Origin of the sequence: Pseudoscardovia suis (assembly GCF_002797875.1) — a bacterium.
Lineage (GTDB): Bacteria > Actinomycetota > Actinomycetes > Actinomycetales > Bifidobacteriaceae > Pseudoscardovia > Pseudoscardovia suis.
The window spans coordinates 519,043-634,385 of record NZ_PGFC01000001.1 but is presented as its reverse complement, the minus strand read 5'-3'; the positions used below and the strand labels follow the sequence as shown (position 1 = coordinate 634,385).

The following is a 115,343-nucleotide window of genomic DNA, read 5'->3' as shown; positions in this document are numbered from 1 at the left end:
TCGATGCCGTGACCTGCTGCTACGGACTGCGCAACATGCCCAGCCCCGTCGCTGCCCTGGAGCAGATGCGCCGTGTCGCCAGGCCCGGCGCCCCCATCGTGACCCTGGACTTCGACATGCCCTCGGGTACCCTTCTATCGAACGCATACCGCCTGTACGACGCCATCGTCCTGCCCCTTGTCGGCGGCCTTCTGACGGGGCATCCGTCGGATTACCGCTACCTGACGCAGACGATCGAGCAGTGGCCCGGGCGACGCGGCGTGGCGCATATGATGCGCGTCGTGGGTCTGCGCCATCCGCAGTGCCGACCGCTCACCAAGGGCATTGCGTCGCTGAACCGCGCCTGGAAGTGATGGGGCGACGATGGATGCCCGCAGGCCGGTGGGCGCCAGTAGGTGGTGCCAATAGGCATGGCGGGGTAGAGGCCCGTCCTACTTCTTGTCTTTCATCCCGTCGGTTCGGTTGCCGGGGATGTCGGCGCCCTCCAACGCCTTCGCCATGTTGCCGAGCGCCAGCTTCGACATGCTGGCGCTGATCTGGGACATGGAATTCTGCAGGGTATTCTGCATGCCGGATTGCATGAGGTAGTTCCCTATGTTCTTTGTGATTTCGTTGAGCGCGTTCTGTACGTTGGCGTTGTACAGGGTGTTCATCGCCATGGCGTTGATCGCATCGTAGGTTTTCGCGACGTTGTCGATGGTCAGCCTGCTGTGCGCGGTTCCGTCGTGCTCGTCATGCGCATCGTCCGCTGCTTTGGACTCCTCGTCCGTCGTCTCCGAGGCAGCGGCGTTCTGCATGTCCTCGATGGCCTGCGCGGCGTTCAGGGGTATGCGCCAGCGCGACGGGAGCGTGCTGCGCAGCATGTCGTCGATGGGGAGCTGCTCGTCAGGGCGGAGCAGGCGGAGCATAGCGAGGTAGAGGGTCAGGCGGGGCTCCTGCTTGCCGCTTTCGATGTTGTAGATCGTCTGTTTCGACACGGGGACCCCCGTCCGCTTCGTGATGGCATTGGCGAAATCCTCCGCCGTTGCGTAGCCGGCCTCGGTGCGTGCCTGGCGGATGCGGTATCCCAGCATCTGTATGTCGATGATGTTCTTCTCCATGGTCCGTTCCCTTGGTGTGGTTCGTGTGGTTCCCCGGGTGTGTTTGCGTCGTGGCGCGTGTTCGAGTCGTGTCGCGGTGCCTTTGCGCGGTGCGGTTTCCGGTCAGTCGTCGATGTCTTCGAGTTCGGTGGTGGGTTGGACGATTTCGAGTTCGGGCTCGGCTTCAAAGATGGTCTTGCCGTCGAGTTCGCGGAATCCGTTGATGAAGTTCTCGAAGCACTCCTCGTCGGTCGCGCCGACGTAGGTGAAATACTTGTCCGCGACGTTGTCGGTGAGGCCCCAGACGTTGGTCTGGATATGGGGTTCTGGATGCTCCTTGTCGTCGCCCTCTCGGTATGCCATTCCGCAGTCGAGGAACCATTTCTGGTCCTTGTATTGGATGGCGAATCCCTCGTTGTGGAGGTCTTCGACGAATTCGGCGTGTGACTCACGTTTCATGGCAGGTATGCTCCTTCCGGTACGTTGACGAAAAATCGCTTGTACGTGGTGTATTCCTCTTCGGTCATGAATCGGGCTGCTCCTCGTTTCCACGTGCCATTTTCATTGTGGTATTCGTGGATGTGCAGGATTGGCTGCCGTCCGGTTCCAAGTTCCTTTTTCGCAGGGTGGTAGTCGATGTCGAACCTGGCGGTGTGGTCCTCATTGTATTCGCGGTACTGGTGGAAGGTGCCGTCCGGATACAGGAAGATGTACTCGGTACTGGAATGGTTCTCCTCCGGCAGTTTCCATTGTTTCCCGTCGATGGGCTCCAGGATCTTGACGCCATCGATCTCGCCTACTGCATGGTATTTCTGTTCGGGCTCCTGCCCGGTGGAGTAGGTTCCCCTACCTCCCATTTCGATCCACCTTTCTCGAGGGCATGGGGTCGACCTCGAATATCGTGCCTTCCATACCATCGAACGGGGCGCCGTAGCAGATGACGGCGCACGGCTCGATGGCCTCGAGCATCGCCTTGTACCCGTCCAGGAATGCCTTTCCCTTTTCCGGCATCCGTAGGTGGCGACGGCGACGATGGATTCTTTCTCGATTCCCAGGAAGGAAACGGAATATGAATCCCTTGACCCCCAGCTGACCGTGGGAATGACCACGAGTCCGTTCTGCTGCCACATGGCCCCGCACATCCGGTTCCGCTCCACGGCCGTGATCTGCCAGCACAGCGGCAGGTCGGCGTATTGCGATACGTCGGGCGTCAGCACGAAGCGATAGGGGCGCAATTTATCGACGTATTTGTCGGGGTCCTTGACCACGGCGCGGAACCGGTCGTCGTCGATAAAGAAATGGACGCCTTTGACGCGGTTGATGAGGGTCTCCGTTTTGGTTTCCGGACAGATATCGGTGAAGCTGATGAGATCCACGTTGTTCAGATTGATGAGTTGTTTCCTGACGAACGGGATGCCGTACCGGTTGTTCGTGGGCAGCCGGGACAGTTCCGTCAGTTTTCTGCGGGTGGTGCTGATTTGTGCCATGGGACCTTTCTGTATTGGTTGTACGTTTGCCTTTCGCATGCATTCCTCTGCTCGTGCATTCCCCGGGATCGGTGGTGATGATGTGGCAAATTCGGATGCAATTATCAAGAATATAGTGATGTAATCGTACTGTCCAATCGATTTCCGGAACGGTCTAATCGGATGGTAAGAAAGCTTCACAAATTCAAAAAGGCAAGTAATACTAGGCACTAATGAACGTACACCTAACTACAACCCGATACACGCAGGTACACAGAAATATCCCAGCCGTAAAGTTCAAATTCGTAAAATTCGATAATTGCGCCGAGTCAAAAGAATCACTAAATATCGTGCAGCTCTCCGGCGTGTTGCTATCGTGGGAACCATGCAGGACCTTTTCGATGTTTCCGATGTGGCGGACAATGCCATGACCCGTCCCCTGGCGGTGCGCATGCGCCCTCAGACGCTCGACGATGTGGTCGGGCAGGAGCGCGCCCTTGTGCCGGGGTCCCCGTTGCGGCGCGTCGCCGAACCCGTGCATGCGGGCTCATACACCGCGCCCACGTCCATCATCCTGTTCGGCCCTCCCGGGGTGGGCAAGACCACGCTCGCTTACATCGTGGCGCGTCAGTCGGGGCGTGCGTTCGAGGAGCTTTCCGCCGTGACCTCCGGCGTCAAGGATGTGCGCGATGTGCTCAAGCGCGCACATGACCGGCTCGTCTCCGAAGGCACGGAGACGGTGCTGTTCATCGACGAGGTGCATCGTTTCTCCAAATCCCAGCAGGACGCGCTGCTGCCTAGCGTCGAGAACCGCGACGTCACCTTCATCGCAGCGACCACGGAAAACCCCAGTTTCTCTGTCATCTCACCGCTCCTGTCGCGTTCCGTCGTCGTCAAGCTCGAGTCCCTGGAACCTGACGACATCCGCACCGTGCTCGACCGCGCCGTGCACGCCCCGCAGGGGCTCGCCGATGAAGTGCGAGTCAAGGACGATGCGATGGATGAGATCGTGCGCCTGTCCGGCGGTGACGCTCGCAAGGCGCTCACGATACTCGAGGCCGCCGCGGGGGCCGTCACTGGCGACAAGGCACGGCGCAAAGGCGCCCGCCGCCCCTTCGTCACCACCGACGTGGTCTCGTCCGTCATGGACGTGGCGACCGTGCGCTACGACAAGGACGGCGACCAGCATTACGATGTCATCTCCGCCTTTATCAAATCCATGCGGGGAAGCGACCCGGACGCCGCCATCCATTACCTTGCCCAGATGCTGCGGGCGGGGGAGGACCCCCGTTTCATCGCGCGGCGCATCATGATCGCCGCCAGTGAGGAGGTGGGCATGGCCGAGCCGCAGATCCTGCAGGTCGCCGTCGCCGCCGCCCAGGCGGTCGACATGGTGGGCATGCCCGAAGCGCGCATCATCCTTGCCGAGGCGACGATCGCCGTGGCGACCGCCCCCAAGTCCAACGCCAGCTACAACGCGATCAACCAGGCGCTCGCCGACATCGACGCCGGCAAGGTGGGGTCCGTGCCGCTCTACCTGCGCAACGCCCCCACGAAGCTCATGAAGCAGTGGGGCAACTACAAGGGTTACCGTTACGCGCATGACTGGCCGCAGGCGATCGCGCCGCAGGAATACATGCCCGAGGAGCTGCGTGGCACCCAGTATTACGATCCCAGCGACCGCGGTTACGAGCGCGAGGTGTCGCGGCGTCTGAAAGTGGTGCGTGCCATCCTGCATTCCCAGGGGTCTCAGGGGTCCCAGGGGTCACAGGATTCCCGAGATTCCCCGTCCGGTCCCGTCGCGGGTTCCGGTTCCGGCACGCCGGAAGCCAAACCGCATCCCGGGGATGCTGCGGACGGCGATGGCGGGGCGCGGGGATCCGCGTCCCGTTCGTGACAGGCGGACGCTTACGCGGTGATGGAGTCGCCCGAGACGGTGGAATCCGACGTTGAGGAGCCGGATGATTGGTCTTCGTCCGGCATCTGCGCCGAGCCGTACCTGCCGCGGCCGGTCTGCATGCTGTTGGAAGAGCCGGGGTCTGGACGTGAGAACGATTCCATGATGGCTGCTCCGCCGAAGCCGCCGCCCACGCCGCACAGCAGGGCGATGACGATGAGCAGGATGATGAACCTGCGCTTCTCGCGACGTGGATTCCGCGTGCCCGGCGCCACTTGGCTGAATGCGGCGGGGGCTTCGAACCGTGCTGCCGGGTTGAGAGGTGCGGACAGTGGCGTGGCTGTCTGCCCTGGGAACTGTGTCTGCCTTGGGAACTGCGCTTGAGCGGCGGCCTGTGCCTGCCCGGGGAACCGAGTCTGTGCGAGGGGACGCAGGGGAGCGCCCGCAGCCGCTGTATTGGCGGCAGCGCTGTCAGCAGTGGCAGCGCCAGCATTGGGGTTGGCGTCGGCATTGGGGTCGGCGGCACCGGGATTCGCAAGGATGCCGGCGTTTGCAGGGGCATCGGCGTTTGCAGGGGTGTTTGGATTCGCAGGGGTAGTCGAATTCGCAGTGGCGGCAGAATCCGTAGGAATGGCGGATGACATGGCGGTCCTTTCCATGCACGCCACGGAAGGCATGCATTCGTTGGTTTGCCCAATTCATTGGTGCGCCCAGTATGCGGCCCCGTGCACTGAGTAGCCTGTCGAAATCCTCGGCGCACACCACCAAACCTGTGACAGAACGCAGTGCGCAGCATGGGAGAACCCTGAAGGGAGGCAAGCGGGCTACGATGGGTCACATGACCACACAGACTGCTTCCCATGACGCGTCCATCCACGCTCTCAGCGCGCAAACCCACGAATCCGAAGACCTGGAACGTTCCGAACGATCCGACGGATCCGACACCACCCAGGACGTGGTCTTTGCGCTCGCCCAAATCGACACATGCGTCGGCGACCTGGACGGCAACGCCGCCAAGGTGCTCGACGATTGCCGTCAGGCAGCTGCACACGGCGCGCACGTCGTCGTCTGCCCCGAAATGACACTCACCGGATACCCCATCGAGGACCTCGCATTCCGCGCCACGTTCCGCAAGGCTGCACGCCGCACCGCCGACGATCTCGCCGCGCGCCTCAAGGACGAAGGACTGGGCGGTCTGTTCGTCGTCGTGGGCACCGTGGGCGCCACCCATGGCGAGCAATTGCCGCAAAACCGCCTCGTCGTCCTCCACGAAGGCGTCGTATGGGCCGGATACGACAAGCACTTCCTGCCTAACTACGGCGTATTCGACGAATTCCGCATCTTCGCCCCCGGGGAACGCAGCCTTGTACTCGACGTGCGCGGCCGCAAAATCGGCGTCGCCATCTGCGAAGACATCTGGCAGGAAGGCGGCCCCGTCGCCGATCTCGCAGGACGCGGCATCGACGTACTCCTCACCATCAACGGCTCGCCCTACGAAGAAGGCAAAACCGGCACACGCCAAGAACTATGCCAGCGCCGCGCCCAGCAAGTGAACGCCCCCGTCATCTACCTCAACCAAGTAGGCGGACAGGACGACCTCGTCTTCGACGGCGCCAGCTTCGTCATCGCACCCGACGGCACGATCCTCGAGCGCTCCGCGCAATTCACCCCCGCCCTCGACTACTGGACACTGCCCACGCGCTCGCATGACGCCGCCGCGCTCGCAGCATCCCGCTCCACGCTCGCCCCCACCATGGAACGCGACGAGGAGGTCTACCGCGCCTGCGTGCTTGGACTGTCCGACTACATGGCCAAGAACCACTTCACATCCGTCACGCTGGGACTCTCCGGCGGCATCGACTCCGCACTCGTCGCCACCATGGCAGCCGACGCATGCGGCGGACACAACGTATACGGCATCTCCATGCCCAGCATGTACAGCTCCGACGGATCCAAAGATGACGCCGCCGACCTCGCCCGCAACCTCGGCGCACACTACGACATCCAACCCATCGAACCCCTGTTCACCGCATTCCAACAACAACTCCACCTCGAAGGAGTGGCGGCAGAAAACCTGCAGGCACGCATCCGCGGCGTCATCGTCATGGCCTACTCCAACTCCAAAGGCGCGCTCGCGCTCGCCACAGGCAACAAAAGCGAACTGGCATGCGGCTACTCCACCATCTACGGCGACGCCGTCGGCGGATACGCCCCCATCAAGGACCTGCTCAAGACCCGCGTATGGGAACTCGCCCGCTGGCGCAACCGCTACGCCGAAGAACACGGCCAGCTGCCACCCATCCCCGTCAACTCCATCATCAAGCCGCCCAGCGCGGAACTGCGCCCCGGGCAGAAAGACTCCGACTCCCTGCCTGAATACGACCTGCTTGACAAAGTGCTCGCCGCATACATCGAAAAAGCCCACGGACGCTCCGACCTACTCGCCGACGGCTTCGACGAACGGACCGTCGACACCGTGATGCGCCTCGTGGACCGCGCCGAATGGAAACGCCGCCAATATCCACTCGGACCCAAGGTGACGGCGCTCGCTTTCGGACGTGACCGCCGCCTGCCCATTACCAGCGCTTTCCGCGAATAGAGCTGCGGGCGAGCGGTGCTGGTGGATGTCGCGGATATCGCGAGCGGATGCCGCGAGTCGGACCTGCGAGTGGTCCGCTAGTAAACGCCGCGAATGGGCGGATGGCGCGTGCTGCTGCCGCATTGCAATTCAAGGAATCGAGGACATATGAACGACATGGCACACCAGTGGTTCTTCAACACGAAGACTGGCAAGCCCGAACTGGGGCCGCAGTCGCCTGCGAATGTGCGCTTGGGGCCGTACCGCACGCGTGAGGACGCGTTGCGCGCTTGGGAGATTGTGCATAACCGCAACTGCAAGTGGGACAGAGATGACGAGAGATGGAACTCATGGTCGCCGGCTCACAGCGACTCGCAGGATGGGCGCGGCTCCGACGAGAACGCTGACGAAGGACACTGACGAAGGTCGCTGACGAAGGCGCTGACGGAGGCACTGATAGTGCAGCAATCAACAACGGGCATGGCCGCGAAAGGCGCATGCCCGTTTTCTGTGTCATCAAGCCGTGTCATCATGCCGCGCGGTGGAGCGAGAATCATGCAGAGGGCTGTGAGGGTTAGGGCCTCTGTTTGCCTTGGCGGGCAAGCCAATCTGCGTCGAGGGCGCGTGGATTTGCTCCTTGGGCGCGGGTTGGGCGCCTGTGGTGCGTCCTAGGCGGGCGGAACCGTCCCGAGGGTGCGTGGATTTGCGCCTTCGGCGGAGGTTGAGCGGGCTGTGTCCGGCCTGGGCCGTGGTATTGCTTGTCGGGGGTGCGAATCCTTGCTCCCTCGATGGGGGTTAGGGCTTGTGGAGCCCCGGCGGGCAAGCCAATCTGCGTTGAGGGTGCGGATGATTGCACATTGGGTGGGTTTAGGTGGGCTGAGTCCTATCTTGGGATACCTGTTTTGCGCCGGGGTGCGAATCCTTGCGCCCTCGGTGGGGGATTAGGGCTTGTGGGACCATGGTGGGCAAGCCAATCTGCGTCGAGGGTGTGTGATCCTGCTCCTTGGATGTGGGTTGGGTGCGCCCGGTGCCTTCCTGAACGGGGCAATCCGCGTCGAGTGTGCGCAGATTTGCTCCTTGGACACGGGTTGTGTGCGCCCGGTGCCTTCCTGAACGGGCCAATCTGCTCCGGGGGTGCATGGATCTGCTCCTTCGGCGGGGGTCGGTCGGGCTGTGTCCGTCCTGGGCCGTGGTATTGCTTGTCGGGGGTGCGAATCCTTGCGCCCTCGGTGTGGGTTAGGGCTTGTGGAGCCCCGGCGGGCAAGCAAAACCGTGTCGAGGGTGCGTGGATTTGCTCCTTGGGCGCGGGTTGGGTGCCTGTGGTGCGTCCTGGATGGATCAAACCGTGTCGAGGGTGCGAATCCTTGCGCCTTCGGTGGAGATTGGGTGGGCTGTGTCCGGCCTGGGTTGTGGTATTGCTTGTCGGGGGTGCGAATCCTTGCGCCCTCGGTGGGGGTTAGGGCTTGTGGAGCCCCGGTGGGCAAGCCAATCTGCGTCGAGGGTGCGTGGATTTGCTCCTTGGGCGCGGGTTGGGCGTCTGTGGTGCGTCCTAGGCGGGCGGAACCGTCCCGAGGGTGCGTGGATTTGCGCCTTCGGCGCGGGTTGGGAGGGTTGTGTGCGTCCTCGGCTGTGGTATTGCTTGTCGGGGGTGCGAATCCTTGCGCCCTCGGTGGGGGTTAGGGCTTGTGGAGCCCCGGCGGGCAAGCTAATCTGCGTCGAGGGTGTGAAATCTTGCGCCCTCGGTGAGAGTGAGGGTGATTGACATCACTGTGACGAACATCACGCGTGTCTTCGTCAATTCCACCTCAGCATGCGATTAGACTTGTACATGACGGCGACACGATGCAGCGTCACCTCAAGTAAGTTAAGTAAAGGAGCCACCTATGGCAGCAGTGGAGAGCCAGGCAGCGACCCAGCAGGAGTTGGAAGCCAAGGCGTGGGAAGGCTTCGCAGGAGGCCACTGGCAGGAAGACATCGACGTGAGGGACTTCATCCAGAAGAACTACACGCCGTATGAAGGCGACGAGTCGTTCCTCGCGCCGGCGACCGCCAAGACCAAGCATCTGTGGAAGACACTCGACGACAACTATCTCGCCGTCGAACGCAAGCAGCGTGTCTATGACGTCGACACGCACACCCCGGCTGACATCGACGCATTCCCCGCCGGTTACATCGACGACCAGGATGACGTGATCGTCGGTCTGCAGACCGACGTGCCGTGCAAGCGCGCCATGATGCCGAACGGCGGTTGGCGCATGGTCGAGCAGGCCATCAAGGAAGCAGGCAAGGAAGTCGATCCTGAGATCAAGAAGATCTACACCCGCTACCGCAAGACCCACAACGATGGCGTGTTCGGCGTGTACACGGACCGCATCAAGCGTGCCCGCCATAACAAGATCCTCACCGGTCTGCCGGACGCTTACGGCCGCGGCCGCATCATCGGCGACTACCGTCGCGTGGCGCTCTACGGCGTGAACACCCTGATCAAGCTCAAGCAGCGCGACAAGGACTCCGTGCCCTACCGCAACGACTTCACCGAGCCGGAGATCGAGCATTGGATTCGCTTCCGCGAGGAGCATGACGAGCAGATCAAGGCCCTCAAGAAGCTCATCAAGCTCGGCCAGGAATACAACCTTGACCTGTCCCGTCCGGCACAGACCGCGCAGGAAGCCGTGCAGTGGACCTACATGGGCTACCTCGCCTCCGTCAAGAGCCAGGATGGCGCGGCAATGTCCATCGGCCGCCTCTCCGCATTCTTCGACATCTATTTCGAACGCGACCTCAAGAAGGGCCTCATCACCGAGACCGACGCGCAGGAGATCATCGACAACATTGTCATGAAGCTGCGCATCGTGCGCTTCCTGCGCACCAAGGACTATGACAAGATCTTCTCCGGCGATCCGTACTGGGCAACCTGGTCCGACGCAGGCTTCGGCGACGACGGCCGCTGCATGGTCACGAAGACGTCCTTCCGTCTGCTCAACACGCTCACCCTCGAGCACCTGGGACCCGGCCCTGAGCCGAACATCACGATCTTCTGGGATCCCAAGCTCCCCGAAGGCTACAAGCGCTTCTGCGCCAAGATCTCCATCGACACCTCCGCCATCCAGTACGAATCGGACAAGCAGATCCGCAGCCACTGGGGCGATGACGCGGCCATCGCATGCTGCGTTTCCCCGATGCGCGTGGGCAAGCAGATGCAGTTCTTCGCCGCTCGCGTCAACTCCGCCAAGGCGCTGCTGTACGCCATCAACGGCGGCATTGACGAAATGACCGGCCTGCGCGTCATCGACGAAGGCTACATCGAGCCCGTCAAGCCCAAGGCGGACGGCACGCTCGACTTCGAGGAAGTCAAGAACAACTACGAGAAGGCTCTCGAATGGCTGTCCGAGACGTATGTCGAAGCGCTGAACATCATCCACTACATGCACGATAAGTACGCTTACGAGTCCATCGAGATGGCGCTGCACGACAAGGAGGTCTACCGCACCCTCGGCTGCGGCATGTCCGGCCTGTCCATCGCCGCCGACTCGCTGTCCGCTCTCAAGTACGCCAAGGTGTACCCGATCTACAACAAGGATGCCAAGGGCACCGACGAGTATTGCGAGAACGGCCCGGACGACCTGATCGTCGGCTACAAGACCGTGGGCGACTACCCGGTCTACGGCAATGATGATGATCGCGCGGACGACCTCGCCAAGTGGGTTGTGTCCACCGTCATGGGCCAGGTGCGTCGCCTGCCCGTGTACCGCGGCGCTGTGCCCACGCAGTCCATCCTCACCATCACCTCGAACGTCGAATACGGCAAGAACACCGGTTCCTTCCCGTCCGGACACCACAAGGGCACGCCGTATTCGCCGGGCGCCAACCCGGAGAATGGCCGCGACACGCACGGCATGCTGCCCTCGATGTTCTCGGTCGGCAAGATCGACTACAACGACGCGCTCGACGGCATCTCGCTGACGAACACGATCACCCCCGAAGGCCTGGGTCGCGACGAGGACGACCGCATCACGAACCTCGTGGGCATCCTTGATTCCGGCAACGGCCACGGCCTGTACCACGCGAACATCAACGTGCTTCGCAAGGAGCAGCTCGAGGACGCGATGAACCACCCGGAGAAGTACCCGCACCTGACCGTGCGCGTCTCCGGCTACGCGGTGAACTTCGTGCGCCTGACCAAGGAGCAGCAGCTCGACGTGATCTCCCGCACGTTCCACAAGGGAGCCGTGACGGACTAAGCGCCGCCGTTTTTCACACCCGCGGGGCCGGTCGGACTGTGTGCCGCCGGCCCCGCGGCCGTTTTCAGCCCTCTAAAAAGTCGTCAGGGAAGTCGTCAGGACAGTCGCCAGACAGTTGCCTGAGCAGTCAACAGAGCAGCCATCCGCCGTCCATCCGGGCAGCAACCAGCCAACCAGCTCTTCAGTCGGCCACGGAACACACAAGGAGCACCGATGTCACAGTTTCGCACCACGACGCCGCACATGCTGCGCGCCAATAAGGAATACCAGCGCCAGACGCTCATGGGGGGACTTTCCGGTTTCGAATCACCGGTGGGGCTCGACAGACGCGACCGCATCGAAGCGCTTCGCACCGGCGACCTGGGGTTTGTGCACTCCTGGGATCTCAACACCTCCGTCGACGGGCCGGGCACGCGCATGACGGTGTTCATGAGCGGCTGCCCATTGCGCTGCCAGTACTGCCAGAACCCCGACACTTGGAAGATGCGCGATGGCAAGCCCGTGTATTTCGACGCGATGATGAAGAAGATCGAACGCTACTCCGACGTGTTTCAATACACCGGCGGCGGCATCACGTTCTCCGGCGGCGAATCGATGATGCAGCCGGCGTTCGTCTCCCGTGTGTTCCATGAATCCAAGAAGATGGGCGTCCACACGTGCCTCGATACCTCCGGGTTCCTTGGCGCCACATGGAGCGACGAGCAGATTCGCGACATCGACCTGTGCCTGCTCGACGTCAAAAGCGGCGACGAAGCCACGTATCACAAGGTCACCGGGGGAGCGCTGCAGCCCACGATTGATTTCGGCCACCGTCTCGCACGGCTCGGCGTGCGCATCTGGGTGCGTTTCGTACTTGTGCCTGGACTCACCGACAGCGAACAGAATGTGGAGAACGTCGCCACGATCTGTGATGGGTTCCATGACGCCATCGACCACATCGACGTGCTGCCTTTCCATCAGCTGGGAAGGCCCAAGTGGCATGCGTTGAGATATGACTACCCGCTGGAGGATGCGAAAGGCCCCGGCGCGGCGCTTCTCGAACGGGTGCGCGGGCAGTTCCGCGACCACGGTTTCGAAGTGTTCTGACGCTGTGCGTGGCGGGTGCCGGCCGTGACGTTCACACGCGTGGGTATACTGCTCACCGAATGACGCGCGGCGCCCGCCGCGCCCGCGCCCGCCGCGCCTATCGCACCGGCGTGCGCCAGGTGGAACAACCCCAGTGAAACCAGCGAAAGAAGGCACCTGCCAAGCCATGACCCACACAGAACCCGTGCTGCTCAAGGAACCCCGCGGCGGCGTGCCCGACGTGATAGACACGCCCACCCAGTTCTATGACATGGTGGACCGTTTCGCGCAAGCGGACGGACCAATCGCAGCCGACGCTGAGAGGGCATCCGGATATCGATACGGGCAGCAGGATTGGCTTGTGCAATTTAAGCGCACGGGGGCAGGGATTGCGCTGGTGGATCCGGTCGCCCTCGCGCAGCAAGGCGTGAGCTGGGGCCCGTTCAACGATGCCGTGGGAGACGCGACGTGGATCATCCACGATTCGCTGCAGGACCTGCCGGGTTTCGTGGACATCGGCATGACGCCCCGGGCGCTGTTTGACACGGAGCTTGCGGCACGGTTGCTGGGATGCCAGCGTTTCGGGCTTGCCGCATGCACCGAGAAATACCTAGGAATCACGCTCGCCAAGGAACATTCCGCGGCGGACTGGTCGCATCGTCCCCTGACGCGTGACCTGCGCGATTACGCGGCGCTGGACGTCGAGGTGCTGATAGAGCTGCGCCAGCGCATGCTCGAGCAGATCAAAGCACAGGGCAAAGAGGAGTGGGCGAGGCAGGAATTCACGTATCTGCTTGCCAAAGGCACCGCCCCCAGGGAGGAGCAGCCCGACCCGTGGCGGCACACCAGCTACATATCCAAGCTGTCGCATGACCGCCGAGGACTGGCCATCGTGCGCGAGCTGTGGGAGGAACGCGACCGCCAGGCGCGCGAACTCGACATCGCACCGTCCTTGCTCCTGCAGGATTCGGCCATCATCAAGGCCGCCATCGCCAAGCCGCGCAACAGCCGTCAGTTTGCATCCATACGTGTGCTCAACGAACGTGTGCGCATGCATGTGGGCGGTGAACGCGACAAGATGTTCGAACGGTACGCGCCCCTGCAGCGCAAGGTGAAACCCTCCATATGGAAGCAGGCGATACTGCGTGCGCTGGCCCTGCCCGCGTCCCAGCTGCCGACCGCGAGCCGGGAGGGGCAGGAGAGTGACGACGTGGGCAAGGCGCCCCGCTCGCTCAAATACTGGCGCATCCATCATCCGGACCGTTACGAGCTGTTGGAGAAATCGCGCGCCCGGCTCAACCAGATAGCGCAGGACACCGGCACGACCGCAGATGTGCTGCTGCGACCGCAGATCGTGCGCAACCTGTGCTGGCAGGCGGGCGAAGGCGTGGCGCTTGATACCACTGAGCTCGTGGTGGACTTCTTGGAGCGCCAGGGCGCCAGGCAGTGGCAGGCTGAGCTGCTCGGGGGTGCGCTTGCGGCGAAAGTGCGGCAAGCCGTCCTCAAGTAGCGTTACTATAAAACGGTTGCCTTTAGGGGCGTAGACCATCACTATCGAATTGGAGCGCAGAGTGAAAATCAGCGTGAGGAACCTCGAGCCGACCAAGGTCAGGCTCACCATCACCGTGGAGAACGACGAGCTGAAGCCGTATCTTGACAAAGCTCGCACCGACATCGCCAAGCAGGTCAACATCCCCGGATTCCGCAAGGGTCATGTGCCCGGCAAGCTCGTCGAGCAGCGTTTCGGTTTCGGAGCCATCGCCGGCGAGGCCGTGCAGGATGCCGTTCCTGAGTTCTACGACAAGGCTGTGCAGGAGAAGGATCTGCGCCCCATGGACCAGCCGAAGCTCGACGTCAAGGACATCCCGGACACCGAGGATTCCGACACGAAGCTGAAGTTCACCGCTGAAGTCGAGGTGCGCCCGAAGTTCGACCTTCCTGAGCTTTCCGACCTGACGATTGAGATTCCCGCCGCCGAAGTCACCGACGACGATGTGAACCAGCGCCTTGAGAGCCTGCGCAAGTCCTATGCCACGCTCGCCAGCGTGGACCGCCCGGCCGCTAAGGACGATTTCACGAACATCGACCTGACCGCACGCATCGACGATGAGGTTGTCGATTCCCAGGAGGGCGTGAGCTACCAGCTTGGTTCCGGCACGATGCTCGACGGCATGGACGAGGCCCTCGAAGGCCTCTCCGCTGGCGAAGAGACGACGTTCGAAGGCACGCTTGAGGCCGGCGAGCATGAGGGCGAGAAGGCCCAGATCACCGTCAAGGTCAACAGCGTCAAGGAAGAGCAGCTTCCTGAGCTCAACGATGAATTCGCCACCGAGGCGTCGGAATACGACACCCTCGACGAGTTCAAGGAGCAGCTGCGCAAGGACAGCGCCGAGGTTGCTGAGGCTCGTCAGGCCACCGAGGCACGCGACGCATTCCTCGCCAAGCTCGAAGGCGATATCGAGATCGCAGTGCCCAAGGGCCTCAAGGAGAAGCTGACCGAGCAGAACCTTGGTGCCGTTGTCGCCGACCCGAAGAAGGCCACGAAGGAGCAGAAGCAGGAGGCCGAGGAACAGGCCGAGAAGCAGCTGCGCGACCAGATCCTGCTCGATGCCATCACCGAGAAGCTCGATGTCAAGGTCTCCCAGAGCGACGTCATCAACTTCCTCGCATCCGTCGCACAGCAGTACGGCATGGATCCCAACCAGTTCATCAGCTCCGTTGTGCGCAACGGCCAGCTTCCGGGCGCAGCCCAGGAAGTCGCCCGCTCCAAGGGCCTGCTTGCCGCCATGCGCGCCGTCACGTTCCAGCATGATGGCGAGGACGTCGACCTGAGCAAGTTCCTCGGTGAGGAAGAAGAGCAGGTCGAGAACGAAGCCAAGGCCGAGGAGGAGGCAAGCGTGCAGGCTGCAGAGGCTGCTGCTGCCGTCGCCGCCGAAGCGTCCGACAAGGCTGAGGAAGCCAAGGAAGACTGAGCTGAACGCCTGATGATTCCATCGGATTCCATGGCGGTCGCATTCGGTGACTGACGGATTGCGGTTGAATCGTTGAATCATGAACCGGGCGGATTCGCGTGCCCCACGCATGGGCGTGGGGAAGCGGGTCCGCCCGGTTTTTCGTTTGCCATGCATGGCACAATGGACATGGCACGATGGAAGAGTCGCGTGGCGCTGTGCCGGATCCCCATTCCGTGCAGCCTGCGAAGGAGGCCGGGATGGAAGAAAAACAAGGCGCTGAAAACCCCGGATATGCTGAGGCGACACGCGGCAAAGAGATGCGCGGCGAAGAGACACATAGCGAAGAGGCACGTAGCGAGAAGGCGGGCAGCGGGGTGAAGCCTAACGAGCACCCTGCGCTTGAGGCGTGCCGGCTCGGCGCATTCGTGCTGGTGGTGGGTGCTCTCATAGGCGTGGGCGCCGGCGTGCTGTATCTTGCGCTGGAAGCGGTGCAGAGCGTGTTCCTCGGCTACGTGGAGAATCCGCAGCATCCCGGGCCGTCCGGTGTGCCGGGATGGCGCATCATGGCGAGCCTTGCGGCGGCAGGCGTCATCTCCGCACTCGCGTGGTGGCTGCTGCGTGGACGATGCAAGCCGGTTCCATCCGTCGCGAAAGCGGTGGCGGGCAAGCGGATGCCCGTCATTGCCACCATCATTCACGTGCTGTTGCAGATTTTCATCGTGGGCGCTGGCATGAGCATCGGCCGCGAGACCGCGCCGCGTGAGCTCGGCGCCATGATGGGTCAGCGTTTCGCCCATCTGAGCCGCATGGATTCCAAGGACGTCAGGCTCGTTGTCGCTGCCGCCGCAGGAGCCGGATTCGCTGGCGTGTATGATTCGCCGCTCGCCGGAGCGTTCTTCGCCATCGAGATGCTGTTGGTGGATTCCAGCTGGCGCACGGTTGCAGTATCTCTGGGCACATCCTGCGTGAGCGCCTACGTGGCGGGTTTCATCAAAGGGCGCGATGCTTTCTACGCTCTGCCGTCATTGCATTTGAGCGTGTCGTTCGTTGTTTTCGCACTGCTGTCTGCACCACTGTGGGGCGCGGTCGGAGCATTGTTCCGCCGTGGCAACCAGTGGGCCGGTTCGCGCCATGCCAAGGGATCGGCGATACTGTGGGAACTGCCGCTCGTAGCCGTCATCACCGGTGTGGTTGCTCTTGCCTTCCCGCAGGTGTGTGGCAATGGTCGTGCCGCCGCCCAGCAGGCTTTCCTTACATCCGCAAGCCTGCCGGCGGAGGCTGCATGGAACCTCGCTGGGTGGCTGGTGCTGCTGGCTGCGCTCAAGGCGGTGCTGACGATACTGACGATTCGTGCCGGTGCGTCCGGAGGCGTCATTACGCCGTCCATCGCCATCGGCGCCTGCCTGGCGGCTGCATTGGGATTGGGATGGTCACACCTGTTCCCGGGGACGCCGGTGGCGGCGTGTGCGCTGCTGGGTGCGGCGGCTGTGCTCGCCAGCTCTCAGCAGGCGCCTTTGATGGCTTCCTGCCTCATGTTGGAACTGTGCCATCTGTCGGTGGAATTCGCCATGCCCGTGGGATTGTGCTGCGTGGGAGCAACGGTGGTGGCTCGCGCCGTGCTGCGCCATGTGCCTCCCGTCACTGAGTTGCCCCAGGCACACACGTTTCCGCGCGCAGCGCAATCAGCCGCGTAAATCCATTTGACGCGGTAATCTCGAACCAATACGTACCACAACGAAGGAGTCACAGTGGCATTACAGACGTCACCGGCGCTTCCTGTCCCATCGATGGAGGACGAGGAGAACGCCGCGATCAGCGGGCTGACCAATCCCATCTTCTCCCGGCTTCTCAAGGACCGCATCATCTGGCTGGGCGATGAGGTCAAGCAGGAGAACGCCAATGTTATCTGCGCGCAGATGCTCATGCTCGCCGCGCAGGACCCCAACAAGGACATCTGGCTGTACATCAACTCCCCGGGCGGATCCATCACGGCCGGCATGGCCATCTACGACACGATGCAGCTCATCAAACCGGATGTGGCGACGGTGGCCGTCGGCATGGCAGCATCCATGGGGCAGTTCCTGCTCTCCAGCGGCACCAAGGGCAAGCGTTTCATCACCAGTCACGCCCGCGTGCTCATGCACCAGCCTTCCGGCGGCATCGGCGGCACCCAGACGGATGTGCGCATCAGCGCTGAGCTCATCATGGACATGAAGAAGACGCTCTCCGAACTGACCGCCGAGCAGACCGGCCACACCGTCGAGGAAATCTACCGCGACAACGAGTATGATCATTGGTTCACTGCGCAGCAGGCGCTGGAATATGGTTTCGTCGACAAGATCGTGACCACGCCCGGCACCATGAACGCCGACACAGTGGAAACGAAGGAGTGAGCATGGCAAGTCAAGAAGCACAGTTCGTCTCCCGCGCAGGCCGTCTCGCCGGTCCGCAGATGCGCTACATCCTGCCGGAATTCCAAGAGCGCACGCCCTATGGTTTCAAGACCACCAACGCCTACTCCAAGCTGTTCGAAGACCGCATCATCTTCCTGGGCGTTCAGGTCGATGATGCTTCCGCCGACGACATCATGGCGCAGCTGCTCGTGTTGGAAAGCCAAGACCCTGACCGCGATGTCATGATGTACATCAACTCTCCCGGCGGTTCCATGACAGCCATGACCGCCGTGTATGACACGATGCAGTACATCAAGCCCGACGTGCAGACCGTGTGCCTTGGACAGGCCGCGTCCGCCGCTGCCGTGCTGCTCGCCGCCGGCACGAAGGGCAAGCGCCTTATGCTGCCCAACGCACGTGTGCTCATCCACCAGCCGGCCATGCAGCAGGATTTCGGCAAGGCCACGCAGATCGAGATCGAAGCCAATGAAATGCTGCGCATGCGCACATGGCTCGAGGAGACCCTCGCCAAGCACACCGGGCAGGACGTTGAGAAAATCCGCAAGGACATCGAGACCGACAAGATCCTCACTGCACCGCAGGCGAAGGAATACGGCATCGTGGACGAAGTCCTGGCCAACCGTCAGTAACCAAGGCGAACCCACATATGGCTCAGATCGTCAATTACGCAGATGACGTTCCTCGCTGCAGTTTCTGCGGCAAGACGGAGCACGAGGTCGACAAACTCATCACTGGCCCCGGCGTCGCCATCTGCGAAGAATGCATCGCGCTGTGCGTGAACATCATCTCCGATGAGAAGCGCAAGGAGGCGAGGGCGGCACGGCTGCATCTCGTGTCGCCCAGCCATATCTGCGAGTACCTCGACAGGTACGTCGTGGGGCAGCAGGACGCCAAGCGCGCCCTCGCCGTGGCGGTCTACAACCATTACAAACGCATCAACATCGAAATCGCCGACGAGGCGCGTGACCTTGACGAACGCAGCGCCGGCAGCCCTGTGTTCGGGGATGGCGAGCAAGGCGACGACCTGCGCGACGTGAAAGTCGCCAAATCCAACATCCTCATGATCGGTCCCACGGGCACCGGCAAGACATACCTGGCGTCGACGCTGGCGCATGTGATGAACGTGCCGTTCGCCATCGTGGATGCGACGACCCTCACCGAGGCCGGTTACGTCGGCGACGATGTGGAGACGGTGCTCCAACGGCTTATCGAAGCCGCTGATGGTGATGTCAAGCGCGCTGAACGCGGCATCATCTACATCGATGAAATCGACAAGATCGCCCGCAAAACCGGCGAAAACACATCCATCACCCGCGATGTCTCCGGCGAAGGCGTGCAGCAGGCCCTGCTCAAGATTGTCGAAGGCACAGTCGCGACAGTGCCCATGGAGGGCACACGCAAGCATCGCGAGCAGGAGCAGGTGAAACTCGACACCCGCAACATCCTGTTCATCTGCGGAGGGGCGTTCGTTGGCCTTGAGGACATTGTGCGCGGGCGCATGGGACGCCGTTTTTCAGGATTCGGGGCAGACTGGACCAAGCAGGACATGCCCTCCGACGACGTGCTTGCGCACGTGACGGCGGATGACTTGGAGCAATTCGGTCTGCTGCCGGAATTCATCGGGCGACTCCCCGTGGTCACCACCCTGCATGGCCTGGATGCTATTGACTTGGCGCGCGTGCTTGCCGAGCCGCGCAACAGCTTGGTGCAGCAATACCGCAAGCTGTTCGCAGCCGAATCCGTCAAACTCACTTTCACCAAGGAATCCATCGCGCAGATTGCGCAGACCGCCGTCGATCGCGGTACCGGCGCGCGCGGATTGCGTTCCATTATGGAACAAGTGCTGCAGGGCCCCATGTTTGAGATTCCCGATCGCACTGACGTGGCGGAGGTCATCGTCACAAAAGCGTCGGTCGAAGGCAGCGAGCAGCCCCGATACGTGCTCAGGGACCAAGAGCTGCGCTCTCCCGTTGCGCCGCAGCGCGAGCATGCCAAGCCGCAGCTGGCATTGGCGCGTCGCAGCATGAATCATCCCGCCGGTGCGGAGACGCCTGAAGACGCCGCCATGCATGCCGACACACAATCAATCGCGTAATTCAACGAATTTTCCTCTTTCCCTCCACGGGTTCCTCGCATACACTGTGAAGTCGGCCTAGTCGACAGGAGGAACCCGGTGATCAACAAAAGGCTTGTCGCCGCTGTGCCAGGGGCACGGCGATACGTAATACTTGACGCGCTGTTGCAATGGCTTGCATTGGTGGCACAGATGGCCATGATGACGCTGATCAGCCTGTGTGTGGCACGCGTCGTGCGCGGCGGTGTTAGCGGCAGCGGCATCAGTGATGTTAGCGGTGTTAGCGGTGTGCAAGGCCCTGACGTCGCACGCGGCATCGCATATTCGGTCGGGGTGAGCCTCCTGCTGGCGATTGTGTCAGCGGCATGCATTGCCGCGGCGACACGCATGGGTTACCGTGCGGCGGCGATGGCGAAATCCGTGCTGCGAAGCGCCCTGTTCCGCAAGTTGCTTGCGTTGGGGCCAGCCTATGACCAGAAGGTCGGTTCTTCGGAAGCGGTGCAGATGTCCGTGGAAGGCGTCGACCAAATGGAGGCGTACTTCGCCGGCTACCTGCCGCAGTTCATCTATGCGATGGCCGCACCGGTCACGTTGTTCGCCTACATGTGCACCTTCAGTCCCGTCGCGGCAATCGTGCTGCTGGCCGGAGTGCCGCTGATACCCATCATCATCGCCCTGGTGCAGACCATCGCCAAGCGCATCGTTTCGAAGTACTGGAACTCATACACATCGCTGGGTGATTCTTTTCTCGAGAACCTGCAGGGGCTCACGACCCTCATCGTGTATGGCGCCGACAAACAGAGGCACGAGCAGATGGACAAGGAGGCCGAAGGGTTCCGGCGCGTCACCATGCGCATGCTCACGATGCAGCTCAATTCCATCGCAGTGATGGACCTCGTGGCCTACGGCGGTGCCGCGGCTGGCGCCATCATCGCCACCATCCAGATGCGCAACGGATCCATCGATCTGGCGCATGCACTGCTTATCGTGCTGCTCGCCGCCGATTACTTCCTGCCCATGCGTCGGCTGGGATCCTACTTCCATGTGGCGCTCAACGGCTCGGCGGCAGCCAACAAGATGTTCCGCATCCTCGATCTGGACGACATGCCGTCGGGATCGGCGTCCCCTGACAGTGCCGACAAGCGAATTGCGGCCTCCCACATGAGCTTTGCCTACGCCGTGCCTGATGATGATGCACAGGGCGGCGTCATGGCGATGGCCAGTGCAGCCGCTGGGAAGAGGACGGCTGGGAAGACCCGTCCAGCCGAGGGCAATGCAACGCAAACCGAGACCGGCGCACAGTCCCACGAGATGCGCGTCGCGCTGACCGACGTTTCGTTCGACGTGCCAGACGGCGCCTTCCTTGGCATCGTCGGCGGCAGCGGAAGCGGCAAATCCACCCTCGCCAAACTCCTGTGCGGCAGGCTGGACGGCTATACGGGCAGCCTCGTCGTCGGCGGCGTCGAAGTGCGGGACGCTGACTCGGCGGGTCTTATGCATCATGTGACGCTTGTGGAAAGCGACAGCCGCATGATTCCCGGCACCGTTCGCGACAACCTGATGATGGCGCGGCCGGATGCCAATGACGCGCAGCTGCAGGCGGCATTGCATGACGTGCGCTTGGATTCGGCATCGGATGAACGACTCGCGCTTGACACGGTCATCGAATCCAACGCTTCCAACCTTTCGGGCGGGCAACGCCAGCGTCTTGCGCTGGCCCGTGCGCTTCTTCACGACACCCCCGTCTACATCTTCGACGAGGCGACATCCAACGTCGACCCCGAGAGCGAGCGCGTCATCATGCGTGCCATTTCGCGTCTGGCGAGGAAGCATACGGTCATCGTTATCGCCCATCGCCTCATCAACGTGCGCCAGTGCGATTCCATTATCGTGCTTGACCATGGTGCCATTGCGGAAGCCGGGTCCCATGCGGATCTGCTGGCGCTTGACGGGGCATATGCGCAACTGTGGCGGTCGCAGCAGGAGCTTGAAGCATTCGCCACGCCTTCGGAAGAGGCCGCTGCGGAGGGAATCATCTCGGAAGGAAGCGCTTCGGTGGGAGCCAGCTCAGGAGGAATAGCTTCAGAAGGATTATCTCCGGAAGAAATCACTTCGGAAGAAATCACAGACGGCAACGAGACGGAAAGGACGCAGCGATGAACGCAACCAAGCCTCAGGCCAACAACACGGCTCATGGGAATTCCGCGCAGCCCCATCCCGGCAGCGCTGATTCCATCACTCGCGCGACGCAGTCGTTCCGTCCGGGACAACCTCAGAGACAGGGGGACTTCCGGGTCATGCGCCGCCTCCTGTCGATCGTCGCGCCATTGAGCGGATTCCTCGCCCTCGCGGCGTTCCTGGGGGTATTGGGGCACATAGCCGCCACCGCCATCGGCACGACGGGGGCATATGCCGTTGCCCGCGCTTATGCAGACCCCGCGGCTCCGCTCGCCGCAGCCATAACCGCCATGATTTGTCTTGCCGTGTTGCGCGGCGTGTTGCGCTACGGCGAACAGATGTGCAACCACTACGTGGCGTTTCGTCTGCTCGCGCTCATCCGCAGCCGCGTGTTCGGTGCATTGCGCCGCCAAGGGCCCGCAGCAGTGGACGGCAAAGGCGCCGGTGATTTCATCAGCCTCATCACCTCAGACATCGAGCTGCTCGAGGTCTTCTACGCGCATACGATCTCGCCGGTGTGCATCGCGGTCGTGTACGGCGTGGTGGCATGCGTGTTCCTCGGGTCCATCGACCCGGCGTTCGCCATCCTCGCCGTGTGCGCATACCTTGCCGTCGGCTTCGTGTTGCCCCTCGTCATCGCACGCATGGGGCGCAGCGCCGGCAGCGCGATCCGCGGGCAGCACGGTAGCATGGCATCCTTCGTGCTCGATTCCCTGCGGGCGCTGGGCGAGACGATTCAATACGACCGCGGCCGTGACCTGTTGGAGCGTCTGGACGCCAAGTCGCAGCACCTGACGCAGTCGGAGGAGAGGCTTCAACGCTCCCAGGCTCGCGGACAGGCGCTGACAAGCGTGGTCATCGCGGTGTTCGACCTTGCGATGCTCGCGATGGTGTGTTTCGCGTATTCCGCTGGCGGGGTGGATGTGGCGGGCGCGCTCATGGCATTCGTCACGTTCGTCGGGTCCTTCGGCCCGGTCAGCGCCCTGGCGTCGCTCGGAGGTTCCTTGCACAATACGCTGGCGGCAGGCCGACGTGTGCTCGCTGTGCTGCAGGCTGCGCCTGCGACTCCGGTCGTGACAGGCAGGAAGCCGGTTGAATTCGATGGCGCAAGCATGCAGAACGTGACGTTCGGATACACCCCGGACGCCTTGCCCGTGCTGCGTGATGTCAGCCTCACCGTGCCCGAGGGGTCGGTGACGGCGATCACTGGGCCCAGCGGTGTGGGCAAATCCACCACATTGCGGCTGCTCATGCGCTTCTGGGATCCGCAGAGGGGCACTGTTAGCGTCTCAGGCCGCGACATCCGCGACATCAACACGGCGGATCTGCGACGCGTGGAGGCGTTCGTGGCGCAGGACACGCAGCTGTTCCATGACACTGTGCGCGCCAACCTGCTCATTGCCAAGCCCGATGCCACGGATGAGGAGCTGAAGCGCGCCTGCCGGCAGGCGAATATCCATGACACGATCATGGCGCTGCCCCATGGGTATGACAGCCAGGTGGGGGAGCTGGGTGACACGCTGTCTGCGGGCGAGAAGCAGCGCCTTGGCCTTGCTCGGGCATTCCTGCATGGCGCCGACCTGTTGCTGCTCGATGAACCGACCAGCAATCTCGATGCGCTGAACGAAGCGCAGATTCTGCGGTCCCTGGCTCAAGATCAGGAGCGCAGTTCCCACACTGTGGTGCTTGTGTCGCACCGTCCCTCGACCACGCGCATCGCCGATACCGTGCTGCGCATGGACGGCGGCGCGATCATTGACGCTCTTGGTGCGCCTGCAGGGGCCACTGGGAACGGTGCCACCGGGGCCACCGGGGAGAGGTCAACCCACCCCGAGGGTGCACAAGCCTGCACCTTGGGCAGGGGTTAGGCGCTTCTGCTGCCTTCCCGAGAGTGGTAACTGACGTCGAGGGTGCACAGCCTTGCACCTTGGGTGGGGATTGGGTGTCGCCGTCACCTCCCGAGGGAGGCTAACCCACCTCGAGGGCGCACAATTCTGCACCCTCGGTAGGGGTTGGGGCCCTTGTCGGCTACCCAGGAGGGGCAACATGCGTCGAGGGCGCACAGCCTTGCACCTTGGGCGGCGGTTGTGCGCTTCCGCTGCCTTCCTGGGAGGGGTAAACGGCGTCGAGGGTGCACAATCTTGCACCCTCGGCGGGGTTGGGAGCTCCTGACGCCCTTTTGAGAGGTGTGACTTGTGCCGAGGGTGCACAGCCTTGCGCCTTGGGTGCCGGTTATGCGGGCTGTGCCTGTTTCTGCCCCGGTATTGCTTGCCGAGCCCAGGGTATTTTCTTGCCCAAGGTGCACGATCCTGCACCCTCGGCAAGGGTTAGGTGTTTCTGACGCCCCTTTGGGAGGGGTAAGCGGCGCCGAGTGCGCACAGGCTTGCGCCTTGGATGGGGGATTAGGCGTCGCCGTCACATCCTTAGGGAGGCTAATCCACCCCGAGGGTGTGCAACCTTGCGCCCTCGAGTTGGGTTAGGCATTTTCCCCGACTTCGGTTCCGGTATTGCTTGCCGAGGGTGCATAATCTTGCGCCCTGGATGGCGGCTAGGTGTGTCTGTCATATCCGTGGGGACGCCAACTGGCGCCGAGGGTGCGTGATCCTGCACCTCGGGTGGGGGATTAGTCGGGCTGTGATTACCTTCTGTTCTGGTATTGCTTGCCGAGGGTGCACAGCTTTGCGCTTTGGGCTGCGGTTATGTGGGCTGGTGCCTGTCCATGCTCCAGTATTACTTGCCCGAGCCCAGGGTATTTCTTGCCCAAGGTGCGCGATCTTGCACACTCGGCAAGGATTAGGCGCTCCTGATGCCCCTTTGGGAAGGGTAACTCGTGCCGAGGGTGCACAGGCTTGTGCCTTGGGCGGGGTTGGGTGCCTATGGCGCCTTCTAGGTGAGGGTAAGTTGTGCCGAGGGTGCACAGTTTTGCGCCTTGGTGGGGTTTGGACAGGCGTTTGTCATCTGTGATCCTGGTGTTGCATGCCGAGGATACATAATCTTGCTCCTTGGGCGCGAGATAGATGCTGGTGGCTTCTCTTGGAGAAGGGCAACCATCGCCGAGGGTGCTCCAATTTGTACCATCAGCGGGGCTGCGGCGAGGCATGCAGGTTGGCGCCCAGCGGCGATGAGAATCGTGGTGCTTGAATCGGTGCCGCTGAAGGGGCAGGTCGGCGGCACTGAAAGACCAAAGGCTGACAATCAGTAGCAAGGCGGGTTCCCAGTTCTTTCTCAGGCTTTGCATATCGGATTGTGCGGTTCATGCACTAGAGGTAGTACGGCGAAACATGCGGGATGTTGCGTGAGCATCATGCGGGCGCGCGCCGCCCGTCCGCTTGCCGCCCGCCAGGCAGAAAGGAACCGGGATGTACGCACGTCTGATGACGGACATGGAGGATTATCAGTCCAGGGGCATCAATCCCAAGCGCGTGGAGGATTGGGAGAATTCGCGACGCAGCCCTTGCGCGAAGGATTGCTGGGAAGCATGGGATTTCGATGCCACGCTTGATGACGGGGCGGTGCTGTCCCTGCGCGTGGCGACGAAGGACGGCGCTTCAATCCATTTCGCCAAGGATACCCCGGCCATCAGGCTGTCGTTGGTGCGTGGCGACGGCACGCTTGTGCAGGCGTCGCGTAGTTTCGCGGCTGCTGACTGCACGTGGGATGAGCAGGAGCTTGACATCCACTGCGATGATTGTGAGTTGAGCGGCACATTGCGTGGCATACACCTTGTGGCGAATGCGTTGGAAGTGCAAGGGGCGTCTGCACCAACACAAGCAGCGGAAGCAGCGGCTGAATTTGCGGAAGCAGAGGAAGCAGAGGCGGAATCCACAAGATCAGCAGAATCAGCAGAATCAGCAGAAACATCGAAAATAGCAGCGGAATCCACTACGATTTCGCTGAATCTGGATTTCACTGCGTTGACGCGTCCGGTGAGGCCTGCGACGGGCATTCTTGATATGGGCTATGACGGCAAGCGCATGCTCGGGTGGGTGTGTCCGATGCCGTTGGCGCGCGTGGAGGGAACGGTCATCATCGGAGGCGAGACGCATGCCATCGCCGGCACCGCTCGGCATTCGCATGCGTGGGGCACTGTGACACCATCCCGTGCAATCAACGACTGGCTTGTCGTAAGCCAGGACTTCGGCGAACGGATGGTGATGCTTCTCGACGCCACGTCATCGTCGCGCAGCGGTTTCATTCGTTTCCCCATGATTTTTGTGATGAACAAGCGCGGCAATCTTCTGTATTCCAATACGCTCGACTCCGCATGCACCGCCGAGACCGATGGTTGGTACGACGATCCGGAGACCGGCACGGCCTCCCCCTGCGCGGTCGCCTACAGCTTCGACACCCCTGACGGTGTGAAGTTACGCTATGAACTGCGCGGGGAGGGGCCGCTGTCCGCTCCGGAAGTGCATCCTTGCGGCAGCGGTACATGGGGACTGACGAAGTTTTCGTGCACCGACGCACGCTTCCGCGCCGCGGGCACGCTTTCCATCACGTCCCCGGACGCTTCCGGCGTTGCATCGGAGACGCAGGGTGCAGGCGATGATGACGATTCGTACGATGGCGCTGACCTGCACTTGCGCACTGCCCAGTGGACAGGCGAGACCTGCTTTGCGTGCGGGCTGGTCGGCAAGACGTTCAACGTGGAACATTCCCCGCAGATAACCACCGAGTATGCGTTCGAGAACTGACGCAATGGGACGATTCTGCTCCCATTCCCAAGGCTCAATGCCCCCACCCTGACAATGGTCGAAGCTGATTGGTGGCCGGAGCTTGGGCGGGACGGGTGTGTAAGTGCAGGCCTTGGGGAAAGCGGGTAGGAACAGATGCAGGAGTAGGTGCGACGGATGGTTGGCGGATGGCGGCTGATGAAAAGGTGCAAAGGGACAAGGGGAGTTGATGAAGACTGTGATGGGGTGATGGCTGTGCTGTAAGGGAGCAGGGGTGATGGAAAGCACTTGAAAAAGATTGACAAAAGCAACCCTCAAGGGGATGAAGGGATGAGGGAATGAAAGAGTGAAAGGTGAGAGGAGCTAAAGGGGCTGAGGGGACTAAGAGGGGAGGGGCTGACAGGGAGCTGACGAAGAGCAACTGACAAAAGTGGTTAGTAAAAAGAAAACCTGACAACCATGTGGTTGTCAGGTTTGAATGAGCTCCCGCAGCTGGGCTTGAACCAGCGACATTCTGATTAACAGTCAGACGCTCTGCCAACTGAGCTATGCGGGAATGTCCATGAGCTGTCTTTCAACCGCTCACAAGAAGTAAATAATATCCTGTGAACGGCTGATTGCAACTTCGGCGTGTCGCGTTGAAAAAAGGGGGGGCGGTTTTCATCAAAGCGGGGTGCATCGAATGTGAGCTGTCTTGCTGTGGAATCTCATTGCGACCAGTCGGCGGCATGCGATGCCGCGGGCATGAAGCAAGGCGATGCAGCGGCGTTGGGGGAAACGGCGCGGCGCTATGAGTCGCGAGCGTTTGTGGCTATTTGCCGCGGGATGGCGCGGGTGGCGTGAGATGCCATCATCTCATGAGCGAACGCCGTGGCATGTGAATGCCATGACGTGCGATGAGTGGGGTTGCTATGGGCGTCGGGGGCAGAGGGCATGGGGTGCCAGATGGCGCGGACGCGCAGCGATGGGTTTGCGCAGGGGGCGGCTTGCTGGGTATTGCAGACGGTGTGGGTATGCGATGTTGCGAAACGACAGTATGTGGTGCGTGTTGGAAGTTCGGCAGTGCGCGGTGCCCGAGTCTGAGAGTCAGCTGAAATTGTGGATAACTGTTGTACAAAGTGCTGGATGTGTTCAAAGACGGTCCACATTGGTCAAAAACCAGCCGATCATGGCCTTGGATATGCCAGCATGGCTTCCATGACACGACATCGCAATCCCCCAACGCCTGTGGGCGACTTCACAGGTCCAGAGCGCCGCCGATGCTCTGGCATGCGCTCCGATTCAGCTCATGCGGATCGCGTGGATGATAGGCACGTTCATGAGTCCTTGGGCTCTCATGCCATGCCATCCGCACAACCCTTCGTGAATCCTCCTCGTCGCTTTCGCTTGTCGAGCGATGACTCTCAGCGGTGCGGAGAGCCGTCGGCCAAGCATGATGTGCTCCCACGCTTGATTGCTGCGGTGGGAATCGTTATCTGCTTGGTCGCGGCACTCTACGGTGGCCTGTGCTTGCAGCCGTCTGATGGGCGGAATGCTGCGATTGGCGTGGTACACAGCTGGGATTGCGGCGCGACGGGCGTCCGGTCCGTTCGACCCCGTGGTGGCATTACTGCGAGCGCCACGCTTGCACACAGTCAGCTGGTTGCCGATCCTGAGAGTTTGCCGGAGCAAGGCGCGCCGTGCACGTCGCGCATGATCTGGCCGGTATCCACGGTGCGGTCGCCTTCGCAAGTGACTCGTCGGTTCGATGCGCCGGCGCAGCCATGGCTTCCGGGGCATCGCGGCGTCGATCTTCCGGTGACATCCGGGATTGAGTTCGTTGCACCACAGGATGCGACGGTGCGGTTCGCGGGTCGGGTGGCTGGCAAGGACGTCGTTTCTTTGACGCTCGATTCTGGGTTGATCAGCACCTTCGAGCCGGCCCGCACGCGGTTGAGCGTGGGGACCCGTGTGCAGCGTGGCGATGTCGTGGGGACTGTGGAAGGGGAGTCAGACCATTGCGGGGACTCGTGCCTGCACTGGGGTGTGAGAGCCGCGCGAAATGATTATCGCAATCCCGTCTCCTACGTTGGGATGCGCTTCATTGGTCTCAAGCCGGATGGTGACACTGGCTGAGCGTCGTACATTAGGGTTGCGTGTCGGCACATGGCATGGTGCCGGGGCCTTGGGCGGGGCATTGCGTGAGGGGCATGGCGTGCGCTGGACGGGATGCGCTGGACGGGATGTGCGGGACGGTGTGCGCGGGGACGAATGCATGCCGGGCATGAGCAAGAGGCGTGAGAACCGGGATGCCTTCATTGAATTCGTCCCTGTTGCAACGGTTTGTAGGTTGTGACAAAACCGACTCCTGAAATTTGTGGCGCGCCTCATGGAACGGCGGGGTTGCTGCGCGATAAGGTGCAGCTAGTTTTATTGTGGGATTTCCATGCCCGCCCGGTTTGAAGCCGCTGTCACAGCGGCATGCGGTACTTTCTGCCGCTGGATGAACGGCCTTCGTGGTCCTGGGCGGTGCTGGGCAACGAGAGAGGACCATGATGCTCAAGGAATACACCACGCCATTGAAGGAATCCATCGACGCAGACAAGAATGTGTTCGATCTTCTGGCGGACCGAGCACAGCGCACACCGGAACAGACAATCGTCGCATACCGTGGCTCAGACGGCGAATGGACCGGATTCACCGCCACCCAATTCCGTGACCTCGTCGTCGCCATCGCCAAGGGACTCATCGCCAAAGGCCTCATGCCCGGCGACAGCGTGGGCATTCTTGCTCACACGTCCTGGCAGTGGACGGCGATGGATTTCGCCATCATGTCGATCGGCTGCGTAACAGTGCCGATTTACGAAACCGATTCTGCGTTGCAAATCCGGTCGATTTGCAACGATTCCACAATCTCGTATGTGTTCGCCGAAGACGATGAGCAGCGCGACAAGGTGGAATCCGTCAAGGACGAATGCCCCACACTCAAGGGCGTGTATGTGATGCAGCTGGGCGCCATCGATGCCATGGTCGAATTAGGCAAAGGCGTGGGCGATGAAGAGTTCCTGGAACGCGAGACCGCTACGCACGGCGACATGCTTGCCACCATCGTCTACACATCCGGCTCCACCGGCACCCCCAAAGGTGTGGAACTCACACATGCCAACTTCGTCTATTGCGTGCAATCCGGATTCCAGACCCTGCCCGAAATCACTTACGAACCGGGCAACAGGCTCGTGCTGTTCCTGCCGCTGGCGCATGTCTTCGCCCGGTACATGCAGTTCCTGTGCATCGGCGGCAACAATGTTGTCGCACTGACATCCAATTTCAAGACCATCATCAAGGACTTCCAGGAATTCCGCCCCACCTATATCCTTTCCGTGCCGCGAGTGTTCGAGAAAGTCTACAACGCCGCCACCCAGCGCGCCGGATCCGGTTTCAAGGGCCGTGTGTTCGCCAAGGCAGCGGTCGTCGCATACCAGTGGAGCGTCACCCAGCAGGAAGGCCGCAAGCCTTCCCCGGCGCTTCGTGCCAAGCATGCGTTGTATTCCAAGCTCGTGTACTCCCAGCTGCTCGAGGTCTTCGGCGGCGCACGTTGCGCGATCTCCGGCGGCGCTCCGATTTCGCGCAAGCTCGCCCACTTCTTCAACGGCATCGGCCTGCCCCTGCTCGAAGGCTATGGCATGACCGAAACGTGTGCACCATGCGCGGTCAATACCTTCAATGCCTTCCGCATCGGTACCATCGGACGCCCGTTCTGCGGCATGAGCTTCGCCATTGCCGATGATGGCGAAGTGTGCATCAAAAGCCCCTCCGTCTGCCGTGGTTACCATAACCATCCGGAACTCACCCACGAGCAAATCCAAGACGGTTGGCTGCACACAGGGGACCTTGGCGACATCGACGACGAAGGCTTCGTGCGCCTGACCGGCCGTAAGAAGGACCTCATCATCACCGCCGGCGGCAAGAACGTGTCTCCGGAGAAGCTCGAATCCCAGATCGTCACAAGTCCGCTCATCGACCACTGCCTGATGGTGGGAGACCGCAAGCCGTTCATCGCGGCAATCGTTACGCTCGACCTCGAAGGCGTCAATACGTGGCTCGTCAGCCAAGGTGGACGTCCGTGTGAAAGCCTGGAGGAGGCCGCGAAGAGCCCGCTGGTGTATTCCGAGGTTGACAGGGTCATCAATGAGGCGAACGAGAATGTGTCTCGCGCCGAGTCAATCCGCAAGTTCGAGATCGTTCCGGATGAGTGGAATGTCGACAACGGCATGCTCACCCCCAGCCTCAAGACCCGTCGCGCGGTCATCACGAAGCACTACAAGGACTTCATCGATCAGGTGATCTACGCGCCGAAGAAGAAGTGACGCGACTGCATCACGCACAAGGCCGGTTGCGCAGGGCGTCCCCCGCGCAACCGGCCTTTTTGTTCATGCGGTGTTGTGTTGCTCCGCCTGCAGCAGTCACAAACCAGCATCAGCCGCAGACACATAGCCCCGGTCGATGAGGGAGCTCTTGATGTTGTCGGCGGTGATGGCGAGGAGCGTGCGCTGAAGGACGAAGGTCTGCGCAGGCGCCGAGGATGCGTTGGCTGAGCTTGAATCCGACGAGGCGTTCGACGCGCTGCTGTCGTCTTCACTCAGGGAATTGACTTGGGATGTGAGGTCGTGCAATGACGTTCCCTGTTCGATTCCGCTGGCTATGCGCGCCAGGTCCTGGGCATACCCCTGCCGATCCTCCAAGCCGGTGAACCATTGTTCTCCGCTGACGATGGACCCGAGCTGGGACTTGTAGGTCCCGTATCCGGTGATAAGTGGCCACGACGTGCTGTCGCGCGTGTCGCGCAACGTGTTTTGCTCTTCGGCCAGTTGTGCGCTGTCCGTTGCCGCGGAGGAATCCGTGCTTGTCTCGCTCGGTGTGTGTGAAGGCGCCGGCACCTGTTGTTTGGTGATGTCCTTGCCGCCTCGAAGGTTGTCGACGAGCCCCGAGATGGATACATCCGGGTTGATGGTCGCGCTTGTGCCGGTGTATCCCATTGACTTGAGGGCGGCGATTGCGCCGCTCGCGGCGGAATCGTTGAGACAGAGCACAGCATCGATCTCCATGTGCGACACGGCTCTGCCCGATGCGTCAAGTCGGGATTCCAATTCTTTCTGCGTGTCGTCGTCCGACGTCGCGGCATACGCCACCGACTTCCACGAATCCGCAGTGGAATTCGCCCCGAGCTTTCCCGAAGGGCTATAGACCCTGCCGGACCGGAAGAAAGGACCGAGGATCTCCCACACGCCTTCGAACGCCTGCTGCGCGAAGGATTCATCGTTGTAGGGGATGAGCACTTCCACCGCCTGCGGCTGGTTCTCCACGGTGCTCGCCAGGTGAAGCTTGTTGACGATTCCGAGCGCCTGAAGCCTGCCGATCAACCATGGGGACGACAGCTCGCCCTGCACGTTGGCGGTGAATCCCTCGATGGGGGAGCCAAGGTTGATGACCGTGACGCCTGCCTCCTGCGCGGCGCCCAGCATGTGCGCCAGGGAATAGACGGCGTTTGCATCCGCGCTGTCGGTCGAAGAGGATGAGGAGGATGTCCCGGACGCCGCTGGTGCCTTGGAGGTCTCAGATGCGGTGGAGCCAGCGGAGCTCTGCGACTCATCTGTCGCGGCTGAAGAGAAACCGGCTGAAGAGGAACCGGACGAGGACGAATCGGCTGAAGAGCCGGAGTCCGACGGGTCGGTGGCCGAAGATGCGCCTGCCGAATTGCCGTCGGATGTGGTGTTATCAGATATTACATAATCGCTGTAAAGCTTGGAATCTGCGGTTTGACCTGTTGCTAGTGCGATGATGATGGTCGATGCTTTGGCTGTCGCTGTGCTTGACGTGTCGGACGGGCTGGAGGATGCATCCGAAGATGTGGAGGAATCCGATGGAGTCGGTGATTCCGATGATTCCGTCGCACCGGCACCGTATTCCTCGATTCCCAAATCCGTCAGAAAGTCGAGCACCTGAGTTGCCTGGTCGCTGGTGCTGCCAGCGCTGTGCACGGTGATGTCGGAATCATCGAATCCGGCGGATTCAAGCTGCGACTTCGTATCTGCCGCCAGCTGTTTCCATGTGTTCTGAGGGGTCGACTGGCTCAAGGTGAATCCGTCCGAGGGGAAGAACACCGCCACGTGCCCCGACGATGCGTTGGCCTGCGCGCTGCTGGAGCTGGCGGACGGCGACGTTGTGGACGCCGGTGCGGAGCACGCTGCCACCGCGACAACCGTGAACGCTGCGATGGCGCAACGGAAGAGCCGGGGCAGCATATGCGAAAACTGTGTCATGGAACGAGGGAACTTCACCATTGTCCTTAGAGGTTTGCTGTCCTTAGGCGTTTGCTGAAGACAGATGCTTGGTCGGCGCAAGGCGCGTAATCGACCTCAGTATACAAAAACCCGCCGCCCCGCGGATTCGTGAAGAAGAATCCGGGGCGGCGGGCGGAACCATCAGCGCTCAAGACTGCCTAGGCGGATGGTGCGGAACGCGATGCGTCACGCTTGCGCTTGTGCGGTGAGCTCCTTGTCGAGGTTCTCAGCGAGCGCATCCATGAAGCCGTCGGTGTCGAGCCATGCCTGCTGCGGGCCCACGAGCATGGCGAGGTCCTTGGTCATTTGCCCGCCTTCGACGGTCTTGATGATGACATTTTCGAGGGTCTTGGCGAAGTTCGCGACCTCAGGCGTCTCATCAAGCTTGGCGCGCTGCTTGAGGCCGCCGGTCCACGCGTAGATGGAGGCGATGGGGTTGGTGGACGTCTTCTCGCCCTTCTGCCAACGGCGGTAGTGGCGCGTCACCGTGCCGTGCGCAGCCTCGGCCTCGACGGTCTTGCCGTCGGGGGTCATGAGCACGCTCGTCATCAGGCCGAGGGAGCCGAAGCCCTGTGCGACGGAATCGGACTGCACGTCGCCGTCGTAGTTCTTGCAGGCCCAGATGTAGCCGCCGTGCCACTTGAGCGAGGATGCGACCATGTCGTCGATGAGTCTGTGCTCGTAGGTGAGGCCTTCGGCTTCGTACTTGTCTTTGTATTCTTCTTCGAACACCTTGGCGAAGATGTCCTTGAACCGGCCGTCATAGGCCTTGAGGATCGTGTTCTTCGTGCTCAGGTACACCGGGTAGTGGCGCATCAGGCCGTAGTTGAAGCATGCGCGGGCGAAACCGGTGATGGAATCGTCGAGGTTGTATTGCACTTGCGCCACGCCGGAACCGGGGTAGTCGTACACCACGTGCTCGATCGGTTCGGAACCGTCCTCCGGGGTGAAGGTGACGGTGAGGCGTCCGGCGCCGGGCACGCGGAAGTCCGTCGCCTTGTACTGGTCGCCGAATGCGTGGCGGGCCACGACGATCGGCTTGGTCCAGCCGGGCACAAGGCGCGGGATGTTGGAGATCACGATCGGCTCGCGGAAGATCGTGCCGCCGAGGATGTTCCTGATGGTTCCGTTGGGGGAGCGGTACATGCGCTTGAGTCCGAATTCCTTGACTCGTGCCTCGTCAGGCGTGATCGTGGCGCACTTGACGCCCACGTGTTCGCGCTGGATCGCCTTCGCCGCGTCGACCGTCACCTGGTCGTCGGTGGCGTCGCGGTTGAGGATGCCCAGATCGTAGTAATCCAGGTTGATGTCCAGATAGGGGAGGATGAGCCGGTCCTTGATCTGTTTCCAGATCACGCGGGTCATCTCATCGCCGTCAAGTTCGACGACGGTGCCCTTGACTGCAATCTTCGACATGCATTTCTCCTTGGGGATGTGCAGATTCGTATGACATCCCTATTATGGTCGATTCCCGTTACGGATGCGTCATTGCGTCCATCGCGGCGTGTGCGCGGCCCCGTCGTTCCGCAATGCGGCCTCTGCCGCCGTTTCGGTCAGCGCGGCGGGGTAGGTTTGGAATCATGATTCAGGATATCGAGATTGGCCAGGGCAAGACCGGCCGCATGTGCTATTCGCTCGACGACGTCGCCATAGTCCCCACCCGACGTACCCGTGACCCCGAGGATGTGGACACGTCCTGGCAGGTGGATGCCTATGAGTTCGACATCCCGGTCATCGGCGCACCCATGGATTCCGTCATGAGCCCGAGCACCGTCATTGAGATGGGCAAGCTCGGCGGTTTGGGCGTCCTCGATCTCGAAGGCCTGTGGACCCGCTATGACGACCCGGAGCCGATTCTGCGCGAAATCGCCCAGTGCCCTCAGGAAGAGTCCACGGCGTTGCTGCAGCGCGTGTATGCCGAGCCCATCAAGCCGCAGCTCATCACCGAGCGCCTTCACGAGATTCGCGATGCGGGCGTCACCGTTGCGGGCGCATTGTCGCCCCAACGCACGCAGGACCTGTACCAGACCGTGCTTGACGCGGGCGTGGACCTGTTCGTCATCCGTGGCACGGCCGTCTCCGCCGAGCATGTGTCCCAGACGCACGAGCCGCTGAACCTCAAGCAGTTCATCTATGACCTTGATGTGCCGGTGATCGTGGGCGGTGCCGCCAACTACCGTGCCGCCAAGCACTTGATGCGCACCGGTGCCGCGGGAATCCTCGTGGGAAGCGGCGGCGGCGCTGTCTCCACCTCCCGCACGATCACGGGAATCCATGTGCCGCTTGCGACGGCGATCGCAGACATCGCGGCTGCCCGCAAGGATTACATGGAGGAGTCGGACGGCCGCTACGTGCAGGTCATCGCCGACGGTGGCATGGGGTTCTCCGGCAACTTCGTCAAGGCGTTCGCCCTCGGCGCCGATGCCGTGATGCTCGGCACGCCGCTCGCGCGCGCCGCTGAAGCCCCTGGCCTGGGCATGCACTGGGGCCATGAGGCCGTGCATCCCACGCTGCCGCGTGGCCGTCGCGCCGAAGTCGGCACTGTCGGTTCGCTTGAGCAGATCCTGCTGGGACCCAGCCACCAGGCCGATGGCTCCACGAACTTCATTGGCGCCCTCCGCCGCGCCATGGCATCCACCGGCTATGTGAAGCTCCACGACTTCCAGCGTGCGCAGGTTGTCGTCGCCGCATCGCATAACTGACGCTTGTCCAAGCCGGCACTCCGTGCGGGGCGCCGGTGACATGCGCATCAAGGCCTGCAGCTATCGCTGCAGGCCTTTTGCATAAGATGCCGGCGCATGTGGGCGTTCGTGCACACGGTCGCGACAGATGTGCATATAACACCACCGTGTGCGAAAAACACCACGGTGTGCAAGATATGGGTGCATGCAGCCGCGTGTCGGTGCTCATCGTGGAACAATCCCGTGTTGCGGGTGCGTCAGGTTGCGTCCAGGACCATAATTGCCTTCATCCGGCGCGCCCGTCATGGACGGCGCGACGGATTGTCAAAGCGCGTCGCATAGGGGCGGCGTGCAGCGGTTAGCAAAAGGCAAGTAAAAGGGGATGGGCGATGGAGCATCCTGTAGACACCAACGATGCCGTCGAAACGACGCAGAGCGAGGCACTGAGCACGCAGGAACCGGTGTGCGACAGCCGATGGCGGGACGTCGTGATGCCACCGATCTGTGACCTGTCGGGTGGCATGGCAGGCATGCTGCGGCGGTATGACGTGACGGACCTGGCGGATCCGGCGGACCCAGAGGCTGCGCGAAGTGAGTGTTGGGCTCAGAGCGGGCATTGGGATGCAGGCGAGTATTGGGATGCGAAGGTGAAGATCGGCGTGTATGACGCTCCCGTTGTGGTGCGACTCGTGCGCATCGATGAATCCGCCATGACCATGGACGAGGGAATGAGGGTGTGCGTGGCCGGCGCCTCGATAGCGTGCATTTCCATCGATGTGGTGCGCGGACGATTGTCTCCGGCGGGACTGTATCGCTTCATGACATCGGTGAGCGTGTCGCGGCTGTTGCTCTTCGGGGAACTGTCGCACAACGACCCCAACGCCGACAAGCCATGGCTTGGCGTCCCCGCCGCCATCCGCCTCAAATCCATCGTCGGTTCCAAATCCCCGGTGATGCCGCTTCGCGTGCGTGCCATGACATTCGGCTCGGACCGTGCGGACATGGTCGTCTCCCTCATGGTGGGGGAGACGAACTGCTGGGCGAGCATGAGATGGGTGCGCCGCGGCGGACGCTGGATCTGCGATCTGTGCGACATCGGCTGAAGCAATTGGCGAAACCTACAAAACACGAACGGGCTAAATGAATAAACTTGTGCGTATGTTGCGTGAAATCTCCATTCCCTCCGTCTCCACCACGACGGATGCCGACACGATTTATTCTTTGCTTGTCAACCGGGCGGCTCAGGCCCCCGACGAAAACGTCTCCGCTTTCAAGAGCGGACCACACGGACAATGGCAGTACGTCACCGCCCGTGAGATGGACGAATCCGTGCGCGCCATCGCAAAAGGCCTCCTGGGGCTGGGCGTGCGCAAGGGCGACAGCATCGTCGTCTACTCGCCCACCTGCTACGAATGGGGTCTCGTGGATTACGCCTGCAATGCGATCGGCGCGGTCAGCGTGCCCATCTACGAAACCGATTCCCCAGCCCAGGCAATGGCCCTCACACGTGCCGTGGACCCTGCCGTGGCGTTCTGCATGGGCGATGAACGGGCCCATACGCTGGAATCCGTGCGCAAGGAAGACCAGACGCGGCTGGGGTATGTGTTCAACTTCCTCGCAGGTGGAATCGAAGCGGTCAAGGACTTCGGCGACTCCATCGATGACGCCGCGCTGGACGAAGCCATCAGCGCGGTGAACGCCGATGACGTCGCCACCATCGTCTACACGTCCGGATCCACCGGCAAGCCCAAGGGCGTCATGCTCTCCAGCCGCAACTTCCTCACCGTCGTCAAGGACAGCTACGACGTGCTGCCCATCATGTGCGGCGCTCGTGGCACCGAGCCCACGCGACTGCTGCTGTTCCTGCCGCTTGCCCATTGCTTCGCCCGCTACATCCAATACACGATGATGGGCGGCAATGGCGTGGTCGGCTATGTCAGCGACGCACATCACCTGCTCGCCGACCTGCGTGAGTTCAAGCCCACTTTGCTGTTGGGCGTGCCGCGAGTGTTCGAGAAAGTGTACAACGCGGCGTCGCAGAAGGCAGGCGCGGGTTTCAAGGGACGCGTGTTCGCCAAAGCCACCAAGCATTTTGTCCGCTGGGACCGCGACGAGCAGGCAGGGCGCATCCACACGCCGTGGCAGATGATGTCGCATCGCTTCTACCAGAACGCCGTCGGCGGGTCACTGCGCTCCGCCCTCGGCCCCAACCTTCATTGGCTGGCATGCGGCGGTGCCCCGATCAATGAGGACCTCGCGCACTTCTTCAATGGCTTGGATGACATCACGTTCATCCAGGGCTATGGCATGACCGAGACGTCCGCGCCCTGCATCGTCAACACGCAGGCCCTCAACAAGATTGGCACCGTTGGCTGCCCCGGCCCCGGCATCAGCGCACGACTCGCTGACGACGACGAGCTTGAGGTCAAGGGCGGCATGACGTTCCTCGGCTACAAGGACGATCCCGAGCGCAGCGCCGAGGCCTTCGATGATGGCTGGCTGCGCACCGGAGACCTTGCGACGATCGACGACGACGGATACATCACGATCACCGGTCGCAAAAAGAACATCATCATCACCGCCGGTGGCAAGAACGTGTCGCCCGAGCCGCTGGAAGAGACCATCCAGAAGTGCCCCATCGTTTCCCAGGCCGTGGTGCTCGGCGACGGACGCCCGTTCGTCTCCGCGATCGTGACGCTCGACGAGGGAATGCTCAACACCTGGTTGCAATCCAACGGCCTTGAGGCGATGAGCGTGGCGCAGGCGGCGTCCAGCCCCGCGGTGCGCGCCTTCGTCCAGCAGTATGTCGACCAAGCGAACGCGAGCGTGTCCCGCGCCGAATCCGTGCGCAAGTTCGAAATCCTCAGCACCGATTTCTCGCAGGACGACGGCACCCTCACGCCAAGCCTCAAGGTTGTGCGCCCCGCCGTGCTGCGCGTGTACGCCACGCTCATCGACACCGTCATCTACGCTCCCAAGCCCAGCACGATTCCTGCACCGTTCTCGGCGAAGGTCCTCGCCGCCACCGACAAGGCGGGACAGCTGGCGCAAGAGAAGACCGGCGAGACGATCGAGGCGATCGCCCCGTACCTTGACCAGGCCAAGGAGCGCCTGGGGCAGACCGCCGACCAGGTCAGGGACCATGTGGACCAGGTGAAGGAACGCCTGCAGGACTCCGACGCCAAGAACGAATCGGCCGGTTCCGAGGAATCCAGCGCCGCGCCTCAGGCTTCAGACGCAACCGACGGCACCGACAGCGCCGACGGCGGCAACCCCGCAGGCCATACGGATGCCACCGCAGACAAGGACGACGCCCATTAGAATCTAGAATCGTCCCTAGCTGCATAAGCCAAGCCCCGTGCGGCGGCAATCGAGATTCGCGCATAAGCGAACCAGACAGGAGAACAAACCGTGACAATCCGTCAGATCCGAGTCGTCCCAGACCCCGTGCTTCGCACCCCCTGCGACACAATCGACACAATCACCCCCGGTGTTGAGAGATTGGTGCAAGACCTTCTCGACACCGTGGATGACCCGGGAAGGGCGGGGGTATCCGCCAACCAGATTGGCGTGAACCTGCGCGCGTTCTCATATAATGTCGACGGCAAGATCGGCTACCTGCTCAACCCCAAGGTGCTTGAGCTCAAGGGCGAGCAGTATGGGGACGAGGGATGCCTCTCCCTGCCTGGACTGTGGTTCAAGACGCGTCGCGCCGAATACGCCAAGGTCGAAGGCATCGACCTCAAGGGCAACAAGGTCGTGCTTGAAGGCCATGGAATCATGGCGCGCATGCTCCAGCATGAGACCGACCACCTCGATGGGCATGTCTACATCGACCGTCTCGAGAAAGAGGAACGTCGCCAGGCAATGCACTACCTACGCACGCACGCCGCCTGACGCTTGCGCTGTGACGTCCATCCCGCGCCCCGTCTTTCGCATCCATCAGCGAAAGGCGGGGCGTTGGATTATGCGCACAGCATGAACGACGCGGCGTTATGCAATGGGCGGCGAAGGCTGTACAATCATCCATGGCGCATTTGTTTTCCGCGGAGAGCCGGCAGTCGCAGGCCGGTGATCCGCACATCCATTGTCTATCGTGCGCTAATACGCGCCATGTCGGCGACGGCTTGTGTCGGTCGGCCTGATCCGCAAGGGGAGGGCTGCGCCCAAGTTCGCATGGCTAGGAAACAACCGACAAGAAAGGTTAGTCATGGCACAGATCACCATGAGCCAGATGCTCAAGGCTGGCGTCCACTTCGGTCACGAGACCCGCCGTTGGAACCCGAAGATGAAGCAGTACATCCTCATGGAGCGCAACGGCATCCACATCATCGACCTTTTCGCTTCTCTCGAGAAGATCGACCAGGCTTATGACTTCATCAAGCAGACCGTGGCGCACAACGGCACGATTCTGTTCGTGGGCACCAAGAAGCAGGCTGCGCAGACCATCGCCGAGCAGGCGACCCGCGTGGGCATGCCTTACGTCTCCGAGCGCTGGCTGGGCGGTATGCTGACGAACTTCCAGACCGTGTCTGCCCGTGTCAAGCGCATGAAGGAACTCGAGGAGATCGACTTCACCGACGTCCACAGCAGTGGCCTGACGAAGAAGGAACTCCTCCTCCTCGAGCGCGAGAAGGACAAGCTCGTCAAGGAGCTCGGCGGTATCCGCAACATGAGCCGCGTTCCCTCCGCACTGTTCGTCGTCGACATCAACAAGGAGCAGCTTGCCGTCAAGGAAGCCCACATCCTGGGCATCCCGGTCGTTGCTCTCGCCGACACCAACACCGATCCGGAGAGCGTGGACTACCCGATCCCGGCCAACGATGACGCCATCCGCGCCGTCGAGCTGCTGACCACCCTCATGGCAGACGCCGTTGCCGACGGCCTGCTTGAGCGCAGCGGCAAGGCTGAGAAGGCTGACGACAAGACCGCAGACCAGCCGATGGCCGAGTGGGAGAAGGATCTGCTGACGCAGGATGCTTCCGCAAAGTCCGAGGCTGCCCCGGCCGCCGAAGCCAAGGAAGCCGACGCAAAGGCTGAGTGAACCTGACGGTTCCTTTCCCGCGGCCGGCGCCACCGCATGGCGCCGGCGCCGGCCACGGAAGGAATCCCTTCATTCTTCAAACGTTTGCCAGGGGTCGCGCAAGCGGCTCCCGGCGAGGAATTTCCCAGGAAATCCATAAAGGAGCAAAGACACATGGCACAGATTACTGCCAAGCTCATCAAGGAGCTGCGTGACGAGACCGGCGCTGGCATGATGGACGTCAAGAAGGCGCTCACCGAAGCCGACGGCGACATCGCCCGCGCCAAGGAGATCATCCGTGCGCGCGGCATCGCCGCCGCTGGAAAGCGCGAAGGCCGCAAGGCGCAGGAAGGTCTCATCGCCTCCCAGGTCAAGGACACGGCCGATGGCCAGGTCGGCTATGCGATCGAGCTCAACTCTGAGACCGACTTCGTGGCAAAGACCCCGCAGTTCGTTGATTTCGGCAATGAAGTGATCGCGGACATCGTCAAGGCGGATGCGTCCACCATCGCCGAGGTCGAGGCCGCTCCTTCCAAGTCCGGCACCATCAAGGAGACCGTGGAAGAGGCAGGCGCTCTGTTCCACGAGCACGTCAAGCTCGGTCAGTTCGCCAAGATCGCCGGCCCGCACGTCGAGGTGTACGCTCACCGCAAGTCCGCCGAGATGCCGCCGTCAATCGCAGCCCTCATCGCCACCGACGCCAACGGCGCCAAGGTCGCTCACGAAGTCGCCCTGCAGATTTGCGCAATGTCGCCGCGCTGGCTCTCCGTCGATGACGTGGATGCCGACGTGCTCGAGTCCGAGAAGCGCATCGCCACCGAGAAGACCCGCGAAGAGCTGGCCGCCAAGGGCAAGCCGGAGGCTGTGATCGAGAAGATCATGCCGAAAATCGTCGAAGGCCGTCTCAACGCCTTCTACGAGGAGTCCGTGCTCCTCGAGCAGGCTTTCGTGAAGGATCCGTCCAAGAAGGTCAAGGATCTGTTCAAGGAAGTCGACGGCAAGGCTCTGTCCTTCGCTCGCATCGAGGTCGGCAAGGGTGAGGAAGAGGACGCTGAGTAAGTCTCTGTGAGACCGATCGCTCCACGTTTTCCCTTACGTGTCGATAAGGCCCCGCAGGCATGAATTCCCTTTGGATTGTCATGTCTGCGGGGCTTTTGCATATTCCGCATACTCCTTGGCGCAAGGGTGCGCGTGACGTCCACGGGTGCGTTCCGGCAAGTCAGCGGGGCGCTGGTTGGTGTCGGCTATTTCGGATACCATGAAGACGTTTAACCACCAGACGAAAGGCATTGGCATGGCAGTTGCAAACGCGTCCACTTCTCGCAGGGTTTTGTTGAAGCTCTCCGGCGAGGCGTTCGGTGGCGGCTCCGTCGGAATCGACACCGTGGTGGTGCGTCGCATCGCCGGTGAGATCAAGAAGGCCGTCGATGCAGGTGTCCAGGTGGCGATTGTCGTCGGCGGCGGCAATTTCTTCCGCGGCGTCGAGCTCAGTCAGGCCGGCCTCGCCCGCGCCCGCGCCGATTACATGGGCATGCTCGGCACGGTCATGAACTGCCTTGCCCTGCAGGACTTCCTTGAGCAGGAAGGCCAGCCCACTCGCGTGCAGACCGCCATCACGATGGGCCAGGTCGCAGAACCATACATCCCGCTCAAGGCGATTCGTCATCTTGAAAAGGGCAGGGTCGTCATCTTCGGCGCCGGTGCGGGCATGCCGTATTTCTCCACGGACACCGTCTCCATCCAACGCGCGCTGGAGATTCATTGCTCCGAGGTGCTCATGGGCAAGAACGGCGTTGACGGTGTGTATTCCGCCGACCCGCGCAAGGACCCCTCCGCCCGCATGTACAGCAGCCTGAGCTACACCACCGCTTTGGTTGACAATCTCGCGGTCATGGATGCCTCCGCGCTGTCCATGGCGCGCGACAACCACCTCCCGATTCGCGTTTTCGGCCTCGAAGGCGTGGGCAACGTCACCAAGGTGCTGGAAGGCGAGAGGATCGGCACGCTCGTTTCCGATGCCGATTCGGAATTCGCGCAGTAACATACGCCTAACGCCGTTCGGGGCAAATTCCCTGTTCGGGCGATATCATGGCGCCGCAGCGCATACTATAGATATACAAGCCAGAAAGTTACAGCAACCGTCACCCAAAGGAGAGGACTATGGCAACTATCGTCGATCAGGCTAAGGCCCAGATGGACAAGACCGTCGAAGCGACGGAAGAGAATTTCGTGGGCATCCGCACCGGTCGTGCGAACCCGTCGCTGCTCAACGGAATCACCGTTGACTACTATGGCGCGCAGACGCCGCTCAAGGCGCTGGCATCCATCTCCGTGCCGGAGCCGCGCACCCTTGCCGTCATGCCGTTCGACCAGTCGCAGGCTCCCGCGGTGGAGAAGGCGATTCGTGATTCCGACCTGGGCGTCAACCCCAGCCGTGATGGAAACGTGATTCGCGTGACGCTTCCGGAGCTCACCGAGGAACGCCGCAAGGAGTATGTCAAGCTCGCCCGCACCAAGGCCGAGGAAGGCAAGGTCGCCGTTCGCAACATCCGCCGCAAGGCGAAGGAATCCGTCGAGGCTGCCGTCAAGGACGGCGAAATCGGCGAGGACGAAGGCACGAGGCTTCACAAGGATCTCGACGCTCTCACGAAGAAGACGAGCGACCAGATCGACCAGCTTCTCGACAAGAAGGAAAAGGAAATCCTCGAGGTCTGATCGATCGGCACCAGCCCCGACTGCGTGATTCACCATCAGATTCCCGCATGCTCCGCCGCGGTTCGATGCCGCGGCGGTTGCATTCGCGGGGTACGCAGGTGGGTGTATCAGATACATCAGGTGTATCAGGGCGGTTTCATAACGGCGATTGTCGGCGATTTGCGTGGCTTGCAGTCGTTCATTCATCAATCGCATCCCAGCTGCAAAGGAGCGGTAATGGCAGATTCCACCAAGCATGACACGGAGGCAACCGACAAGCGCAAGGAGAAGGCGGATACCCTTGCGACAATCAATTCACGCACGGGACGCAACATGCCCCAGGCCGTTCTCACTGGCGCGATCCTCGTGGTGCTTGTGGTCGCCTGCCTTGTATTCGAACGCACAATCTTCGTGGCGCTGTGCATAGCGTTCATGCTGCTCGCCGTGTGGGAGCTGCGCGTGGATTTCGCCACCGCAGGCATACGCATCCCCACGATTCCGTTGTGGATATGCTCGGCGGGCACGCTGCTTCTGACATACTTCTATCCGCAGCATGTCATCGGACTGGGCTTGGGGCTGTTGTGCTCCGTCGTCATCATCGCCGTGTGCGCATCATTCCAATTCAAACCCCACGCCCGGGTGGATGGTGCGGTCGTAGCCAAGCTCAAGGACGCGGGAATCGACACGCCGCAGGATGTGCTCGGCGGGCAGGTCGTTCACGATCGCATGACGCACGTGTCCGTCTCGATGTTCTCCATGCTGTATCTCACGCTGCTCCCCAGCTTCCTCGTGCTGCCGCTGACGATGGGGCATCCCGTAGCGCACGGCTTCTACGCTGTGTTCGTGCCTGCCTTGGGTGATATCGGCGGATTGTTCATCGGTGCGGCATTCGGCAAACACAAGCTGTCGCCGCGCATCAGCCCCAAGAAAAGCTGGGAGGGAATGTTTGGCTCCATGCTGTTTTGCACAATTGGTGCATTATGCATCGGTCTGGCGACGTATCCCTTCGATGAATTCGCCCAGAAATGGTGGATGCTGGTGATCATGGGCATCATGGTGGGCGTGACGGGATTGTTTGGCGACCTGTGCGCATCCATGATTAAACGTGACCTGGGCCTCAAGGACATGGGACATCTGCTCAAAGGGCACGGGGGAGTGCTCGACCGAGTCGATTCCATCATCATCTCAGCACCGTTCATCACAGGTCTGCTGGCCATCTGCCACTTGTGACACCAACCGCCGTGATACCAACCGCCGGGCAATGCAGCTGCCCGGCGGTTTTTGTGCAATCAGGTAGTTGTGCGAGCGGGAGCCGTGTGGTTGAGGAGTCGTATGGTTGAGGGACCCTGTGGTTGGGAGCAGCGGGTATCATGATTCAGTAGCCGTGTGAAACGGCGTGCATCATCACAAGACCTATAGCAAGGCGGATATGACAATGGCATCACCTGCATCACCAGAGCGCAAGCCCGACGATACTAATTCGGCGACACAGGGCAACTCAATAACACAGGGTAATCCAATAACACAGCGGCGCGATCGTAACGAGGAGCCTGAAACCGGCATCACCGAAGGTGGGAGGGGCGGCAGGTTCCGTGATGTGCTCAGCCCCGATCATGCTCGCCGCGGCAAGCCCCCGGTGCATTTCGCCGACATGGAGGAGGGTGAACGCATCGATGCCGCCAAGGCTTTGGGCATGCCCAAGTTCCGTGTCAACCAGCTGGCGCAGCATTATTATGCGCATTTCGAAACTGATGTCGAGAATTTCACCGACTTCCCCGCAGCGCTTCGCCAGACGGCAAAGGACGAGTACTTCCCTGATCTCATCGACGAGGAACTCGTGCAGACCGCCGACCACGGCACGACCCGCAAGACGCTGTGGAAACTGTTCGACGGCTCGCGCATCGAATCCGTGCTCATGCAATACCCCACCCGCATCACGCTGTGCATCTCCAGTCAGGTGGGATGCGGCATGGGATGCCCGTTCTGCGCCACTGGCAAACTGGGGTTGACACGCAACCTTTCATGCGCTGAGATTCTCGAACAGGTGAGAATCTCTGCCGCGCAAGCGCAGCAAGGCGTGTTCGGCGAGCCGGGACGCCTCAGCAATGTCGTTTTCATGGGCATGGGCGAGCCGATGGGCAATTACCGCTCCGTGCTTCACTCCATCCGTCAGATCAGCTCCGAGGCGCCCAGCGGATTCGGAATATCTGCCCGTAACATCACCGTCAGCACCGTCGGCGTCGTACCGGGCATCCGCAAGCTCACCCAGGAACACATCCCGGTGCGCCTTGCCGTGTCGTTGCATGCACCCAACGACGAGCTGCGCGACAAGCTGGTGCCGATGAACAAGCGCTTCAACATCAAGCAGGTGCTCGACGCGGCGCATGACTACTATCTGGCCAGCCACCGGCGCGTAAGCATCGAATACGCCCTGATGAAGGACATCAACGACCAGCCCGAGCATGCACGCGAGCTCGCCCGCCGCCTCAACCATTACGGTGACGACTGGGTGCATGTCAACCCCATTCCGCTCAACCCCATCGAGGGCTCCCCATGGACGGCGTCGCGCCCCGAGGATGAAGAGGAGTTCCTGGACATCCTCCACCGGGTCGGCATCGCCGCGACGCTTCGCGACACCCGCGGGTCGGACATCGACGGTGCCTGCGGCCAGCTCGCCGCACGTCACGTCGCCGACCAGATGATGGGCACCGCCAAGCGCTGACCGATCCCGCGTAACGTAAACGCGCCATCGGGGACGTACACTCAAAGACAGCCGAACAAACGAAACACACGGCAACCGCCGCAACACCAGAAGAAGGAGCCCACGCATGTCACTGGCAATCCGAGTGATTCCCTGCCTGGACGTCAATGCAGGACGCGTCGTCAAAGGCGTGAATTTCAAGAACCTCAGGGATGCCGGTGACCCGGTGGAGCTCGCCGCGGAGTACTACCGGCAGGGCGCTGACGAGCTGACGTTCCTTGACGTGACGGCGTCGAGCTCCCACAGGCAGACCACCTACGACATGGTGCGCCGCACCGCGGAGCAGCTTTTCATCCCCCTCACCGTGGGTGGCGGCGTGCGCTCATGCGATGACGTGGACACACTGCTGCGTTGCGGCGCCGACAAGGTGGGTATCAACACGGCTGCCATCAACAACCCCCAGCTCATCAGCGAGGTCGCGGAGCGTTTCGGATCCCAGGTGCTCGTGCTCTCCATCGATGCACGACGCGTGCGGGGGGATGTGCATACGCCGTCCGGTTTCGAAGTGACGACGATGGGCGGGCACCATTCGACGGGAATCGACGCTCTCGAATGGGCGCACAAGGCCGAACGCCTCGGCGTGGGCGAGATCCTGCTCAATTCGATGGATGCCGATGGCACGAAGGACGGATTCGACCTCGAGATGATCAGCAAGGTGCGCCAGGTCGTGTCCGTGCCGCTCATTGCGTCCGGAGGCGCCGGCAAGGTCGAGGATTTCCCGCCGGCGATCGAGGCCGGGGCGGATGCCGTGCTTGCCGCCAGCGTCTTCCATTTCGGCACGCTCACCATCGCCGACGTGAAGCGCGAACTGGCGCGGCACGGGTATCCGGTGCGTGGTTTCGAGGAGTCTCAGTCACAATCCGAGGATGCCTGATAGCTTACGAAGCGAGAATGCAATTGCCGCATCCGACACGCTGAACGGTGAAGTTTTCCAATACGCACCACAGAGCGGACATTGCGTGGCGCGCATTGGCGCGGCGTGTAAGCTATCGTAAGCAGAAGGACCCTCACGGGTCCGAAACGAATCCCGAATACAAGCCGGGGCGTGCGGCTGAGAATCGCAGCGCCCAAAAGGAGCGTCAGTGTCTGACATGTCGAACGAGCAGGAGCTTGACCCGCGCATAGCGAGCAGGCTCAAGCGGGATTCCAAGGGTCTTGTTGCGGCTGTCGTGCAGCAATACGATTCTGGCAGGGTGCTCATGGTGGGATACATGAACGACGAAGCCCTTCGCCGCACGCTCACGACCGGTCGCGTCACGTTCTGGAGCCGCTCGCGTCAGGAATACTGGCGCAAGGGCGACACGTCCGGGCATGCGCAATACGTCAAGTCCGTGAGCATCGACTGCGACGGAGACGCGTTGCTGGTGGAGGTGGACCAAGTGGGGTCCGCGTGCCACACCGGGGATTACTCATGCTTCGACGCCGGCGGTGAACTGCCGGCTGTCGTGGGGCACCGCACCGCCGCGCAGAAACTCGTGCCGAACGGTCCGGGCGCACCCCAGCCGGTGAACGCCGCCGTAAGCGGCATCGACGCATTGGACGACACCAAGCAGACGATCAAGGCTAAGGAGGGCTGATGACCGATCTCCATTGTTCCGTGAAGAACCTCGCGTGGGGCGATGTATGGCCCTCGCGGGAAGAATTCCATGAAATTGGCGGCGCTGGCTACCGCATTGTGCCCGTCGTCATGAAGGTGCTGGCTGATTCGCTGACGCCCGTGGGATTCTATGAACGCCTTGCCGCAGGGCGGCCGGGTACTTTCATCCTGGAGTCCGCTCAGGCGGGCACCTGGGACAGGTATTCGTTCATCGGCGTTCACTCCATGGCACAATTGGTGTCCGATCACGGCAAGGCCCTGTGGCTGGGTCCTGTTCCCGTGGGCGTGCCGCACGAAGGCGACGTCATGGACGTGGTGCGCGGCACCCTCGCTGTTTTGCATTCGCCCAAGGTGGAGGGGCTTCCGAACCTGACGAGTGGTCTCGTCGGCTCCATCGGATGGGACTCTATCCGCCATTGGGAACCGACCCTCCCGTCGACCGCACCTGATGAGACAGGGCAGCCGGAACTGGCTCTCACACTGGCGACGGACATGGCGGTCATCGACCATTACCGCGGCACGGTGTGGCTCATCGCCAACGCCGTGAACTTCGACGACACCCCGGCCCTCATCGACAATGCCTACGACAACGCCATCAAGCGTCTGCGCAGCATGGCACAGGCTTTGGTGACGCCCTCCGGCAAGGAACGCCGCGCATCCGTGCTCGATCCTTCCATCGCACAGCCCCAGCTGCGTTTCCGCACGCCCAAGTCCGACTTCGAGAAGGGCGTGGAGCGCGTCAAGCAGCACATCATCGACGGCGACGCCTTCCAAGTCGTGCTGTCCCAGCGTCTCGACATCGATTCGCCGGGGGCTGCGTTTGACGTATATCGAGTGCTGCGCACCCTCAACCCGAGCCCCTATATGTTCTACCTGTCGCTCGCCGATGCGCAGGGCAGGGGATTCAACGTCGTCGGATCAAGTCCCGAGACCCTCATACGCGTCGAGGACGGCCAGGCCATGACGTACCCGATCGCGGGAAGCCGTCCGCGTGGCGCCACCGATGAGGAAGACGACCGTCTCGTCTCCGAACTGCTGGCGGACCCCAAGGAGCGTTCCGAGCACATCATGCTCGTCGACCTGAGCCGCAACGATCTGAGCCGCGTGTGCGACCCTGAGACCGTCAATGTGACGCGACTCATGGAGATCAAGAAGTTCAGCCACATCATGCACATCGCATCCGAAGTCACCGGTCGTGTGCGCAAGGACCTGAGCGTCTTTGACGTGTTCACGTCCGCATTCCCTGCAGGCACGTTGTCCGGAGCTCCCAAGCCCAGCGCGATTTCCATCATCGACGCCTTGGAGCCGGCAGACCGTGGCATTTACGGAGGCACCGCAGGCTATTTCGACTTCTCCGGCAACATGGACATGGCCATCACCATTCGCACCGCCTACATCCGCGACCATCAGGCCAGCGTGCAGGCGGGAGCCGGAATCGTGCTCGATTCCGTGCCTGAGAACGAATGGACGGAAACCCGCAACAAGGCCGCGGCTTCCGTGCGGTCCATCCAGATCGCCTCGCAGCTTCGTAACATTGACGATGCGGATGATTTCATCTGGCCCCGCGGGGCACAGGACTGAACACCGTCCTGCCCGGGATATGGCAGGCACACCAGATGAAAACCCCCGCGTCCCTTGTGCGTGTGTGAGTGACTCACGCATGCACACATGAAATTTCCCATAACCGTACCCGTGCCGCAAGGCAGATATTGCAATAAGTTTCTCTATAGGCTAATACCGCGTATTACCCATAGGGTCTGCAGCAGCCCATCAGCGGCACGTGAAGAAGGATTCTTATGTCTACCGTATTGGATTCCCTCGTGGCGGGCGCCCTCGCCGACCAGAAGAAAAGGGAACAGGCCCTTCCCTTTGAAGCATTGAAGGACCGCGTCGCCCACGACACATACCAGCCCCTTGACGCCAAGGCATACCTGCGCCGGGACGACCAGGTGCCGGTCATCGCCGAAATCAAACGCGCATCGCCGTCCAAGGGGCACCTCACCGACATCCCTGACCCTGGTGCCTTGGCAGCCGAATACGAGGCGGGCGGGGCGAGCGCCATCTCCGTGCTCACGGAGGGACGCGTGTTCCTTGGCTCGTTCGATGACCTTGATGCTGTGCGCGCCAGTGTGAGCATCCCGGTGCTCAACAAGGATTTCATCACCACCGATTACCAGGTGTATGAGGCGCGCCTGCATCACGCCGACCTGCTGCTGCTCATCGTGGCGGCGCTCGATGATGATCAGCTCAAGCATCTGCTCGAGTTGACGCACGAACTGGGGCTCAGCGCCCTCGTGGAAACCCACACGCGCGACGAAATCGAGCGTGCCATCGCCGCCGGCGCCCGCATCATCGGCATCAATGCGCGCAATCTCAAGGACCTGTCGGTGGACACCGACAAATACCGCTCCTTGGCGGCTAACCTGCCCGAGGATGCCATCTGCGTGGCGGAATCCGGCATCTTCGGAGCCATCGAAATGCAAGACTATGCCCGTGCGGGCGCGGATGCCGTGCTCGTGGGCGAAGGCGTCGCAACGGCGCACAACCACACCCAAGCGGTGGAACGACTAGTGAAGGTAGGTAAGACAGTGAAGGCATCGGAAGCAACGCCTCTTTCCCAGCATGAGGGACCGTACTACGGCCAGTATGGTGGTCGTTACGTTCCCGAGGCCCTCATCGGGGCTCTCGACGAACTGACCCGCGTCTATGAAGACGCCAAGAACGACCCGGAGTTCCTCAAGGAGCTGCGCCGCCTCAACAAGGAATACGTGGGACGCCCGTCGCCGCTCACCGCGGCGCCTCGCTTCTCCGAGCGCGTCAGCAAGGCAGTGGGCGCTCCCGTGCGCGTGCTCCTCAAGCGCGAGGACCTTAACCATACCGGCGCCCACAAGATCAACAATGCGCTCGGTCAGGCACTGCTGGTCAAGCGCATGGGCAAGCACCGCGTCATCGCGGAGACAGGCGCCGGCCAGCATGGCGTCGCCACCGCAACCGTGTGCGCGCTGCTGGGGCTCAAGTGCCGCATCTACATGGGGCAGGTGGATGCACGCCGCCAGGCGCTCAACGTTGCCCGCATGCGGCTGCTGGGCGCTGAGGTCGTCGAGGTGACCACCGGCGACCGCATCCTCAAGGATGCCATCAACGAGGCGCTGCGCGACTGGGTGACGAATGTCGATGACACGCATTACTTGCTGGGCACCGTCGCTGGCCCCCACCCGTTCCCGCAGATCGTGCGCGACTTCCAGAAGGTCATCGGCGAGGAACTGCGCGACCAGATCAAGGACTACGGCATCGAATACCCCGACGCCATCTGCGCATGCGTGGGCGGCGGCTCCAACGCCATCGGCGTGATGAACGCGTTCCTCGACGACCCGCGTGTGAATCTCTACGGTTACGAAGCCGGCGGCGACGGCCCTGAATCCGGCAAGCACGCCATCCGTTTGACCGACGGGACCGGCGAGCTCGGCGTGTTTCAGGGAGCCAAGTCCTACCTGCTGGAAGACGCGGAAGGGCAGACCCTCAGCACATACTCCATCTCCGCAGGCCTTGACTACGCATCCGTTGGCCCGGAGCACGCATGGCTCAAGGACATCGGCCGCGTCAACTACAGCTATGCGACCGACCAGGAGGCCATGAACGCCTTCAAGGACCTGTGCGAAACCGAAGGCATCATCCCCGCCATCGAATCCAGCCATGCGCTGGCAGGCTGCTACAAGGCGGCCGCCGACCTCATCAAGCGCGGCTACGAGAACCCCGTCATCGTCGTCAACATCTCCGGACGCGGCGACAAGGACGTGGCGACCGCAGGCAAGTGGTTCGGATACCTCACCGATGAACAGAGCAAGGCGCTGGAAGCCAACGGCGCACACGGCACCACGACGAGCGACAAGGACTGATTGACATGACCAACACAACAACGACCATTGACACCGCCACGCTGGGCACCACGCCCGTGCAGCCCAAGGGATTCACCTCCAAGCCCAGCAAGACGGAAACGCGTCTCGCCGAGCTGAAGAAGGCCGACACGCCAGCGTTCATCGGCTACCTGCCGTATGGATTCCCCAATCCCGCCTCATCGCTCGACGCGTTCCGCACCCTCGTCGACTCCGGCGTGGACATCGTCGAAATCGGCTTGCCCTACTCCGATCCCGTCATGGACGGCCCCGTCATCCAGGAGGCGTGCCTCGCGGCTCTGCGCGCAGGGGAGAAGATCGCCGGTGTGTTCGATGCCGTGGAGACCGTCGCCAACGCCGGAGCAGTCCCGCTGGTCATGGGCTACTGGAATCTCATCTTCCATTACGGTGTGCTGCGCTTCGCCCGTGATTTCGCCAACGCAGGCGGAGCGGGTCTCGTCACCGCCGACCTGATTCCCGATGAAGCAGGCGAGTGGATCGAAGCGTCCGACCGTTACGGCCTCGACCGTGTGTTCCTCGTTTCGCCCGAAACCACGGATGAACGCCTGCGCCTCGTCGCCAGCAACACGCGAGGCTTCGTGTATGCGTCCGCCCGCATGGGCGTGACCGGCGAGCGCGCGCAGCTTGACCAGACGCCGGAGCGGCTCGTCGAGCGCACCCGCAAGGCGGGCGCTACCAATGTGTGCGTGGGCATTGGCGTGTCCACGCCCGAGCAAGGCGCGACGATTGGCAAATACGCCGACGGTGTGATCGTCGGCTCCGCGCTCGTGCATTCCGTGCTCGACGACCCCACGTTCGGCAAGCTCGCCACCGTGGCGTCCGGCTTGGCCGACGGCATTCACGGCGCGCGTCGCTGACTGCCAGCGCCGGTCCGCCATTCATGATGCCCGCCGCATGAGCTCTCCTAGGGGCTTGTGCGGCGGGCATCCGCATGTGATACGAAGTGTTACCGGTGGTATCTACGGCCCGGGAGGCTGAGACCGACAGTAGTGGAGCGGCTGAGTGCGGGGCTTGCGTCGCCGCGCGCCGCTACACTTTGTGAAGATTCGATAGTGAAGAATGAACGATTCTTGTTTCGCACGGAAGAAGGATTCCTCAACATGAACCTCGCCTATATCCCATCGCCGGGATTTTCCAGCATCAACATCGGGCCTGTCACGATTCGCATGTACGCCCTCATGATCTTGCTGGGCATCATCGCCGCCGTCGCTATCACCAACAAGCGGTGGAAGAGGCTCGGCGGAGATTTCGATCAGATCCTTGACATCGCGATCATCGCCGTGCCCTGCGGCATCGTCGGAGCCCGCCTGTATCACGTGATCACGACGCCCGAGCGCTTCTTCGGGGCAAACGGCAACTTCGCCGACATCTTCCGCATCTGGCAGGGAGGCCTGGGAATCTGGGGTGGCATCCTCTTCGGTGCTCTCGGCGCCTGGGCGTGGTGCCGCCACAAGCATTACCCCATGCCACTGCTCGCGGACGCCGTGGCGCCGGCATTGCTCGTCGCGCAGGCCATCGGCCGTCTGGGCAACTGGTTCAATCAGGAGCTGTACGGCGCGCCGACGACGCTGCCGTGGGGTTTGAAACTCAATCCGAACGCGAAGGGCGCCATCGGCACCTATGAGATGTGCTACGACGGTAAGGTGTGCCCCTCCGACACGCTGTTTCAGCCGACGTTCCTGTATGAGATGATCTGGAACCTCATTGGCGCCGCGCTGCTCGTGTGGCTGGGCAAGAAGCTCGTCAACAAGCTCAACGCCGGATGCCTGTTCTGCTGCTACGTGATGTGGTACACGCTGGGGCGCACCTGGATTGAATACCTGCGCATCGACTATGCGCATGAGTTCCTGGGCGTGCGCATCAACGTATGGGTGTCGCTTGTCGTGTTCATCCTGGGCATCGTGGGCTTCATGCTGGTGCAGCGGTTCGGCCAGCCCACGCCGCTGCTGTCCGACAAGCTTTTCGGCATCACGCGCGCCGAGGAACGCCAGCGCACCGAAGAGGAGCAGGAGGCTGCGCGTCGCCAGCGCGAACGCAACAATCGCCAGAATGCGTATAAGAAAGCCGAGGGCAAATCCGAAGAATCCCAATGGGGGTCCACTGTGGAGTCCACTGTGGAATCCGCAGAGGGATCCACCAAAGAATCCGCAGGGGAACCCACCGAGGAACCCGCCGAGGAACCCACTCAGGCTCAGGACGAATCCACACAGGCCAAGGGTGAATCCACGCAATCCCCAACGGATGTTGCGGATGATGCGGATGATGCGAGCGCCGAAGGCGAACCCACGCCGGACGCCGAGGGCGAATCGTCTGCATCCGATGCGCCGAACGAACCCGAGGGCGAATCCAGTGGGGAAGCGCCTGCAGATACGGCAGCCGACGCGTGACCCGCCGCCCCGCGCCATCCACATCGTGCACAAACGCGGCGTAAGTCGCCCAACAACCATAGAATGAGAGCCATGACTAGCATTCAGATCGCACCGAGCATCCTGTCCGCCGACTTCTGCAACCTTGAAAGGGATTTGAAGGCCATCGCCAACGCCGACCTCGTCCATGTGGACGTGATGGACCATCATTTCGTGCCCAACCTCACGCTCGGCGAGCCCATCGTCAAGCGCATCTGCGAAGTGACGGACCTGCCCGTCGACGTGCATCTGATGATCGAGGACCCCGACCGCTGGGCGCCGGAATTCGCCAAGTGCGGCGCCGACTCCGTGACCTTCCACATGGGCGCCACGCACGCCCCGGTCCGTCTTGCACGCCAACTGCATGACATGGGCGTCAAGGCCTGCTTCGCCGTCCGCCCGGCTGAGCCCGTCGAGCCGATCTTCGACATCCTCGAGGAATTCGACATGATTCTCATTATGACCGTGGAGCCGGGATTCGGCGGCCAGAAGTTCCTGGGCAACCAGATGGGCAAGGTGCGTCGCCTGCGTGACGAGATCACCCGCCGCGGCCTTGACACGCATATCCAGGTTGACGGTGGCGTGAGCCCCTCCACCGCGCATATCGTGGCCGAGGCTGGCGCCGACGTGCTTGTCGCTGGTTCCGCCGTGTATGGCGCCGAGGACCGCGCGGCCGCCATCGACCAGATCCGCAACAACGCGCAGGCCGCATTCCGCGCATAGCACAGGCTCGCGCATCGCGCAGCCGGCTTCCTGACGGCTCCTTCGCCGACCGCCGTCAGGAAGCATCACGTCAGAGAAAATCCCAGAACCGACACAAGAGAACCGACACAATGGCACAATCACGCAAGACATTCGAGGAATTGTTCGCAGAGCTCAGCGAAAAGGCCCGGACCCGTCCCGAAGGTTCGCTCACCGTTGACGAACTCGACAAGGGCACGCACTTCATCGGCAAGAAGATCGTCGAGGAAGCATCCGAGACCTGGATCGCCGCGGAATATGAGGGCGCCGACCGCACTGCTGAAGAGATGAGCCAGCTTCTGTATCACGTGCAGGTCATGATGATCAAGCATGGCATCACCCTCGACGACGTCTACCGTTACCTGTGACGCGCCTCTCGTCGATGACTTCGTAATGGACAACCGAAAGGCAAGAACATGCTGAGAATTGCAGTGCCTAACAAGGGCATGCTGTCGGAACCGTCGTGGAACCTCCTGGAGGAATCCGGCTATAAGCTTCGTACCAATCCGCGCCAGCTCGTCGTCAACGATGAAGAGAACGGCATCGAGCTGTTCTATCTGCGTCCGCTCGACATCGCCGTGTACGTGGGCGCCGGCAACATCGACCTGGGCCTGACCGGCCGCGACATGCTGCTCAACACCGAGACCGAAGCGACCGAATACATGCAGCTGGGCTACGGTGCATCGACGTTCCGCTTCGCAGCGCCGAAGGATTCCTCCATCGAGCGAATCGAAGACATCAACGGTCTGCGCGTCGCCACATCCTACGACAAGCTGCTGCACGATTACCTCACTGCGCATGGCATCAACGCCAAGGTCGTGCACCTGGATGGCGCTGTTGAATCCTCCGTGCACCTCGGCGTCGCCGATCTCATCGCAGACGTGGTGTCCACCGGAACCACGCTGCGCAACGCCGGCCTGAGGGTGTTCGGCGAACCGATCGTCAAGTCCGAAGCCGTGCTGGTGAAGTCCCCGCGCGTCAATGAGAGCAATCCGGAGCTGCAGGTGTTCGAGCGTCGCCTCAAGGGCGTGCTCACGGCGCACCACTATGTGCTCATGGATTACGACATCAAGCAGTCCGACATTCCCGCCGCCATCGAGATCACGCCCGGGTTCGAATCCCCGACCATCTCTCCGCTGCATGATTCCGAATGGGCGGCAGTGCGTGTGATGGTGCCCAAGGGCCAGGTCAATTCCATCATGGATCGGCTTTACGATGCCGGCGCCCGCGCCATCATCGTCACGGCGCTGCAAGCATCGCGTATGTAAGCCACGCCCTGCACTCATCACTTGTCGAGATCGCTGCTGACGCCGCCCCTGCCTGCATAGGCACGTGGGCGGCGTCATGCTTTGCTTCTCTTCGACTTCGCGGCCATGATGGCTGTACGATGTGTGTGAATGCGCGCGTCGCATGGAAGGAGACACAATGGCAATCCGCCAGCTCAAGCGCAGGTTCAGCCCTGCGCCCACAGACAAGATTTTCACGGTGCCTAACGTCATCAGCATGCTGCGCATCGTCTCCATTCCTTTCATCACCGCATTGGTCATGCACCATCACCTTTTCGCCAGTCTCGTCGTGCTGGCGGCCTCCTGCGCCTCCGACGGCGTGGACGGTTACATCGCGCGTCGCTACAACCAGGTCACCAAACTCGGCCAGCTGCTTGACCCCATTGCCGACAGACTGCTCATTATCTGTTCCATGCTCGCCCTCGCTTGGGTTGGGATCGTGCCGTGGTGGGTGCTTGTCCTCGTTGCATTGCGCGAAGTGGTATTGGGGATTCAGATCCTGTGCCTGGCGCAATTCGGCTACGGGCCGCTGCCGGTGCATTTCGTGGGCAAGGCGGCGACAGCCATGCTGATGATCACCGTGCCCGTGTTCATCATTTCAGAATTGGGCTCGGGCAGGCTCTTCAACGTGTTGCATTACGGCGGCGACGCATGCGCCATCTGGGGGTGCACGCTGTATTGGATTGCCGGATTCATCTACATCCACCAAGGTGTCGGGTTGATTCGACAGGAGCTTGCTGCACGCCGCCATGGGCAGGCCGGCGGACCTGCGGGCGCAAAGGAATCCGCGTAATGGCAGGGGACCGGTCGAAGCCGCAGCAGAATCTGCCCGGGGAGGATGCCTCCCAGACCGAACGCCATCCGGCGTCGGTGCATCACGCTGAGATGGCGGAACTGCTGCGCGAGACGGAAGAAGAACCGGTCGGTGATTTCGTGGCGCTCCATGCCCCGCAGCGCGTGGTGCTGTGGGATGGGGAGAAAGTCAATTCCCGGGCCGGGCATGATTACTCGCATTCGACCTTTTCGTCCGATATTTCCAGTTCCGTCGAATTTTCAAGCGATGACGTCACGCCTGACGAAATGGCGTTCGCCGATGATGATTCCAGCAGTGATTCCAGCAGTAATTCAAATGATGATTCCGGCGGTGATTCCGCCGGTGACGGTTCGTCGAACAATGCATCCGAGGCGTCGGCAGGGGAGAGCGGCGAGTCCGGCGACACTGCAGACATGCCGGCGTCTTTCAGCCCCATCTTCACGCCGCATCACACCAGGGTTGCGTTTTCGCATGCCTATCACCTGCTGACGCACCAGCATGTCGAGGACTCCCAGCATGAGGTGCGGCCCCGCACACGGCGACGCACCATGCAGGATGAGTCGCTTCATCTGATTGACGACCTGATCAACCGTCCGGTCGATCCGCTGTTCGAAGACGCGATGCTGTATCGACGCGCCGAGAAGCCATTCGTGCGCTGGAGCATGCGCGTCATCGCTTTCTTCCTGTGCGTGGTCATCGGCATCGTGTGCGTCATTGCGGTGCAATCGCTGCATGGCAATACGCGCGAGAAGGTGCGGCAGGAGGAGGCGAATCAGCTGGCTGGCCTGGTCAAGCGCTCCACCGAGCTGCAGACCGAAGTCCAGCAGCTGCGCAAGCAGATCGATGATCTGTCATCCGGTTCTTCCGAAGCAGTGAAGGCGCCTTCCACCGACGGGATCGCCAATGGAACGAGCGCCATCGAAGGTCCGGGCATCACCGTCACGATTGCCGATCCTGCGCTGCCGGATGATTCGGCGGACGGCACGACGGGGGCGCGCGTCTCGGGCACGTCCGGACGCAAAGTGACGGACACCGACATCCAGCTGTTCGTCGACCGCCTGTGGGCGATGGGCGCCGAAGGCATCAGTGTCAATGACGAACGCCTGGGGCCCGAGACATCCATCCGTTCGGCGGGCGGCAAGATACTCATCGGCGTGACCGCCATCCAATCGCCGTACACGATACAAGCCATAGGTGATGCCGACAGCCTGTTGCAGGGCGTGGACGAGGTGCATAACCCCAAACTCTATGAGTCGATTCAAGACCTGGGCATTTCGATCTCCGTGTCCCGCAGCGACAAGCTGACGTTGAACGCAAACGCCATCACAACGCTGGAATACGCCACGGAACATGATGACGATGACTGATATCGTTAATATGAGTATGCATTGGCAAGGCTGCGCGGGGTGGATTGCCTTGCCGTTGGAAAGGAGCATATGAGATATGACCGCTGTCATCGGATTGATTGTCGGTGTGGTCGTGGGCATATTCATCAAGCCCGACATTCCCATCTGGCTGCAACCATACCTGCCGATCATGGTTGTCGCTGCGCTGGATGCGTTGCTGGGCGCCGCACGCTCCTACTTCGAACGCACATTCAACGATCGCGTGTTCGTCATCTCGTTCCTCTCGAACGTCATCACGGCAGCCCTGCTCGTGCTCCTGGGCGATCAGCTTGGCGTGGGGTCCCAGCTGACCACTGCCGTCATCGTCGTGCTCGGCATCCGCATTTTCTCCAATGTTTCCGCCATACGCCGCTTCATCTTCCGAGGCTAGGCCGCCATGAGCACAGAGAAACGGCATGCCACGGAGCATGCGGAGCGCAAGCATCATTCGACCGCCGGTGAAATCCTGAACACCGACATCAGCAAATTGTTCAAACGCCAGCGGCAGAAGGATTCCGTCAACGATTCCCTCGACACCAGCACGTTCCCCGTCGTGCACAAGAAAACGGACAGCGCAAAGCCTGAGCGCAGCCTGGGGACGCGCATCGCCACAAGCTGCCTTGTGGTGCTTCTGTGCATGCTGTTGGGTTTCGGCTACGTCACGCAGTTGAGGTCCGCAAGCGACAACTATGAGTCGTTGAGCGAAGACGAACTGGTGCGGCTCCTGGATGAGACGAACACGCAGGTCGACAGGCTCGAGGAACAACGGACGCTGCTGAGCAGCCAGGTCACCTCCATCACCAATTCCACCGACAAGCAGCGGGAGCTCAATGAAGTCGCCAAGAAGAACGCCACCACGAGCGGCATTCTCGCCGGCAGACTCGCCTGCCAAGGCCAGGGCGTGACCATCACCGTCTCGCAGACCGGCATGCCCATCGAGGCTGCCCGGCTGTTTACGCTTGTGGAGGAACTGCGCAATGCCGGCGCTGAGGCGATCGCTTTCAACGGTGTGCGCATCGTCGCCTCTTCGTACATCGTCGATACGGACAGCGGCATGCAGGTGGACGGCGTATTGGTCAGCTCGCCGTACGAATTCAAGGCGATTGGGGATTCCAATGCGCTGTCGAACGCCATCCAGATCTCCGGCGGAATAGGTTCTCAGCTCAGGGTGCGGTATAATGCGAACGTCATCGTGCGAACACAGAGCAATGTCGTCATTGATGAGCTTGCGAGCACGAGAAACTACCAATACGCGAAGATTGTAGAATGACAGGTATGACTGAACCGATTCCCACCGCAGGAGAAACAACAAGCATCGGCATCCCCACCATTTCCGCGGTTCCCGTGACCGTGACGGGGGACAGGCCGTTGAGTCAGCAGGACCTTGACACGATTGCGCGCTTGAACCCAGGTACCGCGCTGCTCATTTCCACAAGGGGAGCGGTGTCCGGTTCGCGTTACCTGCTCGACGAAGACAAGGTGACCGTCGGCAGGGATCCCTCCAACGACATCATGCTTGACGACGGCACTGTTTCGCGTGAACATGCCGTGTTCATCCGGGAAAACGGCCGCTATCGCATCGAAGACGTCGGCAGCCTCAATGGCACGTATGTGAACCGTCGTCGCGTGGACAGCGTTGAGCTGCACAGCGGCGATGAATTGATGATCGGCAAGTTCCGTCTTGTGTTCTTCGGCCGGTGAATCCGGCCATGGGCGGTGACAGGGCGGTTGGCGCCTCCGATGCCTCCACTGCAGGCGGTGCGTCTGCACGTGGTGTGGCGCATCATGGCGTGCAGGGTCATGACGCCCAGAAACAAGGCGCAAAGGAAGTGCAAGGCGTCCTGTTCGCGCTGCCCGAGGATTCGCTCGCGGACAATCTGCCAGGGGTCTCTGCCGACGCTGGTCTTGGCGCAGAGGGAATCGACGTGGATTCCCCAGGCGTTGTACGAGGCTACCGGGGGACCGTCGCTTCAAAAGTTGCCGGTATCACCTACCGGCAACTTGATTATTGGGCACGCAAGCACATCGTCGAACCATCGGTCAAAGCCTCGCATGGATCCGGTTCCCGCAGATTGTATTCATTCAAGGACATCCTGGTGCTCGCCGTGTCCAAACGGTTGCTTGACGTGGGCGTGAACCTGCAGAACGTGACGACGGCCATCGGATATTTACAAGGGCGCAATGCGGCGCAGCTTGAGGACATCACCATCATGTGCGACGGACAGCACGTGTATGAATGCACCAGCGACGCCCAAGTCGGCGAATTGATGAAAACCGGGAACGCTGTGTTCGGCGTCTCCGTAGGATCCATCTGGCATAAGATTCATGATGCGATCCAGGACGAAGCGTGCGAGGAAGTCCTGTTGTCGCAAGATTCCGGTGAGTTCTGATACGACGAAGTGTCGAGCGGGAGATAGAGATGCTGCGGCAGATACAACAGATACAGATACCACAGATACAGAGGCACATGGGCGCACGGGGATAGCCAATCTGACATAACATACATTATCGGCGCTTAGGGAAGGCTTGTAGAGACAGCTGGAATGCCCTCAAATCCTGATTCTTTTGTGTCCTCTGTGCTGCGGTTCTCTGTGCGATGCGATTCGCCATCGTTGTCAGGTCCGGTGCCGTTCAGACGTCACTGCATGACGAATCCTGGCGCGTTGCCTCGTCGCTGTTCTGACGGTCAGTCAATCCAGGCGCACTGCACGCGACCCGGTGCGTGCGATCCGACGAACGCCGGCGACAACATGTGCAAATGCATACAACGCATCTCAATCATCGGTTTGCATATGCATTGCATACCCATTGCATATGCAAAAAGCCGTCGGTGGCTGCTTCAGACGGCAGCCGCCGACGGCATGAACGATTGTCATGAACGTTGTGAAAATCTGAGTGATCGCGCAGCTCAGAATGTCGCGAAGAAACGATCCACGGCGTCGGGAAGCTCGTCCGTCGTATCGATGATCATGTCCGCGCCATGTTCCTCGAGCTCGCCAGGAGCTGCGAATCCCCACCGGCATCCGATGGATTTGACACCGGTGTAATGGCCGCCGTCGACATCCGTCCACCGGTCGCCTACCATGACCGCTCGGTCGCCGCGTTCCTCGTCGAAATGGATGCGGTCGAAACCGTAACGGATGACTTGCGCCTTGTGGATGCGCGTATTGTCAAGGCTGGCGCCAAACAGATCATCCATCAGTTCCGTCAGATGGAATCGCTCGCAGATCAAGCGAGCCTGTGGTTCGGGCTTGCACGTCGCCAATGCAAGGAAGTATCCGCGTTCACGCAGCTGCTTCAATGCCTCGGGAATCCCGTCATAGACTTCATTGAGGAACATGCCGGGGATTTTCTCCCCGCCTGGGTTCAACGGATCATCAAACGTGGGCGTGGTGTACGCTTCGCGGTACAGTCGCACCGCTTCGTCAGAAACATCCGCCAGACCGTGCTTTGTGAACGATTCACTCAACGGCGGCCCCACGAAGGTGCTCAGTTCCTCGTCGGTGGGCACCGGCCTGCCCAGCTTCTTGTATGTGCGGATGGCGGATGACAGAATGCCGGAATCGGATTTTGTCAGCGTGCCGTCTAGGTCGAGAAGGACTACTTTCGTGGGATGTTCCAATTGATTCTCCTCACTCGTAATCGTGGCTGGTCATCTGGCTCACTCGTAATCGGGGAACCAGCCGTCATGATGCATCTTGAGACGCTTTTCGAGAAGCTCCTTGAGCTCGTCTTCGGTGCGGCGCTCCATGAGCATATCCCAGTGGCTGCGCACCTGCTTTGTCAGGTCGTTCGCCTCCTGGTCCTGCGTGCCCTCGAGATGGGCTGTTTTGCCGCAGCGGCATTCCCACTCATGCGGCACGTCCGCTTCCTCTGCGAAGGGAATGATCGTGCGATGGCCATCCGGGCACACATATGCATAATCGGTGCGAGGAGCCAAATCGACGTTATCATCGGATTCCAACGACTTTGCCCCGATGCTCATGCCCCTGAGGCTGCGCTCTGCCATTGCATTCTCCTTACGTGGTTTCCGTTATCTAAACTATCGAACGGCTTAGACCGCCGTTATGCCAGTTCTTCATTATCTCACGCAGCAGCGGTTCGCCATGGCGCGCGGTCTGGCTTGCGCCGAAGGCTGAAACTGGCGGTCAGCACCAAGGGTCAGTCGATGCCCGAGTAGGCCACGACTCCCCTGTTGACCGTGAGCATCGCGTCATGCGCCCTGTCGGCAACCTCGCGGTTCTCGAGCCATGGCGCCGCCGCGGCGATCTGGCCCAAGGCATCTGCAACGCGTTTGCAACTACGCACGAAGTCGCCGCCCGTCATGTCCGTGCCATCGAGCACGGTCGCCAGGCTCTTGCCGCTCGACCAGTCGAACATGATGTCGCAGGCGCCGAAATCCAACGGTTTGAGATCGTCAAGCCCCCAGTCTTCGCACAATGACGTGATGGCATCATGCACTTGCCCGATGCGCACCACGGTGGAGTGGATGCGGCCTTTGAGACCGCCGGGATAATGGCGCGGCTCCCCTGCGCTGTCGCGACGCGACTCGAACACGAATCCCGACACGACAGCGACAAGTTCTTCGCTTGACAGTCCATTGAGCAATCCCTGCGAGAGGCATTCCGCCAGCACGATGTCGAGCTCACCATAAAGATGGCGCAGGAGCTGGCCTTTTTGCGTCACGTGGTAATTCTTCGCATCCTCTCCATCTACGTAACCCAGGATGCGCAGGATTTCGCAGATGCGTTCGAAACGGCGCGCCACCGACCCGGTGCGTGATTCATAGCGGTCGCGCAGCCTGTCGAGCTGCCGCACTTGCTTCGCCCACCGGTTGCCCCAGCGCAAATGCTCGGCAAGATCAGGGCACGAACGGCATGGGTGCGCGCGTTCACGACGCCTCAGATCGGCAATGCGCTCATCAATCTGTTTGATCGCCTGCTTGCGCTCCTCCGGCGAGGAATATGGCATTCCGGCGGCGCGTCGGCGGTCCTTGCGTTCCGCATCCGTCAGCGCCATGCGCAGGCGCATGAATTCGCGGAAGTCGCCGCGGTCGCAGGAGAACGCTTTCTCATAGCCGTCCAAGGCCTGTTGCAATGCGTCGATGCGACCCTCAAGGTCTTCCGCCGACTCATTGGCCTCCCACTGGGCGAACGAATGGTCGAGGGTCACGCGGGCTTCGGAATACGTGGATGAATTAAGCAGGTTCACCGCCATGTTGAACGTCGGCGAGAAGCTGGAATGCAACGGGTACACGCGCTTGCTCGACAGCGCCGCCGCCAACTGCGGCTGGAAGCCCCGGTGGTCGACGATGACGGCATGGCCGATCACATCGATTCCACGGCGTCCGGCACGCCCGGTCAGCTGGGTGAACTCCCCTGGCGTGAGCGGCACGTGGCCTTCGCCGTTGAATTTCTCGAGCTTTTCAACAATCACCGAACGGGCCGGCATGTTGATGCCCAATGCCAGCGTTTCGGTGGCGAACACAACCTTGACGAGGCCCTGTTCGAACAGTGTCTCCACAATCTGGCGGAACAATGCGATCATGCCGGCGTGGTGGGGTGCGAAACCCTGTTCGAGAGCGAAACGGAAGCGCGAGAAACCCAAGGCGCGCGCATCATCGCGATCGATCTGCCCTTCCATCATGCCGTCCACGATGCGGCGGATGCGCAGCGCCTCCTGGTCGGTCGTCAGTCGCAACCCCGCATTGACGCACTGCTCCACCGCCCTGTCGCAGCCCGCACGCGAGAATATGAAATAGATGCCGGGAAGCAGCCCTAGGAAGTCCATCTCGTCGATGACTGCCCAACGCTTGGGCACGTGGCGCAATTCCTGACCGCGCGTATCGCGGTCCTCCTTAGCCATTGTCTTGCCATGGTGACCACGTCCGCCACGCGTCGAACCGCGCGAATCCCGCCCGTCATTGAACGCATGGGCACGCTTCTCCCCCTCGCGGTCAAGCCGCGCAAGCTCATGCACCAGACCGGGATTCACTTGGTCGGAATCGGCGGAACGGTACAGATCCCACAGTTGAGGTTCCGTACGGTCGTCCCGTTGGGTCATCACGTGGCGTTCCAGCGGGACCGGACGATGCTCCGAGATGACAAGCGCGGTATCCCCGCGCACCGATTCGATCCATGCCGAGAAATCCTCGACATTCGATACGGTCGCGGACAATCCCACGATTTTCACACGCTCAGGAAGATGCACGATGACCTCTTCCCACACCTGTCCGCGGAAACGGTCCGCCAGATAGTGCACTTCGTCCAGCACCACGTATTCCAAAGCATTGAGCGTCGTGGAGTTCTCGTAAATCATGTTGCGCAGGACTTCCGTGGTCATCACCACGATGTCGGCCTCCGGATTGACCGACATGTCGCCGGTGAGCAGTCCAACGCGATCCTGCCCATACACCGCGGCAAGGTCATGGTACTTCTGGTTGCTCAGGGCTTTGATGGGGGTCGTGTAGAACGCCTTGACGTTGCGCCGTTGCGCTAGGAACATAGCGAAGTCCGCCACAATGGTCTTGCCGGCGCCTGTTGGCGCTGCGACAAGCACGTTCCGGCCTGCTTCCAAAGCGTCAATCGCATCGCGCTGGAAGTCATCGAGGGTGAACTGCAACGTGTTCTCGAAGGCGGCGGCGGCGCTTGAGGCATGGCGCTGTCGTTCCTTGAAAGCCTGATAGCGCGCCGCCGGGCTTTGCGGATCAAACGGCGCGCGTGCAGTGCATGCGTCCTGTGCCTGCGCGTCGTGCCGGTGATGATGGTGATGCGTCATGGTTCTTCGCTTTCCCTGATTCCGCCGTGTCACGTGTGAGCGTCACTTGTTGAAGTCAAGCCACTGCAACCACGTCGCGCGATGCCTTGCGTGCGCACGGTCCTGGCGTTCGAGTTTCTTCGCATACGCCCGTTCGTAACGTTGCTGGGCCACATCCAGCGGCTGGGTGAACAGCGGCGGCTCGCTGGTGCGCTTAGGCGCGCTCGCCGAGGCCATCCTGTCGAAACGCTTACCCATTGCATTGCCCAAGGCGGCGCCCATGAATCCGAAGTGACGGAACCGACGGAATGCGTGAATCAGCCCTAATACAACCGCCATAATCATGAAGACGACGAGCACAGCCCAGCCCCATCCCGGCATGGCAACCTCCTTGCAGGTTTTGCGACATCGCCTGTCAGCGCCGTCGTGCGTCGCAACACGCGGCTGCGTTCATTCACTTGTTTTCGTCGAAAAGCGACAGCTCGTGCTTGGCGCGGGCAATCATCATCGTGCGAAGCGTTTCGGGGCCCACCGCCACGATATGGCGGGCGTGCGCAATGCAGAACGCCACAAACCATGAATCCGAGCACACCAGCAGGTGGACCTTCTCGCCATCACCCCACGGCTCCACCGTGGCATACGGCAGATCGCGAATGAACGAACGGCCGACGGTGTCGGTGATGAATTCGGCGGGGGTGCCGTTGTCGACGCTCCACTCACGCAATTCGGAAAGCGGCACGTTGGGAATGGTGATCGGATGCACCGGCTGCACGACCTCCAGATGGCCGATGCGCGCCAAACGCAGGGTCTGCCACTCCGGATGCTTCTTCTCGCGGCTGGGCTGGTCTTGCTGCTCGGGGAAGTCGTAGTCCGAGCTTACATCCTCGCGCCGCACGCCCGTCCACACGGCTGCGTAATACACGCCCTCATCCACGTAAATCTTGGCTGGCGCCACGAGCTTGCGACGGGTGCGTCCGGCGCCGTCGGTGTATTCCATGTCGAGCAGCTGGCCGGAGCGGATGGCCTCTTTCACCGCGGTATAGCACGGCGGCTCCAGTTCATAGCCGGTGAGGCTCAGCCATGCGGAATCACCCGGCTTGATGAGCGAATGGAGCCTTTGATAAAGGCTTTCCGCCTGCTTGCGCGAATCCTCCGGCATGACCGGCGAATGCGCCAGATAGCTCACGGAAGCGGTGAGCAGGCTCAGGTATTGGGGTGAGATTCCCGCCAGGCGTTCCAAGCCAAGGGAATTCGTGGCGCACACAATCCCCTCGTCTTCGAGCAGTGTCCAGTCGAAGTCAAAGAACTGGCTTCCCGCCATCTCGCCATCGTCGGAGACCGTGGTGAGGCGCTCCACATCCTTCTTGATGGTGGCGATGCCCTTCTTGCGGTCGGTTTCGTCCGCAGGTTCGCCTACGAAACGCTCGGCCAGATCCTCCAGCTTGAATTCCTCGCCCAGATGAGCGGACAGGAACAACATGAGGCGCAGCCTGCGATCGACCTCGCTGCCGGTCTGGTACGGTGTCGTCGTGCGGCGGCCTGTGGTGGGTTCCTCCTCCTGCTCTGGCACGGATGCCGGATGGTATTCCGAGACGGGAACCGGCGTTGTCTTGCTGGAGTCATCGCACGGTTTGAATTCGATGGCTGCATTGAGGCGGCGCTTGAACGAATCCACGGCTTCCTGCGGGTTCATGATCACCGCGCCCGGGTGCTCAAGCACGAATGTGGCCAAGTCATCGGAATCGGTGTAAGCGACGTGGATTTCCTCGCCGTCCGTCTGCACGGTCGCCGTGAAACGGCGCTGCTCCACGACCTTGACGAGATTGTCGGGGATGGACTGCGTGCCCAGACCCGGCGCGATGGAGTCCAGGCCGAGCCCGGGCACCGGCACCTGCGGCACGCGCGGCGTGTTGCGGGGCTGCTTGCGAGCCTGTTCCTGCTCCTGCTGGTTCTGCTGGCTGGTGATGGAAACCGAGCGCGCCAGATAGTTCGCGGCAGCAAGAACTGGGAGCTCCTGCGGCTCGAATTGAATCCTGATGCGCGGTTCGTCGCCGAGCTGGAGACGATACGATGCGAAGTCCTGTCCCTCGGACTTGGAGGAATATTCCGGTTGGCGTGATTCGATGGCGATGCCCATCGCGGCGAGCTTGGCACGGTCACGCTGGAATTGCTTGGCGAACGCCGCCTTCGCGGCTTGATCAGCCAGTTCCCCATAGGAATCGGCGTAGGCCTTCACCCTTTGCGCTATTTGGCGTGATGTGAGCCATTGGGGGAACGCCGACGACAAGACGGCGAGCACATCAAGTTCGTGCTTACCCCACTTATCCGAAAAACGACGCCTGCCGTTGGATCCTTCTGCCATATGACCTCGCGTATCTCGTTCGATGAATTGCGAAACGGGGCTCTTACCGCGTCCCATAGACATTCTAGCGGCCAATTCATGTGTGTGCACGCAAAACGACGATTACACGCCGTGCGCGCAATCGTTTTGTATGGAGAGCAAAAACGCGGAGCGTAGCTTTCCCGCTCTTACGCAAGGTTACCACGCTCCGCGATTCGACTTCAGCAAAGGTTCCGAAATGACGATGCCGGCATCCATCGGCGTGTCATATGTGGCCGATGGATGCCGGCAGGACGGTCATGGATGTCAGATCCATTCGTCGGGTTCGATGCCTTGCGGTCCCACGAAGGAGCCGTTCGGCACGTAGGACGGATGGCCGTAATCAGGCAGGTGGGCGTCGCCGTAGAAGCTCACGTCGCGGCCGAAATACCAGTCCCCGTCCACCGTCACGCTGTTCGCGGCGGCGATGGAAGGCACGCCGTAGGGGAATCTGTCGTCGAAGTCCTGGATGTTCTTGAAATGCTCTGGGTCGAGCTTCACATCAGGGAAGACATAATTGCCGTCCTCCATCTCGAAGCTGTCCGTCAGGTGGAAACGGTCAGAACGCATGACGAACAAATCGTTCGTCGTCTTCACCGGCAGGAACCGGGAACGGTTTACCTCGATGCACGTTGCATTGGGGAACAGCGAAATGGCGGCACCCATCGCAGTCTCCAGCTGGATGACCTTTTCGGTGTTCTTGTTGGACGGATCCACGGTCTTGTGGTTGACGATGATCGGCAGGTCGAGCACGCCGTCATGTTGCGCAAGCAGCTCCTTGAGTGCATCCACGCGCACCCAGATGTTGTTCGTGTTGAAGTAACGGTGATGCCGGTAATTGAGAGCGGCGCTGAGGTCGCTTTCCGGCACCTGCGAGATTTCGCGAAGCATGAGCTGGCCGCTCTTGCGGTCGCGCACGATCTGGCCGCCCTTGCGGTCGGACGGGGTCTTCTTGGAGACCTCCACCATGAAGGGGGCGCCTGATTTCGCAAAGGCTCCCGCCAGCGTGCTGGACGGACGCGCGCCCAAGTTGTCGGAATTCGAGATGAACAGGTATTCCATGCCAGCGGCCTGCAGGGAATCAAGCAGATGGGATTCCCAGATAGTGCTGAACACATCGCCGTGCCCGGGCGGGCACCATTCCAGCTCATGATTCTCCGGGAACTGTGCGGGTGCGCCGGTGGCGGCATCGATCTTGGGCTCGGTGTGCTGCACGATTTCCCACGGCACGTTCTCCTGACGGAAACGCTGGTCGGCCTTCATCACCTTGAGCGTATCGCCGGACGTGCGGAATGAATTCATGAACACCAGCGGCAGCGGCACATCCTGGCGGATGCGTGAGGCGATGACCTGGCCCATGATGATGTCGATGAAACGCATCTGGCGGGCCTTGTGACGGCGCACCGGCAGCAAGGACTTGGGACCCTCAAGACCCATGGAGGTGCCGAGGCCTCCGTTGAGCTTGAGGAACGCGGTATGGCGGAAAGCCTCCATGGCGAAATCGTGGTCGAGGTTCTCGTGCTCCTCGGCGACGCTGGTTATCTCGCCTTCCTTGATCGGCGTGATCGTGGATTCGGGAATTACCGTGCGCGAGCCGTTCTTCCACGAGGTGTACAGGTGGTGGAACTGCTGGATGGAAAGCTCCGACATGTTGTTGTCGAGCATCTTCTCTTCGAACGCTTCGAAGCCGGCCTGCGGCGTTGATGCCCCGGATGCCCCGGCGCCGTCGTTGGCGGCAGACATTCCGTGAAGTGAATCAGCTGCTGCTGCAAGATCCTCGGGAGCTGTGGGCTGCGGCTCTGTGGTCGCCGCGTTTGTTGCAGCTGTCGTCTCATCATGTGCCATTGTGATTGGTCCCCCCAAAAACCGCATCATGTCAGAATCATCATGTTCGGATAACGAGCAATACAAGGCTCGAATTTATCCGCGACTGACGACAATGCCCGCTGCGACTGTTCCACAGGAAGTTGAGCTATGTGCCAGTGGCGGCTTGCACATAGCGGCTGTGCTGGGTTTGCCTGATGTGCGGGCCGAGCAATTAGGGCGATGTTTTCGCCCTGCTGGTCCTGCTGTGTCGCTATGCGCCAGTGGTGGCTTGCACATAGCGGCTGTGCTGGGTTTGTCTGGTGTGCTGATTCCTGCAATCAGGCCGGTGTCTTTGGTGTCCTTGGCGATTTGCGCCGTTATGTGCCAGTCGTGGCTTGCACATAACGGCCGTGCTGGGTCTGTCTGGTGTGCGCGCCTAGCAATCTGGCCGATGTTTTTCGCCCTGCTGGTCCTGTTGCGTCGCTATGTGCCAGTCACGGCTTGCGCATAGCGGCCGTGCTGCCCTGTGTGTCTCCCTGCCCTGCGCATCCTCTTCTTGCGACACGCTGTGGAATCCGCGCAACTCCGCCGATGGCGGACACTCCTGATTGAGCTGAATTGCCAATTCATGCTGGCCGTGGTATCGTCTTACCTCGGCGTTAGAAACGTCGATCGGGCCGTAGCGCAGCTTGGGTAGCGCACTTGACTGGGGGTCAAGGGGTCGCGGGTTCAAATCCCGCCGGCCCGACCAAATAAGGCAGGATTTCGTATTACGAGGTCCTGCCTTTTGTTTTCCCTGAGTCGTTTATACGATTCGTCTGTATGGACTATTGCCAGAATCCGGCATATAGGAACCAAAGTTATTGCTTTAGACTTCTCGTTCAGGTGTTGAAGACGGGCATGTGCAGGTCGGTCCATTCGATTGAGGTGTCGGGTTCCGGGGCGTCTCCGTCGCGCTGCAACCCGTGCACATCCAGCGTTGGCGCCCGAGCCGGTCATGGCCGTTCTTCTTCATCCTCGCCCCGCACAATCCGCACTCCGGGGCCCTGTTCGATCGTGTCCTCATCACCCCATGAAGACACAGGAGCCAAGTCCGACACCCCGACACGCCTACGGCCACAACGCCTGCGGGGATTATAAGCAATAACTTTGGTTCCTATATACCCAGAATCCCCATGGAGGGGGTGGCCACTGGCTGGGGCTGTGCAGCCTCTCGCATCTGATAAGTGTCGAGAGAGGTGAAGTTCGCGCCCGCCGTGTCGGTGACGACGGTGCCGCTCGTATCATGCAAGGTCAGGCACCTTCGGTGCTGGGGCTCTAAAGTGATTAAGCTGCGGAAACACGGCAGTCACCGGCATGTTCACACCCGCCGGCATCATGCCTGTGTTCCCGTAGCGTTGTCCGGTGGGAGGAGCTGGGTGTGGCGGGCGCAGCGCTCCCACGTCTTGACCGCCTTGCCGGCCAGGCGCTTGCGGCGGCCGGGCTGCTTGACGTCCAGCACCAGCTCCAACACATCACCGGATGCCAGCTCCCGGCGGAACCAATGCGACGCCCACGACCTGTTCGACACCACGCCGCGCGATGAGAAGCACCCCGCGCCCGGCTCCCCCTCGCATCCCGCGGAGGACGCCTCCACAGCGCGGCCATGCGCGGCCTGCCACGCCTCCAGCAGGCCATCCGCATCACCGGCCGGCACCACGCGCCAGCACAGCCACGCGTCCAGGCCACGCACCCAGCCCCCGTACCACCGGGAGCCGGGCTCCTGCGGCAACGCCATCGCATCCACGTGATGGTAATACCCGCGCACCACCCCCGGAGCCGGTGCGTAATCCTCCTGGAAATACGCCGGCGGCGTCAGCACCAGCACCCCGTCGCCGCCCAGGTCCTCGCGCAACGGGCACGGCATCCCCGTGTATGGGTTCCGCCCGTTACGGGCGCACCACGCATCAACCCGCGCATACGACTCCAGCACCATCCCCCCAAGCTCCTCCGCGCCAACGCCACCCGGACACTCGAGTATGCCAACGCGAATCCTCGTATCCACATCATTGACCCAGCGCAGCGACGGGGCCTCGCGTATCGCCTTCCACTTACCGATCTGCGGGTAATAGCACACAAGGCATGTCGCAGACCAATTACCCGTCTTTCCTACAGGCTGCCCCGTCAAACGACTGTACAAGTCCTCCCCGGCCTCATCGGGCATGCGCTGGACCACGGCCCCGATATGGGATTCATCATAATCGCGCGCATTCAAAATAGCCGTGCCCAACGTTTCGGCATCGACCAGATCATGCGGAATCCCCACACTCCCCGCGGGGATACACACCATCGGCACATGATTATCCCCCGGTTCCAGGACGCAGTTGAAAACCACGAAATCGCCACGCAGCCTACCCCGGCCGACAAACACACAGCGGAAACCAGCAATCTCCACCGGGGGCAAACGACGAGCAGAAGAAAAATCCGAAGGAATCGTCAAAAACATCACTTGCCCCCTATCACGAACTCGACCTTGATGGGCAGCGGGCCCGCCCGCCGGTTCACACCAGCATAACCGCACAACAACCGCCGCACATCATCGGAACCGCCACGCGCGAAGGCCATCACTCGCATCTCATAGGTGCACAAAGCACGGTGTATCGGCACCGTCCATGCACCATGCGGCATGTCTAGGGTCTTGTTGGATGCCGGCAGGAACGGCGGCAGTTTGCGTGCACGAGCCGGTGGAGGTTAAGGCAGGTGTTACGCGCCGGGCACGCCCCGGAGGCCGATTCGACGCGCCGCAGGCTGCGCGCACAAGCCGATAAAAAATAATGCCGGGCACCGGCAGGCGGCCGCAAGGCTACCGCTGCCAGTGCCCGGCATCAGCACAACATCAACCCGGCATCAACTACCGCTTGTTGTCGCGCTTCTTTTTCTCGCGCACCTTCACCGAAATCTGGATCGGCGAACCTTCGAATCCGAATTCATCACGAAGCGATCGCTCGATGAAACGACGATAGCCGTGGTCGAGGAAGCCCGTGGCGAAGATGACGAAACGCGGCGGACGGGTGCCGGCCTGCGTGGCGAACAGGATGCGAGGCTGCTTGCCGCCGCGCAACGGGTGCGGATGCGCTGCCTGCAATTGACCAAGGAACGCATTGAGCTTGCCGGTGGATATGCGCTTGTCCCAGGACTCCAATGCCTGTCGCATGGCCTGCGGCAAACGATTCGTGTGCCAACCCGTCTTTGCAGACAGATTCACACGCTGCGCCCACCTGACGCGGCTGAACTCCGTCTCCCATAGCCTTTCGAGCCGCTGGCGGGAGAATTCGTCTTGCAGATCCCACTTGTTGAACACGAGCACGATGGCGCGTCCCGCGTCCACCGCCTGGCTCATGACCTTGAGGTCTTGGTCGGAAATCGGTTGAGAGACGTCGAACAGGACGAGCGCGAGCTCGGCGCGTTCAATGGCGGCTTGCGTGCGCAGGCTTGAGTAATACTCGGCGCCGCTGATTTTGTGCAGGCGCCGCTTGATTCCTGCCGTGTCGATGAACAGCCAGTCCTCGCCGTCCAGCTTGATGACCTCGTCCACCGGGTCGCGCGTGGTGCCGGCGTAATCGTCTACCACGGCGCGTTCCTCATGCGCCAGCTGGTTGAGCAGGCTGGACTTGCCGACGTTCGGCCGTCCGATGAGCGCAACGCGGCGCAGTGTGGACGGCGTGAGCAAGCCGGAGGTCTTGTCGGCCTTCTTGAGCTTGGCGAGGGCGTCGTCGAGCAGGTCGCCCACTCCCCTGCCATGCATGGCGGAGATTCCGAACGGCTCCCCCAATCCCAGCTTCCAGAATTCGGCGGTCAGATATTCCTGTTCGCCGGTGTCCACCTTGTTGACGGCGACGGTCACCGGCTTGCCGGCGGCGCGCAGCATGGAGACGATGCGAGAATCGGATGATGTCAGGCCGACCGAGCCATCCACGACGAGAATCACTGCGTCCGACAGCCCCACGGCGATCTGGGCTTGCGAGGCAATCGCGGAATCGATGCCTTCGACATCCGCCTCCCAGCCGCCGGTATCGACGAGCTTGAAGTCGGTGCCTGCCCATTCCGCGTCGTAGCTGACACGGTCGCGCGTGACACCGGGCGTGTCTTCCACGACGGCGGCACGGCGTCCCAGAATGCGGTTGACGAGCGTGGATTTGCCCACGTTCGGCCTGCCGACGACGGCGATGACACCCACGGCGCGATTGACGGGGGCTTCGTCCTCGTCCGTATCCCCGGCATCCTCGATGAGTTCCTCGTCGCCTTCCTCAAGGTCGTATTCGTTGAGGTTGGCTGCGTAGTCGTCATACAGCTGCTCGTCGATCGCCTTGTCGACCAGGTCGATGAGCGTGTCGAGGGTCTGCTGGAAGTCCATGTCCGAGTTGTCGACGGTCACGACGCCATCCGCTGCGGTCAGGAAGCTCGTGACCTTCGAATCGGCCTTGTCTCGCTTCGCCACGTCATCCGCGCCGGCGGCACCCGCCTGAGCCTGGCCGTTGCGGCGTGCCTGGCGCACTTCGGGGCGTGCGGTGAGCAATACGCGCACCTCCGCGTCCGGGGCGACGACCGTGGTGATGTCACGGCCTTCCGCCACGACGCCGGAACCATGCGAGAAAGAATCGGGGTCGGCCTGCCCGGCCATGTAGGCGCGTTGGGCGGCGATGAGCACATGGCGCACCGGAATGATGCCCGAGACGACCGAGACGTGCGACGAGACCTCTGCCGAACGAATCTGCTCGGAGATGTCCTCCCCGTCGCAGGTGATGGTCGGGTTTTCGGGGTCGAGGCCCATGTCGAGATGGTCCTCGGTGAAAAGCTGCGCCACCGCTTCGCAGATGGCCTGCTCATCCGGCTCGGCATCCAGATCGATGCCCTGCTTCATGCACCACCATGCGGCGGCGCGATACATGGCGCCGGTATCGAGGTAGGCGTATCCGAAATGCTTGGCGAGGGCCTTCGATGTGGTGGATTTGCCCACGCCTGCAGGTCCGTCGATGGCTACGCGAATCACAGGCCCACCTCCTGCTCCAAAGACTTGACCTCGGTCTCGGACAGCACGCGGTACGAGCCGGGCTTGACCTCACCCAACTTGATGGGGCCGATCTGCACGCGCATGAGTCGCTTCACGGGGAAGCCGACGGCATCGAACACACGGCGCACGATGCGGTTCTTGCCCGAGTGGATGACGACCTTCACGACGGAACGGTCGCGGCTCTGGTCGAGGATCGCGCAATGGTCGAACTTGATCCAGCCATCGTCGAGCTGCACGCCCTGGCGCACGAGGCGACGGCAGACGTTGCCGCCGATGTGGCCTTCGACGGTGGCGATGTACGTTTTCTCAACCTCGTACTTGGGGTGCATGACGTGCTGGGCGAGTTCGCCGTCGTTCGTCATCAGGATGAGGCCCTCGGAATCATAATCGAGGCGACCCATGTGGAATATGCGCTGGTACTTGTCGCCGATGATGTCTGCAAGCGTGTAACGGCCCTTCGGGTCGCTCATCGTCGACAGGACGCGGCGGGGCTTGTTGAGCGCCAGCGTCACGTACTTGTTGTGGATGTGCACGCGTGACCCGTCGACGCGGATGTCCTGCTTGGCGGGGTCCACTCGGGTGCCTAGCTCGGTCGCCAGTTCGCCGTCGACCTCCACTCGGCCGGACGTGATCATCTCCTCGCACTTGCGTCGCGAGCCATAGCCCGCCTGTGCGAGGACCTTCTGCAGGCGAATGCCTTCGGAAGAGGAATCGGAATGTGCCTTCAAGGCGTGGCTATAAGGGTGTGGCATCGTTCTCCCAACGTGGCCGGGGATGCATGGCGGATGGAATCAATCCCTGGCGGCTTCATGTACCGTCCTTGCGGTGGTTCCGCACTGGTGCATGCCACCTGTGAGTGTGTGCGAACCCGTGAATTATGGGATTGCTTCCTGTGCGGATTGCTCCACGTGAGAATTATTCTTTGTGAAATGATTCGCTGTGGAATTACTCCCGAGGATTGCTTCCCGCTACATCCAAATTTATAGAAACAGAGTAAGTATAGCGACGCCCCTGGCCAAAGCGCCGACGGCGCGTCGCGTCCCAGCCATACATGAGATGCTCCGGTCGCGTTGCGCATGCGTAGATGCACATATATTGCGGTTTCCAAGTCTTTCCAAGGATACGGCTGGTATCATGTGCGGTGGTCAGTAATAGTTAGACCGACACAAAGAAAGACAGACACATGGCAACTTCTACTGCTACATCCACTGAAACGGACGAAGCTACGCTCTCGACGTCGCGCGTCGCCCGCGTCGTCACCGAACTCGTGGGTTCGTTCCTTGTATTCCTGGCGGTTTACGCGATTTGCTCCATCGGAACCGTTCTCAATTCCATGATGATTGGCCCGAACATCCTCACCGTGGGCTTGCTCGTCGGCCTTGCATACGGCGCCGTCACATATATGTTCGGCCACGTCTCCGGCGCGCACCTCAATCCTGCAGTGTCGCTTGCCTCCGTTCTGCTGGGACGCATCGGATTCGCGGACTTCATCCTTTACGTCATCGCCCAGTGCCTGGGCGCATTCGGCGCTGCTGAACTTCTCGTCAAGCTCATCGTGATGCCGTCCGATGCATCTTCGGCCAACAGCAGCTCGCTGTACAGCGTGTACACCTGGATTCGTTACGCCGTCAACGGCGTGCGCGAATCCTCCCCGCTCACCGTAACGCTGAACCAGATGGGCGTGAGCGGCGTCATCTTCGGCGTCAAGTTCGGCGTGCTGTTCGAAGTCGCGATGACCGCCATCGTCGTTGCCATCGTGCTCAAGTCCCAGAATGAGAACGGCGTTCCCAAGCCGATGGCGTGGCTCGCAACCGCCCTCGGCTATGGTGTGGCGACCGCAGTCGCATACCCCTTCACCGGCGCTGCCCTCAACCCCGCCCGCGCAACCGGCATGGCGCTCGCAGGCCAGTCCGCAGCCAAGGCTTACAACGATTCGATTTCTTCGGCATCCTCCACGACGTCCACCACTACCACCGCTGTGACGTTGCCTCTGCAGCAGCTGTGGATCTTCTGGGTCGCTCCCCTGCTTGCCGCAGCCGTTGTGGCGCTCGTGTTCCTCGTTGTGCGCTCCCTGCACTCCAACGAGAAGTCCGCTGCCGATATCGTCGAAGAGAAGGCTGAGCTCGCGAAGGACGCTGCTGATTCCTCCGACGCCGCTGCTGATTCCGAGGATTCCGAAGATGCAAGCGAACAGCTCGCTGCCGCCGGAATCTCCTACGAAGAGGAAGATTCCGAGTCCAAGGACTGAACCCCGCATAATCGCCGCCCGAGCGTAGTCCAGCATCGCTGCTGGATGCATGGAGACAATGCTCGGAGACGATAATGCTAGCAAAGCCCGCAAGACACGCACGTTGCCTTGCGGGCTTTTCATATCTGCGCATCCCAAGCATCTGTCCAAGCATCTGTCTGCGAGAGGTCGTAATTTGGAGGAAAGCCGGCACCGCCGCAGGCACAGAAGCCAGTGACAGAGAAAGCCAACGGTGGTTTGTCCCATCGCTTTTGGTCACCATCCTCTTGCCTCCGTCGCTGTGTGGAAGGCACGCGGCCTGTCGTGTTCGTCACCGAGGACCCAACGACAATACAAACGACAATACAATTGAAAACAATACAAGGGAGGACACAATGCAGCTGGAACCCAACCGCTCATTGACAGACAAACAACGCAAAGCGATGCGCATTGCAGTGATATGCGCCATTATCTTCGGCATCATCATGATTGTGCTCACGGCGATGGATTTGCTGATTCGCACCGCTGGCTTCATCATCGTCTATGCGGTCCTCATCGCGCTGTGCGGGGTGCTTCTCGTCACCGTGCTGCGCGATGACGGAACAGGAAGCACCGCTGCCCCGGGCGTGCGTTCGGAAGAACAGGTGATTTCCGACGCTGTCCTTGCGCTGAATGCCAAGAAGCAAGAGGATGCGGATGCGCAGGCGCAGACGGAGAAGGATATGGACGCGTCTCAGTCGCAATCCCCGGTAGGAGGATCGGAAGCGGAAGAATTCAAGGCTTAAGAGTCCGCTTCCTGAGAATCCGCTGTCTGAGAATCCACAGCGGAAAGCCTGAAGTGCACGAACCGCTGGCGAGTAGGCTGACACGCCTGTTTTGTGGCAGCTGCATCACGGAATCCGCGCAGACACAAACGAGGGGCTGTGCGCAATCCAACCAAAGGATTGCACACAGCCCCTCAACGTTTCTTCGTGACCGTCATGGAGTGACGACCGCGACCATGCCGTTTCAGTGCAGGAAGCGAATGCTCCAGAAAAGCAGTCCGAGAATCGTTCCCAAGGACGCCCCTATGAAGGAATCGAATCCGACGGAACGCACCTTCCATGGGCTGTCCGGACCATATACGCTGCGCACGATGGCGGCGCTCCACAGAACCGCCACCACGACGAGCGATGCAAGACCGGGGTGGCGTGCCCATGCCAGGATGACGGAGACAAGAAGGCACGCAGCCACGATCCATTCGAACCACGGCTTGCCCTCGTTGGTCTCCGACACCTTGACATGCTCGACATGGAAGCCTTCGCGGACGTTCGTGTCATCCTGCTGCGGCTGACCCGACGAAGGTTTGCCCTGAACAGGGCTACCCTGCTGAGGGCGGGTGTCACCGTTATTTTCGGTATCCATCGTTTCAGGTTCCTGCACTGTTTTCGGCGTATGTGTCAGTGGAAGAAGTGACGCGTGCCGGTGAGGTACAGCGTCACGCCAGCTGCCTTGGCCGCTTCGATGACTTCCTCATCGCGAATCGAGCCGCCAGGCTGCACGATGGCCTTGACGCCTGCATCCACAAGAATCTGCAGGCCATCAGCGAACGGGAAGAATGCGTCGGAGGCGGCAACGGCGCCCTTGGTGCGGTTGACACCATCGGCGAGGGTATTGGCGCGCTCGACGGCAAGCTTGCTAGAATCCACGCGGTTCACCTGACCCATGCCCACGCCCACGGTCGCTTCATCATGGGCGATGAGGATGGCGTTGGACTTGACGGACCGGATGGCGCGCCATGCGAACTCAAGGTCGCGCAGCGTCGCTTCGTCCGCGGCTTCGCCGCTGACGAGCTTCCAGTTCTTCGGATCGTCACCCTCGGCGTCGATGCGGTCGGTCGTCTGCACGAGCAGGCCACCGTCGATCTGACGGATGGACTGATCCAGCACCGGGCGGGTCGGCACCTTGAGGATGCGCAGGTTCTTCTTCGTCTCGAGAAGCTCGAGGGCTTCAGGCTCGTAATCGGGCGCCACGATGACCTCGGTGAAGATGTGCTTGACGGCCTGTGCCATTTCCAACGTCACGGTGGCGTTGGCTGCGATGACGCCACCATAGGCGCTCATCGGATCGCATGCGTGGGCCTTGCGGTGCGCTTCCGCGACCGTCTCGCCGATGGCGAGGCCGCACGGGTTGGAGTGCTTGACGACTGCCACGGCGATCTTCGGGGCGAAATCCCAGGCGGAACGCCATGCGGAATCCGCATCGACGTAGTTGTTGTAGCTCATCGGCTTGCCGTGCAGCAGCTGCGCATGGGCGAAGTCGGAATGCGTGAGCGGGTCGAGATACAGAGCGGCCTGCTGGTGGGAGTTTTCGCCGTAACGCAGCACGTTGGACTTGTCCCACGTGCGGGTGTACGTCGGCGGGAAGAGCTCATCGGTGTTGGGCGTCTGAGCATCGGCATCATCCGTGGCGGGTTCGAGCGATGCGGGCTTCTTCCACACGTTCTTGGCCCATTCGATGATCGTCGCGTCATAGGCTGCCGTATGGGCGAATGCCTTGGCGGCAAGATAACGACGCTCGGCGAGCGTGAAGCCTTCTCCATTGCTCACGCGCTCTGCCGCAAGGGCATAATCGTTCTTGTCGGTGATGACGGCGACGGTGGCGGAGTTCTTGGCTGCGCCACGGACCATCGAAGGACCGCCGATGTCGATCTTCTCGATGGTGTCAGCCTCATTGGCGCCGGAACGCACCGTGTCGGCGAACGGATACAGGTTCACCACGACGAGGTCGAAGGGCTCGATGCCCAATTCCTTGAGCTGACGTGCATGCTCGGGGTTCGTCATGTCGGCAAGGATGCCGGCGTGGATGTGCGGGTCGAGCGTCTTGACGCGGCCATCAAGGCTTTCGGGGAACCCCGTAACCTTCTCCACAGGAGTTACATTGACGCCGAGCTCTTCAAGCTTCTTGGCGGTGGAGCCAGTGGAGACTACGGACGTCCCTGCCTTGACGAACGCCTGGGCGAGGACTTCGATTCCGTCTTTGTGATACACGGACACCAGCGCGCGCTTGATGGGGCGGCTTGTGGAATCAGCCATGTGCTGTGTTCTCCTTTTCTTTGGATGGGTTATGGGGCCATGCGGCGGACCGCAGCGCCGTCACCCGTGGCATGTGGGAACGCTGGAATGCGATCCATGGGATGGCGGGAAGAATAACGGCGATGTGTATGAGCCGACAACTCCCCATTGTAAGAGCTTGCCGTGTACAGCGTGGCGTTTGGGCTCTTATTTGGTTGGTTTCGGGGATTCCTCGTCTGAGGCATCGTCGGCCGCTGGCACGGCGGGCAGAGATGATTCCGACGGGAAGTAGCGTGAATCCAATGCTTCGCGAATGGATGTCGGCTCGTGCGGTGCGGCCGCATGCCATGGGGATGACGATTGCGACGTCTGGGAGGCGGAGCGCGACGACGTGGTGGAATAGGAGGTGCTTGTGTCTCTGCCCGTGCCTATGCCGGTGTCAGTGCCTGGGGCGTTTGACGACATGCCATCTGTGGATTCAGACGCAAGACGCACCGCCTCGTTAATCGCGGAATCCACGGAGGCCGCGGAATCCGCGGACCTCTTCTGTTGCGGGGCTATGGAAGAAAGATCCCGGGGCGCGTGTGGTGTCGCGGTCACGCGGTGTCTGCTTCTCATGAACCGGATAAGCGATTCGATGCAGGATACAAGGAAGAGCAGGAGAACGGATGCGAAGAATCCCATCGCGGCTGGCTTTGAAATCGCCTGGGTGGATGCCCACACGTCGCTGATGCCCAGATGTCCCAGACGGCCGGAGCCCATGCCGCCGCTGCTGAGAATGAAGGCGACAAGGCAAACCACAACGATCCATATGCTCGACAGGCACATGCATACGAGGGCGAGCAAGTAGTCGACGATGGAGCGCGGCGATGACAAAGCCGGCTTCGAACTCATCCGGCGATGCAGGATGTCCAGACGTTTGCTCGACCATAGGAAGAAGCAGCCGATGACGAAAGCCCCCACAGCCGGTGTCGCTTCCAGCGCTACGCGAAGCCGCGCATCGGCGATCGCCGTGGGGAATATGCCGAACACAGGAACCGCGGGGAGGTTGCTGGCCTGGCCGTTCCACAGTGTGAAGGTTGCGATCTGACCAATGCTGAAGCCGGGACCCACGATCCAGGACAGCGCCCATATGCACAGGTTGGGCAGCCACAGCAATGTGATGATGCAAGTGGACCAGAACGTCACATTGCCCATTGCGAGGAACGAAGCGACTGTGCGCATGGCATCGAAGCCCAGGAACACCCACACGGCGACGGTTATGAAAGCGATGACGGCCATGAGGATAAGGAACGCGCGCGCCATCCGAAGCGATGAATCCAAGGTGCGGGCCAACGGCTGCGAAATATGCGTCCGGATCTTGCGCAACCCGGCTCGAATCGGAGCACTGCCCTGTGCCACTACGAAGCATACGAGAACCATGAGGGCGAACTTCCCTGCAGCGATGGGCAAGGAATCGGCGGGTGTCAGCGCAGACTTGGCGAACACCAAGCAGTCGAGCCCGATCCATACGAGAGCGAAACTCACATACGATATCAGCGCATGGTGGCGCAACCATTTCGCGGTGACAGCGGAACCGACAGCCACAAACAGAATCGTGCCCAGCAGCGGTATCAGCGTGATGTCGAGGAACTCGTAACGCACCCCCACCCCTTGGCTCAACAGCACGGATGCGGTTGCCAAGGGCATGATGGCGCCGGTGAGGGACGTAGTGCTCTCCACTGAAAACAGCAACGTGCAAATGCCGCACAGCAGCGACAGAAAGAACGAGGGAAGGAACCAACCCAGCAACCCTGCAATGAGCCCCCTGCCAAACTCAGCAACGACCGGTCGGCCGGAGCTCGGCGGTTGCGCTGATGCGAAACCATCCTGCGTTGATTGTTCCGCATCAGCGTGGTTGCTGTTGTGGTTGCCGCCGCTGGAGACCTTTCGGCCAGTGCCGACACGACCTGCGCGGTCGTGAACGCCCGCGTGGCCGGGAACAGTGGCGTTGGTGCGCGCCGAGTCTAATGGCGAGCCGCCTTGGGAGGCATTTGCGTCGCTGCTGGTGGTCCTGCGACGGCCACCGGCGGATGAACGGCCTGCGGATCGTTTCGATTGCCGTGGTTCGTTCGGGTCGTGCGTGTTTCTCATGGACGGCTCAGATGATTCCACGCTTGGTCAGGATGTCACGCATGATGCGAGCGGTCTGGCCCGGAGTACGTCCCACGGGGATTCCCACTGCTTCCAGAGCCTCCTTCTTGTCGGCAGCGCTGCCCTTGCCTCCGGACACGATCGCGCCGGCATGACCCATCTGCTTGCCTTCCGGCGCGGTGAATCCTGCGATGTATGCCACCAGCGGCTTCGTCATGTGGGTACGCGCCCAGTCGGCGACCTCCTGCTCGGCGCTGCCGCCGATTTCGCCGATCATCACGACGGCTTTTGTCGCATCATCATCTGCATAGGCCTGCACAGCCTCGAGCAGCGTGGTGCCGACGATGGGATCGCCGCCTGCGCCGAGCGCTGCGGTGAAGCCGATGTCTGACAACTCCCCCATCAGCTGATAGGTGAGTGTGCCCGACTTGGAGACGAGTCCCAGAGGGCCGCGCTTGACGATGCCGTCGGGGATGATTCCCAGATTCGTGCCTTTGGAATCTTCCGACTGCCCGAACGTGGCAAGGCCTGGGCAGTTCGGTCCCACGATGCGCACACCGCGACGCTTGGCAAGCGCCACGCAATATGCGGTGTCGGCGACGGGCACGCCTTCGGTGATGACGACGATGAGCGGAATCCCCGCCTCGATTGCCTCTACCATCGCGCCCTTGGCGAAACGCGGGGGAACGAATACCACGCTGGCCTCGGCACCGGTCGCCTCGCGGGCTTCGGCGCATGTGCCATACACCGGCACCGCGCGCACCTGTCCCTCAGCGTCGGTGAAATCCACTGTCTGCCCGGCCTTGCGGGGGTTCACGCCTCCGACGATGTTCGTTCCCGCCTTGAGCATTCGGGCGGTGTGTGTCATGCCCTGATGGCCGGTCATGCCCTGCACAATGACAGGTGCGCCATCCTTTACAAACAGCGTCATCAGCGATTCTCCTCCTGCGTGTTTCCGTTGCCTTCCATGGATGCTGCGATGCGTGCGGCCGCCGCGGCGGCTTGCTCCATTGTTGATTCGACGATGATGTTGGGGCGGTTGGCGGCTTTGAGCGTCTCCAGGCCTTCCTTGGCGGCATTGCCGTCAAACCGGATGATGATGGGAGCCGTGGTGTTGAGTTTGTCCAGCGCCTCAAGGATGCCTTCGGCAACGAGCTGGCATGACGTGATGCCGCCGTAGACGTTGACGAAGACGTCCTTCACATTGGGGTCGTCCAGCACGATGGAGAGGCATTCCGCCATGACTTCCGCCGAAGCGCCGCCGCCGATGTCCAGGAAGTTCGCTGGCTTGATGTCGGTCCCCTGGTCCTGGGCTGCGCCGGCAACGGCGTCCAGCGAGCTCATGACGAGTCCTGCACCATTGCCAATCACACCGACCTGGCCTTTGAGACGCACGTAGTGCAGACCATGCTGCTGCGCGCGTTCCTCCAGCGGGTCCGCGGGAGCCGTGTCGGCGAAACGCTTCCAACCGTCGTGGCGGAAAGCCGCGTTGCCGTCCAGCGACACCTTCGAATCCAAGGCGCACAGACTCTTGCTGGACTCATCATCGGGATCGCCGACCTTGGCAAGCGGGTTGATTTCGACGAGCGTCGCGTCGCTGTCGCTGAAGACCTTCCACATCTTGAGCAGGATCTGTGCAGCCTGGTCGTTGTCGGCGTGATAGAAGCCGATCTGCTCCGCCATGACCTTGGCATCGTCGAGCGTGAAGCCTTTGTATGGGTCGATGTGCAGGCGCTTGACGTATTCGGGGTGCTGGCGTGCGATGTCCTCGACCTCCGTGCCGCCTGCCGCAGTGGCTAGCACATCGTAGTCGCGCGAGGTGCGGTCCACGGAGATGGAGACATAGTATTCGTGGATGATGTGCGCTGCCTCGCACAAGAGCACACCGTTGACCTTGTGTCCGCGCACGCTCATCGGAAGGATCTGGGCGGCGAGTTTCTCTGCCTCGTCGGCGTCATGGGCGATCTTGACGGCGCCAGCCTGACCGCGGTGACCGATTTTCGCCTGGCCTTTGATGACACAAGGGTATCCGATGGAGTCCGCCGCCTTGCGGGCCTCCTGCGGCGTCATCGCATAAATTCCCTTGGGAACCGGTATGCCTTCCTCTTCGAAAAGCTGCCGGCCCTGGTATTCGTACAAATCCATATTCGACCCTCTCAGTGAATCTTCGGTTTTCCGGTACGTGCGGCATCGGTTCACGCTCAGGTTTGCTGCGCTGATCATTCGCTGTGCCACATTGCACTGGCAGAGGAACGTTGTCGCAGCTTCTCGGTCCGGTTGGATCGTTGCCGCCTCTGACCATCAACACTAGTGCTTTCTCATACTCTAGTGTCTTCTAGTGTTTTTCGAATTCTTTCGTCATTATGTGGCAGTTGCAGGCGTGACCATCACAGGCATGGCGGGCGTGGGCATGGCGGGCGTGGGTTCCGCGCCCGCCATGCGAGACGTGGAACGGCCAGACCCGAGATCATGCCGGCATGGAGACAAGCGTGGAGATCGGTGCATCGCCAAGCTTGTCGCATCCGCCCAATCCGTTGAGCTTCATGATGAAGCTGAAGCCGCACACCGTGCCGCCCACGGATTCGATGAGGGTCTTTGCGGCATGGGCGGTGCCGCCCGTGGCGATGAGATCGTCGACCACCAGCACGCGGGTGCCTGGCTTGATGATGCCTTGCTCGATTTCAAGCGAAGCCGTACCGTATTCCAGGCTGTAGTCGGCGTGCTCGATCGGTGGCGGAAGCTTGCCGGCCTTGCGCACAGCCACGAAGCCTTTGTGCAAGGCCGCGGCGAGGGGCACGCCGATGAGGAATCCACGCGCCTCCAGGCCGGCCACCTCGTCGATGGAATCAGCGGGAACAGGCAGGGCCCGCACCAAGGCGTCCATCAGGATCGAAAGTCCTCGCGCATCGGCCAGAAGCGGCATGTAATCCCTGAAATTGATCCCCTCCTTGGGGAAACCGGGGATGGAGCGGAAAAGCGACAGCAGGTAGTCGCTGTCCTCCTCGCCCATAAGGGATAGCTTCTCAGGCGTGATGTCATTTTCCATGTGGTGTCCTTGGTGGTCTGTGTGCCTTGGTGGTCTGTGTGAAAGCGTGCCTTGAATTGCATGGCGTGCAGCATCCCGCGCGGACCAGGCTGATGAAACGATTCCTCGCCAAGCCCGATGCGGTGACGCTGCACGCCATCGTAGTCGATAGTTGAGGAAGGAAAATTACTTGACGTTGAGTTCGGAAGAATTGTCCGTCAGTTGTTCGTCTGCTGCATCCGTTGCGTCTGTGTTCTCTGTAGCATCCGCGTTCTCCGTTGCGCCCGTGGAGTTGTCCGCGTCCTCTTCATCGGGGATATACGCGGGACGCACCGGAGGCTCGGTGATGGCGGCGAGGCGCCAGCGGCTGGTGGAGTCCTCGGATTTGAGCACGATCTCGTCGTAATCGGGCAGCACCTCGACGACCTCGGCAAGCAGACCGGACTGCGTGGCAACCTTGTCGCCCGGCTCGAGGTTCTGGCGCCAGTTCTCGCGATCCTTCATGGACTGTTGCTGCTTCTTGGACGTATGCCCCATCCACACCATCATGAGGATGAGCAGAACGAGAATGACGATCGTCGTGATATCTGGCATTGGTGACCTCCTTGCGGTCGCGGCTGGCGTATGTTTTCAAAGCGATAGCGGTATGCCGTTGGGCTGTGCATCAATTGGGCTGCGCATCAGGCGCGATGCCCGACGCATTCCACGGTTCATCCGGCAGCGACTGTTGCAACAGTGGGCTGCAACAGTCGCTGCAGCAGTGAGCTGCAACAGTGATGTTGCAGCAGTGGGGCGCGACGGTAGCGTGTTGCGACGGGCTGCGCTGCGGCTGCGGAGTGCAGCCCGGTTTGCCTTGTGCCACCTTAGAACAGCGAATTGACATCATCGGGAGGAACGATCCCCAGATGCTTCCACGCTTTCTGCGTCGCCACGCGGCCTCGAGGCGTGCGTATGAGGAATCCTTCCCGCACCAAGTAGGGTTCACACACGGTTTCGACGGTTTCCGCCTCTTCTCCGACCATGGCGGCCAGATTGCTCAATCCCACCGGACCGCCATTGAACTGGCGGCATACGGCGTTGAGCACGGCGATGTCCAGTCGGTCAAGGCCCTGCGAATCGATCTGATACAGGTCGAGCGCAGCCTGCACCGCGTCCTCATCGATGACATCGAGATCGTGGACCACGCCCCAGTCCCGCACGCGTCGGAGCAGGCGGTTGGCGATTCGAGGCGTGCCGCGTGACCTGCTTGCCAGCTGGGCGGCGGCCTCTTCGGTGATCGAGACCTCGAGCACCGAAGCCGAGCGATGAATCAGCTTGCGCAGCTCATCGTCCGGATAATAGTCCAGATGAGCGGTGAAACCGAAGCGGGCGCGCAAAGGCGATGGAAGCATGCCCTCGCGTGTCGTGGCTCCCACCACCGTGAACCGCGGCAGTGTCAGGGGAATCGATGACGCGCCAGGGCCCTTGCCCACCATCACATCCACGCGGAAATCCTCCATAGCGATGTACATCATCTCTTCGGCTGCGCGAGGCAGGCGATGGATCTCGTCGATGAAGAGCACTTCTCCCTCATCCAGAGAGCTGAGGATGGAGGCAAGGTCGCCCGCGTGCTGGATTGCCGGTCCGGACGTGATGCGCACTGGAACTCCCAGCTCATTGGCGACGATCATTGCCAATGTCGTCTTGCCCAGTCCAGGAGGGCCTGCGAGCAGGATGTGGTCCGGCGGCACTCCCCTTTTCTGGGCTGCCGTCAGGAAGAGCCGCATCTGCTCTTTGAGGCGCGGCTGCCCGATGAAGTCATCGAGGGACGCCGGGCGCAGCTCTTCGTCGGACAGCTGCTCGTTCTGCTGCGTCTGAGCGGAGACCATGCGCAGAGAGTCTTCCGCGGCGCCGAGATTCGGCTTGATGCCATCTGCCATCGCTAGTCCCTCCTATCCATGCTGCGGAACGCGTAGGACAGCACTTGGGATTCGACACTCTTGTCGGCAGGCATGGGCGTTGCGATCCCCAAGGCCTCGATGGCCTTGTTCACGGCTTCCTGCGCCTGCTTTGCGTCCTTGCCCATGCCGACCATCGCGTCGACGAGTTGCGCCGCCACCGGGTCCGCGGGCTGTGCATCAGCCTGGCTGCCAGATGCTGAGTCACTGTCGAGCACCAGTTTGTTGGCCAGTTCCAAGATGATCTTCTGGGCGCCTTTGCGTCCCAGCCCCTGCGCCTTGGTGAGGGCGGTCGTGTCCTGCCGCTGGACGATGTCCGCGAATTGCGCTGGAGTGAAGCTGGACAGCACCCCGAGAGCGACCTTCGGTCCGATTCCGCTGACCTTGAGCAGCTGTGCGAACAGCTCCTGCGATTGACGGGCCAGGAATCCATAGAGGCTCAGGCTGTCCTGCGCGACGTGCAGCGATGTGAGCACGTGCGTCTGTTGGCCTGTGTGCAGGTGCGCCAGATCGAGGGCGGACATCCTCACGAGGAACCCCACTCCGTTGACGTCGATGACGGCGGAGTCGGCCCCCACTGTCTCCACGGTCCCGGTAAGGCTGGCGAACATCTCCGACCTCCTTGAAAGGTTGCAATCGATAAGGCTTGACCGAACCGCTTGCGCTGGCTGGGTCACGGTATCCTTGGCCATCATAACATACTTCGAACAGATGTTCGAAGTATGTTACATATCGCGCTTTATTCCGCCTCTGCCCCGGCGTGCCTTCTGCATGGCGACCGCCCATTGGCGCTGGGCGGCGGTCAGATGCTCCTCGCGTTCGCCGCCTTGGATGGCACCGGCAGGTCGCAAAGCATGGCAGATGGCCTGTGCCAAGGCATCCGCCGCGTCCGCCGGCTTGGGAGGCTCATTGAGGCTCAGGATGCGCATGACCATGTTCTCCACCTGCGCCTTGGGAGCCATGCCGTTGCCTGTGATGGCCAGCTTCACCTCCGACGGCGTGTGCAAGGCCGTGGGGATGCCTCGTTGCGCGGCGGCGAGCATGGCCAATCCCGCGACCTGCGCCGTTCCGAGCACCGTGCTGCGGTTCTCTTGCGCGAACACGCGTTCGATGGACACCACATCGGGTATGAACCGGTCGAATTTCGCGCATAATCCGTTGTAGATGGTGAGCAGCCGAAGGTCCTGCGGCTGCTCCGGCTTGGAGCGGATCACATCCACGTGCACAAAAGAAAGCCGGCGCGATGCGCCGGCTTCTATGACACCGACTCCGCACCGGGTAAGTCCGGGGTCGACACCGAGGATCAGCATGACGATGCCTTCGTCACTCCGCTTCCTCGAGCTGCTGCATGACTTCGTCAGAGGCGGTCCAGTTCGAGTAGATGTTCTGCACATCGTCGAGGTCATCGAGGGCGTCGATGAGGTTGTTGACCTTCTGCGCTGCCTCGAGGTCCAGCGTGACCTCGTTCTGCGGCACCAGCACGGCGTCAGCGGAATCGTAGTCGATGCCAGCGTCCTGCACGGCCTTGCGCACGGTCACCAGATCGGACGGATCGGTCGTGATCGTGTAGGTGTCGCCGTCATCCGACACATCCTCTGCGCCTGCATCAGCGGCGATCTCGAACAGCTTGTCGTAATCGACGCCCTCGGACGGCACGACAATCTGGCCCTTGCGTTCGAAGTTGAAGCTCACGGAGCCGTTTGCGGCGAGCGAGCCGCCCTTCTTCGTCAGGGTGGAACGCACGTCGGCTGCGGCGCGGTTGCGGTTATCGGTGAGGCACTGGATGATCAGGCCGACGCCACCGGGTGCATAGCCTTCGTAGACAATCTCTTCGTAATCTGCGCCACCGGCTTCTTCACCGGAACCACGCTTGACGGCGCGGGTGATGTTGTCGGCCGGCACAGAGCTCTTCTTCGCCTTGACGATGGCGTCGTAGAGGGTCGGGTTGCCGTTGGGGTCGCCGCCGCCGGTGCGTGCAGCGATTTCGATGTTCTTGATGAGCTTGGCAAACAGCTTGCCGCGCTTGGCGTCAATGGCCGCCTTCTTGTTCTTCGTAGTGGCCCACTTGGAATGTCCGGACATTAGTGCTCCTGATTGAGAACGGACGAATACATTCAAACGTTGCGATTATAAATAGCGTTTGCGACAAGGCACAACATCAGGCGCTCAGTCAAGCCGAGCGCTGAATCGACCCCGCCTGCGGGCGTGGCCTGTGCTGGTGGCATTGAGGCTTTCCTCGAGCACGTCAGAGCCTTCCTGCTCGCCCAGTGCCTTCGCATACACGTCGAGAAGCTCCACGTCCACGCGGTCCCATTCATAGGTCAGCGACCGAGCTTGCCCTTTCTGTCCCAGTTCGTCAAGCACCGGCTTGTTCGCCAGCAGCCCGATGACGTTCTGCGCCAGGGATTTGCTCTGTCCGGCGAGGAACAAGTTGACGTCCTTGCCGTTCTCCGAAACATCCTTGAAAGCCTCGAGGTCGGATGCGACGACCGGGCAGCCCGCCGCCATCGCCTCCACGAGCACGATGCCAAAGCTTTCGCCGCCGGTCTGCGGAGCGATGTACATCGTGAGCGACTTGTAGAACCGCGCCTTGTCGTCATCGGAGATGCGCCCGAGGAACTCCACATGATCCACGAGCTTTCCGTCGATGCTGCTGAGGATCTTGCGCGCCGCCTCCTCTCCGTCGCCCGCGCACAGGAACCGTGCATGCGGATAGAACTTGAGGATGTGCCGCATTGCTTCGGCGAATACGCGGAATCCCTTGCGCTCCTCCCCCATGCGGCCAAGGAAGCCGATGGTGGGCGCCGACGTGGTGCCCTGCCATGCAGGGTTCGGCGTGGCTTGCGAGAAATACTGCGTTTGCACGCCGTTGGGGATGATGTGCACGGGTATGGATGTGTCGAGGTAATGCTGCGCAATGCGCCAGGACGATGGCGAGACGCAGATTGCCTGGCTGATTGCGCTGGTGCGGTGGCGCAGGTAGTTCTCGAACATCTCCAAGGTCTTGGGATACGTGTCGAAGGACGCATGGAACGTAGCCACATACGGCGGGTGCTTGAAACCCGGGCGCAGCGCCTTGTGCGACAGGCTCGGCACCTCCGGCTCATGCAGATGTACGATGTCGAACTTCCCCTGTCGTATCCATCGGCGGGTGCGCATCCCCGCGGTCCCGAAGAAGCTCAGGTGCGCGACGGATCCGTTGAAGGGAATCGTGAAGCTCGTGCCGGTGGTCTGCACCCACAGGGGCATGTCTTTCGTGCGTCGGCCAGGCGCGAGCACCTGCACGTAGTGACCGCGTTCCATGAGTTCCTCGGCGAAATCAAGGATGTGGAATTGCACGCCCCCGGGGTATTCCATCGAGTACGGGCAGATGATGCCGATGCGAAGTTTGCGTCCCTGCAGGGGGTCCATCGCCCGCAGCTCGTCGAGACTCAGTGTGCTGAAGTCGATGCGAGCGGCTGCCTGACTGTCATCGAGGGTCATCGCTTCCTTCTTTCGCTGGTGTTTTCGTGTGTGTTCTGTTCGTTCGCGTCATGCGGCTGCCGTCAGGCGCCGCTGTCAATTGCCTTCGTATGCGTATTCATGCGTATCCATGCGTGTCTGTGTACGCGGGGTTGTGCATGGGGCATGCCTGCCTGATTCAAAACAAACGCATAGTCTAATCGATGAGCAGACTTTTTATCGCATAGCCTGCTCACCCGCAGCCTGCTCGCGGCCCAGCTCACTCACGCATGGCGTGTGCCTTTATGCAACTCTTCGAGTCGATGGGCAACATCGTCGGGCACATTCGACATGCGCGTCGCATCCATGTCTTCCAGGAACACTCTTTGCAGCATGTGCCAGTCCTCGGGGTGCTCCATGACGTTCGCGCACCATTGACGCACCCACTCCTGGCTGATGGCGCGCAGCGCCTCCTCGCGCTCCATGCCTTGGTAGTCGTGCGGATCGACCTTTCCGGAGATGTCAATGACGTAACCGTAGGGAGTCTTCGCTTTTTTGCGGCGCTCGCCGTGAAGCTTCTCGCGATACACATTGACTACGTAAAGCGGTGTCATCAGGTCATACGACAGCGTGGCGGGCCCTCGTGCAACACGGATCATCGAGTCGAAGGCATTGACGAATTCGCCATGGTGGCTCAGATCCCTGTCCGCCAGCAGCGGCACGAGGCGGTGCTCCTCGCCGCGCATGACGTCTTTGAGCTTGTCAGTGAGGCCCGGTGTCTTCGTTGTGAAAATCGCGATTCCTGCACGCTTTCGGATGGAAATGAACTCCTCGAGCAGCTGTTCGTTCGACAGACGTTCCGCCACGGTCGTGACAGGCAACAGATGCAGGTGCGACCAGAATCCGGCGTAATCCCAATTGCCTTGATGGCCCAGTGCGGCGGGTATCGATGCATGGCGGGAATTCGCCAGAATGTCATCGAGGTAGGCGCCCGCCCCCCTGACGCGCGCGTCCAACGTAGCGCTATCACGGGCCTCAAGCGTCATGGCCTCTGAAAAATAGGTGAAATACGAGCGCATCGCCCGGCGGGCTGTGCGGCGCACAGCGTGACGCGACGGTGCCGCACCGTCACGAGCGTGCAGCACATGCGCGAGGTTTCGCTCCAGCTGCCGCTCTCCGCCAAGTCCTAGAAGCCACAGGATGTCGGCAGCGAGCAGGAACGCTCCCCTGACGAGTCGTTCGGGAAGACTGGAGGCATGCTTTGCCACAAATACCAAAATCGAATCGATCATATTGTCCTTCTCGCCTTTCCTCGCACAGCGTGCATGTCACAGCGTGCATGTCACAGCGTGCATGTCCTCGCTCAGCGTATGTCACAGTGGGGTCGCACACCGCATGGTGCCAGACTAATCTCATCATTCCTTGTCCCCCGCATTTCTCATCATCTGCGTGGCGGGCGATCGGTCGATTGGCTGTCTGAGCCTTCGTCATTTTCCGTCGAAGAGGCGGATTCATGCAAGGCCTGACGATATTACGCAATATTACATATACCAACAAAAGCGCCCCGTTCCCGCGTTGGAGCAAATATCACAACGCGAAAAGCAGGGCGCTTGTGAGAGCGGGCCGCGTATCAGGAATTCACCCTGTTGTGCGGATCTGCCATCGCCAACTGGTGGATGCGATGCATGCGCTGCCACACGGTGATGACGCCAAGCAGCGCGAGCACGGCGATGAACACGCTGAGCACGGCAAGCGGCAAGCCGCATCCATACAGGAACATGCCCACCAAGATGATCACCAGTCTGTCGGAGCGCGTCGCGATGCCGTTCTTCGCTTCGTAGCCCACCGCTTCGCCGCGGGCGCGAGCATAGGATGTCACGAACGACGTCATGATCGCCACTAGTGCGCTATAGAAGCACACCTGCGGCCACACCGTCATGAAGTCCGGCTGCCGCACCAGATAGATGATGATGGCAGTGAGCACCGCCCAGTCAGCGATGCGGTCGAGCGTCGAGTCCAGGAACGCCCCGAACTTCGTGCCGCCGCCTTCCAAAGCGGCAACCGAGCCGTCAAGGGAGTCGAAGACGACAAGCACCGCCATCACGAGCGAACCGGCAAGCATCCATCCGGTGATGCCGGTTACGAACGCGGCGATGACAGTGCCGGCGGCACCGAAAATCGTCACGGCGTTCGCGGTAACGCCTATGGCGTGCAGTCCGCGTGCGATGGGCGCGATGAGACGCTTCCATGGTTTGCGCAGATTCTCGAACATGGGGTCAGTTCCTGTCCTTGGTGTCGTTGCCTGTCGCGGGTGCCTGTGCGGGCAGCCCATGGCTGGGCGCCAACGTGGCGAATCCCTCGGCGTATGCCTCACGCTGCTCATGGAGCAGGATTGGCATCGTGCGGGTCTGTGCGACGATGGGCATGAAATTGGAATCGCCGTTCCAGCGTGGCACTATGTGCTGATGCAGATGCGTGGCGACGCCCGCACCGGCGACATCGCCCTGGTTGATTCCCAGGTTCCAGCCATCCGGATGCGAGACCTCGCGCATCACGTCCATCGCAAGCGCGCTGGCCTTTTCGAACTCGAACAGCTCGTCATCGGTCAGATCCGTGAGCAGGCTCACGTGACGGTAAGGGCAGATCATCAGATGCCCGCAGTTGTATGGATACAGGTTCATGATGGCGAACACATACGTGCCGCGCCATGCGATGAGCCCGTCCTCATCCGATTTCTTCGGCCCTGCGCAGAACGGGCACTCGGAGCCGTGCGGCTTCTTGGCGTCGCCGTCCTTATTGCCGCGCAGCACATACGACATGCGCTGCGGCGTCCACAGACGCTGGTATCCATCCTCACGCGGAGGGAAGTCGCGCGGATCGTCGATCCTCACGGCTTCCCCTTGCTGTGTGTCGTCCATCGCGCGGCTCACTCGTATGCCGGCGCGACGATGGCTGCTTCGAAATCATCGGCGGTGTTGACCTGGCGATGCGAAGCAATGGCGGCCTTGATCTGCTCGATGGCTTCGTCCACCGGCACGCCGTTCTTCTGGCTGCCGTCGCGGAAGCGGAAGCTGACCGCGTTGTTCGCGGTGTCTTCCTCACCTGCGATGAGGATGAACGGTGCCTTCGACTTGGAGGCGTTGCGGATCTTCTTGCCGAAGCGGTCGTCGGAGTCATCAAGCTCGCAACGCACGAAGTTGTAGGTGAGCTTGTCGATGACCTTCTTCAGATGCTCCCCTGCGTTGTCCGTCACCGGAACGCCGAGCACCTGCACCGGGGCGAGCCATGCGGGGAACGCGCCGGCGTAATGCTCGAGCAGGATGGCGAAGAAACGCTCGATGGAGCCGAACAGCGCGCGGTGAATCATCACCGGACGCTGATGGGAGCCATCTGCCGCGATGTATTCGAGCTGGAAGCGCTCCGGCAGGTTGAAGTCCAGCTGAATGGTGGACACCTGCCAGGTGCGGCCGATCGCGTCGCGGGCCTGCACCGAGATCTTCGGGCCGTAGAATGCCGCGCCGCCCGGATCGTCGACGAGTTCGAGGCCGGATTCCTTGGCGACCTCGGCAAGCGTATTGGTCGCCTCCTCCCAGATTTCGTCGGATCCGACGAACTTGTGCTCGTCCTTCGTGGAGAGCTCAAGGTAGAAGTCGTTCAGGCCGAAGTCCTTGAGCACGCTGAGCACGAAGTTGAGCACGCGGCGGATTTCGTCGCGCATCTGCTCGCGGGTGCAGTAGATGTGGGAATCATCCTGCGTCAAACCGCGTACACGGGTCAGGCCGTGCACCACGCCGGACTTCTCGTAACGGTACACCGTGCCGAACTCGAACAGTCGCAGCGGCAGCTCGCGGTACGAGCGCTGGCGGGACGCGAAGATCAGGTTGTGCATCGGGCAGTTCATTGGCTTGAGGTAGTAGTCGAAGCCCTGCTTCGTCACATTGCCGTCGGCGTCGCGCTCTTCATCCACGCGCATGGGCGGATACATGCCGTCCTTGTACCAGGAAAGATGACCAGAAACTTCGTAGAGGTGGCCCTTGGTGATGTGCGGGGTCTGCACGAAGGAGTAGCCGCCGCGCAGATGGCGCTTGCGGGAGTATTCCTTCATTGCATTGATGACGGCGGCACCCTTGGGATGGAACACCGCGAGGCCGGGACCGATCTCATCCGGGAACGAGAACAGGTCCATTTCCTGGCCAAGCTTGCGGTGGTCGCGGCGGGCGGCTTCCTCCATGCGGGTCGTGTAGGCCTTGAGGTCGTCCTTGGATGCCCATGCGGTGCCGTAGATGCGCTGCAGCATCGGGTTCTTCTCATCGCCGCGCCAGTAGGCGGAGGCGGAGCGCTGCAGCTTGAAGGCCTTGATGTACTTCGTGCTGGGCAGGTGAGGTCCGCGGCACAGGTCCTTCCACACGACCTTGCCATCATGGTCGAGGTTGTCATAGAACGTCAGCTCGTTCTCGCACACCTCTGTGGCTTCTTCGTCGCTGATGGTCTTTTCGGCGGAGTCGATGAGCTCAAGCTTGTACGGCTCGTTGGCTTCCTCGGAACGAGCTTCCTCTTCCGTCACCACGCGGCGGCGGAAGGTCTGGCCTTCCTTGATGATGCGCTGCATGCGCTTTTCGATTTCTTTGATGTCGTCAGGGGTGAAAGGATCCTTGACATCGAAGTCGTAGTAGAAACCATCCTTGATAACCGGTCCGATGCCGAGCTTTGCGTCGGGGCGAATCTGCTGGACTGCCTGCGCCATCACGTGCGTGGCCGAGTGACGCATGATTGCCAGACCATCCTCGGACTGAAGCGTCACGGATTCGACGGTGTCGCCATCCTTGAGCGGCGTATACAGATCGCGCAGCTCTCCGTTCAGGCGAACGGCGATGACATTGGGGTCTTCAGCGAACAGCTGGGTTCCGGTGGCAGTGGATTCCACCTCCTTGTGCTCGTTGTTGACGGTGATTGAAATCATGGAGGTTTGTTCCATTGCTGGTGTCCTTTGCTATCGGGACCCGCGGTACAAGGTGCGGGCCGGGACTGAAGTTACGTAGACACAATATGTAACTTGGTTCATGAATGCAAATGCTGACGGCAAATTATGGATGAATTGGCGGTGCTCCCCTTGCGAATTCTTGTGAATTCATGGGGAACGCGGTTCCGTGACGCGACACGCAGCAACACGAGGTGCACTCTGGCGTTGCGTGTCGCATGGTTTGTGACATCCCCCATAAGTCTTCGTCGATTGCAGAGAGGATGTATACAGAGAGTCTATGGAACAAGAAAACCCCAGTCATAAGACTGGGGTTCAAAGGGTGGGCGATGTAGGAATCGAACCTACGACCCCTTCGGTGTGAACGAAGTGCGCTAGCCGCTGCGCCAATCGCCCGAAGCATGAACTTCGCGATGTTTCAATCTCAAAGAGCATGTATCGGCTGCTCATTAATAAATAATGAACAAGCTGTTTATTTATAAGCGGCTTCATATGGCTTTTGGCCATGAAGCCTGAGTGGGCGATACAAGAATCGAACTTGTGACCCCTTCCGTGTCAGGGAAGTGCGCTAGCCGCTGCGCCAATCGCCCAAGCGAGGTGGGTACGAGAGTCGAACTCGTCTATACGGCTTTGCAGGCCGCTGCCTAACCGCTTGGCTAACCCACCGCAGGACGTCACTCTCGTGACCTCGAGCGGACAACGGGACTCGGACCCGCGGTCTCGACCTTGGCAAGGTCGCGCTTTACCAACTAAGCTATGTCCGCATGTTTCTCTTGGCGGTGTCTTGTGAACCCGTGCCTCAAGCAACGAGTCATAAATATAACCACACGGATGTCATTTGGCAAATCGAGGCGTTCCCGGGCGTGTCGCATTCGTGTTTTCGTTGGAATTTCAACGATTCTTGGCATTTTGAGGGAATCACGGCTTTTGCCGCTTTTTCGCTTTCTTGCAATATGACGCGTTCACGCCCACGGCATAGTTGACTTTCTGGAGACACATATGCCGATACCCTTGGTGGTGACATAAGGAGGGTCCACATGACCAAGGCATCAGATGGCGCTCGGCGTCCCAGCCCTGCGCAGCGAAACGGCCAGAGCCAGCAGACGTATGTGGCTAACGCTTCAGAGCGTCCCTGCGGCAGCGATTCGCAGACGGCCCATGGTGTCGACGCCTCGGCTTCCCCGGCAGCACAATCCGAGGCTGCTGCTTCTGCGCAGCGCCACACGGTGTTCGTGACCGCGCTGTCCGGCTGGTCGGACGCCTGCTATGCGGTTTCGGACCTCGTCCAGCACGTGGCGCGCCAATACAGCTACACCCTCGTCAAGCGCCTGTGCTCGTGCAAATACTATGACTTTCAGCAAAACCGCCCGATGATCACCACCATCGACGGGGAACGCCGCCTGATGTGGCCGGAAAGCTCCATCGTCGCTGTGGACGTCTCCCCCACGTTGCGCCTTCTTGTGCTCTCGGGGTCAGAGCCCAACTTGTATTGGGAGGATTACGCGAACACGTGCCTTGACATCGCCCTCGCAAATGGGGTCGAGCGCATTGTGTCGCTTTCCAGCATGCTTGACGATTGCCCCCACACCCGTGAGCTGCCTATGTCGCATTGGGGCAGCGTTGCGCGCGGCGACGGTACGCTGTATGTGCCAGGCAATGGCGATTTGGATGAATACCGCGGTCCCGTGAGCATGAATGTGGTGCTCAACCTCACCGCCGCAGACGCATGCATCCCCATCGACGCCTACACAGTTTCTGTGCCGCGGTACATGGCGAGCGAAGAATGTCCTCAGGCGACGCTGGATTTGCTCAAGGCTCTCTCCAAGAACCTTGGCGAGGATCTTGAAACCGCCGACTTGGGATTCCAGTCCAGGCGCTGGCATGCGCGCGCTGATGCAATGATGTCGATCAACCCGGATCTGCGCCATGAGGTCGAGCGACTCGAACGCGAGCATGATACGAGCACCCGCATCGACATGGAGATGAAGCTCAGCCGCCAGCCCGATGTCTGTGAGCAGCTTGTGCAGGAGACGGAGAAGTTCTTGCTCGACGTCCAGCTCAAAGGCGTCAACATCAAGAGCAAGGGCGGACTGTTCGATGCGCATGCCGTGGCGCAGATTCACACCCGGTTCTCCCCTCACGCCCCGTCGGTGCAATGGAACGCTGATGCAACGATGAAGCCGTCCGTCCAGGGGGTGGATCGTCATGATGCCACATCCTCGGGCATGCGTGCCGGCCGCTCTTCCGGTTCGGATGGAGTCAATCCGGATTGTGCGTCTTCCGCGGCGAAAACCGGCACCGAAGGCAATGCCGCGAATGAGGGGGCCTCGAATGGCAATGCCAGGAACGGTGCAGGCGCCGATTGCGGCACAGATAACGGCATCTCTGATAGCGGGCAGCGGACAGGCAACGCAGGGAAAGCGACGGATTCCCCCGCAACAGACTGAGAGAAACAGACTGAGAGAAACAAAAATCCGGGCCAGCCGACGCTTGATGAAGCGGCTGGTCCGGATTTATTTGTGTCACAGGTTGTGTTCTTCAGGCTGTGCGCGTGAGGTGCGGAAGTCATCCGTCAAGCCCTGCGCGGCAAGCCGGCAGTGTGTTGCGTCGCAAGTGCGTCACAACACACTACGCGTCGCGCGGTTATACGGCGGCGGCACCCGACAGCGGCGTCAGCACATTCGTCACGAGCATGATCACCACGAACACTGCAAGAGCGATGCGGTAGATGGCGAAGCCCTTGTAAGAGAACGTGGAGACGAGCTTGAGGAATCCGATGATCACCACATAGCCCACGACGAACGAGATGATCGTGGCAAGGATCGTCACTCCCCATCCCGGGAACGAGGGGTCCGAGGTGTCGCCCACGGACTTGACGGTTTCGAGGATTCCAGCGCCCAACACCGCAGGAATCGCCATGAGGAAGCTCACGCGCGCCGCAGCCTCGCGGGTATAGCCCATGGCGCGGCCGAAGGTGATGGTGCCGCCGGAGCGAGACACACCCGGAACCAAGGCAAGCATCTGGCCGATGCCGAAGACGATCGCGTCCTTCCACGTCATGTCTTCTTCGCCCTTGACCTGTGCACTGCGCTGGTCGAAGTACCACAGAAGCACGCCGAAGATGGCGAGCGTGCACACGATGATCCACAGGTTTCGCAGATTGGTCTCGATCACCTTCTGGAACAAAAGGCCAGCGATCACAATCGGCATCGTGCCGATGATGATGTACCAGCCCATGGCGGCGTCTTTGTCTTTGGATCCGAAACGCTCCCACCCCTGGGCGTTCTTGCTGAACAGGCAGCGGAACCAATGCGACAGGATTCGTGCAATGTCATGGCGGAAATACAGCAATACCGCCAGCTCCGTGCCGATCTGAATGATGGCGGTGAACGCAGCACCGGGGTCTTCGCAGCCGATGAGCGAACCGAAGATTCGGATATGCGCGCTGGACGAAACAGGAAGATACTCGGTCAGACCTTGGAGAAAGCCGAGAAAAATAGCTTGGAAAACATTCACGTTCGCCACAATACAGGGCGGCTTGGCCACAGTGCGTCGCAGCCGACACGCGGCCTTGTTCCAGCCCGTGCCCGTTTGTGCCGATGGCCGCTGCTGGGCGGGCGATGACGTGCGCGGGAATGGCGGAAGTGCCATACTGAATAAAGGCAATAGATTGATTATGTATTACAGGAGGAACACAGCGATGAGTGATGCTGTTTACCGCAAGTCGCGCGGATGGGCGCCCCAAGGTTTCTTCGAGTGCGAAGGCAGGGGGCTGCAGTGGTTGGGGCAGGCGCATGCCAATGGCGGTCCCCGCGTCGTGAAGGTGTTCAACTGGGGCGACGATTATCTGGACATCGAGCGTGTGGAGCCGGCGTCCCCCACGCCGAAGGCGGCGTTTGCGTTTGGCGCTGCGCTCGCCCGCATGCATGACACGGGCGCGCAGTTCTTCGGTTCCGCGCCGCAGGGGTATGACGGCACGTGCTATTTCGGCCCGCTGCAAGATCCTGTGCCGATGGACACCGGTGAATGGACTGATGTTACGACGTATTACGGTGAGGGGCGAATCCTTCCAATGGTGCGCCTTGGAGTGGAACGAGGCGTGCTGGGCAATGCCGATCTTGACCTGGCGCAGCATGTGGTCGACGCCCTGCCCGACCTTTTGGGCCCGGCAGCGTCTGACAAGCCTGCCCGCGTGCATGGCGACCTGTGGAGCGGCAACGTGATGTGGACACATGGCAACGACGGGGTCGAGGCGATCCTCATCGATCCGGCGGCCCATGGCGGGCATCGCGAGGAAGACCTTGCGATGCTGCATCTGTTCGGCATGCCGTATCTGTCTGAGATCATGGACGGATACATGAGTGTGCATCCGCTCAAGTCTGGCTATCAGGACCGCTACACGCTGTGGCAGCTCTACCCCATCGCAGGCCATTGCGTGTTCTTCGGCGGCGGCTACGTGAGTGAATTCCGCCAGATGTGCACGAGCCTGCTGGGCTGATCGCGGCAACGAATCACACAACAATTCAACAGCAGTGAATTCAACAGCGGTGAATTCAAAAGGGGTGGTGCCGGTTCCTCGGAATCAGCACCACCCCTTTTGTATGCGTGATATGCATTTGTATGCGTGATGTTATATGCGTGATGTTATATGCGTGATGTGCAAGTGATATGCGCTCTTATTGCGTGCAGCTGATGCACGTTGTTATTGCGCGCTGTCAATGCACGCTGTTGATGCGCAATCTTGCATGGCACGGTAGCCATGCGGCGTGTCAGCTGAGTGCGTCCTTCAACTTGCCGAAGAAGCCTTTGGACGACTTGGGCATTTTCACCTCATCGCCGCTCTTGGGCGTATAGTCGTCGTCCTTTCGCAAAGACGCGAACTTTTCGAGCAGCTTCTTCTGCTCGTCCGTGAGCTTCGTGGGGGTTTCGACGATCAGGTGAACGATGATGTTTCCGCGCTGCGAGGCGTCGCGCAGGCTGGTGACGCCCAGCCCCTTGAGTTCAATCGTGCTTCCGGTCTGCGCGCCTGCCGGAATCTCCAGCTCCTGGTCGCCGTCGAAGGTGGGGATCTGCGTCTTGTGGCCCAGCGCCGCCCATGTGAGCGGGATGCGCATCCAGCTATGCAGGTCGTTGCCTTCGCGCGTAAACGTGTCGTCCTTCTTGACGCGGATGTCCACGTAAAGGTCTCCGGCGGGGCCGCCGCCCTCGCCCACTTCGCCCTGCTTGTTGAGGCGGATGCGGGTGTTGTCGTCCACGCCCGCGGGCACATTGACCGTCACGGTGCGCTTCGTGCGCACACGGCCATGGCCTTGGCATGAGGGACACGGCTTCTCGATGACCGTGCCGTAGCCCTGGCAGTGGGGGCATGGGCTTTCCGACATCATCTGGCCCAGCAATGTGTTCGTCACGTGCTGCACTCTGCCGCGCCCCTTGCATTCGGGGCAGGTCGTCGGCTTGGTATCGCCTTCGCAACCCGTGCCGTGGCACGTGGTGCAGACCTGGTACGTGGAGATGTCGAGGCTGGATGTGCCGCCGAACACCGCCGTCTTCAGGTCGATGTCCATGACAGCGCGGGCGTCGCGTCCCGGCTGCGTGCGCGGGATCGGGCCGGAGCCTCCGGCTGCGCCGAACGCGGAACCGAACAAATCGGTGAAGATGTCCCCGAAGCCGCCTTGGAACGACTGCGCGCCGCTGTTGGGATTGTTGGGATCGGCGCCCATGTCATACATGCGGCGCTTGTCTGGGTCGCTGAGCACATCATAGGCGTTATTGACCGCCTTGAACTTGTCCTCGAACTCAGGGCCGGCAAGATCGGGATGATACTTGCGACTCAGTTTGCGATACGCCTTTTTTATTTCTTCTTGGGAGGCGTCTCGCTTCACGCCGAGCGTCTCGTAATAATCAGATTCTGCCACTTGTCTGTCCTTGTTTTCGCTGTGTTGCTACGCGGGATTATATCGGGGCGCCATCCTATGGGGTCATGGAATGGTTCCTTCCGTCGGAATCATCGGGCTCGTTTGAATCACCATGCCCATTGAAATCACCGCGCGATGGGTCGCCTTGTGAATCCGCGCCAAGGTCTGGAGCCGGCCCATCCGGGTCGGCGCCCTCCTCCCGGGCGACGTATTCCGTGAGGTATTTCGCGACCGCCCGCACTGCAGCGATGGTGGTCGCGTAATCCATGTGAGTGGGGCCGATGGAGCCCACGAATGCCACCGGGGCGACGGCAGGGATCTGGGCGTCGTCGGTGGCGATGCCGCTGCCCGATGAGTGGCCGTAGCCGCTGGACACCACGGATGCATGAAGCAGACCAGGCGTGTGCGTCTCCGAGCCGATCGCCACGCCCACTCCCCGGGCGGCTCCCTCGGTCGGAACCTCGCTGAGCTTGCCCATCAGATGCATGAGCACCACTTGTTCCTCGAGGGCGTCGAGGAGCGGCGCGACGTCCTCGAGCGCACCTTCCTTGTGGGTGAGGCGGTTGGTGCCGGACATATACAGGTTGCTGGCGCGTTCCTGGCTGGCGAGGTCACTGAATATGTGCGCGAGCGACAGCGTGAATTCGCGCTGCGCCGGGTCTGACAATGTCAGGGCAATGCTACGCAGGTTGCCCCCTGTCGCTGCAAGCCCCAGGCCGGTGCAATCGTCGTTCACCTGAGCGCACAGACGCTGCACGAATTCAACGGACGGGGACGATGCGTTGACGATGGAGCGCTGTTCGACACGGCCGGTGTCAGTGATGACAACGACGAGCTGCGTGTGGAGGGCAACCGGCACGATTTCGAGATGGCGCAAGGCGGAACGCGCCAGCGACGGCGAGGCCACGACCGCAACCTGCCCGGTTATCTGTGCAAGAAGTTGGGCGGAACGGCGCAGCACGTCATCGAGATTGACCGATCCTGAGAGGAACTGGCGTATTGCGTTCTTCTGCGCCGGGGTCAGGGGCATGACGGTGGCGAGCTTGTCGACGAAATAACGGTAGCCCTTCTGCGTAGGCACCCTGCCTGCGGAGGTATGCGGTTGCGCAAGATATCCTTCGTCCTCCAGCGCCGCCATGTCGTTGCGGACCGTCGCCGGACTTGCGGAAATCTTGTGCCTGCGCGCCACTGCGGCAGAACTCACTGGCTCCTGCGTGCGGATGTAATCCTCGACCACCGCGCGCAACACGACCATTCGCCTCGTGTTCGCCATGCCTCCTCCTTCCGGCAACTCGCTGGCATTCAGTTGCATCGCCCGACCGCATTGCCCGGTCTTGGCTGATATCACAGTTTTAGCACTCCTGACCCGAGAGTGCTATTTGCGGCCGATGTTTCGCTGGCGACGAAAACACATGGCGTACCTGCTCCCCCATCGCCGCCTAAGTCTGTGCGGCGGTTTAGCATGGAATCGTCATTGCGGGCAGTGCCTTGTGTTCCTTGAGGCCTGCTCACGTCCAATTGGAAGGAATTATCAATGACCGATTTCACTTGGTCTGAACTGGATGATCGCGCCGTCAAGATGGCGAAGGTCCTCTCCGCCGATGCTGTTGAGCGCGCTGGCCACGGCCACCCCGGCTCCCCGGTGTCCCTGGCTCCGATCGCATACACGCTGTACCAGCGTTACATCAAGCACGACCCCAACGATCCGAAGTGGGCCGGCCGCGATCGCTTCATCCTCTCCGGCGGTCACGCTTCCCTGACGCAGTACGTCCAGCTGTACTTCTCCGGTTACGGCCTGACGCTCGATGACCTCAAGTACTTCCGTGGCGGTGCAGACACGCGTACCCCGGGCCATCCGGAATACGGCCTGACCCCCGGCATCGAAATGACCACCGGCCCGCTCGGCCAGGGCCTTGCCTCCGCTGTCGGTTTCGCTTACGGCCAGCGCTTCGAGCGCGGTCTGCTCGATCCGGAAGCCCCCGCAGGCACCTCCCCGTTCGACCACAAGGTGTGGGTCATCTGCGGTGAAGGCGACGTCGAGGAAGGCGTCTCCTCCGAAGCTGGCTCCCTCGCCGGCAACCAGAAGCTCGGCAACCTCTTCGTGATCTTCGATGCCAACCACATCCAGATCGAAGGCGACACCAAGCTCACGTTCTCCGAGGACATCCTCAAGCGCTATGAGGCTTACGGCTGGTACACGGACGAAGTCTCCTTCATCCAGCCCGACGGCTCCTACAAGGAGGACACCGCTGCCCTCGCCGCCGCCCTTGACAAGGCTGAGGCCGTCACCGACCGCCCGCACTTCATCAAGGTCGACACCCTCATCGCATGGCCGACCCCGGGCAAGACGAACAACGAGGCTTCCCACGGCTCCAAGCTCGGTGCAGAAGCCGTTGCAGGCCTGAAGAAGGAACTCGGCTTCGACCCCGATGTCGACTTCCCGGTTGACGAAGAGGCTCTTGCCCACGCTCGTGAGGTCGCTGACCGCGGTCTCGAGGCTCACAAGGAGTGGGACGAGAAGTTCGCCGCTTGGCAGAAGGCCAACCCGGACAAGGCCGCCCTCTATGAGCGCATCAAGAACCACGAGCTCCCCGAAGGCTTCGACGAGGCCATCGACAAGTTCGAGGCTGCTCAGGAGCCCGGTGCCAAGGTCGCAACCCGTAAGTCCTCCGGCCAGGTCATCAACGCCATCGCGCCGATCATGCCTGAGCTGTGGGGCGGTTCCGCCGATCTGGGTGGCTCCAACAACACCAACATCAACGGCGCCAAGTCCTTCGGTCCTTCCTCCGATGAGACCCGCACCTGGCCCGAGCAGTCCGAGTACGGCCGTCAGCTGCACTTCGGCGTGCGCGAGTTCGCCATGGGCGCCATCACGAACGGCATCCTGCTGGGCTCCGACACCCGCCCGTTCAACGGCACCTTCTTCCAGTTCTCCGATTACGAGCGTCCGGCAGTGCGCCTGGCCGCCCTCATGGAGATCCCGAACCTGTACGTGTGGACCCACGACTCCGTGGCCCTCGGCGAGGATGGCCCGACCCATCAGCCGATCGAGCACCTTGCTTCCTTCCGTGCAATCCCGCAGCTCGAGGTCGTGCGTCCTGCCGACGCATACGAGACCGCCGAGGCTTACCGCTACTTCTTCGAGAAGAAGAACACGCTGCCGACCGCTTTGATCCTCACTCGCCAGGGCGTCCCGACGCTTGCCGAGACCAAGGACAAGGCCAAGGAAGGCGTGCGCAAGGGCGCTTACGTGCTCGTTGACACCGAAGGCACCCCGGACGTCATCATCATGGCTTCCGGCTCCGAAGTGCAGTGGGCTGTCTCCGCTGCCAAGACGCTTGCCGCCGAAGGCATCAAGGCTCGCGTCGTGTCCTTCCCGTCCATGGAGTGGTTCGAGGAGCAGGACGCCGAGTACAAGGAGGAGATCCTCCCCGCCGGTGTCAAGGCCCGCGTTTCCATCGAGGCTGGCATCGCAATGCCTTGGTACAAGTACCTCGGCGCTTACGGCAAGGCCATCTCCATCGAGCAGTTCGGCCTGCAGGGCGACGGCGCTCAGAACATGATCGATCTGGGCATCACCGCCGAGCACGTGGTCGAGGCTGCCAAGGCTTCCCTCGCTGAGGTGAACGCCTGAGATTCCCCAGCAGGGGTACTGCGATCTGCGCGGCACCCCTGCTTGTATTATTAAGTTGTTCCCAAACAGGAATACAAGGAGAAAACACAACATGACTGAAGCAACTCAGCGCACCAGCGACAATGGCGTGTCCATCTGGCTGGATGATCTGTCCCGCACCCGCATCGAGTCCGGCTCCCTGCAGGACCTCATCAAGAACAAGAACGTCGTTGGCGTGACCACCAACCCGTCCATCTTCCAGAAGGCCCTCTCCCAGGTCGGTCCGTACGATGCACAGCTCAAGGAGCTGGGCAAGGTCGACGTCGAGACCGCAGTGCGCGAGCTCACCACGACCGACGTTCGCAACGCCACCGATATCTTCCGCGACATCGCTGAGGCCACCGACTTCGTTGACGGCCGCGTCTCCATCGAGGTTGATCCTCGTCTGGCTCACGAGACCGCTGCCACCGAGAAGCAGGCTGAAGAGCTGTGGGCAAAGGTGAACCGTCCGAACGCCATGATCAAGATCCCGGCAACCCTCGAGGGCCTGCCGGCAATCACCGCTACGCTCGCCAAGGGCATCTCCGTGAACGTCACGCTGATCTTCTCCATCGAGCGCTACGAGCAGGTCATCGACGCCTTCATCGAGGGCATCGCTCAGGCTGACGCAAACGGCCACGACCTCAAGCACATCGGCTCCGTCGCTTCCTTCTTCGTGTCCCGCGTGGACACCGCCGTCGACAAGCTCCTCGAAGCCAATGGCTCCGACGAAGCCAAGGCTCTCGAAGGCAAGGCAGCTGTTGCTAACGCTCGCCTCGCTTACGAGCTCTTCGAGAAGAAGTTCGCTTCCGATCCTCGCTGGGCCGCTCTCGAGGCCAAGGGCGCCAAGAAGCAGCGTCCGCTGTGGGCTTCCACCGGCACCAAGAACGCCGCATACTCCGATTGCAAGTATGTCGACGAGCTCGTTGCTCCGAACGTGGTCAACACCATGCCTGAGAAGACCCTGAACGCTCTTGCTGATCACGGCAACGGCGCTCCGTCCATCGAGGGCACCTACGAAGAGTCCCACGCCATCATGAACAAGCTCGCTGATCTGGGCATCAACATCAAGGATGTCACCGACCAGCTCGAGGCTGACGGCGTTGCGAAGTTCATCGCTTCCTGGGATTCCGTGCTCGCTGACGTTCAGTCCGGCATCGACCGCGTGAACGGCTGAGACACTCCCCTTGTGTCTAGTCGGCTGTGGCTTCAGGCCATGTGCTGATTGACATGTGAACAATAGGCGTCTGGTGAAAGCCAGGCGCCTATTGTGTATCTTGCGGTTCCGTTGCGTGTTGTTTATCTTGCTGTGTCGCGTTACCGTGCTGTTGCTGTTCCTGTTGCTGTTCCTGTTGGTGTTGCTGTTGGTGTTGCCGTTATCGTTGCCGAGTTTGTCATAACAAAAACTGCCGGCAGCTGTAGGCTTGCCGGCGGTTAGCGTCTCCCCTCTGTCCATCTGTGAGGGATAAGAAACAATCGTTACTGACGATAGTATTCGAGGAATCGGGTCAGGCGGGCGATTGCGTCCTTGAGATCTTCGATACGCGGCAGATACACAATGCGGAAGTGGTCGGGGGCGATCCAGTTGAAGCCAGTGCCCTGCACCACGAGCAGCTTCTCTTGCTTGAGCAGGTCAAGGGCGAACTGCTGGTCGTCATGGATGTTGAAACGCTCCGGATCAAGCCTGGGGAATGCATAGAACGCAGCCTTCGGCTTGACACAGCTCACGCCGGGAATCTCGTTGAGCGCATTGTAGATGTATTCGCGCTGTTCGTAGATGCGTCCGCCCGGCACAATGTAATCGTTGACACTTTGATGTCCCCATAATGCGGTCTGCACCACGGACTGTGCGGGCACATTGGAGCAGATGCGCATGTTGGAAAGCATGTTGAGGCCTTCGATGTAATCCTTGCCCAGCGCCTTATTGCCGCTCAGCACCATCCAGCCGATGCGGTAGCCGGCGATCATGTGCGACTTGGACAGGCCGGAGAACGTGACGCAGAACAGGTCGGGCGCGAGCGATGCAATCGATGTGTGCTGGATGCCGTCCATGCACAGGCGGTCGTAGATTTCGTCGCAGAAAATCATGAGCTGGTGGCGGCGCGCGACCTCCACCACTTGCTGCAGCACTTCCTTCGGGTAGACCGCGCCCGTCGGGTTGTTGGGGTTGATGAGCACGATTGCCTTCGTGCGGTCGGTGATCTTGCGCTCCATGTCCTGCACATCCGGATACCATTCGGAGGCTTCGTCGCACACATAATGCACAGGCTTGCCTCCGGCGAGGGTGACGCATGCTGTCCACAGCGGGTAATCCGGGGCAGGCACGAGCACTTCGTCGCCATCGTCAAGCAGAGCCGACATGCTCAGGTTGATGAGTTCGCTCACTCCGTTGCCGGTGTAGATGTCGTCGATCGTGACATTGGGCAGGCCTTTGATCTGCGAGTACTGCATGATGGCCTTGCGGGCAGAGAACAGACCCTTTGACGGTGAATAGCCTTCCGTCTCAGTGAGCTGATGCGCGAGGTCATGCACAACTTCGTCCGGTGTGCGGAAGCCGAAGGGCGCCGGGTTGCCGATGTTGAGCTTGAGGACGTTGATGCCTTCCGCCTCCATGCGCGCCGCTTCGTCCACAACGGGTCCGCGCACATCGTAGAGCACGTTGTCGAGCTTGTGCGACTTGGTGAACAGGCGACGCTGTGTCGGAGCCTTGCGTTCCGTGGACGGTGTGGTGCTGGATGTGTCCGTTGTGTTCGTCGTGGTGTCGGTCATGGATGTGTCCTTCGTGTTTGGTGAATCGGTGGTTGCTGGATTTGTGGTTGTCGGATTGAAGGTTGATGAATCGATGGATTGCGCTGCAATGGAACGAGCGTTGGGGGCATCTTCATCATGCGCTGCGGGTGAGGAATTACGGTCTCCGGTGTGTGCCGTGATGGTGGCGGCTGGCAGCGAACCGGGTGGTGATGCATGGGCGGCCGACACATCCTCCCCCATGAGCCAGCTTTCGCTGACGTGGAGCGTGCGCGCGAGGAACGCGAGGTTGGCGTCGCGCGGAATCGTTTTTCCGCTGACGTATTGGCTCATGTGGCTTTTGCCGATTTTGAGGCCTTCGGCGCGTGCACGGCGCACGACATCTATTTGCTTGAGATTGCGCAGGGCAAGTGCCGTGGCGAGACGTGTCGCGAACGTGTTGTCGTCAGGTGCCGATGCGGCGTGAGTGGCTGGAAAATCTGCCATCATGCCTCCATCTCCATATTGAACTACAAATTGAACTCTGGTTCAATATGATAGCACCGCATGATGCCAAATGTTATCGGGTGTGGTCATGATTATCACAGTCTCACGAGAAGTTCAATTTCAGTTCAATTGTGTGGATTCGGGGAGGATCTGTGGATGAGGGGCGGAGTCGGATTCAAGGAGGTCCGATTCAGATCCGCATGGGGCGAAAGTCGGCGTAGGATTCAGCGTAGCTAAAGGATCCAGAGTGATTCTGGGATTTGAGACCTGTAAGGGATTCTGGCATGGGAGGATATGACAAGGGCTCCGTGCAGAAACGATCTGCACGGAGCCCTTGTTCAAAAGCCAATTGTTATGAGCCAAGAGGTTGTTTCCACGCTGCCGTAGCACTACGGGGAATGGGTGGAAACCTACTTGGTTGGCTGACGTCAGCCGATGTTGTACTTGAGCATCAGGTCAAGGCCGATGATGATGGCGACCCACAGCACAGCGACGATGATGGTCATGCGGTTGAGGTTCTTTTCTGCAACACCGGATGTGCCTGCGTTCATGGCGATGCCACCGCCGAACATATCAGACAGGCCGCCGCCCTTGCCCTTGTGCATGAGGATGAGCATCGTCAGCAAGACGCTGAGAATGACGACGATGACTTCAAGGACGATCTTGAGAACGTGCACGATGTACCTCCAAAAGTTTTCCTTTAGGCATTCTACCCCATCCAGTCCTCAATCTTGGCCATTTTGGCGAAATTTCTTGACGAACCTTGGCCTCGTGCGCCTGACGGGTGGGATGCCTTGAGCGTTAGCGCTGTTTCGCGGCTTTCTGCGTAAGCCGCACGATGGCGCTGAATTCATCAGGGTCGAGGGACGCGCCGCCCACGAGGAACCCATCCATGTCCTTCGCCTGCGTCATGAGCTGAGATGCGTTCTTGGAATTCACGGAACCGCCGTACAGGATCCTCACGCGTTCCGCCACCTCGGTCGAGAACGACGACGCCAGATGTTCGCGAATCGCATGCGCTGCATCCTGGGCGGTCTGCGAATTGGCGACCATGCCAGTGCCAATCGCCCAGACAGGTTCATAGGCGATGAGCATTCTCGACACTTCGTCATCCGAGAGATCTCGGGTCACGTCATTGACCTGCCCGACGGCGTATTCCAGTTCGATGCCCTGCTTGCGTTCGTCGTAGCTCTCCCCCACGCACAAAATCGGATGCATGCCGGCAGTGAGTATCGCACGCGTTTCATCCACGAGCGTGGCATCGTCCTCCGGATGGTATTTGCGACGCTCCGAATGCCCCACGATCACATAGCTGCAGTCGAGCGCGGCGAGCATGTCAGCCGAGACATCGCCGGTGAAAGCACCTTGGGAAGTGGCGGCAACCGCTTGCGCACCATACGCGATCTTGAGATTGTCGGCTTCTGCGAGCACCTGGACGGACCGAATCGAGGTAAAAGGCGGAAGCACCACGACGTCGCACGTGCGGTAGTCGAAATTCGCGTCACGCAGGATCCATGCGAGTTTCTGCACGCAATACGTCGCCTCGCGATGGTTGAGGTTCATCTTCCAGTTGCCCACTACTATCGGCCTACGCATGAATTGCCACCTTTGGATGTTTGTCGTGGATGTTCGAACGAGTCGTTATGAGTATTGCGGGATTTGCGGGGTCACGGGAATCACAAGGTGCCGGATGTACACACATGCAAAGCCATGAAAACAACGAAAGACTGGGTTCGTGATTGCGGAACCCAGTCTTTCGTCTCACGCTAGGGCTGGTTGACTACTCGAGCACTGCCAGGCCAGGAAGGGTCTTGCCCTCGAGGAATTCGAGGGAAGCGCCGCCGCCCGTGGAGATGTGCGAGAAGCCAGCCTCGTCGAAGCCGAGGTTGCGCACTGCGGAAGCGGAATCGCCGCCGCCGACGATCGTGAAGGCGCCGGCCTTCGTGGCGTCGACGAGGCCCTGTGCCACTGCGCGCGTGCCTTCAGCGAACTGCGGGACTTCGAACACGCCCATCGGGCCGTTCCACACGACGGTCTTGGAATCAACGATCTTGTCGTGGAACAGCTTCTGGGAAGCCGGGCCGATGTCGAGGCCCATCTTGTCGGCCGGGATGGCGTCAGCGGGCACAACCTCGGGGTTGATCGGGGTGTCGCCTGCCGGGAAGCCGGCGTTGACAACGATGTCGGTGGGGAGCACGAGCTCGACGCCGTTCTTCTTGGCGGTCTCGATGTAGCCCTTGACCGTGTCGAGCTGGTCTTCCTCGAGGAGCGAGGTGCCGACCTCATTGCCGAGGGCCTTGAGGAAGGTGTAGACCATGCCGCCGCCGATGACGAGGCGGTTGGCCTTGGACAGCAGGTTCTCGATGACGCCGAGCTTGTCGGAGACCTTGGAGCCGCCGAGCACGACGGTCAGCGGACGCTCCGGGTTCTCGGTCGCACGGGACAGCGCCTTGACTTCCTTCTCGACGAGCAGGCCGGCTGCAGCCGGGATGTCCTTGGCGACATCGTAGTTGGAGCCCTGCGCGCGGTGCACAACGCCGAAACCGTCGGACACGAACACATCGCCCAGAGCGGCGATCTTCTTGGCGTACGCAGCGCGCTCCGCCTCGTCCTTGCTCGTCTCTTCAGGGTTGAAGCGGACGTTCTCGAGCAGCACGATGTCGCCGTCCTTCATGGCGGCAACCTTCGCCTGCGCATCCTCGCCGTAGGTGTCCTTGGCGAGCGTCACGGGGGCGTCGAGCAGTTCGGAAAGGCGTGCGGCGACCGGTGCGAGGCTGAGCTCCGGCACGACCTTGCCCTTCGGACGGCCGAGGTGAGCCATCAGGATGATCTTGGCGTTCTGACGACGCAGCTCGTTGATGGTGGGCAGAGCGGCGCGGATACGACCGTCATCGGTGATCTTCGTGCCGTCCAGCGGAACGTTGAAATCAGCGCGCACGAGCACGCGCTTACCTTCCAGATTACCCAGATCCTTGAGAGTCTTCATGGTATCCTTTCCTGGATTCTAAGGAATGGAGACCCAGCCGGAGGCCGAACGCATCAGCCACGGCTATTCGCCGTGACCTTTACGCTGCGTCAGTGACGCAATCCGACCGCCGAAACATGAGTCAGCCTATGTCAACCATTGTGGTCCAACAATGGAAATTCTACATGGTGGCGCTGAAAAACAACATTTCGACGCCTGAAAGATTCGTGTCAGTTTTCTTCGTCCGCGGCTGGGTCGTCGAGGCTGATGCCACGCTTTTTCGCGGTGCGGTCGGCGAGCTGAAGCAGACGGCGGATGCGGCCGGCGATGGCGTCTTTGGAAATCGGCGGATCGGCGAGCTGCCCGAGCTGCTCGAGGCTGGCGTCCTTGTGCTGGATGCGCAATTGGCCGGCGTCGCGCAGGTTCTGCGGAATCTCATCACCGAGGATCTTGAAGGCGCGTTCGATTTTCTTCGACGCTTCGACGGCTGCCTTGGCGCTGCGGCGCATGTTGGCGTCGTCGAAGTTCGCCAGGCGGTTCGCCTTGCTGCGTGATTCGCCATCCACGCGCTTTCCGCTCCACTCGCGGCTCGTGCGGGTCGCGCCCATGAGCAGAAGCATGCGCTCGACGGTCTCGGAATCACGGATGATGATGTGGATGGAGTTGTCTTTCGCACGGTGGAGCTTCATAGGGACGCCCAGGCGACGTGCCATGCCGTCGAGCGCCATCGCGGTTTCACGCGTGGGGCACAGCAGGTCGAGCAGGCTTGCCTTGCCGGGTTCCGACAATGTGCCGAGGGCGAGGAAAGCGCCGCGCCATGCGGCCTTCACCTGTGCGATGTTGCCGCTGATGATGTCGTTGGGCAGACCCGCGACAAGGCGCTTCGTGCGCCTGTCGAACACACCTGTCTGCAATGCAAGGGCGCCGCCGGACTGGGTGACACTCACCTTGTAGACGTCCACGACGCCCGCGGGCGTGGATCGCTTTTCGGTGATCAGCAGCGCCTGGTGGCGGTATACGGCCTGAATGGTCTGCTGGAGCCACTTGGCGGCCTGGAGGTTGTCGAAGCTGGGCTCGAGGCAAAGCCTGTTTTGCACCACGCGGATGCCGCCACCCAAACGAATCATCGCGGATGCCTGTGCCTGCTTCACAGTCGCGGGCTCATCTACGATCGAAGCGAGTTCAGTCTTGACATCATCCACAAAAGCCAACTGGTTCCCATCCTTCCATTCTCTTCTAGTGTCGCGTCTTGTCGTCTATTGTCTATCACGTTCGTTCGACGGTCGCGCAGGGGCAAGATGCGCACCCCATCCAGCGGTACCGTCGCAGTATCGGGCTGTTTGCCGACTCTACGGGCAACCGGCGATGATTATAGTAGCGCGTTTAAGACTTTTTCTTCCGTCGGCTGATCGGATTGCGACCTGCCAAGTGCTGATGAATATATTAACCCTGTTACGTCTCATCCTGCGGCGGTCGTCCACCATGCGTCCGCTAACGGCGACTGCATGGCGGACGACCTGAACATCGGAAGCGCCAGCCCTTGTCACTTGTCTTGGTGCTTGTCCCGCCGTCCCAGTTCCCTGGCGGAAACCGACACGGTGAGGCCGTTGGCGCGAAGGCGCCGGGCGAGCTCCTCGCTCATCGCCACCGAGCGGTGCTGTCCGCCGGTGCAGCCCACGGCAATCGTCACATAATGCTTGTCTTCGCGGGCATACCCTTCGATCGCCGTCATGATCGCATCGGTGTAGGAAGCAAGGAATTTCTGGGCGTCGTCGCTTTGCAGCACGTAGTCGCTCACCGGCTTGTCAAGTCCTGTCATCTCACGTAGCGCCGGCACCCAATAAGGATTGGGAAGGAACCTGACGTCGGCAACGAAGTCAGCGTCCAGCGGAATGCCGTATTTGAACCCGAAGCTGAAGATGTGCACGGTGACCGTGGAAGGGCCCGAGCCCAGAAGCGAGTCATACAGCTTCGTCGACAGCTGGTGCACTGACATGCCGGTTGTGTCGATGACGACGTCCGCGCGGTCGCGCAGGCCGGAGAGTAATTCGCGCTCCTCCTTGATGCCGTCGATGAGCCTGCGGCCCCGCTGAAGCGGATGGGGGCGGCGCACGGATTCATAACGCTTGATCAGTTCGCTGTCGGAAGCATCGAGGAACAGGATGCGGTATTTGACGCCCAGATCGTCCAGATGGTTGAAGACCTCGGCGAGGTCATCGAAATAGCCTCGGGTCCTCACATCCACGACCGTGGCGAGCTTGTGGACCTTGGAACCTGAGGACGTCATCATGTCGACAAGCGGCACGAGCATGTTCGGCGGCAGATTGTCGACCACATACCAGCCGATGTCTTCAACAGCATCCGCAGCCCGTGAACGTCCTGCGCCTGACATGCCGGTGATGAGCAGGACCTCGAAGTCCTGGGCTGGCTGGGGCGCGGATTGGGACGTCGCTGGGTCTTGCGGTGAAGGATCGGTTGGATTGTGCTGTGCCGTGGCTGCCATGCCTGTGCTCCACTCTGCTGGTGGACGCATGACCGGTTCATATGCCATGCGTCGCTGATGTTTCAATGCCGCTTCTGTTCCACGATGCCGACGAATTGCCTGGGATGTTCCGCCCCCAGCAGGTCGTTGATTCATCGTGTGTCGCAGACCAATTTCATACTACCCCGCCTCGCCGCCTCGCTTCGCAACGCTGTATCACACAGCCGAATCGCTTGGCGGCTTGCGTAGAGTCTCACAATGCCGCGTACAACGCCGTGCGCATCGCCTCGAAAGCCTGGGACTGCACGTCTTGCACATCGATGCCCGTCATGAAGGCGACCTGTGGCACCGCTTGGCGCAACAGCATTTCCTGCCCGCCCACGGCAGTGCCGCCCAGCTCCTTCCATGTCTGCATGAGCTGGGTGGGACGAGGGTCGTATATGACGTCGAGCAGCGTGCCCAGACGTGCCTCGCCCGCGGGACGATGGTCGGCGGCGAGCGAAACAGCTATGGAATCGGCGGCGTGCGCCGGCAGTGTGCTGATGGCGAAATCATAGTGCGTGGCGCGCTCGGCGACGCTTTCCAATGGAATCGACGCAACCGTCACATCGAGCTGCTCGCCCAGTTCGATGAGCGGCGTGGTCTTCGCTTCATGCCGCGCCGCCACATCGATGCGCCGCACGCCCATGCTGGAAAGCGCCGCGACGGCGGAACGCGCTGTGTTGCCGTTGCCGATGACAAGGGCTGTGTACACATCGGATTGTGTCGGGAGGCCATCTGTTGCATTGCTTGCATCCGTCAGAGCGCCCACAATGCCATGCACGTCCGTGTTGTGCAATGTGATCGCCGGCATATGGGCGTCGGCTCCGTTGGGCTTGGACCAGTCGAACACCGCTGTGTTGGAAACGCCGAGAAGCTCCACCCAACGGTCCGCAGGCTCTCCGAACGGGATGATGGTGCGCTTGAGGGGCATGGTGAGGCTGAGTCCGCGCCATGAGTCATCAAGGCCATGAAGGAATTCCACGAGGCTGTCTTCGCTCACTCGCGCGCGGTCGTAATGCCAGTCGGACAGTCCGAGCGCTTCATACGCGGCGTTGTGCAATACCGGCGACAGCGAGTGCGCGATGGGGTCTCCCAGCACGGCTGCCCTGTGTGTAATCGTCATCGGTTGTTCCTTCCATAGCTTGCAGGTCTGTTGTTTGCAGGTCTTTTATTTGCAGGTCTTGTGTGATGATAACGGAATTTGATGTCAACTGGATGCGCCTTGATGCCTGGCGTGAAGGCCTACGCAGTTTCTGCAGGGTGCAAAGCATCATAGATTGCCTGGGCCTTGGCAGGGCCGATGCCCTTGACCTGCTCCAGTTCGCTTACGGAGGCTTCCTTGATTGCCTTTACGGAACCGAAATGCGCAAGGAGCTTCTTCTGGTGGGCTAGGCCGATGCCTTCGATGCCGTCAAGTGCGCTGCGCAACGTGCCTTTGCGCCGGGTCTGCCGGTGGTAGGTGATGGCGAAACGATGGGATTCGTCGCGCACGCGTTGCAGCAGGTACAAGCCTTCGGACTGACGTTTCATGATGATGGGATAGTCGTCGTCCGGCACCCAGACTTCTTCGAGTTTCTTGGCGAGGCCGCATACCGCCACATCCGTCACCCCGCAGTCCTTGAGCGCTTTGGCTGCGGCACGCACCTGCGGGTAGCCGCCATCGACGACTACGAGATTAGGCTTGTAAGCGAAGTGACGGGGGTTGGCGTTCTGCTGGATGATCTCGCCCTCCGTGGATGACATCACCGTGGAGGGCATCTCTGTGGTGGGCATCACAGTGGAACCAGTGGACGCGATGGCGGAATCCTTAGCAGAATCATGAGCGGTTTGTTGGGCGGCTTGTTGGGCTGCGCGCTTTTCGCTCGCCATGTCCTCGCCCGTGTCGCCCGCGATGTTGCCATGGCGGAACCGTCGTGTGAGTGTCTCGTAAATGGCGGACGTATCGTCCAGCGCACCCTTTCCATCCTTGCCGCGGATCGCGAAACGACGGTATTCGGATTTCTTGGCGATGGCATCCTCGAACACCA

General features: G+C 61.1%; 88 protein-coding genes, 6 tRNA genes and 4 pseudogenes (2 of these 98 only partly in view). 49 read left to right on the top strand and 49 right to left on the bottom strand.

Translation table 11 applies throughout. The annotated features are described in order from the left end of the window. On the top strand, positions 1–353 hold the final stretch of the coding sequence (locus tag CLV65_RS02400) for a class I SAM-dependent methyltransferase (RefSeq protein ID WP_157847197.1). Its footprint begins 496 nt before the window's first position; 353 of the gene's 849 nt are visible here — the last part of the coding sequence; the start codon falls outside the window, past its left edge; it ends in the stop codon at positions 351–353. 78 nt (positions 354–431) lie between these two features. Here CLV65_RS02400 and CLV65_RS02395 read toward each other — a convergent pair whose 3' ends face one another. The 3 genes from CLV65_RS02395 to CLV65_RS02385 all read right to left on the bottom strand — a co-directional run bounded on the left by CLV65_RS02395 (position 432) and on the right by CLV65_RS02385 (position 2,566). Continuing rightward, positions 432–1,100 carry a hypothetical protein gene (locus CLV65_RS02395; RefSeq protein ID WP_094691771.1) on the bottom strand — a complete coding sequence of 223 codons (669 nt, stop codon included), beginning with the start codon at positions 1,098–1,100 and terminating at the stop codon, positions 432–434. Positions 1,101–1,202: 102 nt separating this feature from the next. Then, positions 1,203–1,538: a hypothetical protein gene (locus tag CLV65_RS02390; RefSeq protein ID WP_094691770.1), complete on the bottom strand. Its 336-nt coding sequence runs from the start codon at positions 1,536–1,538 to the stop codon at positions 1,203–1,205. Continuing rightward, the gene (locus tag CLV65_RS02385; RefSeq protein ID WP_157847196.1) at positions 1,535–2,566 is read right to left on the bottom strand and encodes a DUF4417 domain-containing protein; all 1,032 of its coding nucleotides are present in this window, start codon (positions 2,564–2,566) and stop codon (positions 1,535–1,537) included. Before CLV65_RS02385 ends, CLV65_RS02390 begins: the two co-directional genes overlap by 4 nt. Before the next feature lie 364 nt (positions 2,567–2,930). On the opposite strand from CLV65_RS02385, the gene CLV65_RS02380 reads away from it, so the two are divergent. After that, positions 2,931–4,442 carry a replication-associated recombination protein A gene (locus CLV65_RS02380; RefSeq protein WP_094691768.1) on the top strand — a complete coding sequence of 504 codons (1,512 nt, stop codon included), beginning with the start codon at positions 2,931–2,933 and terminating at the stop codon, positions 4,440–4,442. A gap of 11 nt (positions 4,443–4,453) precedes the next feature. On the opposite strand, the gene CLV65_RS02375 is transcribed toward CLV65_RS02380, so the two are convergent. Further along, positions 4,454–5,086, bottom strand: coding sequence for a hypothetical protein (locus tag CLV65_RS02375; RefSeq protein ID WP_144441908.1), 633 nt, complete (start codon positions 5,084–5,086; stop codon positions 4,454–4,456). Positions 5,087–5,397: 311 nt separating this feature from the next. Here CLV65_RS02375 and CLV65_RS02370 point away from each other — a divergent pair, with 311 nt between their 5' ends. The 13 genes from CLV65_RS02370 (at position 5,398) to CLV65_RS02310 (ending at position 26,640) form a co-directional block, all read left to right on the top strand. Continuing rightward, positions 5,398–7,041, top strand: a complete 1,644-nt coding sequence (locus CLV65_RS02370) for an NAD+ synthase (RefSeq protein WP_425319295.1) — start codon at positions 5,398–5,400, stop codon at positions 7,039–7,041. Between the two features lie 156 nt (positions 7,042–7,197). After that, entirely contained in the window at positions 7,198–7,440 is a 243-nt protein-coding gene (locus CLV65_RS02365) for a hypothetical protein (RefSeq protein WP_420848428.1), read from the top strand. 1,463 nt (positions 7,441–8,903) lie between these two features. After that, positions 8,904–11,261: a formate C-acetyltransferase gene (gene pflB, locus CLV65_RS02360; protein ID WP_094691765.1), complete on the top strand. Its 2,358-nt coding sequence runs from the start codon at positions 8,904–8,906 to the stop codon at positions 11,259–11,261. Between the two features lie 213 nt (positions 11,262–11,474). Continuing rightward, positions 11,475–12,347, top strand: a complete 873-nt coding sequence (gene pflA / locus CLV65_RS02355) for a pyruvate formate-lyase-activating protein (RefSeq protein WP_094691764.1) — start codon at positions 11,475–11,477, stop codon at positions 12,345–12,347. A gap of 166 nt (positions 12,348–12,513) precedes the next feature. Then, positions 12,514–13,836 carry an HRDC domain-containing protein gene (locus tag CLV65_RS02350; protein ID WP_094691763.1) on the top strand — a complete coding sequence of 441 codons (1,323 nt, stop codon included), beginning with the start codon at positions 12,514–12,516 and terminating at the stop codon, positions 13,834–13,836. Positions 13,837–13,897: 61 nt separating this feature from the next. Then, positions 13,898–15,298, top strand: a complete 1,401-nt coding sequence (gene tig, locus CLV65_RS02345; protein WP_094691762.1) for a trigger factor — start codon at positions 13,898–13,900, stop codon at positions 15,296–15,298. A 239-nt stretch (positions 15,299–15,537) separates the two neighbouring features. Then, positions 15,538–16,974 carry a chloride channel protein gene (locus CLV65_RS02340; protein WP_244569207.1) on the top strand — a complete coding sequence of 479 codons (1,437 nt, stop codon included), beginning with the start codon at positions 15,538–15,540 and terminating at the stop codon, positions 16,972–16,974. A gap of 93 nt (positions 16,975–17,067) precedes the next feature. Then, on the top strand, positions 17,068–17,673 hold the full coding sequence (locus tag CLV65_RS02335) for an ATP-dependent Clp protease proteolytic subunit (RefSeq protein WP_094691761.1): 606 nt from the start codon (positions 17,068–17,070) through the stop codon (positions 17,671–17,673). Between the two features lie 2 nt (positions 17,674–17,675). Further along, positions 17,676–18,323: an ATP-dependent Clp protease proteolytic subunit gene (locus tag CLV65_RS02330; protein WP_094691760.1), complete on the top strand. Its 648-nt coding sequence runs from the start codon at positions 17,676–17,678 to the stop codon at positions 18,321–18,323. A 17-nt stretch (positions 18,324–18,340) separates the two neighbouring features. Beyond that, a complete protein-coding gene (clpX, locus tag CLV65_RS02325; RefSeq protein ID WP_094691759.1) occupies positions 18,341–19,789 on the top strand; it encodes an ATP-dependent Clp protease ATP-binding subunit ClpX in 1,449 nt (482 codons plus the stop codon). Positions 19,790–19,867: 78 nt separating this feature from the next. Then, a complete protein-coding gene (locus CLV65_RS02320) occupies positions 19,868–21,928 on the top strand; it encodes an ABC transporter ATP-binding protein/permease (RefSeq protein ID WP_094691758.1) in 2,061 nt (686 codons plus the stop codon). Next, positions 21,925–23,814, top strand: a complete 1,890-nt coding sequence (gene cydC / locus CLV65_RS02315) for a thiol reductant ABC exporter subunit CydC (RefSeq protein ID WP_211278436.1) — start codon at positions 21,925–21,927, stop codon at positions 23,812–23,814. Before CLV65_RS02320 ends, cydC begins: the two co-directional genes overlap by 4 nt. A 1,491-nt stretch (positions 23,815–25,305) precedes the next feature. Then, on the top strand, positions 25,306–26,640 hold the full coding sequence (locus CLV65_RS02310; protein WP_094691757.1) for a hypothetical protein: 1,335 nt from the start codon (positions 25,306–25,308) through the stop codon (positions 26,638–26,640). Positions 26,641–27,102: 462 nt separating this feature from the next. Here the strand turns inward: CLV65_RS02310 and CLV65_RS02305 are convergent. Next, positions 27,103–27,175 (bottom strand) — tRNA-Asn (locus CLV65_RS02305). An 881-nt stretch (positions 27,176–28,056) separates the two neighbouring features. Between CLV65_RS02305 and CLV65_RS02300 the strand changes: the two genes are divergently transcribed. Both CLV65_RS02300 and CLV65_RS02295 read left to right on the top strand, forming a co-directional pair. Continuing rightward, the gene (locus CLV65_RS02300; protein ID WP_157847195.1) at positions 28,057–28,734 is read left to right on the top strand and encodes a M23 family metallopeptidase; all 678 of its coding nucleotides are present in this window, start codon (positions 28,057–28,059) and stop codon (positions 28,732–28,734) included. Positions 28,735–29,153: 419 nt separating this feature from the next. Beyond that, positions 29,154–30,965 carry an AMP-dependent synthetase/ligase gene (locus CLV65_RS02295; protein WP_094691755.1) on the top strand — a complete coding sequence of 604 codons (1,812 nt, stop codon included), beginning with the start codon at positions 29,154–29,156 and terminating at the stop codon, positions 30,963–30,965. A gap of 96 nt (positions 30,966–31,061) precedes the next feature. Here the strand turns inward: CLV65_RS02295 and CLV65_RS02290 are convergent, their stop codons facing one another. Then, complete coding sequence (locus CLV65_RS02290; RefSeq protein WP_144441907.1) at positions 31,062–32,918, bottom strand: type 1 periplasmic-binding domain-containing protein; 1,857 nt, start codon at positions 32,916–32,918, stop codon at positions 31,062–31,064. 207 nt (positions 32,919–33,125) lie between these two features. Continuing rightward, positions 33,126–34,355: an NADP-dependent isocitrate dehydrogenase gene (locus tag CLV65_RS02285; RefSeq protein WP_094691753.1), complete on the bottom strand. Its 1,230-nt coding sequence runs from the start codon at positions 34,353–34,355 to the stop codon at positions 33,126–33,128. A gap of 164 nt (positions 34,356–34,519) precedes the next feature. Here CLV65_RS02285 and CLV65_RS02280 point away from each other — a divergent pair, with 164 nt between their 5' ends. The 25 genes and pseudogenes from CLV65_RS02280 to CLV65_RS08995 form a co-directional block, all read left to right on the top strand. Further along, the gene (locus tag CLV65_RS02280; RefSeq protein WP_094691752.1) at positions 34,520–35,641 is read left to right on the top strand and encodes a GuaB3 family IMP dehydrogenase-related protein; all 1,122 of its coding nucleotides are present in this window, start codon (positions 34,520–34,522) and stop codon (positions 35,639–35,641) included. 368 nt (positions 35,642–36,009) lie between these two features. Beyond that, positions 36,010–36,723 carry a hypothetical protein gene (locus CLV65_RS02275; RefSeq protein WP_094691751.1) on the top strand — a complete coding sequence of 238 codons (714 nt, stop codon included), beginning with the start codon at positions 36,010–36,012 and terminating at the stop codon, positions 36,721–36,723. Between the two features lie 55 nt (positions 36,724–36,778). Beyond that, positions 36,779–38,941 carry an AMP-binding protein gene (locus CLV65_RS02270; protein ID WP_094691750.1) on the top strand — a complete coding sequence of 721 codons (2,163 nt, stop codon included), beginning with the start codon at positions 36,779–36,781 and terminating at the stop codon, positions 38,939–38,941. A 90-nt stretch (positions 38,942–39,031) separates the two neighbouring features. Further along, a complete protein-coding gene (locus CLV65_RS02265) occupies positions 39,032–39,517 on the top strand; it encodes a peptide deformylase (RefSeq protein ID WP_094691749.1) in 486 nt (161 codons plus the stop codon). A gap of 313 nt (positions 39,518–39,830) precedes the next feature. Then, a complete protein-coding gene (rpsB, locus tag CLV65_RS02260; RefSeq protein WP_094691748.1) occupies positions 39,831–40,664 on the top strand; it encodes a 30S ribosomal protein S2 in 834 nt (277 codons plus the stop codon). Positions 40,665–40,817: 153 nt separating this feature from the next. Continuing rightward, entirely contained in the window at positions 40,818–41,702 is an 885-nt protein-coding gene (gene tsf / locus CLV65_RS02255; protein WP_094691747.1) for a translation elongation factor Ts, read from the top strand. A gap of 235 nt (positions 41,703–41,937) precedes the next feature. Continuing rightward, entirely contained in the window at positions 41,938–42,684 is a 747-nt protein-coding gene (gene pyrH / locus CLV65_RS02250) for a UMP kinase (RefSeq protein ID WP_169713396.1), read from the top strand. Positions 42,685–42,803: 119 nt separating this feature from the next. Then, a complete protein-coding gene (frr, locus tag CLV65_RS02245; RefSeq protein WP_094691746.1) occupies positions 42,804–43,358 on the top strand; it encodes a ribosome recycling factor in 555 nt (184 codons plus the stop codon). 216 nt (positions 43,359–43,574) lie between these two features. Further along, positions 43,575–44,567, top strand: coding sequence for a phosphatidate cytidylyltransferase (locus CLV65_RS02240; RefSeq protein ID WP_094691745.1), 993 nt, complete (start codon positions 43,575–43,577; stop codon positions 44,565–44,567). Positions 44,568–44,766: 199 nt separating this feature from the next. Then, positions 44,767–46,059 carry a dual-specificity RNA methyltransferase RlmN gene (gene rlmN, locus CLV65_RS02235; protein WP_169713395.1) on the top strand — a complete coding sequence of 431 codons (1,293 nt, stop codon included), beginning with the start codon at positions 44,767–44,769 and terminating at the stop codon, positions 46,057–46,059. A 106-nt stretch (positions 46,060–46,165) separates the two neighbouring features. Then, the gene (hisF, locus tag CLV65_RS02230; RefSeq protein ID WP_094691743.1) at positions 46,166–46,972 is read left to right on the top strand and encodes an imidazole glycerol phosphate synthase subunit HisF; all 807 of its coding nucleotides are present in this window, start codon (positions 46,166–46,168) and stop codon (positions 46,970–46,972) included. A gap of 217 nt (positions 46,973–47,189) precedes the next feature. Beyond that, positions 47,190–47,567: pseudogene (gene hisI, locus CLV65_RS02225) on the top strand (phosphoribosyl-AMP cyclohydrolase); the annotation flags it as partial. A 107-nt stretch (positions 47,568–47,674) separates the two neighbouring features. Continuing rightward, positions 47,675–49,276 carry a chorismate-binding protein gene (locus CLV65_RS02220; protein WP_094691742.1) on the top strand — a complete coding sequence of 534 codons (1,602 nt, stop codon included), beginning with the start codon at positions 47,675–47,677 and terminating at the stop codon, positions 49,274–49,276. A gap of 215 nt (positions 49,277–49,491) precedes the next feature. Beyond that, the gene (gene trpB, locus CLV65_RS02215) at positions 49,492–51,591 is read left to right on the top strand and encodes a tryptophan synthase subunit beta (RefSeq protein WP_094691741.1); all 2,100 of its coding nucleotides are present in this window, start codon (positions 49,492–49,494) and stop codon (positions 51,589–51,591) included. A 5-nt stretch (positions 51,592–51,596) separates the two neighbouring features. After that, a complete protein-coding gene (gene trpA / locus CLV65_RS02210; RefSeq protein ID WP_094691740.1) occupies positions 51,597–52,466 on the top strand; it encodes a tryptophan synthase subunit alpha in 870 nt (289 codons plus the stop codon). A 243-nt stretch (positions 52,467–52,709) separates the two neighbouring features. Further along, positions 52,710–53,591, top strand: a pseudogene (lgt, locus tag CLV65_RS02205) (prolipoprotein diacylglyceryl transferase); the annotation flags it as partial. Between the two features lie 468 nt (positions 53,592–54,059). Next, a complete protein-coding gene (gene rpe / locus CLV65_RS02200) occupies positions 54,060–54,737 on the top strand; it encodes a ribulose-phosphate 3-epimerase (protein ID WP_094691739.1) in 678 nt (225 codons plus the stop codon). A gap of 110 nt (positions 54,738–54,847) precedes the next feature. Beyond that, complete coding sequence (locus CLV65_RS02195; protein ID WP_094691738.1) at positions 54,848–55,123, top strand: phosphoribosyl-ATP diphosphatase; 276 nt, start codon at positions 54,848–54,850, stop codon at positions 55,121–55,123. Positions 55,124–55,171: 48 nt separating this feature from the next. Then, positions 55,172–56,023: an ATP phosphoribosyltransferase gene (gene hisG, locus CLV65_RS02190; RefSeq protein WP_094691737.1), complete on the top strand. Its 852-nt coding sequence runs from the start codon at positions 55,172–55,174 to the stop codon at positions 56,021–56,023. Positions 56,024–56,180: 157 nt separating this feature from the next. Next, positions 56,181–56,834: a CDP-alcohol phosphatidyltransferase family protein gene (locus CLV65_RS02185; protein WP_094691736.1), complete on the top strand. Its 654-nt coding sequence runs from the start codon at positions 56,181–56,183 to the stop codon at positions 56,832–56,834. Beyond that, positions 56,834–58,222: a DUF881 domain-containing protein gene (locus CLV65_RS02180; protein WP_157847194.1), complete on the top strand. Its 1,389-nt coding sequence runs from the start codon at positions 56,834–56,836 to the stop codon at positions 58,220–58,222. The genes CLV65_RS02185 and CLV65_RS02180 overlap by 1 nt, the downstream gene beginning before the upstream one ends. A gap of 76 nt (positions 58,223–58,298) precedes the next feature. Continuing rightward, entirely contained in the window at positions 58,299–58,631 is a 333-nt protein-coding gene (locus CLV65_RS02175; protein ID WP_094691734.1) for a small basic family protein, read from the top strand. A gap of 6 nt (positions 58,632–58,637) precedes the next feature. Then, on the top strand, positions 58,638–59,510 hold the full coding sequence (locus tag CLV65_RS02170) for a DUF881 domain-containing protein (protein ID WP_094691733.1): 873 nt from the start codon (positions 58,638–58,640) through the stop codon (positions 59,508–59,510). Positions 59,511–59,515: 5 nt separating this feature from the next. Beyond that, a complete protein-coding gene (locus tag CLV65_RS02165) occupies positions 59,516–59,941 on the top strand; it encodes an FHA domain-containing protein (protein ID WP_094691732.1) in 426 nt (141 codons plus the stop codon). Between the two features lie 218 nt (positions 59,942–60,159). Beyond that, positions 60,160–60,585, top strand: a pseudogene (locus tag CLV65_RS08995) (MerR family transcriptional regulator); the annotation flags it as partial. Between the two features lie 563 nt (positions 60,586–61,148). On the opposite strand, the gene CLV65_RS02155 reads toward CLV65_RS08995, so the two are convergent. The 6 genes from CLV65_RS02155 to CLV65_RS02130 form a co-directional block, all read right to left on the bottom strand. Further along, complete coding sequence (locus tag CLV65_RS02155; protein ID WP_094691730.1) at positions 61,149–61,862, bottom strand: HAD hydrolase-like protein; 714 nt, start codon at positions 61,860–61,862, stop codon at positions 61,149–61,151. A 39-nt stretch (positions 61,863–61,901) separates the two neighbouring features. Next, on the bottom strand, positions 61,902–62,249 hold the full coding sequence (locus tag CLV65_RS02150; protein WP_094691729.1) for an RNA polymerase-binding protein RbpA: 348 nt from the start codon (positions 62,247–62,249) through the stop codon (positions 61,902–61,904). A gap of 152 nt (positions 62,250–62,401) precedes the next feature. After that, a complete protein-coding gene (locus CLV65_RS02145) occupies positions 62,402–65,017 on the bottom strand; it encodes a DEAD/DEAH box helicase (protein ID WP_094691728.1) in 2,616 nt (871 codons plus the stop codon). Between the two features lie 42 nt (positions 65,018–65,059). After that, complete coding sequence (locus CLV65_RS02140; protein ID WP_094691727.1) at positions 65,060–65,377, bottom strand: hypothetical protein; 318 nt, start codon at positions 65,375–65,377, stop codon at positions 65,060–65,062. Positions 65,378–65,450: 73 nt separating this feature from the next. Continuing rightward, entirely contained in the window at positions 65,451–67,358 is a 1,908-nt protein-coding gene (locus CLV65_RS02135; protein ID WP_094691726.1) for a helix-turn-helix transcriptional regulator, read from the bottom strand. Positions 67,359–67,643: 285 nt separating this feature from the next. Next, positions 67,644–69,119 carry a UTP--glucose-1-phosphate uridylyltransferase gene (locus CLV65_RS02130; RefSeq protein ID WP_094691725.1) on the bottom strand — a complete coding sequence of 492 codons (1,476 nt, stop codon included), beginning with the start codon at positions 69,117–69,119 and terminating at the stop codon, positions 67,644–67,646. 736 nt (positions 69,120–69,855) lie between these two features. Between CLV65_RS02130 and CLV65_RS02125 the strand changes: the two genes are divergently transcribed. Further along, positions 69,856–69,933: transfer RNA gene (locus CLV65_RS02125), tRNA-Pro, on the top strand. Positions 69,934–70,050: 117 nt separating this feature from the next. Here CLV65_RS02125 and CLV65_RS09175 read toward each other — a convergent pair. The 5 genes from CLV65_RS09175 to CLV65_RS02110 all read right to left on the bottom strand — a co-directional run bounded on the left by CLV65_RS09175 (position 70,051) and on the right by CLV65_RS02110 (position 74,984). Next, entirely contained in the window at positions 70,051–70,248 is a 198-nt protein-coding gene (locus CLV65_RS09175) for a transposase-like zinc-binding domain-containing protein (protein WP_420848422.1), read from the bottom strand. Between the two features lie 90 nt (positions 70,249–70,338). After that, a complete protein-coding gene (locus CLV65_RS09080) occupies positions 70,339–70,473 on the bottom strand; it encodes a hypothetical protein (RefSeq protein ID WP_275542124.1) in 135 nt (44 codons plus the stop codon). Positions 70,474–70,557: 84 nt separating this feature from the next. After that, entirely contained in the window at positions 70,558–71,487 is a 930-nt protein-coding gene (locus tag CLV65_RS02120; RefSeq protein WP_144441906.1) for a hypothetical protein, read from the bottom strand. A gap of 585 nt (positions 71,488–72,072) precedes the next feature. After that, positions 72,073–74,211 (bottom strand): bifunctional cytidylate kinase/GTPase Der, encoded by a 2,139-nt coding sequence (der, locus tag CLV65_RS02115; RefSeq protein ID WP_094691723.1) that lies wholly within the window; start codon positions 74,209–74,211, stop codon positions 72,073–72,075. Then, positions 74,208–74,984: a pseudouridine synthase gene (locus CLV65_RS02110; protein WP_094691722.1), complete on the bottom strand. Its 777-nt coding sequence runs from the start codon at positions 74,982–74,984 to the stop codon at positions 74,208–74,210. Before CLV65_RS02110 ends, der begins: the two co-directional genes overlap by 4 nt. Before the next feature lie 431 nt (positions 74,985–75,415). On the opposite strand from CLV65_RS02110, the gene CLV65_RS02105 reads away from it, so the two are divergent. Continuing rightward, a complete protein-coding gene (locus CLV65_RS02105) occupies positions 75,416–76,480 on the top strand; it encodes an MIP/aquaporin family protein (RefSeq protein WP_094691721.1) in 1,065 nt (354 codons plus the stop codon). A 374-nt stretch (positions 76,481–76,854) separates the two neighbouring features. Then, positions 76,855–77,244 carry an SdpI family protein gene (locus tag CLV65_RS02100; protein ID WP_094691720.1) on the top strand — a complete coding sequence of 130 codons (390 nt, stop codon included), beginning with the start codon at positions 76,855–76,857 and terminating at the stop codon, positions 77,242–77,244. A 223-nt stretch (positions 77,245–77,467) separates the two neighbouring features. On the opposite strand, the gene CLV65_RS02095 is transcribed toward CLV65_RS02100, so the two are convergent. The 20 genes from CLV65_RS02095 to CLV65_RS02000 all read right to left on the bottom strand — a co-directional run bounded on the left by CLV65_RS02095 (position 77,468) and on the right by CLV65_RS02000 (position 95,790). After that, a complete protein-coding gene (locus CLV65_RS02095; RefSeq protein ID WP_094691719.1) occupies positions 77,468–77,863 on the bottom strand; it encodes a hypothetical protein in 396 nt (131 codons plus the stop codon). A 35-nt stretch (positions 77,864–77,898) separates the two neighbouring features. Next, entirely contained in the window at positions 77,899–79,533 is a 1,635-nt protein-coding gene (gene purH / locus CLV65_RS02090; RefSeq protein WP_094691718.1) for a bifunctional phosphoribosylaminoimidazolecarboxamide formyltransferase/IMP cyclohydrolase, read from the bottom strand. Positions 79,534–79,719: 186 nt separating this feature from the next. Beyond that, positions 79,720–81,645 carry a cell division protein PerM gene (locus CLV65_RS02085; protein WP_094691717.1) on the bottom strand — a complete coding sequence of 642 codons (1,926 nt, stop codon included), beginning with the start codon at positions 81,643–81,645 and terminating at the stop codon, positions 79,720–79,722. A gap of 7 nt (positions 81,646–81,652) precedes the next feature. Continuing rightward, complete coding sequence (gene sucD, locus CLV65_RS02080; protein WP_094691716.1) at positions 81,653–82,576, bottom strand: succinate--CoA ligase subunit alpha; 924 nt, start codon at positions 82,574–82,576, stop codon at positions 81,653–81,655. Continuing rightward, entirely contained in the window at positions 82,576–83,790 is a 1,215-nt protein-coding gene (sucC, locus tag CLV65_RS02075; protein ID WP_094691715.1) for an ADP-forming succinate--CoA ligase subunit beta, read from the bottom strand. Before sucC ends, sucD begins: the two co-directional genes overlap by 1 nt. Positions 83,791–84,112: 322 nt before the next feature. Next, positions 84,113–84,691, bottom strand: a complete 579-nt coding sequence (locus CLV65_RS02070) for an adenine phosphoribosyltransferase (protein WP_094691714.1) — start codon at positions 84,689–84,691, stop codon at positions 84,113–84,115. A 165-nt stretch (positions 84,692–84,856) separates the two neighbouring features. Beyond that, positions 84,857–85,264, bottom strand: a complete 408-nt coding sequence (locus CLV65_RS02065; RefSeq protein ID WP_094691713.1) for a preprotein translocase subunit YajC — start codon at positions 85,262–85,264, stop codon at positions 84,857–84,859. Between the two features lie 269 nt (positions 85,265–85,533). Continuing rightward, complete coding sequence (ruvB, locus tag CLV65_RS02060) at positions 85,534–86,589, bottom strand: Holliday junction branch migration DNA helicase RuvB (protein ID WP_094691712.1); 1,056 nt, start codon at positions 86,587–86,589, stop codon at positions 85,534–85,536. A gap of 2 nt (positions 86,590–86,591) precedes the next feature. After that, positions 86,592–87,218 carry a Holliday junction branch migration protein RuvA gene (gene ruvA / locus CLV65_RS02055; RefSeq protein ID WP_094691711.1) on the bottom strand — a complete coding sequence of 209 codons (627 nt, stop codon included), beginning with the start codon at positions 87,216–87,218 and terminating at the stop codon, positions 86,592–86,594. Between the two features lie 114 nt (positions 87,219–87,332). Further along, positions 87,333–87,917 (bottom strand): crossover junction endodeoxyribonuclease RuvC, encoded by a 585-nt coding sequence (gene ruvC, locus CLV65_RS02050; RefSeq protein WP_094691710.1) that lies wholly within the window; start codon positions 87,915–87,917, stop codon positions 87,333–87,335. A 13-nt stretch (positions 87,918–87,930) separates the two neighbouring features. Continuing rightward, a complete protein-coding gene (locus CLV65_RS02045) occupies positions 87,931–88,689 on the bottom strand; it encodes a YebC/PmpR family DNA-binding transcriptional regulator (RefSeq protein ID WP_094691709.1) in 759 nt (252 codons plus the stop codon). A gap of 84 nt (positions 88,690–88,773) precedes the next feature. Continuing rightward, entirely contained in the window at positions 88,774–90,018 is a 1,245-nt protein-coding gene (locus CLV65_RS02040; RefSeq protein WP_094691850.1) for a glycosyltransferase family 4 protein, read from the bottom strand. A 314-nt stretch (positions 90,019–90,332) separates the two neighbouring features. Next, positions 90,333–91,340: a phosphatidylinositol mannoside acyltransferase gene (locus tag CLV65_RS02035; protein WP_094691708.1), complete on the bottom strand. Its 1,008-nt coding sequence runs from the start codon at positions 91,338–91,340 to the stop codon at positions 90,333–90,335. Positions 91,341–91,678: 338 nt separating this feature from the next. Further along, positions 91,679–92,320: a phosphatidylinositol phosphate synthase gene (pgsA, locus tag CLV65_RS02030; protein WP_094691707.1), complete on the bottom strand. Its 642-nt coding sequence runs from the start codon at positions 92,318–92,320 to the stop codon at positions 91,679–91,681. Positions 92,321–92,324: 4 nt separating this feature from the next. Beyond that, positions 92,325–92,966 (bottom strand): HIT family protein, encoded by a 642-nt coding sequence (locus tag CLV65_RS02025; protein ID WP_094691706.1) that lies wholly within the window; start codon positions 92,964–92,966, stop codon positions 92,325–92,327. A gap of 8 nt (positions 92,967–92,974) precedes the next feature. Further along, entirely contained in the window at positions 92,975–95,008 is a 2,034-nt protein-coding gene (gene thrS / locus CLV65_RS02020; protein ID WP_420848427.1) for a threonine--tRNA ligase, read from the bottom strand. 341 nt (positions 95,009–95,349) lie between these two features. Then, positions 95,350–95,422: transfer RNA gene (locus CLV65_RS02015), tRNA-Val, on the bottom strand. 121 nt (positions 95,423–95,543) lie between these two features. Next, a tRNA-Val gene (locus CLV65_RS02010) sits at positions 95,544–95,616 on the bottom strand. A 5-nt stretch (positions 95,617–95,621) separates the two neighbouring features. Beyond that, positions 95,622–95,692 (bottom strand) — tRNA-Cys (locus tag CLV65_RS02005). A gap of 25 nt (positions 95,693–95,717) precedes the next feature. Then, positions 95,718–95,790: transfer RNA gene (locus tag CLV65_RS02000), tRNA-Gly, on the bottom strand. A gap of 273 nt (positions 95,791–96,063) precedes the next feature. On the opposite strand from CLV65_RS02000, the gene CLV65_RS01995 reads away from it, so the two are divergent. Further along, positions 96,064–97,473 carry a PAC2 family protein gene (locus CLV65_RS01995; protein WP_094691704.1) on the top strand — a complete coding sequence of 470 codons (1,410 nt, stop codon included), beginning with the start codon at positions 96,064–96,066 and terminating at the stop codon, positions 97,471–97,473. A gap of 196 nt (positions 97,474–97,669) precedes the next feature. Here the strand turns inward: CLV65_RS01995 and uppP are convergent, their stop codons facing one another. Continuing rightward, entirely contained in the window at positions 97,670–98,542 is an 873-nt protein-coding gene (gene uppP / locus CLV65_RS01990; protein WP_094691849.1) for an undecaprenyl-diphosphatase UppP, read from the bottom strand. A gap of 160 nt (positions 98,543–98,702) precedes the next feature. On the opposite strand from uppP, the gene CLV65_RS01985 reads away from it, so the two are divergent. After that, complete coding sequence (locus CLV65_RS01985; protein WP_338065602.1) at positions 98,703–99,524, top strand: fructosamine kinase family protein; 822 nt, start codon at positions 98,703–98,705, stop codon at positions 99,522–99,524. Positions 99,525–99,795: 271 nt separating this feature from the next. Here CLV65_RS01985 and dnaJ read toward each other — a convergent pair whose 3' ends face one another. Both dnaJ and hrcA read right to left on the bottom strand, forming a co-directional pair. Next, complete coding sequence (dnaJ, locus tag CLV65_RS01980; protein WP_094691702.1) at positions 99,796–100,941, bottom strand: molecular chaperone DnaJ; 1,146 nt, start codon at positions 100,939–100,941, stop codon at positions 99,796–99,798. A gap of 184 nt (positions 100,942–101,125) precedes the next feature. Next, positions 101,126–102,214 (bottom strand): annotated as a pseudogene (hrcA, locus tag CLV65_RS01975) (heat-inducible transcriptional repressor HrcA); the annotation flags it as partial. Positions 102,215–102,475: 261 nt separating this feature from the next. On the opposite strand from hrcA, the gene tkt reads away from it, so the two are divergent. Continuing rightward, complete coding sequence (gene tkt / locus CLV65_RS01970) at positions 102,476–104,575, top strand: transketolase (protein ID WP_094691700.1); 2,100 nt, start codon at positions 102,476–102,478, stop codon at positions 104,573–104,575. A 91-nt stretch (positions 104,576–104,666) separates the two neighbouring features. Next, entirely contained in the window at positions 104,667–105,770 is a 1,104-nt protein-coding gene (gene tal / locus CLV65_RS01965; protein ID WP_094691699.1) for a transaldolase, read from the top strand. A 302-nt stretch (positions 105,771–106,072) separates the two neighbouring features. Here the strand turns inward: tal and CLV65_RS01960 are convergent, their stop codons facing one another. From CLV65_RS01960 to uvrC, 8 genes are all read right to left on the bottom strand, one after another. Further along, positions 106,073–107,827, bottom strand: a complete 1,755-nt coding sequence (locus CLV65_RS01960) for an aminotransferase class I/II-fold pyridoxal phosphate-dependent enzyme (protein ID WP_094691848.1) — start codon at positions 107,825–107,827, stop codon at positions 106,073–106,075. 428 nt (positions 107,828–108,255) lie between these two features. Then, the gene (gene secG / locus CLV65_RS01955) at positions 108,256–108,504 is read right to left on the bottom strand and encodes a preprotein translocase subunit SecG (RefSeq protein WP_094691698.1); all 249 of its coding nucleotides are present in this window, start codon (positions 108,502–108,504) and stop codon (positions 108,256–108,258) included. Positions 108,505–108,628: 124 nt separating this feature from the next. Then, positions 108,629–109,423 (bottom strand): triose-phosphate isomerase, encoded by a 795-nt coding sequence (gene tpiA, locus CLV65_RS01950; protein WP_094691697.1) that lies wholly within the window; start codon positions 109,421–109,423, stop codon positions 108,629–108,631. A 184-nt stretch (positions 109,424–109,607) separates the two neighbouring features. Further along, positions 109,608–110,813 (bottom strand): phosphoglycerate kinase, encoded by a 1,206-nt coding sequence (locus CLV65_RS01945; protein ID WP_094691696.1) that lies wholly within the window; start codon positions 110,811–110,813, stop codon positions 109,608–109,610. A 209-nt stretch (positions 110,814–111,022) separates the two neighbouring features. Next, entirely contained in the window at positions 111,023–112,003 is a 981-nt protein-coding gene (gene whiA, locus CLV65_RS01940; RefSeq protein WP_094691695.1) for a DNA-binding protein WhiA, read from the bottom strand. Positions 112,004–112,335: 332 nt separating this feature from the next. Continuing rightward, entirely contained in the window at positions 112,336–113,295 is a 960-nt protein-coding gene (rapZ, locus tag CLV65_RS01935; RefSeq protein WP_094691694.1) for an RNase adapter RapZ, read from the bottom strand. Positions 113,296–113,527: 232 nt separating this feature from the next. Continuing rightward, complete coding sequence (locus tag CLV65_RS01930) at positions 113,528–114,439, bottom strand: shikimate dehydrogenase (protein ID WP_094691693.1); 912 nt, start codon at positions 114,437–114,439, stop codon at positions 113,528–113,530. 119 nt (positions 114,440–114,558) lie between these two features. Next, positions 114,559–115,343, bottom strand: the end of a protein-coding gene (uvrC, locus tag CLV65_RS01925; protein ID WP_094691847.1) for an excinuclease ABC subunit UvrC. It continues 1,600 nt past the right edge of the window; only the last 785 of its 2,385 coding nucleotides appear in the window; its start codon lies off the right edge, out of view; the stop codon is at positions 114,559–114,561.

Coding starts and splice junctions, on each gene's coding strand:
- CLV65_RS02395 (WP_094691771.1), bottom strand. CDS start 1,100: ATGGAGAAGAACATCATCGACATACAGATGCTGGGATACCGCATCCGC.
- CLV65_RS02390 (WP_094691770.1), bottom strand. CDS start 1,538: ATGAAACGTGAGTCACACGCCGAATTCGTCGAAGACCTCCACAACGAG.
- CLV65_RS02385 (WP_157847196.1), bottom strand. CDS start 2,566: ATGGCACAAATCAGCACCACCCGCAGAAAACTGACGGAACTGTCCCGG.
- CLV65_RS02380 (WP_094691768.1), top strand. CDS start 2,931: ATGCAGGACCTTTTCGATGTTTCCGATGTGGCGGACAATGCCATGACC.
- CLV65_RS02375 (WP_144441908.1), bottom strand. CDS start 5,086: ATGTCATCCGCCATTCCTACGGATTCTGCCGCCACTGCGAATTCGACT.
- CLV65_RS02365 (WP_420848428.1), top strand. CDS start 7,198: ATGGCACACCAGTGGTTCTTCAACACGAAGACTGGCAAGCCCGAACTG.
- pflB (WP_094691765.1), top strand. CDS start 8,904: ATGGCAGCAGTGGAGAGCCAGGCAGCGACCCAGCAGGAGTTGGAAGCC.
- pflA (WP_094691764.1), top strand. CDS start 11,475: ATGTCACAGTTTCGCACCACGACGCCGCACATGCTGCGCGCCAATAAG.
- CLV65_RS02350 (WP_094691763.1), top strand. CDS start 12,514: ATGACCCACACAGAACCCGTGCTGCTCAAGGAACCCCGCGGCGGCGTG.
- CLV65_RS02340 (WP_244569207.1), top strand. CDS start 15,538: ATGGAAGAAAAACAAGGCGCTGAAAACCCCGGATATGCTGAGGCGACA.
- CLV65_RS02335 (WP_094691761.1), top strand. CDS start 17,068: ATGGAGGACGAGGAGAACGCCGCGATCAGCGGGCTGACCAATCCCATC.
- CLV65_RS02330 (WP_094691760.1), top strand. CDS start 17,676: ATGGCAAGTCAAGAAGCACAGTTCGTCTCCCGCGCAGGCCGTCTCGCC.
- clpX (WP_094691759.1), top strand. CDS start 18,341: ATGGCTCAGATCGTCAATTACGCAGATGACGTTCCTCGCTGCAGTTTC.
- cydC (WP_211278436.1), top strand. CDS start 21,925: ATGAACGCAACCAAGCCTCAGGCCAACAACACGGCTCATGGGAATTCC.
- CLV65_RS02310 (WP_094691757.1), top strand. CDS start 25,306: ATGTACGCACGTCTGATGACGGACATGGAGGATTATCAGTCCAGGGGC.
- CLV65_RS02295 (WP_094691755.1), top strand. CDS start 29,154: ATGCTCAAGGAATACACCACGCCATTGAAGGAATCCATCGACGCAGAC.
- CLV65_RS02290 (WP_144441907.1), bottom strand. CDS start 32,918: ATGACACAGTTTTCGCATATGCTGCCCCGGCTCTTCCGTTGCGCCATC.
- CLV65_RS02285 (WP_094691753.1), bottom strand. CDS start 34,355: ATGTCGAAGATTGCAGTCAAGGGCACCGTCGTCGAACTTGACGGCGAT.
- CLV65_RS02280 (WP_094691752.1), top strand. CDS start 34,520: ATGATTCAGGATATCGAGATTGGCCAGGGCAAGACCGGCCGCATGTGC.
- CLV65_RS02275 (WP_094691751.1), top strand. CDS start 36,010: ATGGAGCATCCTGTAGACACCAACGATGCCGTCGAAACGACGCAGAGC.
- CLV65_RS02270 (WP_094691750.1), top strand. CDS start 36,779: ATGTTGCGTGAAATCTCCATTCCCTCCGTCTCCACCACGACGGATGCC.
- rpsB (WP_094691748.1), top strand. CDS start 39,831: ATGGCACAGATCACCATGAGCCAGATGCTCAAGGCTGGCGTCCACTTC.
- tsf (WP_094691747.1), top strand. CDS start 40,818: ATGGCACAGATTACTGCCAAGCTCATCAAGGAGCTGCGTGACGAGACC.
- pyrH (WP_169713396.1), top strand. CDS start 41,938: ATGGCAGTTGCAAACGCGTCCACTTCTCGCAGGGTTTTGTTGAAGCTC.
- frr (WP_094691746.1), top strand. CDS start 42,804: ATGGCAACTATCGTCGATCAGGCTAAGGCCCAGATGGACAAGACCGTC.
- CLV65_RS02240 (WP_094691745.1), top strand. CDS start 43,575: ATGGCAGATTCCACCAAGCATGACACGGAGGCAACCGACAAGCGCAAG.
- rlmN (WP_169713395.1), top strand. CDS start 44,767: ATGACAATGGCATCACCTGCATCACCAGAGCGCAAGCCCGACGATACT.
- hisF (WP_094691743.1), top strand. CDS start 46,166: ATGTCACTGGCAATCCGAGTGATTCCCTGCCTGGACGTCAATGCAGGA.
- CLV65_RS02220 (WP_094691742.1), top strand. CDS start 47,675: ATGACCGATCTCCATTGTTCCGTGAAGAACCTCGCGTGGGGCGATGTA.
- trpB (WP_094691741.1), top strand. CDS start 49,492: ATGTCTACCGTATTGGATTCCCTCGTGGCGGGCGCCCTCGCCGACCAG.
- trpA (WP_094691740.1), top strand. CDS start 51,597: ATGACCAACACAACAACGACCATTGACACCGCCACGCTGGGCACCACG.
- rpe (WP_094691739.1), top strand. CDS start 54,060: ATGAGAGCCATGACTAGCATTCAGATCGCACCGAGCATCCTGTCCGCC.
- CLV65_RS02195 (WP_094691738.1), top strand. CDS start 54,848: ATGGCACAATCACGCAAGACATTCGAGGAATTGTTCGCAGAGCTCAGC.
- hisG (WP_094691737.1), top strand. CDS start 55,172: ATGCTGAGAATTGCAGTGCCTAACAAGGGCATGCTGTCGGAACCGTCG.
- CLV65_RS02185 (WP_094691736.1), top strand. CDS start 56,181: ATGGCAATCCGCCAGCTCAAGCGCAGGTTCAGCCCTGCGCCCACAGAC.
- CLV65_RS02180 (WP_157847194.1), top strand. CDS start 56,834: ATGGCAGGGGACCGGTCGAAGCCGCAGCAGAATCTGCCCGGGGAGGAT.
- CLV65_RS02175 (WP_094691734.1), top strand. CDS start 58,299: ATGACCGCTGTCATCGGATTGATTGTCGGTGTGGTCGTGGGCATATTC.
- CLV65_RS02170 (WP_094691733.1), top strand. CDS start 58,638: ATGAGCACAGAGAAACGGCATGCCACGGAGCATGCGGAGCGCAAGCAT.
- CLV65_RS02165 (WP_094691732.1), top strand. CDS start 59,516: ATGACTGAACCGATTCCCACCGCAGGAGAAACAACAAGCATCGGCATC.
- CLV65_RS02150 (WP_094691729.1), bottom strand. CDS start 62,249: ATGGCAGAGCGCAGCCTCAGGGGCATGAGCATCGGGGCAAAGTCGTTG.
- CLV65_RS02145 (WP_094691728.1), bottom strand. CDS start 65,017: ATGACGCATCACCATCATCACCGGCACGACGCGCAGGCACAGGACGCA.
- CLV65_RS02140 (WP_094691727.1), bottom strand. CDS start 65,377: ATGCCGGGATGGGGCTGGGCTGTGCTCGTCGTCTTCATGATTATGGCG.
- CLV65_RS02135 (WP_094691726.1), bottom strand. CDS start 67,358: ATGGCAGAAGGATCCAACGGCAGGCGTCGTTTTTCGGATAAGTGGGGT.
- CLV65_RS02130 (WP_094691725.1), bottom strand. CDS start 69,119: ATGTCTGCCGCCAACGACGGCGCCGGGGCATCCGGGGCATCAACGCCG.
- CLV65_RS09175 (WP_420848422.1), bottom strand. CDS start 70,248: ATGAGGACACGATCGAACAGGGCCCCGGAGTGCGGATTGTGCGGGGCG.
- CLV65_RS02110 (WP_094691722.1), bottom strand. CDS start 74,984: ATGCCACACCCTTATAGCCACGCCTTGAAGGCACATTCCGATTCCTCT.
- CLV65_RS02105 (WP_094691721.1), top strand. CDS start 75,416: ATGGCAACTTCTACTGCTACATCCACTGAAACGGACGAAGCTACGCTC.
- CLV65_RS02100 (WP_094691720.1), top strand. CDS start 76,855: ATGCAGCTGGAACCCAACCGCTCATTGACAGACAAACAACGCAAAGCG.
- CLV65_RS02095 (WP_094691719.1), bottom strand. CDS start 77,863: ATGGATACCGAAAATAACGGTGACACCCGCCCTCAGCAGGGTAGCCCT.
- purH (WP_094691718.1), bottom strand. CDS start 79,533: ATGGCTGATTCCACAAGCCGCCCCATCAAGCGCGCGCTGGTGTCCGTG.
- CLV65_RS02085 (WP_094691717.1), bottom strand. CDS start 81,645: ATGAGAAACACGCACGACCCGAACGAACCACGGCAATCGAAACGATCC.
- sucD (WP_094691716.1), bottom strand. CDS start 82,576: ATGACGCTGTTTGTAAAGGATGGCGCACCTGTCATTGTGCAGGGCATG.
- sucC (WP_094691715.1), bottom strand. CDS start 83,790: ATGGATTTGTACGAATACCAGGGCCGGCAGCTTTTCGAAGAGGAAGGC.
- CLV65_RS02070 (WP_094691714.1), bottom strand. CDS start 84,691: ATGGAAAATGACATCACGCCTGAGAAGCTATCCCTTATGGGCGAGGAG.
- CLV65_RS02065 (WP_094691713.1), bottom strand. CDS start 85,264: ATGCCAGATATCACGACGATCGTCATTCTCGTTCTGCTCATCCTCATG.
- ruvB (WP_094691712.1), bottom strand. CDS start 86,589: ATGGCAGATGGCATCAAGCCGAATCTCGGCGCCGCGGAAGACTCTCTG.
- ruvA (WP_094691711.1), bottom strand. CDS start 87,218: ATGTTCGCCAGCCTTACCGGGACCGTGGAGACAGTGGGGGCCGACTCC.
- ruvC (WP_094691710.1), bottom strand. CDS start 87,917: ATGCTGATCCTCGGTGTCGACCCCGGACTTACCCGGTGCGGAGTCGGT.
- CLV65_RS02045 (WP_094691709.1), bottom strand. CDS start 88,689: ATGTCCGGACATTCCAAGTGGGCCACTACGAAGAACAAGAAGGCGGCC.
- CLV65_RS02040 (WP_094691850.1), bottom strand. CDS start 90,018: ATGGACCCCCTGCAGGGACGCAAACTTCGCATCGGCATCATCTGCCCG.
- CLV65_RS02035 (WP_094691708.1), bottom strand. CDS start 91,340: ATGATCGATTCGATTTTGGTATTTGTGGCAAAGCATGCCTCCAGTCTT.
- pgsA (WP_094691707.1), bottom strand. CDS start 92,320: ATGTTCGAGAATCTGCGCAAACCATGGAAGCGTCTCATCGCGCCCATC.
- CLV65_RS02025 (WP_094691706.1), bottom strand. CDS start 92,966: ATGGACGACACACAGCAAGGGGAAGCCGTGAGGATCGACGATCCGCGC.
- thrS (WP_420848427.1), bottom strand. CDS start 95,008: ATGATTTCAATCACCGTCAACAACGAGCACAAGGAGGTGGAATCCACT.
- CLV65_RS01995 (WP_094691704.1), top strand. CDS start 96,064: ATGACCAAGGCATCAGATGGCGCTCGGCGTCCCAGCCCTGCGCAGCGA.
- CLV65_RS01985 (WP_338065602.1), top strand. CDS start 98,703: ATGTATTACAGGAGGAACACAGCGATGAGTGATGCTGTTTACCGCAAG.
- tkt (WP_094691700.1), top strand. CDS start 102,476: ATGACCGATTTCACTTGGTCTGAACTGGATGATCGCGCCGTCAAGATG.
- tal (WP_094691699.1), top strand. CDS start 104,667: ATGACTGAAGCAACTCAGCGCACCAGCGACAATGGCGTGTCCATCTGG.
- CLV65_RS01960 (WP_094691848.1), bottom strand. CDS start 107,827: ATGGCAGATTTTCCAGCCACTCACGCCGCATCGGCACCTGACGACAAC.
- tpiA (WP_094691697.1), bottom strand. CDS start 109,423: ATGCGTAGGCCGATAGTAGTGGGCAACTGGAAGATGAACCTCAACCAT.
- CLV65_RS01945 (WP_094691696.1), bottom strand. CDS start 110,813: ATGAAGACTCTCAAGGATCTGGGTAATCTGGAAGGTAAGCGCGTGCTC.
- rapZ (WP_094691694.1), bottom strand. CDS start 113,295: ATGGCAGCCACGGCACAGCACAATCCAACCGATCCTTCACCGCAAGAC.
- CLV65_RS01930 (WP_094691693.1), bottom strand. CDS start 114,439: ATGACGATTACACACAGGGCAGCCGTGCTGGGAGACCCCATCGCGCAC.